The following is a 115343-nucleotide window of genomic DNA, read 5'->3' on the forward strand; positions in this document are numbered from 1 at the left end:
CATGTGAGAAGGTTTTTTTGTTGTGCACCTCAAAGATAATTTGAGATACTTAAATTCCTTCTCACTTTTTTAATCGTTTAGGACGCTATTGGTTTAAAAAGAATTCTGCAATTCTCCAAAGCTCAAATAAAAACCACAAAAATCATTAAGAATTTCACCAAGTTCATAAAGAAATATTTGACAATGATTTCAAATTGTGAACTTTGTGCTGTCTTTGTGACTTTTGTGGTTTAAACTCCTATTAAAGTGTCTGATTCTATTTGTGTTGTTATTTATCAGCCATGTTAAACGAACCGATATTGGTTATTTCATAATCAGCCATGTTGAATGTGACGTTGGCGCGGTCATTAATTTCGGTTACTTTCATAACATTTCTTTCTCCGCTTTCATGTTCGGTATATTCGCTTTCCATGATAAAGCCCGAAGGTTGTCCATGGGCAACAGCCGAAACGGTAAATACTGAACCGAATAAGTGCCTGGAATCGCCCTGAAAGTTTGGAGCTATCCAAAATGTTCCTTTTCCTTCGTCATCTGAAAACTCCCATTCTTCGCAACGATGGCCATGTATGGTCTTGGTACGGCCGGTTTTTCGAAATTTTGGATTGGTTTCAGTTTCAAAATCATCATCCTCGTCATACAGGGAGTCGTCCATGCCTGTAAAATGATTCATGGCATCTGAACCATAAGCGATGCCGGTTTTTTTCCCACGTTCCTGCGTGAGAACAATCGTGGCTTTGTTTTTTGTGTCAACAATGATGGTTCCGCCTTCTTCTACAGTACCAATGGCCTGGGTATTGCCGGAAATAAACTCATAAGCCAGGTATTCACTGTTGCTGGATACATAGGTGATAAAATCACCATCGTTTTGAAGAGTTCCATCGCCGTCGTACATCTGCATATTCATGCGTAGCGTAGAATGAAACCGGTATTGATCCTCAATGGGAACAGGCTCGCCTGATACGCCCATATTGCTCATCATGGACTGAAACCTTCTCTGTGAACGTTCTTCACGTTCCTCTGCTCTTCTTTCACTTGTTGAAGACCTTTGGTCTCTGTCTGGCTCGTCACGCTCCACTGAAGATTCAACATTATCTAAACTCCGGTCAATGGCATCGTCAACTTTGCGATCGATTCTCTCCTCAGTTTTTTGTTCAAGTCGTTCTGCAGCTCTTCGGGTGGCACGTTCCAGTAATCCTTGTCCAAATATAGGTGAGGATACAAACGAAAATAAGAGGATGATTAGTAGAATGGATTGATGATTGCGATTCATAACAATAATGTTTTGGTTTGAAAATTTTGTGTTACCAAAATTATAATCGCATTCTCCCAATGTCAATCTTATATTTGCAAACAGATAAAGTTTGTTGATGAATGTATGGTTTTTGAGTTTAAGCGTTGAGCTTTGGGTGGATTTTTTTTGCCATTTCCCACAAAACAACTCCTGCCGATACCGAAACATTCAAAGAATGTTTCGTCCCAAATTGAGGTATTTCAATACAATCGTTGCACATATTTATAACCGCTTGCTGAACCCCTTTAACTTCATTGCCAAAAATTATGGCATATTTTTCAGATGCATTAAATGAGAAATGATTCAGTTGAATGCTGTTTTCAACCTGTTCAATTCCAATTATGCGGTAATCATGGTTGATTAATTCGTTTACTGCATCTTCCGTTTTTTCAAAATATTTCCATGAAACAGTATCCTCGGCACCTAGCGCAGTTTTGTGGATTTCATTGTGTGGTGGTGTGGCAGTAATGCCACACAAACAGATGCTTTTAATGCAAAACGCATCTGCAGTGCGAAAAACGCTTCCTACATTGTGCAAACTTCTTACATTGTCCAGAATAATAACCACTTCAATTTTTCCGGTTACTTTAAACTCTTCCGGGGTTAATCTGTTTAATTCAGTAATACGGAGTTTTCGCATTAAATTTTGATTTCAGTTTACAACGGAGTTTTATCATTACAAAAGTAGAAATTATAAAAGCCATTTTGCAGGTTTAAACGGCAAAATGTTAAATGCTAAAATTTGCAGATTTTTTAAAAATATTTAAATTGAACCATAATTAATCCATCAGGAGTGCTCAAAACGAGAAAAACTGCACTTCATTAAATCTTAGATTATGAATATTCATGAATATCAGGCTAAATCCATTTTAAAACAGAATGGTGTTACCATTCAGGAAGGCATAGTTGTATCAAGTCCCAATGAGGCGGTAAGTGCTGCAAAGGAATTGCAAAAACTCACAGGCACTTCGTGGTGGGTAATTAAAGCTCAGATTCATGCCGGAGGTCGTGGAAAAGGGGGAGGGGTAAAGCTGGCAAAAAGTCTTGATGAGGTTAAAGAAATTGCAGGTCAGATTATCGGCATGCAACTGGTAACACCACAAACCGGCCCGAGCGGTAAGCAAGTGCATAAAGTGCTAGTTGCTCAGGATGTTTACTATCCTGGGCCTGTTGAAAAGGAGGAGTTTTACATGAGTATTCTGCTGGATAGACGTACGGAGAAAAACGTGGTGATGTATTCTCCCGATGGAGGTGTGGATATTGAAGAGGTTGCCGCAACACGACCTGACAGAATTTTCCGCGAGCCAATTGACCCTGCATTAGGAATTTTGCCATTTCAAACCAGGCGAATTGCCTATAATTTGGGATTGTCTGGGAAAGCAGCATCTGAAATGACTCGTTTTGTAAAAAGTTTATATCAATCTTATCTTTCTTGTGATGCTTCTCTTTTTGAAATCAATCCGGTACTGAAAACAACCGATGAAAAAATTCTGGCTGTGGATGCCAAGGTCAACATAGATGACAATGCATTATATCGCCATCCTGAAATTGCTGCTATGCGAGACATCTCTGAAGAAGATGCTGCTGAAGTAGAAGCTGGCAAAAATGACCTTAATTTTGTCAAACTTGACGGCAATGTAGGGTGTATGGTGAATGGAGCCGGTTTGGCTATGGCAACCATGGATATCATCAAATTATCGGGTGGTGATCCGGCTAACTTTCTTGATGTTGGTGGAGGTGCCAATGCACAAACTGTTGAGGCCGGATTGAAAATTATTCTTTCCGATGAGAATGTGAAAGCTGTTCTGATAAATATTTTTGGAGGTATTGTTCGTTGCGACCGGGTTGCCAACGGAGTAGTTGAGGCATATAAGAAACTAGGAAACATCAATGTGCCGGTAATTGTCCGCCTTCAGGGAACAAATGCTCAGGAAGGAAAAAATGTGATTGACAATTCCGGCCTGAAGGTTTATTCTGCCATAACGCTTGAGGAAGCTGCCGTATTGGTAAAATCTTTGGTAAACTAGTGTCAAGTCAATCATAAGATTTCGGATTAACTTGGTTTGTTTGGCGGTTCCCCCTTGTGATCTAGGGGTGCGCGAGGAGGTAATTCACGTTTGACTTGATAATTGCTTCCCAGTCAGAATTTAGAGCAATTTAGTAACCAGAATAAATTCAAAAACATCAACAGATTTTTTAGTATGAGTAAACCCAGATATATTGGCGCCCATGTAAGTGCTGCAGGTGGAGTTGAAAACGCTCCTCTCAATGCAGCTGCAATTGGTGCAAATGCATTTGCTTTATTTACCAAAAACCAACGTCAATGGGTGGCAAAACCCTTGTCTTCCGGCAGCATTGATTTGTTTAAACAACACTGCGAGGAGAATCAACTCGATCCAGCCTTTATTTTACCGCATGACAGTTATCTGATTAATTTGGGACATCCTAAACGTGAAGGAATTGAAAAATCAAGAAAAGCATTTTTGGATGAAATGCAAAGATGTGAACAATTAGGTTTGCAGTTGCTCAACTTTCATCCGGGAAGTCATCTTAACGAAATCACAGAGGACGAATGTTTGAAACGAATTGCTGAATCAATCAATTTTGTGTTGGATAAAACAAAGGGAGTTACGGCAGTTATTGAGAATACCTCCGGACAGGGAACCAACATGGGGTATAAGTTTGAACATCTTGCTCAAATCATTAACGGGGTTGAAGACAAAAGCCGTGTTGGAGTTTGTATTGACACCTGCCATGCCTACACTGCCGGTTATGATATTGTGGATGCTGATGGTTATTCAGAAACCTGGAAGAAGTTTGATGAAATCATTGGAGCAGAATATTTAAAAGGAATTCATTTAAATGATAGTAAAAAACCTCTAGCTAGTCGGGTTGACAGGCATGATAGTCTGGGACAGGGTTTGATGGGGAAAGACTTTTTTAAACGTTTTATTCGTGATGATCGGTTTTCAGCAATCCCGATTGTTTTGGAAACCCCTGATGAAAGCTTGTGGGAAAAAGAAATTGAATGGCTGCGGAGCAAATTATAAAAGAAGTTTGCTTTTTCCCACTTCTCATGTCATGTTAATTAAGGCCTGATTTTTGCAAATCTATTTATGTAGTATTAATTTTATTTGGCCTTAAATCATCTTTGCAGGGTTTATGACAAAGCTAAGTCTCATTATATTATCAACAGCTCTGGCTCTGATTTCAATGAGCGCATCCGGACAACGAGTGCACCCAATTCTGGAGACCGATTCTCTCTTGATCAACCTGCACTATCTGCGTTCTGAAATTAGGGATGGAGACACCATTGCTCATGTTTTGTTGGATGAGGTTAGAATTATCCCGCCATGGAACTTTCAGAATCGCCGTGAAGAGAGACGTTATGGGCGTTTGGCACATAATGTAAAAGTGACTCTTCCATACGCTAGACTTGCAGCTGAAAAAATGCTGGAAATCAATAATGAGATGGCGAAAATTAAGGACGACAGGGAGAGGCGTCGCTATTTAAGAAGTGCAGAGCGTGAGTTGTTTGCTGAGTTTGAAGATCCTTTGAGAAGACTGACTTTCACCCAGGGACGATTATTGATTAAACTAATAGACAGGGAGACCGGAGATACCAGTTATAATCTCATTCGGGAGTATAAAGGGGGAGTGCCTGCCTTTTTTTGGCAGGGAATTGCACGCTTGTTTGGTGCAAATCTAAAAGATGAATACGATCCCGATCAGGATGATAAAATGGTTGAGCACATCATCCAGTTAATCGATATGGGACTACTCTGATTGATTTTTAGCAAGATGATTAAAAAATGCAGATATGCTAAATCGCATATCTGCTATATTAAATCTTACATTAGATCATTTTCAACACAGTTTTGACAATATTACCGGCTCCTTCGGCAATCTGTGTGATGGTTGCATCCAACATATAGCAAGGAGTTGTGGCTATCTTGTTTTTTTTGTCAATTATAACTTCACCATGAGTAGTATTTACATGAGTCCCACCCATTTTATTAATGGCAGCGGCTGTGCCTTCATCGCTTCCAATGGTTACTTCTGCTGCTCCTAAAACCTTTGTGATTAAAGCAGGAGAGATACATAATGCTCCAATGGGTTTTCCGGCTTTATGGAAGGATTTTACCACCAGTTCAGCTTCCGGATTGACTTTGCAATCGGGGCCATCAACAGCAAAAGAGCAAAGGTTTTTGGCTACCCCGAAACCACCGGGAATCATGAGTGCATCTGCATTCTCTACTTTAAGTTCTGATAACGGTTTAATATTTCCTCGGGCAATTCTGGCCGCTTCAATCAGCACATTTCGTTTTTCATTCATCTCTTCGCCAGATATGTGATTCACTACATGATGTTGCTCAATATCAGGCGCAAACAATTCATATTCGGCGCCGGCCTGCTGAATTGCCAACATAGTAAGAACCGATTCGTGAATTTCTGCTCCATCATATACACCACATCCTGCTAATATGACTGCAATTTTCTTTTTTGTCATGATTGTGTAATTTTATTAGGTTTTACATCCAATGACTAAATTAAAATAATCCTGAAACAATTGCAAACAGTGGATTTATGAAAAGGACTTTTATAGCTGTCCCAATTCAGCCAGTTGAGCCCCTTCTGGATGAAATAGAATTTTTTAAGGAAAATTTGTGTGGGGTAAATGTAAAATGGGTTGATGTTAATCAAATGCATATTACAATTGCGTTTATAGGTGAAACCAGTTCTAAATTGGAACAACAAATCACAGATTTGTTGTTCCAATTTACTGGTCAATTTTCAACCAGTATTATTGATCTGTCCGGGTTTGGTGTTTTTAGTTCCCTTAGAAGTCCCCGGGTTTTATGGCTTGGAATAAAAGATAACTCAGTACTGAACGATTTACATCAATACTTCAGTAGTCAATTACAAAATGCAGGTATTAAAGTTGAACAAAGAGACTTTGTTGCACACATAACCATTGGCCGAATAAAGCAGTTGATAGACGAAAAGAAGTTCAGAGATAGTTTTGATGGGAAATTCACATTAGCGAATCATGCTGTTTCATTATCAAAAGTTGTTTATTATGAAAGCGTACTCCGACCAGAGGGTGCTAAATACGTGGAGCTTGCGTCGGTTTGTATCTGCTGACTTATGAATGTGTTATTGGTTTTTTACCAGCTCAAGCATCAGGATGCTTTTCGGATTGAGAATGATGTTGCCAAATCCAGAAGAGACTTCACCTGTGGCAATGTTTGTAACTTGACCGATATTGCCTATTGATGCAGAGAATCTACCGGGTTCAATTCTTTTTGGAGATGAAATATGGTTATTGATAATAACCAGTAACAATTTGTGCTCCGATTCTCTAATGTAGGCATAAATGTTATCCCTTGGCTCAAAATGGATGGTGTTACCGGTCATCAGGTCCGGATTGTTTTTTCTCCAGTTAAGTAGAGCAGTGAAATATCTTAAAGCTTCACGTTGTTGGTTCGAGAGTGTGTTTGGGTTGAAAGCGCTCACCTGATCTCCGGGCCATCCTCCGGGGAAGTCCCCTCTTAAAAAACCGGTTCCTTGTGCAGCCAGCCCTTCCATCATGACCTCCGATCCGTATAGGAAGGATGGGATGCCTCTGGTAGTGAATAAAAAACCAGCATACATTTTGAATATGCTTAAATCTTTTTCTGCAAGAGTAAAGAGTCTGGTGAGGTCATGGTTATCGCCGGCAAAAATAAGCTGCGATGCAGCATCAGAATATGCACGGTCTCTAGCTTTGGTTTTGTAAATGTTGAATAGCATGTCATTCGGACGGCTGTATTCGGCAAATACATCCATCCAATTTCTGTATAGAGGCTGATCGGTTATATGTGTAAATGAGAATTCGCCATTGGCACCGGTTTTCCAGTATTTGTTATGAACAACCGATGAGGTTTCAGCTGAAGCTATGAGGTTTAATGATGGAAAATCCAGCGTAATTGCTTGTGATAGTTCTTGCAGTAATAGGGGATGCAAGAGGTGTGTTTTTTCAATTTTAATACCATCCGGTTGTGTTTTCTGTATCCACCAAAGAACATTTTGAATCAGATATCTTCGAACCTCAGGATTATTATGGTTGAGAGATGGTGAGTCGAATGATTCCCATCTGTTGGTTTGCCGGCCGATATCTTCTCTGCTGGCGTATGGATCCGCAAAGACAATGGGGTTATCGCTGCCGGAATGAATGTTATCTCTTTGATAAATCCAATCTGATGCCGGAAGGTTTTGTATGAGAGAGCTTTGGTTTCCGGCTTTATGCAGAACCTTGGTTAGAATTACTTTGATGTTTCTTGTTCTATAATGAGAAACTAGATTAGTTAGGTCATTAATGCTACCTAATCGTGAATCAACTTTGTAGTGGTTCGTAGGTGAAAATCTTTCGTAGGATAGTACAAGTTGGTTCGTTTCATACACTGGAGTCAGTTCAATAGTGGTAACTCCGAGTTGCCTCAAATAATTTGAGGAGTTAATAATCCCCTGTAGATCTCCGCCATGAATACCAGCAGGATTCATTCGGTCTGCCCGTTCGAAATACCCGTTTATGTTATCATTTGCCGGAACAGCATTGACAAAACGATCAGGGACAATTTGATATATGGCGTCAGCTCCGGTTAATCTGGCCGGATTAAAATTTGTGACTCTGTTATTGAGGGTAAAGTTGACAACTCCTACAGCCTGGTTTCTGTTTGAAAGCCGTATTGGGTAGATTCCGGGCGATGCGTTATTTGATATTTCTATTTCCAGAAACAGGTGAGTTCGGTTTTGTGCGGGATATTGATTCCTGATGATTATGCCTGGCTGGTTGATCTCGGCCTGACTTTGTGCCACATTATTCCCTTGAATAACCAAAAGCAGTCTGTTATTCTGCATACCTATCCACCATTCCGAAGGCCAGCATTCAATTTGGTTTCTTCCTGTTTGTCCCGACAACAAGGATGAAAATGAAAAAAGTAGTATGATAGAGGTGATAACAGCCTGGTTCATAGCATTGCATTTTGCTGTTAAAAACGGTGTATTGATGCGTTTATTACAAATATACAGAATAAATTATGAGGATAGGAAGAGAGTTTGTTAATTTTTAAACAATATACAACTTGATACTTCTTTTTAGAAAAGTAAAAAACTTGTATGCAGATTGAACAGGGTATGGTTAATCCTGTCTTAGTTTACAATTTCCAAATTGGGGATATGTCTGGAGCTGTTAGGGTGGCTTGAGACTGTTTATTATGAAAAAAGGGATGGTCAGTGACCATCCCTTTTTTATATGATTCAATATTGAGTTTATTGTACAATTGATCTGAAGGTAGCATCTGCAAAGAATCTCGCGAATTCCATGTCAGTAGCAGCATATTGCTTGTATTTAGCATCCAGATCAGTTGCTTTACGAAGACTGTCAAACATCATATCCGTATCGTTGGTGCGAACAGCAACGATCGCTTTTAGATAATACTTAAGACCAACTTCTTCTGTGTTTGCGTTAAGTGTAGAAAGAGCAGCGTCATAGTTGCCTGCAAGAATTTTTGCAAGGGCAGCGTTGTTGCTTACACTGTTTCCAAAGTAACGAACAGCTTCGTCGTAAAGACCTTTTTTAAGAGCTACAACACCAAGGTTGTTGTCAAGAGCACTTCCTGCACCGGCAGCAGCACCAAAGTATTCTTCAGCTTTTGCAATGTCACCTTCACGAAGAGCAACTGCACCAAGGTTGTTCATTACCTCAGGTTGGTTTGCCTGAGTAGAGTTAGCTCTTTCAAAGGCAACTTTAGCACCAGAAAGGTCATCTTTTTTGTAAAGGGCATAACCTACATTGTTATGAGTTCTCCAGTCGTTTGCAAATTGAGAGGCAGCAGCCTGATAAATGGCAAGTTGCTCATCAACATTATCAGTTAAAGTTGCAGCGTAAAGAATTTCTTCAACGTTAAGGGCAGATGGATTGCTTGAAGCAAGATCTGAAATCTCTTCGTCAGATTTTCCAATTTCTTCAACGTTAACACTTAGTCTTGAACGACGTAGTTGTGGTAAAATTTCGTCAGCTAAAACTTCAAAAGTGCTGGACATGTTTTTGATTTCACGCTCACGTACTTCAGGGTCGGTGTGCATAGAAAGAACACGTAGGATTAATTCTTTATCCTGTATGTTGCTTCTTTCAACTAATTGCTTGAAACCTTCCCAGTCTTCAGGAGTTGTTCTCAGGTCAAAGAAGTCAGCATCATTTGCTTCAGCAATTCTTGCTCTTGTAAACTGACGAGAAAGGTGGCTTTTCGCTGAGTTTTCACGCTGAGATGCCAAACGGGTATTTAAGTCGATTGGCCCGTCAGGAGAAGCGTAAGACGAGATGTCAACTCCTCTGAATTCTTTGTTCTCGGTATCACGAACTTGTACAATAAAGTCGTTGATTGCTTTTACTTCATCCTTAGTCAACTCAGTGTTACGAATGTTCGCCTGATGAATCAAATAAAGAATTTCGGCAGTTTTTGTAATTGGGATGATTCTTTGGAATTGGTCTGCACCAACAGTGCTTTTAATTCCTTTTGCTTCAACCATAGCAGAAGTAGAAATAACACCTTCAGCAATTTTGTAGGGTTCAAATACTACTTCATTGTTACCTCTGGTGGCACGAATGCGTACAACAAGGTCAGAAACTCTCATGTTCTCATTGTAAGGAACAGATTGTTCGTAGCTAACCTGGCCGCCATTGGCTCTTGAAATAACCTGATGGTTACCTTCAGCACGGTCGCCTTGAATAGTATAGCTTGGGAAAGCGGTTTCACCACCTTCGTATACCAATACAGGTGTAGCTTCCAGAGTAGCTCTGCGGTCAAAATATCCAGCAGGGATTCTTACTCTGATATTTGCATTTACCTGGCCCCCATGAGCCTCCAAAACTTCAGGTGTAACGGTATAGCTAATATCTCCAGCATTTCGTCTCATCTTCTCGAGACTGGAGCATCCGGCAAAAACTACAGCAGTTAGTGCCAGAAAAGCAAAAAGTTTGATTGTCGTTCTTTTCATAATGTTTGCTTAATTATTTGTTCTTGAACTAATTCTAAATCTCACACACAAATATAATAATGTTTTCAAAAAATAAAAGTTTCAAACCCTATTTATTGTTAATATTAGCTGTTAAGGCATTTTATCGGGTACGAACTTTATATTAGATCCAACATAAAAAATATTTAGTATCTTTTTTTATTGCCTCTCAAATAGATTCTAAGGCGAATCAAATTCTAAATTAACAATAATTTCTTAGATTCCGCATTTTTATTGAGTTTTCGAAGTAGTTAAATCTTATTGTATTTCTTTATGTGGCTGAAGTACAGTGTTTTATTTGTTTTTCCGAAAATTCCAATAATCTGCCTTGATCCAATAATTGTTAATGCTTTTACTTAGATGCAAATATTCATTACTTTTTTTATATCTGCAAGTAACTTTAGCTTATTTTCGGTTGAATTACTTATTTTTTTCTGAATTCCATGTTTCATTCATGCTAAATAATGTAAAAGCTAGTCTGTCTGCCACTTCTTCAATTTGCATTGAAAGAGGTTTTCCTGCTCCATGCCCTGCCAATGTTTCTATTCTGATGAGTACCGGATTCGGGCCACTATACCTATCCTGCAGAGTGGCTATGTATTTGAATGAATGAGCTGGTACAACTCGGTCGTCGTGATCGGCAGTCGTTACCAGAGTAGCTGGGAACAGTTTTCCTTTTGGGATATTGTGGATAGGAGAATAAGCATATAGATATTTGAACATCTCTTCACTATCATCGCTTCTTCCATAATCTCCAGCCCAAGCCCATCCAATTGTAAAATATTGATACCTGAGCATGTCCATTACGCCTACAGCCGGTAGCGCAACTGCAAACAGATCCGGGCGTTGATTAGCCACTGCTCCAACGAGCAAACCGCCATTACTGCCTCCCATTATGGCTAGTTTTTCGGGGGATGTATAACCTGATTCTACTAAAAATTCGGCAGCCAGAATGAAGTCATCAAAAACGCGTTGTTTATTTTTTTTGATCCCTGCACGATACCATCCTTCTCCATATTCACCACCTCCGCGGATGTGTGCGTGAATGTATATACCACCGTTTTCAAGCCAGGGTACAATGCGTGCATCAAATCTAGGAGATTGCACCACATTAAAGCCTCCATAACCGTAAAGCAATGCCGGGTTGCTGCCATCCAACTCGATATCTTTTTTATGGACAATAAACAGTGGAATTTCTGCTCCATCTTCTGCTTCAACAAAGACTTGGTTTACAGTATACTCTTCACTTTTGAAGTCTACGTTGGGAACGAAGTGAGCAACCGGTGGGTTCGTTGATTTCAAATCCTTTCTGTATACACTCTCCGGTGTTGTAAAGGATGCAAAGGTGAAATAGAGAACGTCTTCTTCACTAAAAGTTGAGAGTCCCGAGGCTGATCCAGACCCGGGCAGTTTGATGTCACGAATGTATCTGCCGGCTTTTGAATAAAGGCTTAATCTGGATTGAACATCCACCATGTAATGGGCGATGATGTAATTGTCTGATGTCGTTACAGATCTTAAAACATTCCCGGATTCCGGTATAATTTCTCTCCAGTTTTCCACATTGGGTCTGTTGGGATGTATGGCCATCAGCCGATATCGGGGTGCATCGTAATTTGTAAGGACAAGTATTTCATTTCCTATGGTTCCAACATAACTACTCTGGGTTTCGAAGTCTGTGTCTGCTACAATCCAATTACCTCCCCTGTTAAGGTCTCGGATGAACAGATTGTTACCCTGTGTAGAAATTCTTGAGTAGAGCATAAGATATTTGTTGTCATCATCAACCTGTGCTGAAAAGTTCATTTGGGGGTTGTCATTGTCTTGATGAATCAACAGATCCTGATCCTGGGAAGTCCCTAGTTTGTGGTAAAATACTTTCTGAAATTCATTGCTTGCCGAAAGTTCATCTCCCGGAGCAGGCTCGTCGTATCTACTATAGTAAAAGCCGTTTTCATCCCACGACAGCCCAGAAAACTTTATCCATTTAAGGTGTGTGTCCAAGTCCTTGCCGGTGGCAACTTCTCTTACAAAAACCTCTCTCCAGTCTGAGCCTCCTTTACTGATACCATATGCAACATATTTTCCGTCTTTTGATACCGACGCCATGGCCAAACTGGTGGTGCCGTCTTCAGAAAAAAGGTTTGGATCAATCAGGACTTTTTCTTCACCATTTTTCTCTTTTACATATAGAACGGCGTGGTTTCTGATGCCATCATGACGGTAATAAAAGATGTTTTCGCCACGTTTCCAGGGTGAAAACTGCCTTGTGTATGACCATACTTCGGTCAGCCTGTTTTTTATATCTTCTCTGAATGGTATTTGTTGCAACCATGCGTTGGTTACTTTGTTTTGTGCTTTTACCCACTCTTTGGTTTCTGGTGCATGGTCATCTTCGAGCCAACGAAATGGATCGGGGACTTCATGGCCAAAATAGGTGTCTACAACATCCCCTTTTTGGGTTACAGGATAAGTTAGACCGGGAGATGATTTTTGTCGGCATGAAGTGCCAGCAATTGTTAGAGCCAGTAAAGTAACGCAAATGACTAGTTTTCGTTTCATCGTATTAATTGATTAAAATATTTTTCCTTGTTTTTTTAGTATTCTTTCATAGGATTTACCTGTTACCCAACCCAGTGTCATACCGCCTGCGATAAATAACATGAGGAGTTCATGAATCTCAATCTGACTTCCACCAAGATTAAAGAGAAGTGCCGTGATAATTCCTGAAACGATTCCATAAAGGGTGTATCTTGATAGCAAAAGCCCTTTGGGTGTCATGTTGTGTTTCTTTTTCAGATGAACTGCTGAGTTTTGCAGCTGTTTCTGGAATTGTTTGAGTTCAGGTGTTTCGTCTTTTACCCAAATTGCCGCATGTTCCAGCATCTTGTATAAAATTATATAGCTCTCCCTGCACTCTTCACATTGATCTTTTTTATGATCGAGCGTACACATTAGCCTTGGAATGGTTTCTATGTTATAATGGCGAACCGATTCGCGTGGTACGTCACGGAATATGTCGCTTATGTTTTCATACCATTGAGGCAGTTTTAGCGGTTCGTGTTCCACTAGGTTGATTTTAAAATGGAAAAAATGGATAGATGATACCAAAACACGAATTTAATCTATTTGTTTTAGAAATTCTAATGAAATGTGGATGAGTTAAAAATCCAACCTATAGTTTTAAGGATTTTTGTTCCTGTTTGTAAAAAAATGGAGGAAAAAAGCAAAAAAAAACGCTGCCCATGGGGGCAGCGTTTGATCTGTATAAGAGGATTACTCTATTTCGATTTATCATTTTCCCTGGGAAGAAGAACTTTTCTTGAAAGTTTTAGTTTCCCTGATCTGGAATCAATTTCGATTAATTTTACTTCAATTTCTTCGCCTTCTTTTAACACATCTTCTGTTTTTTCGATGCGTTTCCAGTCGATTTCTGAAATGTGAAGTAATCCGTCTTTGCCAGGAAGAATTTCAACAAAAGCTCCGAAAGGCACGATTGACTTCACTTTTCCTTTGTAAACCTTGCCCATTTCAGGTATGGCTACAATGGCGTTGATTCTGTCAAGCGCTTTGTCAATGGCTTCTTTGTTATCAGCCGCAATGTCCACCTGTCCAAACATTCCTTCTTCGGTAATGGTCAAAATGGTTCCGGTAGAAGCTTGGATTTCCTGAATGATTTTACCTCCGGGGCCAATTACTGCACCAATCATCTCTTTTGGAATCTTAATTGAAACGATTCTTGGAGCATGAGGCTTGTAGTCGGCACGTGTTTCAGGCATGGTCTCAATAAGTTTTTCAAGAATATGCAAACGACCAGCTTTTGCCTGCTCAAGAGCTTTTTCAAGGATTTCATACGAAAGCCCTGCCACTTTTATGTCCATTTGCGTGGCGGTGATCCCTTTTTGTGTACCGGTAACTTTAAAGTCCATATCACCCAAGTGATCCTCGTCGCCAAGAATGTCAGACAATACTACATATTTATCTGATTTTGTGTCGGTGATAAGTCCCATGGCAATGCCGGAAACGGGGGCTTTAATTTTGATCCCTGCATCCATTAATGCAAGTGTTCCTGCACACACAGTTGCCATTGATGAAGAACCGTTTGATTCAAGTATGTCAGACATAACTCTGATAACATACGGATTATCAGCAGGAATCATTCCTTTAAGAGCTCTCATGGCGAGGTTTCCGTGACCAATTTCGCGTCGGCCAACGCCGCGGTATGGTCTGGCTTCTCCGGTTGAGAAAGGAGGGAAGTTGTAGTGGAGCAAAAATCTGTCGATGCTTCTGTTAAGAACATCGTCCACGATTTTTTCATCCATTTTAGTTCCAAGTGTAACAGTTGTTAAAGACTGAGTTTCACCTCTTGTGAAAATGGATGCTCCATGAGGGCCCGGCAAACAATCAACTTCACACCAGATGGGGCGAATTTCGTCCATTTTTCGTCCGTCTATACGAACGTTTTCATCGAGCATGAATCTGCGTACAGCCTCTTTTTCAACATCGTGGTAGTACTTTTTGATCAAATCCATCGGGATTTCGCTCTCTTCCACATCGGCATAATTGGCCTCAATGAAGTCTTTCACTACCTGGCTGAAATCGTTTAGTCTTTCAAGTTTATTTGGATTGGCCTTTTTTGCAACAGCATAGGCTTTGTCATAGGTCTCTTTCCAAACTTTTTCACGTAGCTCTTCATCGTTTTCCTCATGGTTGTATTCGCGTGTTGGCTTTTTGCCAAGCATTTCAACCAGTTCCATTTGAGCTTTACACTGTACTTTGATAGCGTCGTGAGCCACTTTCATAGCCTCAAGTAGTTCTGCTTCTGAAACTTCGTCCATTTCGCCTTCTACCATCATTATGTTGTCGTAAGAAGCACCTACGATGATGTCCAAATCAGCTTTCTGCATTTGAGAAACAGTGGGATTGACTACCAACTGTCCATCTATGCGCGCAACACGCACTTCAGAAATTGGCCCGTTGAAAGGAATGTCTGAAACAGCTAAAGCAGCTGATGCTGCTAGTCCTGCCAAAGCATCGGGAGTACTCTCTTTATCAGCCGAAATTAATGAGACATTCACGAAAGTATCTGCATGATAATCTTCCGGGAACAAAGGACGTAATGCTCTGTCCACAAGCCTTGAGACAAGAATTTCATAGTCTGAAGGACGAGATTCTCTTTTTTGGAAACCTCCTGGGAAACGCCCTATGGCTGAAAATTTTTCTCTGTATTCAACAGACAACGGCATAAAATCAGTGCCGGGTTTTGCTTCCTGTGCAGATACCACAGTTGCAAGTAGGTATGTGTTACCCATGCGTACAATGACAGAGCCGTCAGCCTGTTTGGCTAACTTTCCGGTCTCTATCACGATTGATCTTCCATCGCCAAGATCAATCACTTTTTCAATTGACTTAATCATAACTTTTCTAAAATTTTTCGTCCCAAAGATAGAATAATATCTATGGACAATTAACTTTTTATCGATAAATATTCGTTAAACAGTTTCTGCAATAGATCATTATGCTTTTCGATTAGCAGAGGTTTAATTTGTGTAATGTGCTGTTTTTGAGGGTTGTAATAAGAAGGTGTTGTGTTTTTATTTTATTGATATTCTGCACGATATGCAAAATTGAATTTTTATTGAGTAACAATGTTTTATTGGAAACGATAAGCAAAAACGAACGTTTTCTGGTTAGATAGTGAAATTATTTATTGTAATTTTTTGTTCTAAACAGAGATTTGAACAAAAGAAACGTTGGCTGAATGGATCGGCTGGAAATTAAAAAAGGCAACTCTTTAGTTTGAGTTGCCTTTTTATTAGTTTCGGATTACTTACGTATTCCCAGTTCTTTAATAATAGCCCTGTAGCGGTTAATGTCTTTGGCTTTTAGATAATCGAGCAATCTACGTCGCTTACCTACCATTTTTACCAACGCGTGTTCTGTGCTATAATCTTTTTTGTTTGACTTGAGATGCTCAGTCAAATGCGAAATACGGTGAGAAAATAATGCAATCTGGCTCTCTGGGGAACCAGTATCAGTATTAGACTTTCCGTACTTTGCGAAGATTTCCTTTTTTACTTCTTGATTCAAATACATAACAATATGATTGTAAAATTATTTTGAGCCGCAAATATAATTCTTTTTTTATGAATTGTATTGAATTCGAGAGTGGTTTTTTGTTTTATATCATTTTTTTATTCGAAGTAAGGGTTATTTTTATTTTTTCTGTCTTTTAATTGAGAGGAATGATTTTTACGTAAAAAATTTCTATTAGTTTATATGGTTTAGTTCAATGAATTAGAAATAATAAATTCTAAAGATATGAAACGATTTTATTTTATCGGATTACTTTTCTTCCTTGTATTAGGTGGAATGCATGCCCAACGTGTTGTACAAGGTTATGTACTAACATTGGATGATTTCACAGTATCGAATATTGAGATACGTGCAAAAAATTCCGGAGCCGCTGTTCAGTCTGATTCAGCCGGTCATTTTGTGATAGTCACAGAAGAGCGCGACGTACTAACCTTTTCAGGAAAAGTCTTTGATAGGGAACGTGTTCGAATTAATCGACGTACTCCTGATACTTTGGAGGTAAATATTAAGTTTAAGAATACTCCTGAGAACCGGCAGTTGGCTGTAGGATATGGTTATATGAACGAGCGAGATATTACTTTTGCAGCATCTCAGATTGACCATAAGCGAGAAGATTTCTGTATGTATAGTGACGTATTTGAATTGATAAAAGGGCGGTTTCCTGGTGTTCAGGTTCTATCAGGTGGGCGCGAACCTGAAGTTATTATTCGGGGGATGAGTTCTGTGGTTACTTCCAATTGTGCGCTTTACGTGGTTGATGGAGTGGTTGTGAACTCAATTGGGCATATTTCTCCATGCCAGATTTCCAAAATTAGTGTATTGCGTGATTCTTCAGCCTCTATTTACGGAAGTAGAGGAGCCAATGGGGTGGTTTTGATTGAGACAAAGAGAGCGCATTAAATAACAAAGGGGACAAATGTCCCCTTTACTAATTTAAGTTTTCAATCAAGTCTATCTAATAGTGATAGCATTATCAGAGGCATTGTTTACTCTCCTTATTTGTTGATCCGGACGATTGAAATCGTCCTTGCTTATCTTGATACTACCTGAAGAAGCGCCGGAAACAACTAATCCGGCGTCCCCTGTTTTTTTATTATAGTTGAAATCAGAGATTTCAATATTATTGCTATTGAAGATGATCAGAGCAGGGCCTTCTTCCTGAATAATTGTTACGTTTTTCAGTTCAATTCCATCAGCATCAACTATGGAAAAACCTTTAGGTGCTTTTAGTATTGCATTTTCCAGAACAATGTTTTTTAGCTTTAATTCCGGCAGTCCCATAAAGAGTGCAGCATTACCGAATCCACTTGCAACAATGTTCTTAACATAGATGTTTCGGAATAAGGGGGTTTCTTCGTTTATTGGCATGGCTTCAGCGTGATTGCTTACATCATCGTCCAAAACAGGAGCACGTCCACCATAAAACATATTGAACCGGATGGGCTCGGTTGGAATATCAATCATATTGATATTTGATATGTATATGTTTTCTACCACTCCTCCGCGCCCGCGAGTGCTTTTAAAACGAATTCCAATGTTGGTTCCCATAAATGTACAATCCGAAACATGAACGTTACGCACTCCTCCCGACATTTCGCTACCAACTACAAAGCCTCCGTGCCCGTGATATACGATGTTATTCTTAACAATGACATTTTCGGTTGGCATACCCCTGTCACGCCCTTCCTTGTCCCGACCTGACTTGAAGCATATTGCATCATCACCAACATCAAAGTTGTTGTTGTATATCACTACGTTTTTGCAGGATTCAAGATCCAATCCGTCACCGTTCTGAGAATACCAGGGATTTCGAACTGTTAAATTTCTAATGGTAACATCCTCACACATAAGGGGGTGGATGTTCCAGGCCGGAGAGTTCTGGAAAGTAAGTCCGTCTAAAAGAACTTTTTTACAATTGATCAGGCTCACCATTACAGGTCTGAGGAAGTCTTTTATTTCCACAAACTCTTCGTACGTTTCCAGTTGAGGCAGATTTCCCCTGTTGCTTATAACATAACCTCTTGCAGCCTGTTCCGTTGGAAACCAGTATGATTCATTATCCTCCAGTACTCCCCCTGAATTGATGAGATTGCGCCATTGGTTGTTGGTCATTTTAAATCGCTTAACCGGACGCCAGGCCTGTCCGTTTCCATCAAAAACACCAGATCCGGTAAAGGCGATGTTCTCCAAATCGCGTCCGCTGATGGGCGACTGGCAGCGATATGTCATGATGCCTTCAAAAGCACTCTCAACCACAGGGTAAAGATCAAAGTTGTCGCTGAAGCGAACCAAAGCCCCTTCTTTCAGGTGGATATTGATGTTGCTTTTCATTACGATGGGGCCTGTAATCCAGATTCCTGCAGGAACAATAACTTTCCCTCCCCCTTTGGAAGCCATCATATTGATGGCTTTCTCAAAAATGTGGGTGTTTAGGGTGATTCCATCAGCGATGGCGCCCAAATCTGCAATGTTTACGCTATTGTTGGGTATTACCGGTTCCTGAACAATGGGCATGTCAAACTCAATATTGTCATATACCCATGAATAATCAGGGCTTTTGATTGTTCCGGAATTGCATGCCCCCAGTGCGAAAACAAGAGGGAGTGCATAAATCCCGATCTTTTTTATAACATTCATCATTTTTGTATATTAAAATTTTCTTTTGCTGATTTTTTTTATTTGCTGAACCGGAAATAGTCAAAATCTGCAAAGCCAGAATCGTTTGTAGTTTGCTGACGGGTACAGAATACTCCAACTTTTGCACCAATCCAGTGCCCTCGGGTTGCTCTGAATTTTGTGTCCATGCTTCTGTATCGGCGACCATTGGTGCTGTAGCTGAATTCAGTCATGAAATCGGCTCCAACTTTAATTCGCAGATAGACGGTATTGGTGTCAATTTTTTGAGCGAATACTTCCTTCTCTTTTTCTCCGTGTTGTGCACCGTTGTTAATGTTATAGACAAGGTAAATTCCATCTTCACGATCTTCCAGAGCAAAAGATGCATAGTTTCTGCCCATTACAATTACTCCGGCGCGCTCTCCCAGTTTGTTCTCGTTTGGACGGAAAGTCATTTTGGTATCCACAGTAAATGATTCTCCGGGGAATTTTTGAAGCAAAAGATTTGGTACCTGATAATAACTTACTGCGTCTTCGGGTATGAGATCTGAAAATAGTCTTAACTGTTGAGTTCCCGGATTTATGAATGCCCAGGTGTTTTTGGGATTTGCATGCCATTGCCATTGCATGCCGAGTTCTACGTTGTCAAACTCGTCGCTGTCGGGAGGAGTGACGATTGGGAATGTTCCTCCAACATTAGGTTTGCGATGATGTGAAACAGGCTCGCCAATTCCATCTCCATTGTTGTCGATGCCAATGATTGGCCATCCGTCGGTCCATGTCATTGGGTTCAGGTGGGTAATTCGTCCGTATGCGTCTTTACACTGAAAATGAATAAACCAGTGTTCACCTGAATCCAGTTGAACCCAACCACCCTGGTGAGGACCATTGATGTTGGTATTTCCCTGATGCATCACGGTTCTTGACTCATATGGACCATAGACGTTTTTAGAGCGTAAAACTTCCTGCCAGCCCGGAGTAACGCCTCCTGCCGGAGCAAATATGTAGTAATATCCGTTCCATTTATAGAATTTAGGCCCCTCAATGGTTTCATGTGCATCATGTCCATCGAAAACAATTTTACCTTCATTTAGTAAATGAGTTCCGCAGGGACTCATTTCAGATACTACCAGGATGCTCTTGATTCCGGCACGGCTGCCAGCGTAGGCATATACAAGATAGGCACGTCCGTCATCGTCCCAAAGTGGTGAAGGATCTATCAGACCTTTTCCTCCCTGAACCAGGTGTGGTTTACTCCATGGACCTGCCGGATCATCAGCTTTTAGCATGTAAATTCCAAAATCGGGATCACCATAATAGATGTAAAATTTGTTGTTGTGATAGCGCATACTTGGAGCCCAGACTCCGTTTCCATGTTGTGGTTTTGAATAGTGGTCATAAGGCATTTGACGATCCAGAGCATGCCCGATTAATTCCCAGTTAACCAGATCTTTTGAATGAAGAATTGGAAGCCCCGGAATGGCATTAAAACTTGATGCTGTCATATAAAAATCATCACCAACACGAATTACATCAGGATCGGAGTAGTCGGCGTAAAGTATAGGGTTTTTATATGTCCCATCACCTTGATCTGATACCCAGACATCAGATACGAAGGGGGTTTGGGCGGTTAGTCCGGTGATTAATATCAGCAAAGCTGATAAAAGTGAAATTTTTCTCATTTTAAACTGATTTATATGTTAATTATAATTTAATGCGATTATTATTGATTTGTATTCGTGATTCTATCCAGAGGATTCCAGTTATCGTCTCCTCCAAGAACGTTTTCGATGGTGTATTTGGCTACTTGCTCACTGGTGAGTTGGTGCGACCATGATACCCTGTTTTCCGCAGATGCTCCGGGACCAAAGGAATTATATTCAGCATAAAAAGCAGTTTCTTCCGCGTGAGGTTTATTCCAGTTGTGCCATCCTGCCGGATGCACAACTTCACTCATGTAGCAGTTAATAAACACTGTTTGAGCATGATCTCGCCACGGACGTCCAAGATAGAATGAGTGCTCAGGAGCACTGCCTGTAATGGAGCAATTGTTGAATACAAATCCATGACTTGTATCTTCATTGGTTGAAGCAGCAGTAATATATCCCCGTTTTTTGGGAAATATTATGCAGTTTTCAAACCAGGCAGTTGACCATCCGAAAATAAAATCCACGGTTCCTTCTATGTAGCAATTTTTATAAAATTGCCTGCTGCCCGATGTGTGCGGGTAGAGTGTGTCCTGATGTCCCAGAAAGTTACAATTTTCGAATACAATTCTGTCGCCACTGACTCTCACTGCTACTGCTTGTCCAACAGGGCCGGCAGAGTTTTCAAATGTGATGTTTCTGGCAGTAAAATTATTGCCAAATATGAAAAATCCTGAAGATCCTGTAGTGCCCATCTCTTCGCCAAAGCGGTTTAGTTTTGAAGCATAATCATCGTAGATGATGATGGTTGAGTCTTTGGATTCGCCTATGAATGTTACGTTGTTTTTGGATGCTGGTAATATTAACTTCTCCTTATAAACACCATTTTTTAAAAAGATTACTGTTTCATTATTGCGAAAGTCCGGCACATTATTTATGGCCTCCTGCACGGTGATAAAATCACCGGTGCCATCACTGGCCACAACAAAGGCATATTCTCCACTGTCGGCCAATGCTGTATATTTCACCAGGGAAATCAGTATTATTAATATAATCAGTGTCCGGTTCATTATTTTTGGTTAATGTAAGTCATCTCAATTGAAGCCAGAATAAACGGACCAACCCCTTTTGGGTCATTGTCACGTATGGGTTCTGAAATATAGTATTCAAACGAACCGTCTCTGAATGGATTTCCTCCCAGTCCTGCTACTTCGCAGCATGACTCCAGACTGATTGTACCGTCTTCGTCTTCACGAATAAGATTGTCCAGAATGCCCTGGTAACCTCTTTTTGCATATTCCAGATAGTGTGAGTCCAGATATCCCAATCGTACACTTTTTAGTAAGAAGTATGTAAGCATTGCTGATGCTGTTGCCTCTTCGTAGTTGCCTTCCCGGTCAGGTTGATTAGGTACCTGAGACCATAGACCGGTTTCGGGATTTTGATATTGTACAACGCCTTCAGCGAGTCTGTTTACAAGGCGGATTAAGTTTTGTCTGCCTGTGTGATCTTTAGGAAACCATGCTGTGGCATCCACTATTCCCATAGCATACCAGCCTAATGCACGTCCCCAGAAACCGGGGGACAGCCCTGTTTCAGGATCAGCCCATCGTTGTTCACGACGCTCGTCCCATGCATGGTAATAAAGTCCTACAGCAGGGTCGTACATGTTTTTATCCACCAGATAGAACTGATGAGCTACATCAGCAAAAAGTTCCGGCTCGTTAAAAGTATGTGCATATTGAGCGAGGAAAGGTGCGCCCATATACAATCCATCCAGCCACATTTGATGTGGATACACTTTTTTGTGCCAAAAGCCACCTTCCGAAGTTCTTGGGTGATGACGCATCTGTTCCCTTAATAATTCTATGGCATCGAGGAGTTTTTGATCACCGGTTAACTGATAAAGTTCAATCATGAACTTCCCGGGATTAATGCGGTCAATGTTGTAATCAGTTAATTTATAGGTAAGGATTTCGCCTCCCGGGGAGATGAATTTGTCTGCAAAACCCTGTATATATTCCAGATATTGTTCATCTCCGGTTTCTTTGTAGAGTTCCATCAGAGCTGTCATCATAAGCCCGTGTGTATATTCCCACTTCGGGGTTTGTCTGAAATCAATCATCCAGCCTTCCGGATTGCGCTTCATATCGGATTGCGCCATTTTTTCGGCCCAATACAATTCATTAGTGCTGGAATTGCTGCAGGATGTTCCCAGCATGAAAACCAAAATTGCCGAAATTATTAAAGATGTTTTTTTCATAAAGTATTTAATTTATTATTCGCTATTTCTTTATTAACATTCGATTACGTGACATTAGAGCAAAACTGATACCTTTTGTTTTTTTATAATTTAATGTAATTGCAAGTTAATTTTAAAAAATAGTTTTAATAGGTTAAAAATCAACCGAAATTGTATTCTGAATTGTTGTTAAAGCAATTATCCGTGTCAACAGAAGCCAATATAGAATCTCTGATCTCTCTGGGAAGCGAATATCCTGGTTTTTAAATTTGCAGATGTGTAAAATTTAACAATTATTCCGTAATGGGTGTAAAAATCTAAAAATTGCTGCTTCTGGCTTGAAATATGTATATGAAATTCTGATTCCGTGGTGAATACCTATCAGATGCTGTTTTTAGATGCTCAGCAGTTAGTGCGTTTTGTGTAAATACCGGTTTTTTAGGGGTGAAAAATTGGTTTTTGGTGCGTACAGATGGATTAATAACTAATTTTATCCGTTAGATGTTAATGTAGGTATAGTTGGTTATTTTTAGCTATTTAGGCAAGTTGAATACGTTAATGATTTTGAAATGCTGATGATCAGAAAAATATTAATGCTGATTGCTGTAATGCCTGTGGTGCTGTTTTCGCAAGTGTCTGAAAATTATACATGGACACGGTATACCACTGAAGATGGTTTGTCGCAAAATACTGTGATGAGTATTCATCAGGATAAGAAGGGATACATGTGGTATGCAACATGGGACGGATTGAGCCGGTTTGATGGTTACAATTTCACCACTTATAAAGTGCGGCCAGGTGATAATGTTTTCCTTACAAGCAGTAGAATTGATCGTTTGCTGGAAGATAAGTACGGCTATATCTGGCTTTGGGCCTACGGGAAAAATGTAAGTTGGTTTGATCCCTCAACAGAGGAGTTTCAAAATGTTCCTGACTACTTCCGGGATGTTACCCAGGTGAGGGAAATAGTCACCTTGCACAATGGAGTTACCTGGTTAATTACAGAAGAAGAAGGAGGTGCAAGAATTATTACTGATCCCGTTACCAAAGAGTTTCGATCGAACGAATACTCAAAAAACTCAGGTTTGCTCCAAAGCAATAAGATAAGAAAAGTCTTTGCTGACTCAAATGGAAATGAATGGATTCTCACGGATAATGGGATATCAGTAATAAACAATGGTGGTGAAGATCTTTCAAGCTATTTTCATCATTCAGTCTATACAGGAAGCAATAATTTTAATATTTTTTATACGGCCAGTGAATTTGATGATGAGATCTGGTTTGGGGCAAATAGTGGTAAGGTCTGGAGATATGTGAAAAATGGCAGCAGGTTTATTTCCCTGCAGGTTCCCTCCGTTTCAGGTATTGTATCAATACATACAATAAGCGATCATGAATATTTTTTGGCTACTGCAAGTGATGGGCTTTTTATCCACAATACATTAACCGGCAATTTTGCACATTATAACGGGCATTTAATTTCAGGAAATCAGGAAGAGATAATTTTCGACACATATCAGGATTCTTTTGGCGATATATGGATTCAACAGAGCAGTAATAGTGTAATTCAATACAATGTTGAAAATTCAGAAGTCGTAAGCCATACAGTAGGCAGTGTTACCAGAGATGGAATCGGAGGACCTGATTTTATGATTCATGAAGACGTTAATGGAACGTTGTGGATTCATCCTCAAGGAGGAGGCGTTTATTATTATGACCGGATTCAAAACAAGTTGCAACCCTTCTTTTCACAAGAGTCGTCTATGCTGACATTTTCAGATCGTTTACATTCCATGTACTCAGATCGTCAGGGAAATTTATGGATGAGCACAAGAGCCAGAGGATTGGAGAAGTTTGTATTTCATTCAAGTCAGTTTCAAATACTTGAAGTCAATACAAAACCGCAGTTTATTAGTGATAACGATGTACGTGCAATTCTCGAAGATTCAAGAGGTTATATGTGGGTGTCTACAAAAGCTGGCAAAGTTGCATTGTTCAATTCTGAAAGTGATTTAATCGGTTATTTGGGGCCGGATGGAAAATTGCATGCTGACATAGTTTTTTCTAATGCCAACGTATATACTATCCTGGAGGATCGACATGGCAATATTTGGTTAGGAACTAAGGGTAAAGGACTTGTAAAAGCCCATGTTAGCCAGCAGGGAGCAGGAATTTCATATGATCTTGTTCATTTCAGGAATGATCCGGGCAACATTAATAGTTTAAGTCATGACGATATATATCATATCCATGAAGATGAAAAAGGGCGTATATGGCTGGCAACTTATGGGGGAGGTATTAATTTATTGAACTATACTGGAGATGGAGGTTATGAATTCATAAATTCAAACAACTCATTCAACAATTATCCGATTACCAAATGCTATAGTGTACGTTACATAACAACCTGTAATAACGCAAAAGTATGGGTGGGAACGACGAACGGACTGGTAGTGTTTGATAATCCTGATAATGCAATGGATGATATTAATTTCCGGCATTTCACCTATATGCCGGGAGACTCTTTATGTTTAAGTAATAACGATGTTCATAATATTTTAATAACTTCTAAAGGAGAGGTCTTTCTTGCGACATTTGGAGGTGGCCTTAACGAATTGATTGATCCCGTAAATCGATCGGACTTTCGCTTTAAGTCTTATACCAAAGAGTCCGGTCTTCAGACAGATGTTCTGTTGTCTGCTGTTGAGGATCCTAACGGTCGGATTTGGATTGCCACGGAAAATGGTATCAGTCAGTTTGATCGCGAAACCAAGGATTTTCGAAATTTTAATAAAACTGATTTTTCACGAGCACTAAGTTTTTCTGAAGGGTCAGCACAATTAGCGTCAAACGGACAAATATGGTTTGGAACAAATAATGGGGTGCTGAGGTTTCATCCTGATTCAATTTCGCGCAGCAATTTTGTCCCGCCAATAGTGCTTACCGAATTCCGCGTATTAAACAAACGGATTAGTCCAGGCAAAGGTGAGGTATTAAAAAAACACATAGATGCAACTCATGAGATTAAGTTGCGGCACAATCAGAATATCATATCTTTTGGTTTTGCAGCACTTGATATGAAATATCCTGAAGCTGTAAAATATGCAGCTATGCTTGAAGGATTCGAGAATGAATGGGTCTTTTTGGATAAACAAAGGCTGGTAAATTATACCAATTTGCCATCTGGAGATTACAAGTTGCGGGTGCGATCCACCAATAGTGACGGCATTTGGGTTGACAATGAAAAATCTGTGTCAATTTTTATATCGCCATCCTTTTGGGTTACGACATGGGCCTATTTAACATATTTTACCCTGTTTTTTATTATCGCCGGGCTGTCCGTTTACGTGTTGTTTACGATATACAGATTGCGCCATCGAATTACGATGGAGCAGCAAGTGTCTGAAATGAAACTTGATTTTTTTACTAATATTTCTCATGAGCTTCGGACACCATTAACATTGATTTCTGGTCCGCTTGAGCAAATTTTGAATGATCCATCTGTAAAGGATAAACACAAGGAATCCTTACAGGTTGTTGAACGCAATAGTTCTCGTATGTTGCGGCTAATCAATCAGATTCTTGATTTCGTTAAAATCAGTCATAATAAAATGAAAATGACTGTAGAGATGATTCCTGCAGGAGAATTTGTCAACCGCGTAATGGACAATTTCCGCCTAATGGCCATAGATCATCAAATTGAGTTTACATTGAACGATCAATCCGGAGGTGATTATATATGGGCTGATGCCGATAAATTTGAGAAGATAATCTTTAATCTTTTATCCAATGCTTTCAAATATATTTCCGGAGGGAAATATATTAAAGTGAGAATTGAAAGTGATGTGGAACGTATGAGGATTTACGTCATTGATAATGGTGCCGGAATCGTCGAAAACAAAAAAAGCTCACTTTTCAACCGCTTTGAAAGCTCACTTGTAAAAGGCTTTAGCCGTGTGCCCAGCACAGGCATAGGGTTGTCTATCGTGAAGGAGTTGGTGGAACTGCATAAAGGGCAAATTCAGGTTGAGAATACAGAAAGTCGTGGTACAACCTTTATTCTTAGTTTGAAAAAGGGATTATCACATTTTGGCGAAGATGTTGAAATATTAGATGAAACCGATGGAACCGAAACGGCCTTAGAGCAAGGTTTATACTCAGAGAAGGAGGCAACTGAAGGGATGACGTTGGACGAAAATAATGCCCTTCCTTATTTATTGCTGGTTGAGGATAATATTGAAGTACGCAAATTTATCCTCAGTATTTTGAAGCATGATTATAATGTGATAGAAGCAGGTGACGGCGAAGAGGGCTTTGAAAAGGCTCAGAAATACCAGCCGGATATAATTATAAGTGATTTAATGATGCCTGTCAAGGATGGCATGGAGCTGTTACGCGATATACGTGATAATATTAATACATCTCACATTCCATTTATCATGTTAACAGCAAAAACAAACGAAGAGAGCCAATTGGAAGGTTTAAGTAGGGGTGCAGATGATTATATAACAAAACCTTTTAGTCCTGCATATCTTCAGTCACGTGTAATAAATCTACTGGATCAAAGACGAAAATTGCAATTGCTTTATCAGGGGAAATCTACAGTAGCTAAATCAGATCTTGAGCCTGATATGCCAGAGGTTACTTCTCTGGATGAAAAATTTCTTTCAGGCTTAAAGGCACTTATGGAGGAAAATATGGAGAATAGCGATCTGGTGGTGGAGGATTTGGTAGGAGAAATGGCCCTAAGTCGTTCTGTGTTTTTTAAAAAACTAAAGGCGCTTACCGGATTGGCTCCAATTGAGTACATTAAAGAGATGCGATTAAAGCGGGCAGCACAATTGATATCCATTGGGCAACATAATATGACTCAGATTGCTTTTATGGTTGGAATGAATGATTCCCGGTATTTTAGCAAGTGCTTTAAACAAAAATATGGTATGACTCCTTCGGAGTACAAGGTGCGCATGTCAAATCAATAAATAGATTCTTAGTCAGTAGTGTCCGAAACAAAAAGAATTGGCATGGAAATCTGAGCAGAGATTGACCGGTTTTAAGTTCAAAGTTGGGTTTTAGGTTGATGGTTGATGGTTTTTTCCGCTCTCCTGCTCCGCTTTGCGGAATTCAACTCATTGCGTTCGTTTCATCCCGTTTTACGGTATTACGTTTCTCTCCGCTCTCCTCTCTCCGGATACTCCCCCTAAACGCATGTCATTTCGACCAGCGGGAGAAGTCTCAAAATTTTATCCGGACGATAATGTTGTCTGGATTTTTGATATTTATAGAAAATTATGCTTTCGGACCTATAAAAACCTTGCTGGTTAAAAAATGTCAAATATTTCAACCAATTATTAAACATTCCTGAGGTAACTCTATCGTAATTTAGTTCTGTCAATAAATATTTTATTAATCAAATTCTTTGATGAATTTATATCAAAGAGTTTTAAACTTAATTATTATGAGAACTAAATTTACCGCATTATTTACCTTTTTGTTTTTGGGTTATGTTGTAAACGCCCAAATGACTACCATTGATCTTACAGGATCAGACGATCCGGAAATTCTTCAAACCACATTAGATGGCTTAACAGAACCGAGTCACATTATTCTTCAGGCCGGTTCGTATCATGAAATATCCAGCGTATCGTTGTCCTTTTCATTAAAAATTGAAGGTGCTGAAGGTGAGCCTGCTGAAATTAAGATTGCAGGATGGTTTAATATTGCAGCGCCGGAAGATGAGGTAGAGAAGCACCTTGAATTAATTGCCTTTAAGAACCTCATATTGCTGGGAGGAAACCCAACAGGTGATTATGTAATGAATATCAGCAATTCAGGAAAAATCGATGAAATCGTTTTTGAAGATTGTATTGTTCATTCCTTTCGTGGAGTTGCCCGCTTAAGACCTGTGGAAGTAGGTTTGTTCCGCGTAGATAATTGTATTGTGAGAAATATTGCTGGTTATGGTTTAGTGAATCTGGATGATGACAATGGTTCCCTTACAGATGTTGAAATAACCAATTCCACTATTGCAATTGTGGAACGTATCGTTGTAAGTAAAACGCCTGTCAATTCAGTAAAAATTCATGATTGTACTTTTTATCAGACTCCCAGAAACGGACGTGCTTTCATCGATATGGCAGATGCTTCTTCTGTTATTGAAGGAGGAGTTGAAGTTATCAACAGTATCCTGACTTCAGGATTAAACGGAGATCCCAATAACGGTGTAAGAGCTGGTGAAGCAACTCCTGTAACCATTACCAATAGTTATTATACCAATGACTTTGACTGGAATGCATTGCAATGGAGAACTGAAAGCGAGAATCCATTAATATATTATGATGGAACGGCTGCCACTCTTTTTGCTAATGCAGCAGAATTTGATTTTACAATAATTGATGGAAGCTTTGCCGGCATAACAAGTGCAGGAGATCCCAGATTCTATGGTGTAGCTTCCAGTATAGGTAAAAGCGCTGTGTCATCTGTGAAATCTTTTGTTACCGGAGGACAATTAGTAATTAGCGAAACGGTTGCAGTTGTAGAGATTTTTTCAATTTCCGGTCAGTTGGTTAAAACTGCGAAGAATGTGAGTGTAGTGGATTTAAGTGCGGCAGCCTCTGGTTTTTACATTGCTAAAATTATTGATCGGGACGGAATGGTAAGCACCTTGAAATTTAGTAAATAGTACCTATGAATAAGCAATGTTGCATACAGGAAACACCCTGAATTCAAATATTTCTAAGTTAGATTTTCGAAGATCTGGTCTTTCTGTTATAGATTAAATCATTATTAAAAGGGAGATGATGGCTTGGCTGTCTCTCCCTTTTACGTTTTCGCAATATTGAGGATTTGTAAATGTTAGTTATGTTTTTCAGGATTTTGGCTCGGGTTCGTACTCAAATAATCTGCATCGTGTTTGCTACATCGCTTTAAAAATATACGTTTATTTGTAAGAAGATGTTTTTCAAAGTCCTTTTGTATGTGGATTTATGAGTCTTTAACTAATGGGGACTGCTCCCGGTGATTGATTTAATGATCGGTTCATTGTTTTGTATATTATAAACTGTGATTTTAGTCATTATGTTTTTACTATATGCTCACATATAGGTATTAACTCCATAGTATCGTATCCTTAATTTTCTATAAAACGCTCTGGTTTTATAACTGGGTAAAATTTGGTTTTTTTAACATAAACCAATTAGTACCTACTATCTGTCAATATTTCCACAACCGCCATCTATCATACATGTACTTTAGCTGAATGTTTATTTCTGTTAAAAGATGCTTAATGGCGCATCTGAAAAACAGGATTTATTAATCAAAAAATAAAGTATGCACTTATGAACACAGATCGTATGATGTACAAATTTAGATTTTCAGAAAGGTTGCAAAAATTCATTTTGCTCTCCTTTTTGTTGATATTTACTGTATCTCTGACAGGGCAAACCAATATTGTCAGAGGTACTGTAACGGATGGGGAAAACGGAGAGCCGATACCAGGCACAAATGTTATTGTATTTGGTACTTCTCAGGGGGTGATAACCGACATTGATGGCCAATATCAAATAACGGTAAGTCCGGGTTCAGAATTGTTGTTTTCATTTATTGGCTATTCGAATAAAAGGGTTGCAGTAACGGGTCAGACTATATTAAATGTTGCATTGGATCCGGAATTTACCTTTTTGGATGAAGTGGTAGCCATTGGTTACGGAACAGCTTCCCGCAGAGATTTAACCGGAGCTGTTTCGTCAGTGGGTGAATCTGTTTTGCGCAATGCACCGGTTTCGTCGGCAGCAGAAGCCATTACAGGACGTATGGCTGGGGTTTTGGTAACGACTACGGAAGGATCACCCGATGCGGAAATAAAGATTCGCGTACGTGGGGGAGGTTCCATAACGCAGGATAACTCCCCTCTTTTTATTGTAGATGGGTTTCCTGTGAATTCAATCTCGGACATTCCTCCCGGAGATATACAGTCCATTGATGTTTTAAAAGATGCTTCTTCAACGGCTATTTATGGTGCGCGTGGTGCAAATGGGGTGGTTATAGTAACAACTCGCAGTGGACAGGAAGGACGAATAACAGTAAATGTAAATGCTTACACCGGAATACGCAAAGTGAATGATTTGCTGGATGTTCTTTCGCCATACGAGTATGTAATGTATCAGTATGAACTGGGTGGAACGGAGTCGTTTCACCGGTACTATGGTGTTTATGATGATTTAGAAATATATAAATCTGTTCCCGGAACCAATTGGCAAAATGAGGTTTTTGGACGCACTGCCATGGTTCAGAATTATAATGCCAGTGTTAGCGGAGGAAATGAAACAACAAGATTTAATTTGAGTTTATCGCGTGCTGATGAGGAAAGCGTTATGATTGGTTCAGCTTTCGAGAGAAACAATATAAACCTGAAAATGAATACAAAAATCAACGATCGGTTGAATTTTGATTTTAACACCAGGATGTCGCACACCCTGATTGATGGTGCCGGAGTGAATCAGGGTTCTGGCTCTACTTCCCGGTTAAGAAACTCTGTTAAATATGCCCCTACTTCAGGGTTGCGTGAGTTTGATTTAATGATTGACGATGATTTTGGGTTAAGTCCCGAGTCTGAAAGTCTTCTTTTCGATCCAATTCAGTCAACATTAGATGACTACAGACAACAAAAGCGTTTTAGCAACAATTATAATGCAGCACTTAATTGGGAGATTGTAGATAATTTGACTTTCCGAACCGAGTGGGGATATGATTTTCGTCAGGACAGAACCGATCGGGTTTGGGGGCCATCCACTTCTCAGTCAAAAAATCGTGGAGGGCAGCCCGTAGCAGAGATTTTTACACGGGATGGTTACAGTTGGCGCACTGCTAACACCTTAACATATTCGGTTAGAGATTTGTTTCCCGGACATCAAATGACCGCGTTGTTGGGACAGGAGATCACTTCCTCCGAAAATAAAACCATAACAGCTTATTCTGAGTATTTCCCATCGGATATGACCCCGAAAGATGTTCTGGCCATGTTTAATCTGGGCGTGCCTCAACCAACCGAAACACGCATAAGCGAGCAAAACAACCTGGCCTCTTTCTTTGGTCGGTTGAACTATAATATGTATGAGCGTTACATGTTTAACTTTACATTCCGTACCGATGGTTCCAGTAAGTTTGCCGAAGGCAACCAGTGGGGCTATTTTCCATCGGCTGCCTTTGCATGGCGTTTAACCGAAGAGGCTTTTCTTGAGGATCAAACATATTGGTTATCCAATCTTCGTATGCGCATCAGCTATGGTTCAGCAGGTAACAATCGTATAAGGGACGGATTGTGGAAAATGTCTTATCGTACCACAGGTGGGAAGGCTTACTATTCAAATGAAACTCCTGATTCCTACCTGATTCCGGGTTCATCTCTTCATAATCCTGACTTGAGATGGGAGACAACCTATACGCGAAATGCTGGTTTGGATTTTGGGTTTTTTAATAACCGAATTTCCGGTGTGGTTGATGTTTATTGGAATACAACAAAAGATTTATTGGTTGAAGCACCACTACCAGGAGCATCCGGTTACAACACTCAATTTCAGAATGTTGGTCAAACATCAAATAAAGGAATTGAACTAAGCCTGAATGGTCAAATCGTTCAGCGCAGAGATTTTACGCTTTCGGCCAACTTTAATATTGGTTTCAACCGTAACAATGTGGATGAATTCCGAAATGGCGATGAGAATTTTAAATTATACAGCTCCGGCTGGAATGGAACTGCACAGCCACGGGAAGATTTTATCATTCAGGAAGGCCGGCCTGTTGGACAAATGTATGGATATGTTACCGACGGAATGTACTCATTTGATGATTTCAATTTCGTTTGGGTTTATGACGCAATGGGTAATCCAACAAATCAATCAGGCTGGGTGCTGAAAGAAGGTATTCCGGATAACTCAGCTTTAACTTCCAACAGAGCATTTGGACCGGGATCTTTGCGATTTAAAGATGTTAGTGGTCCCGATGGCGAACCTGATGGTGTTGTGAATGCTTATGACCGTCAGATTATTGGCGATGCCAATCCTTTACATACCGGCGGCTTCAATATCAATGCCACTTATAAAGGCTTTGATTTGTCGGTATTCATGAACTGGTCATACGGAAACGATGTTTACAATGCCAATATAATAGATAATTCATCATATTTGCTTACCCGTAGATATCAGAATTTAGAAAGTTTTATGAGTATGGATAATCGTTTTCTGACTTTTGATCCAGTCACAGGGAATAATATTTTTCAGGGGCAACATGCAAATCCTGAAAGATTACAGGAGCTGAATCAGAATGCTTCAATCTGGCATCCGTTAATGACAACAATGCCGTTGCACTCATGGGCAATTGAAGATGGTTCGTTCTTGAGAATAAACACTGTTACGTTTGGTTATACCCTGCCTGGAAGTCTTACCTCTAGAGTAAACATTCAAAATATGAGGGTGTATGTAAGCGGTTATAACCTTTATACGTTTACTAATTATAGTGGTTTCGATCCTGAAGTGGACACACGAAGAGCCACTCCCATGACTCCGGGAGTTGATTATTCTGCTTATCCAAGAAGCCTGTCTATATTGGGAGGAGTTAATATTACTTTTTAAATTGAAGATTGTTATGAGAAAAATAGGATATATTTTATTGATATTAGCTGGCTTTGCATGGGTTTCCTGTGAAGATTTCCTGGATACTTCATCGCCATCGGAATTTACACATAATGTGGTGTTTTCTAGTGTAGCATATACAGAATATGCCATTGTTGGTATATATAATATCATGACAGAGGATCATGTTTATTCAGCAAGATTGCCTTTGAATTTCTCCACCAATTCGGACATCGAATTTGTAGGGGCTGATGCAAACAGTTACAATGATGCAGGTAACCGTGGTTATTCAAATTATTATGGGATACCGGAGAATAACCATTTTAATAACACCTGGATTTGGCTTTATCGGATGATTGAACGTTCAAATCTGGCCATTGAAGGCATTCAGGAAAGTCCACTGATGGAGAGTAATGATCGGGACATAAGAAATCGTATGCAGGCATATTTGGGGGAGGCTTTAGCCTTAAGAGCCTTGGCTTATTTCGAATTGATTAAGCATTTTGGAGATGTCCCTTTTAAAAGAGAGTCCACAAAAGCCGATGGTTCAAATATTTACCTGCCTGTAACCGACAGGGATGAAATCTATGATTACATAATAAGTGATTTGTTTGAAGCAGAACAAATCCTGCCCTGGGTTAATCAAATGGGATACACATCTGAACGTATAACCAAGGGGTTTGTAAAAGGCTTAATCGCACGAATGGCCTTATACAGGGGGGGGTATTCTATTCGTAATAAAGCCGGATTTCCTACCGAAAGAGGAGATAACTGGGAGTATTACTATGAAATTGCCAACCAACAGTGCCGTGAAATAATGGAATCTGGCGTTCATGGTCTAAATCCTTCGTATATCAATATTTGGAAAACACTAAATTCATTGGAGGTAGATGCTAACTTTAATGAAAACTTATTTGAAGTGGCCCATGGTCTCGGACAGCATGGTGAAATGGGATATTCGATAGGTGTTCGCTTCTATCCCAACAATAAATATGGATACGGAAATAATACCAATGTGGTTAATACAAGTGCATATTATTTCTATTTGTTTGACTCTACAGATGTTCGAAGAGACGCCACAATAGCATATTACACTTATGGTAATAATGAAACATTAGAGGAGCGTTTTCAGGGCAACCCAATGTCATTCAATTTTCAAAAATGGGATCAACGATGGATGAACGATGCGTGGTTAATTGGAAACCTTGCAGCCAGCAATAAGCGTGGGTATGGTATCAATTGGGTTATGATGCGCTATTCTGATGTGTTATTAATGTTTGCCGAGACTGAAAATGCGTTAAATAATGGTCCTACCGGCGAAGCCAAAGAGGCATTAAAAGATGTGCGTCGCCGGGCATTTGCGCCTGAATTTCATGGTGATAAAGTGGATTCTTATGTAGAGTCGTTAAACAATGAAGAGGCTTTTTTCAATGCCATAGTGGATGAGCGTGCATGGGAGTTTGGTGGCGAGGCCATACGAAAGTTTGACCTTATTCGTTGGAATCTTTTGGTAGATAAAATTGCAGAACAACGTCAGGTATTGGCCCAAATGATTACTTCACGACAGCATCCTGTACATGGAGAACTCCCTCAGCGTATTTTCTTCAGGTATGAAGAAAATGACGAAATCATTGATCGATCTTCCATTAACTTCTATCAAAACAGGGGTGAAGAACTGGTTGAGGAACTTTGGGATATCTATTCCTCCGTCAACTGGTTTGATGCTTCTTCTGGCAATCAGGAGGGATGGCTGGAAAGATTGTTCCTGTTTAGCTCTGGTCTTACCCAAAACAGAGCTGGGGTCTATAATCGGCACCTTTATCCATTGCCATTAAATGTGATTAGCGAATCACAAGGTTTGATTGAACAGCATTTAGGATTCTAAATACAAAATATTGACAGATATGAATTTAAATAATTTAATAAAATCTATCACAGTAATATTCTTTGCCGGACTACTTTTATTAGGAGTACCTTCCTGCAATGATTATGATTTTTCTGTAGATGAAAGTTTTAATAGAACTTTCCGTCCTCCCCTTTTTAGTGCAGAAGGAATTAGAGCATCCTCAGTTCGATTGGAGTGGGAGAAAGTACGAGGAGCTAAAAGTTATTTACTGGAGGTTTCCCGCGATAGTCTTGAGTTTATCGACCCGGTACAGTATGAGCTGCCTTATCATCAGGATAGTATTACGCTTACCGGTTTGATGACAGAATCACGTTATTCTGCTAGAATTAAAGCCTTTAGTGCAACCGGAGCTCCCGAGTCGGAGTTTCATGAAATCACTTTTGTTACCCTGGGTGAGCAGATCTTTGAAGAGGTAATCCGAGGGTTTGATGATCTATCTAACTCGAATTATCTTGAATTAAGATGGATGCCTGGTAGCGAAGTAACTCATATCAGGATTGAAATGCTTGAGGGAGAACCTGAGATTATTAATTTAACAGAAGAGGAAATTGAGCAAGGCTATAAGTTGATTGAATCCCTAAAGCCTGCTACGAATTACTTGGTTCGAATTTTGAACGGGGAAAGTCGAAGAGGGTGGTACTCTTATACCACTTTCGAAGCATACCCTGAAGGGTACCGCGTAGTTAATTCTGAGGAGGATCTGAAATCAATTTTAGATATTTCAGGAGAAGAACATTTGATCTTAGTGCTTGAGTCCGGTGCATTTTTCGATATTCGCAGGCCGCAACTCAGTGCAGATATTCGCCACCTCGAATTACTTGCAAATCCGGTTAAAGAGCGCCCTGTCGTAAATCTTACCACCCTCACTTTACATCAAAACACCGAGAGTGTTACCATTCGTAACCTGGAGCTGTTTGGCGACAGTCATACTTCAGATTATATTATTAATGAAAATAAAACCACCAATATCAATTCAATTGTTTTTGATAATTGTTATTTACATACATTCCGAGGGGTAGTCAGGATGCAAAACAGTGCAAATACGACACAGCTTGAATTGCTAAAAGTAAATAACTGTGTGGTGGATAATATTGGAGGGTTTGGTTTTGTAAATGGCTCAGCCGATGGTGGTTATCGCTTTGAGAATATAGAAATTACCAATAGTACCTTTTCGTTAATTATTGCTCATTTTATGGATATTAGAAAGCCGGGTGGTTCATATATCATTGAAAACTGTACGTTTTATGATGTGATTGGACATGGTCGAGGATTTTTAAATACGGCAGGTGTGGATAATTTTCCTGAAATTTTGGAAATCAGAAACTCTATTTTCGGGAAGTTTTATTATGTGGGAGAATATCGTGAAGATGAAAGTGTTCGATCGGTTAATCCATATTTCCCAAATCTATTTGTAGATGGAAGCTACGCATTATCTGATTTTGTAATTAACCCCGATTATCCATTTGTCGGAATTGGTGAGTATGCAAAGACATCTGAAGAAGTCTTTGCAAATCCAAAAGAACGCGATTTTACCATTATTGATAGTGCATTCCCGGGGCGCGCTGCTTCTGGGGATCCGCGATGGAGATAGATGAAAAGTCTTTGTGAAACCGTAAAGCATTGCAGGAATGAAATTGTTTAAGATTGGTAAGGAGTGTGATTCTTATTCGAAATTATGGAGGATGATATAGGTTGTGTGTGTTAAGTAGTTGTTGATTAAAGTCCTGCAGGTTTTACGGTTTTGTTATTAAGTCCTTTGAATAACTAAAAAGAGGATTTCTACGACCTCTGTAGAAAAAATATCGAACTGTTAGTTAGAAGGAGTAATTTTAAATTATTAAATATTGTGCTTTATGAGTAAAAAGATTTTTATAATTTCACTTTTATCATTCTTTGCTTTTTTTGTTTTATCAGCATGTTCGGATGGTAACGATTCCGAACTTGAAGAGATAAAAAGCCCAAAGGAAGAGAATGATGAAAACAATCAGCGACCGGATCCTGTTGAAGAGGAGGCATTTGCATTTCCGGGTGCTGAAGGATTTGGAAAGCATGCCACAGGGGGACGTGGAGGCAGGGTTATTAAAGTAACTTCTTTGGAGGACTTTGGCCCCGGGAGTTTTCGTGAAGCTGTGATGGCATCTGGTCCTCGGATTGTTGTATTTGAAGTTTCTGGCACCATAGAATTAAAAACCAGATTGACCATTCGTAACGGCGATTTGACCATTGCTGGTCAAACGGCACCCGGCGACGGAATTGCCATAGCGAACCATGAAGTGTATGTGGATGCAGACAATGTCATTATCAGGTTCATGCGTTTTAGAGTGGGAGATACAGCCGATGCCGAATATGATGCTCTTGGAGGAAGGTTCAGAAAAAACATTATCATTGATCATTGCTCAATGAGTTGGTCAACAGATGAATGCGTCTCATTTTATGGTAACGATGAATTTACGCTTCAGTGGTGCGTAATTTCTGAAAGCTTGCGCATGTCGGCTCATGAAAAGGGAGCACATGGATATGGTGCTATTTGGGGAGGAAAAAACGCTTCATTTCATCATAATCTTTTGGCTCACCACGACAGTCGCAATCCTCGCTTTGGCGAGTTTGAGGGGAGTGCTTATGCGCTCACCAATCTGGTCGATTTCCGAAACAACATTATTTATAATTGGGGAAACAATAGCGCTTATGGTGCTGAAGGTGGTAATGTTAATATCGTTAATAACTATTATAAGCCTGGCCCAGCATCGCGTCATAGAGAGCGCATAATGTCAATAGACAAGTATTTGCGAGATCCTGAAAGAGCTACATACGATATATGGGGGAGGTTTTTCATTGATGGCAATTTTGTAGAGGGAAGTACCAGAGCCACCAACGATAATTGGACTTATGGCGTATATAATCAGTTTCACAGTAAATATGGTACCGTATCAGATGAAGATAAGGCCGCTATGCGCCTCGACTCTGAGCATCCAATCAACGGGAATGTAACAACACACACAGCAGAAGAAGCTTTTGATATTGTACTGGAGTTTGCAGGTGCTTCATTGGTTCGAGATGCTGTAGATGCTCGCGTTATTGAAGAGACTCGAAATGGAACATTTACTTATAGCGGATCGAGAGGCAGTACCAATGGGATTATTGACTCGCAAGAAGATGTGGGTGGATGGCCTGAATTAGACTCTTTACCTGTACCAGTTGATACTTCCGGCGATGGAATGCCTGATGAGTGGAAAATTGCTCATGGACTTGATCCGGAGAAAAATGAAGCAAATGGCCGGGACTTAAGCACGGCTTATGATAATGTTGAGGTTTACATTAATAGCCTTGTGCAACATATCATGGATGCAAAAGCAGTTTTTTTTGATTAATTGAAGTATTGGTTAGGTTTGTTTTAATGTAAAAACCGAAAAGCGTATGCTTTTCGGTTTTTTGCTTTATTTATTTGGAAATAAATTGTTTAATTTATTGATACCCGATGAATTGGGGAGAAGTTTCTTGAATTGTATTTTTACTCTCTTTTTGTGAGTTTGACCTCGTCGATCTTCGATTCACTCTCACGCACATTTCATTTGTGTTTTATTTCTCCTTTGGATATGGCCAGGCGGCAACACCACCCTCTAGCACTTTTACATTTTTGTATCCCAATCCTTGCAAAAACATGGCTGCTTCGTATCCTCTCAAAGAAATCTGACAGTAGGTGATGATTTCCGTGTTTTTATCTTGTGGCAGGTCTTCCACTCTTTTTCTGAGCATGCCAACAGGTATCAGAGTTTCTCCAATTCCCAAACGCATGTTTTCGTATTCATCGGGTCCACGTGTGTCAAGAATAAACATGGCATCACCATTATCAAGTTTCTCTTTCAGTTGTGGTCCGTTTATGCCTTTAAAGAACCGCCGCATTTTGTTTTCCATTACATGCGAGGTGGCAATGCTATGATCCACCGCCATGGAGAATGGAGGAGCGTATGGCAGATCTGAACACACAATGTCTTCCACGGTTTGTTTTGCTTTAATGGCTGTTGCCCATATGGCAAGTTGCTTGCTCACTTCTCCGGGGCCAAGACATTGTGCACCCAATAGTTGTCCTGTATTTTTTTCTGCAATCAGTTTTGTAATAAGAAGCTGCCCGCCCATGAATTTTGGTTTGTCAAAGCTGGCATTGACAGCCACTTCAAAATCGAATCCGGCCTCTTTGGCTTTTATTTCTGAGAGGCCTGTGATGCCTGCTCCGTAATCAAAAAGTTTACAAATCCCGGTTTGAATGGTTCCCGGGAATTTGGCCGTGTTGCCCATTATCATGTTTTCTCCGGCCACTCTTCCTTCCAGATTGGCTAGGTCTCCATAAGGTGCCAGAACATTTTTTCCGGTAATCAAATTGGGGATTTCGCAACAATCGCCTGCTGCGTATATATCCGGATCATTGGTTTGCATGTGTTGATTTACCAATATACCTCCCAGTTGGCCAATTTCAATGCCGGCTTCCCTTGCTAATTTGATATTGGGTTTTACACCAATTGCAACAACTGCCAGTTCGCAAGGTATTTGTGTGCCGTTTTGAAGTTTTACTGCCTCAAGTTTTCCATTGGTTCCAATAAACTCTGCAACGCCGTTTTGTGTAATGACATTGGCTTTTGTTTTAAGGTAATTCTCTATCAATTTGGCCATGTCCCAATCCAGAAAAGAGAGCAGTTGCGGGAAAAGCTCCACCAGTGTTAACTCTATTCCTGCCAGGTGAAGAGCTTCAAGAGTTTCTATGCCAATGAGTCCACCTCCAATAACTACAGCCTTTTTAATCTTTCCTTCATCGCGGATGTTACGCAAATAGTCAGCATCTTGCATTGATTGGAGGGTGGTTATGCCTTCCAGATTAATTCCCGGAACCGGAGGCATATTGGGTGTTGCCCCTGTGGCAATGATTAATTTATCGTACTCCTGTTGTCCGGACTCTCCAGTTTGGTGATTGATATACTCAACTCTTTTGTTTTCCCTGTCGATGCGGGTTATTTCCGTATTTATAACGGCCTTAATACCTTTTGCATTCCAGTAAAACTTTGGGTCGCGCACCACTCCTGTCGGAGTGTTCAGGAGTTTGTTCCTTTCGTCAAAAACACCTCCCACATAGTAAGGGAATCCACATGATGCCATGGAAAGGTCAGGACCTTTCTGAAACATGGTGATTTCTGCATTTTGGTCAAGTCTCCTTGCTCTTGCCGCTGCTTTTGGGCCTGCTGATGACCCACCTATTACAATTATCTTTTTATTTGCCATGATGATTTTTTGTTTGCTGTTTTTCCGATGCAAAGATAACAAAAATGCAATAATGTAAAAATATAGATATATAAATAAAGTTCTATTTTTGTGGAATGATTCGTTAATTTGGGTTAATGATTGTAAATAAAAAATAACTATATTTATCTCCGAATAATAATCCTAAATTATCAAAACTATGAGAAAGCTTTTTTTATTTGTCATTGTAATTTGTCTATCAATGAGTATGATGTCTCAACGGATATCGCGGGACACCAAGAGTATTCAATTTGTTAACTACCCATCTTTGTTAATGCCTGAGGTAGAGACCTATTCAACAAACATTGATCTCACTGCAATTGAAGGTTTACTGGAAGAAGGAAGTACGTATGTTTGGACTTACAAAACACTAAACTCCATACTTGGGCCTCAAGGATATACCCATAAAGAGATTGATAGTGATATCGAAATTACACTTGTAGCAAAGAATTACCTGGTTTTTCCCAGCGTTACAGATGCATCACCGGATTATGAATCTGCTTACTATCTACCGAAATATACCATTCCCATGGACTGGGAAATAGTAATTGAAGGAGCAGTATCTCAAAGAATTTTATTGTCGGACTACAAAGATAGCCTCCATATAGTGGTTCCACTAAGAGACGTTGGTGGAAGTTTGCATAAAATAACAGATCCTGAGAAGATTAAAGAGGTGATGGAGAGTGAAAGTGAGCAAATTTTAAAGGCTGCAGAAAGACAGTTTCTCTCTGAGGTTATGTTGTTTGCCAGAGAGGTTGTTAACAGGTCACTAAGCTATGATGTTGAGGTATTAGAAGTCCCATTCTTTTCTTTAAGATCAAACAGACAAGTTGATGTTTCCGATTGGGAGGAGCCTCATAAAAATGCAGAAAAGCTATTTGAAGAATTAAAAAATGGGGCATCACCAAGCGAATTGTATAATAAGTATGCAGATGTGTTTGAATTTTATGAGCTTAAGATAAATGAGTATAAGGATGATGTAAGAAAAAACAGGAATTTATTGGAAGCAGCTTCAACTAATCTTGTAAATATGCTTTTAATTTTAAAACCGGATGCCATAACTGTTGATCACGTGGATATCTTTGTTGTGACCAACAACGAGTCCGGTTCAAGAGATGAAAAACGAAATAAATTGAAGTCTAGAATTTCTCAGGCTATTGCCGTCTATGAGTCAAGAAATGAATGTGGGCGAGATTATGCTGAATTGTTTACTATGCCACCTTTATCTAATAATGCATATGAGGTAACCTACACTTTGTCGTCAGGTGAGGTTAAACAAGGTGTCGTTACATATTCAACATTTTATGGGTTGCGACCTTCTGATGCATGTGTGGGCTTTTCTTTGTATGATATAGATGTTTTTAATAGTTCTGACGGGAAAGTTTCCTCTCGCCAAGCCTTGGATGTTAAAGATATTGATTCGTATGAAATTTTTGGAGATAAGTACGTAAAAGTAAGATTTAGTGATCCTACTGTAGTTTCTTTAAGGGGCGAGGAGAGTTTTATGTGGGAACTTATGGATGGAGATGTTTCAATCTATTGGCTTACTGATTTAGGTAGATCTGGTGCAGTTATAAAGAAAGGGAATAGAGGGCAGTTTGTATTTAATTATGCCCGATTGGCTGAGATGCTTGATGACAAGCCAACTATAGCGGAAAATATTCGAAATGGACACTACGGAAACCCTGAAATTAGAGAGCGATCCTCGAGACTTGGAAATATGATGCAACAGGGAGTTGTTAATGATATTTGTCCTAGAATACTCTTAAATATCGTGGCAGATTATAATCAAATCAATTGATTCTATTATTTTTTTTTAAGGGACTGTCCAAAAAGTAAATTTAAACATTCCTTATCTTTCAAATCGTAAATTAAACGTAAATAATTCACCCCTAAATCCCCCATAGGGGGAATTTAAGCCTCCCATTTGGGGGAGGTTTGGAGGTGTGAAAGCAAAGTTGTTTTACAAATTGTAAGTATTGAATATTATTAACAGACTTTTTAGACAGTTCCTTTTTTCTAACCTATAAGTGAGGTGCTGCATAAATTAACTGTGAGGCATGATGATGCTATCAACAGATTATAGTTATGCACCAAGCGCCTTCAGCGCATGGTAAACCAAAAATGCAGGCCACACAAAAGATTTTAAAACTCCCAGCACGCCACCCCAAAAAGTTGTAGCTACAGATATGTAGTAGATGACCGCTCCAATCCATCCAAAAATATAGATGAGACCGGTTGGCGCTTCTTTCTCAATTCTTTTGGCTTTGCTTTGGGTGCATTCTGAGTTGGTTTCCATGCTGTTTTGAATTTAATTGTTGTTGCGTTTTTCAATCCTGATGGATTTTCTTCTGCCAATGGTTCTGTAATAAACATAGAGAAGAAGTACTGCAAAAAGTGAGGGAACCATTATAAAAGCCGGAAGTTCATCTTCGGTAATTCGTTTTAAAATGAAGTTAATACCAATGATGGTTACACCAATTGGTAATATCCACCTACCGGTTCTATTCATGCTAACATGCAGTGAGACAGGTTTGTCGTTGCTAATTGAAAGAGGAATAATGGCACTGGATTCTGTACTGGATTTAATTTGGAAGGAATGACTTCCTTCCTTCAACTGAATTTCAGTTCGTCCTGCGTTGGATATTATACCTTCGTTTTTTCCATCAATCCAGATTGAATAGTCCACTGTCCTGTTTGTGACTTCGTTAGAACGGGTAATAATAAGTTGAGCCATTTTTGAAAATGAGGGGTAAAAAGTCTTAGAGAATTAGACAGATAGAATAGATTCATTAGAATCTATTCTATCTATCAGGAATATGCAAAATAACCTATATTTATGGTTCGTTAAACCTATTTATTTACAGGTATATGCGAAATAGTTCGGTAGATGTGCAATATGTTTATAAACAATGAATCCACATTGTCTAATATCTAATATTCTAATATCTAACAATCTATTGTTATTTTAATTCCTTCTTAAATGTGCCTTTGCATCACGAGCCGCTCTGAACTCGTTATCAGGAGCCCAGTTTGGAAAGTGGTCGGTGTTAGCAAGGTCTTTTCCAATATTGTAAAACAGCCATAAATCCTGGTGAATTCCATCATAATTCCACAAGTCGTGAACCACATCAGTGGGAGCATGGTAGCGCGATGCAGCATCCTGCTGTACCATGCGGGTGTATTCTTCGTCGCGACCAATGTAATCGTTTCCGCCATTGGCGTAAATCATGGGAACACCCTGACGCGCCATATTAAAATGGTCGCTGCGGTAGTAATATCCTCTTTCGGGGAAGGGGTTTGGTTTAACCACCCGGTTTTGTGCTCCTGCCTGTCTGTCCAGATAATCATCCAGTTCAGATAAGCCGAATCCAATGGATACCACATCGTTTGTTGGCCCGTAAACGTTTAAAGCGTCCATGTTAATTCCTGCAACCGTAGTGGCAATGGGGAAAAGCGGGTTTTCTGCATAAAATCTGGATCCAAGTAACCCCGATTCTTCAGCAGTAACAGCCAGAAAAGCCACCGAGCGTTCCGGTGCCCCCTCTTTCATAAATCTTTCGGCAATGGCCATGATGCCTGCAACTCCTGTGGCATTGTCAACAGCGCCATTGTAAATGTCAACACCCTGTTCGGTCACAACCATACCAAGGTGGTCCCAGTGAGCCATGTAAACTACAGTTTCTTCCGGGTATTTGGTTCCCTCAATGTAGCCTATTACGTTGTGGCATTCTGAATGATTAAAAGTGTTGTTGAATGATACCGAAGCTGTTAAGCCAAGTGGTTGTGCCACAAAATCACGATGCGCTGCCGATGCGATGGTTTCTAGAATGTTGATACCTGCTGCATCAAATATTTTAGTGGCTGCATCCAGATGTATCCAACCTTCAACCGGAAGCCTGTCGCGGTTCCCGTTGGTCACGACGCCGTATTGTGTGCCCGACCAGGAATTTCTTACCACTTCCCAACCATAACTGGCCGGTTCTGTCTGGTGAATAATCAAAGCGCCGGCAGCTCCCTGACGAGCAGCTTCTTCAAATTTGTATGTCCAGCGGCCATAGTATGTCATGGCATTTCCGGTAAACATGGTTTCGTCACCTGTGGCAAATCCGGGGTCATTTACTAAAATTACCACTGTTTTTCCTTCTACATCAAGACCTTCGTAGTCGTTCCAGCCATATTCGGGTGCAACCACTCCATAGCCGACAAATACCAACTCGCTTTTGTCGAGTTGGAGAGATTCTTCAAGGCGATAGCTGCCCACTACCATGTCGTCAAGGTAGTTGAATGATAGTTCGGCTCCATTTCCTTTAATGTTTAAAGTGGTAAAATCGGAACCGGTGACCTCCACCAAAGGAACTGCCTGAAGATACGAGTCTCCGTTGGCAGGTTTAAGTCCAATTTCCTGAAAACGCGACTTGATAAAGTCGCGTGCTTTAATTCCACCCGGCGATGCCGGTGCGCGCCCTTCAAATTCGTCAGAGGCCAGTATGTTAATATCAGTCTCAATATTCTCCCCAAAAGGTTCAATTGTGTATTCGGGTGTGGCACAAGCCATGAGAGCCATCAAAATGACTCCGGGTAAATACTTGATGAATTGAAATTTGTTTTTTCGTTGCATGGAATCTTCTTTTATTGTTTATTTTTATTGGTCGATAGTCATTTTGATATTTCTTGATTGGCCTAAACAGCCTTATTTTTTGAAATTTTCACATATCCTAAATCTAATTTTTCTAAAATCTAAGCATCTGTCCTATGACGACTTGTAAAGATAAAGATAAAACATTAATAAATAAATGAGATTTCTACATACATCAGACTGGCATTTGGGAAAACGACTGGAAAGATTCAGCAGAATTGAAGAGCAGCGCGAGGTTTTGGAGGAGATTTGTGAAATTGCCGAAAGGGAGAATGTTGATGTAGTGCTGATTGCGGGCGATTTGTTCGATGCATTTAACCCATCCTCCGAGGCGGTGGAGTTGTTTTACCGGATGTTGAAAAAAATGACTGATAACGGTAAAAGAGCCGTGATTGCCATTGCCGGCAATCACGATTCGCCCGAGAGAATTGAAGCTCCCGACCCTTTGGCACGGGAGTGTGGGATAATTTTTGCCGGAATGCCCGATTCGCAGATAACTCCTTTCTCTTTGGAATCCGGCTTGAAAATATTGAGCAGTGAACCGGGGTTTATTGAATTGAATCTTCCCGATTATGAATACCCGCTAAGGTTACTGTTGACGCCTTATGCCAATGAGCTTCGATTGAAAACCATGTTGGCCGTTAACGATAAAGAGTCTGATTTGCGAGAGATTCTAAAGAGCAGGTGGGAGAATTTTATTCTAAAAAACTCGTGTAAAACAGGGGTAAACGTGTTGATGACTCACCTTTTCGTGATGAATAAAGGGGAGGAAAAACCCGAAGAGCCCGATGACGAAAAACCAATTCTATATGTCGGCGGAGCACAGCCGGTGTTCAGCAGCGACTTCCCCGAAGGTTTGCATTACGTCGCGTTGGGACACTTGCACCGTCCACATCAAACGGGAGGCGGGAATTGTCCGGTGGTTTATTCCGGAAGTCCATTAGCCTATAGTTTCGCCGAAACCAATCAGCAAAAAATGGTTTATATCATTGATGCGGAGCCGGGAAGGGCAGCAGAAGTCAGAACTGTAGAACTGAAATCAGGCTATAAGCTGATTTCAGCGCGGTTTGATGATGAAGATGCTGCATTGGAGTGGCTTCGGGATAATCAGGAAGTTTACGTAGAACTTACCATTGTATCTGAAAACTATATTACAGCCGAATCGCGCCGCAAATTATTTGCGGCACATCCACGCATAGTCACCCTCATCCCCGAAGTTAAAGCGGGGAGTGAATCAGGCTCTGAAAACCATTCAAAAAGCATTGATTTAACAAAAAGCACCGAAGAGCTTTTTGTGGATTTCTTTAAAGAGAAAAAAGGTCAGTTACCCAACAAAAGAGTTGTGGAGATTTTCAAAGAACTATTGGCTCAACAAAACAGAAACTGATTTAAACTTATTCCAAATATTATAAAAGTTTTATACCAACAATACAAAGATAGAAGTTTGTGTGTGATTCGTTTTTGGTGTAAATTTACATCAAAAACATAAAATTATGCCAAGGCAAAGTATATCTTTCTCGAAACCAAATGATGAATGGTTAAAAGCTCAAATAGACAGCGAGGAGTATTCCAGTAAAAGTGAACTTGTCAACGATTTGATTAGACAGGCTCGAAAACAGCAAGTTCATATTGACTGGCTTAGAGTAAAATTGGAAAATTCCGAAAGAAGTGGGTTTACAAATGATTCCAAAGAAGAGATTTTAAAGCAGTCAAAATCTCTTCTTGATGGCTGAATACAGATTAAGTAATGCAGCCAAAGAGGACTTGATTCGCATTCATCATTTTGGAGTCAAAATGTTTGGTGTTGCTCAAGCTGATAAATACTTTGATGCTTTTTTTGGTTACTTTGAAATTATTGCAGAAAATCCATTTGCATTTGAATCTGTGAATTATATAAAAGCAGGATATAGAAAATGTCCTTGTGGCTCTGACACCATATATTATAGAATCAATGGTAATATGGTTGAGATAATGGCAATTGTTGGAATGCAGGATTTGAAAAATATACTTTAAACCCTTAGGACTATAAATTTGAACAGTCGATAGGTTTTTATTAGTCTGGTAATCAGAGGTGTTTGACTTTGTCGCCGTGTTGTTAATTTTACTGATAATAAGGAGTTTTATTTATTAGTCTACAATCTACTATAAATGATACCACATAAATTAACCCTGCAGGGATTATACAGTTACATAAGCAAACAGACCATTGATTTTGATAATCTGACGCGCGATGGTCTGTTTGGGATTTTCGGGAGTGTTGGCAGTGGGAAGTCTTCGGTGCTTGAAGCCATTTCGTTTGCGTTGTATGGTGACACAGAGCGATTGAACAGGAAGGATAACCGGGCGTATAATATGATGAATCTTCGTTCGGATAAGCTGTTTCTTGAGTTTGAGTTCAGTAACGGCGAAAACCGCCGTTTCCTATGCCGGGTGGAGGGTAAAAGAAACTCCAAAAAGTTTGAAGATGTAGGGAAACTCAATCGCATATGCTACGAGAAGGCAGAGAATGGTGAGTGGATTCCCATCGATACACCGGTTGAGGAAATTACCGGTTTGAGTTACGATAATTTTCGCCGCACAGTTATTATTCCACAAGGGAAATTTCAGGAGTTTCTGCAATTGGGGCCAAAGGAACGAACAGCCATGATGCAGGAACTATTTCACCTCCACCGGTACGATTTGTATGCCGGAGTGGCTGAGCTGCATAACAAGTCGGTGAAGGTTTTGGATGGTCTTGACGGACAATTAAAAACTTTAGGAGAGATAAAGCCTGAACAGATTGAAGAACTTACTCTTCAGTTGGAAAAAATGAAAGTTGAGTTGGCCAATCTGGAAAATGAGCAAAAAGGGGTTCAGGATAAAATAGCTGCTTTAAAGCGAATACAGGAGTTAAAAGCAAAGTTGGAGAGTGCGCAGGAGCTGCTTGTTCAATTGGTTGATAAAGAAAAGGAAATCAATGAGCAGGAAAAAGAGCTGAACCTGTACGAAAAAAGTGTTCGGTTGTTCAAGTCACTGATGGATGATTCACATCGTTTGAAAAACGATGTGGCGGGCAATGAGAAATCCCTTAAGGAATCACTGTTAGAGCAAGAAAAACTTAAAAAGTATTTTGATGAAGCATCCGTTCAATTCCAAAAAACAAAGAAGGAGTATGAGAAGCGGGATGTAATGAAACGTGAAGCCGATGAGTTAAAGAAGTTTTCGGAGGTTTTAACACTAAAACAGGCCATTGGCGAACTAACAAAACGTCGGCAAAAGGGAGAGCAGATGCTGGCTGAAAAGAAGTCTGTACAAACAGATTTACGTGGTAAAATTCAGGTCGCATCAGAACAATTAATTAAAGATAAGGAGCAGTTGCCGGATTACGCAATGTTGATGGATATTAAAGAATGGTACCGGCATCGGGAGCAGTTGAATAAAGACGCTGCAAACCTGGTGAAACAACAGCAGGAACTAAATGAGCAGAGTGAAGATTTTAAAAGTAAGTTGCAAAACCATGGCAGGGAACTGAGCCTTCCCATGCCTGATGGTATGGAAGCTTTGGCGTTTTGCAAGGAATTATTAAAGGAGACGGAGCTGCAAGCCGTCAGATTGGAGGAGCAGCTAAAAGAGATGGACCAAAACCGCATTCGCCTGAAGGTGCAAAGTGAATTGCAAGGATTTGCTGTTGATTTAAAAGAGGGAGATGCTTGTCCCTTGTGCGGGTCGGAGCATCATCCGGACTTGTTAAAACCCCATAATGTTCATGAAGAACTGGCTGCCTTAAATCATAAATCTGACGACATTCAAAAGAAGCGACAAAAAACATTAGCTCTGGAGAAGGAAATTCTTAAGATAGAGGCAGAATTGTTATCCTTCCGCAAGGAGAAAGCAAGAAACGAGAAGGAAGTTGATGAAATTAAAAAGGAGACAGAGACGCATTTGAAAAAGTTCTGTTGGGAGGGGCATCATCCTGAATCGCCGGATAAATTAACTCAGGAACTTCAAAAGCACAAAACGCTGACAGAAGTGATTAAGAATGGCGAAAAATTGCTGGAAGAATTGCGGACAAAGCTCGATGAAGCCGATAAGGATTTAAAAAAATATGAAGAGCTTCTAACTGCATTAGGACATGAGCTTACTGCGAAGGAGAGCAGAGTGGAGACGCTTCTTTCTGATATTAAACATATAAATACGGACGATTTTCGGGAGGTTTCAGCAGAGGCGTTGAACAATAAATCCGCAGAACTGATAAAGAGAGCAGACGCCATAGAAAACCGGTTTAAAAAAGAGGAGGAGCAGATAAACGAGCTATCCCGGAAGCGCAATGAGCTTATCGGGAAAGTCTCAGAACTTCAGAAAGCGGAGGTGCATCTAAAGGATTCTCTTGCCAAAAATGAATGGAAAATTGAAGAGTTACTAAAGCAAAACAATGATTTAAATCGCGAGAAGCTGGCAGTGATTCTGGCTTCGGAACCTAATGTAAATAAAATCAGAAAAGATATTGAAGAGTACCGCAGCCTTTTAGCTACAAAGCGTGCGGAGGTGAAGCAACTCGAAGCGGATTTGCAGGGTCAACAATTCGACCCAATTGAGTGGGAGAAGTTAATTAATAGGAATGAAACTCTTTCTGAAAAATTCAAGAAGCTTATTGATGAATCAGGACAGCTAAAATCAGACAAGAAACGTCTGGAAGCAGATTTTCTAAAGTTCAAGGAGTTAACCAAAGCACGCGAGGAAGCTGAACTGAGAACTGCCGATTTGTCCGACATGCGGAATCTGTTTAAAGGCAGTGGGTTTGTTAATTACATCTCAACCGTCTATTTGCAGGAATTGTGTAAAGCGGCCAACGACCGATTTTACAAACTCACACGGCAGCAGTTGTCACTGGAATTGGGCGATGACAATATGTTTTACATCAGGGATTTTCTCAACGATGGGCGAGTCAGGAGCGTTAAAACCCTGTCGGGAGGGCAAACTTTTCAGGCGGCCTTATCTCTCGCGTTGGCTTTGGCTGATAGCATTCAGAAGCACACCAGCGAACACGGCAATTTTTTCTTTTTGGATGAAGGGTTCGGGACACTGGATAAGGATTCCCTCCGGGTTGTGTTTGATACACTGAAATCATTGCGACACGAAAACCGCATTGTTGGAGTCATCTCACATGTGGAAGAGATGCAGCAGGAAATCACCACTTTCTTAAAAGTGGTGAATGATGAGAAAACCGGCAGTCAGGTAACTGCCAGTTGGGAAATGTCTTAATTTTGATCAAGCATGCGGTTGATTTCTTCAGCTTTCTCAGGTTCATTTAATCGTTGATAGGAATTTCTAAGAAGCAGCAAATACCTGCGGTCTCTTGGATTCATTTCGCGCAATTCAAGAGCCATGTCTCTTACCTGTCTAAAGTCTTCGGAAAGATTTCTCAACTCACGTCTTAATAAGGCATATGTCGTTGCGTTTTCATTTTGGTGATATTTTCTCATTTCTGCCTGATATCTGTTTTCAGCACGGGTGTATTTATGGCGTGCACGATGAAACAGAGCGCCTTCATAGAATGGTTTATGGTCGGGCCATTTTTTCAATCTCTCTTCGTATTTTTCCAGAATCCCTTCGTGCTGTCCGGTTCTTTCCAGAGCTCGCATGTAAGCACTCTGAAGATCTAAAACATCTTTATATTCAATTTCATCATAGATGCTTAGAGCCCATTCGAAATTTCCTTGTCGAACATTGCTGACAAAAAGTTCTATGAGTCTTTCGTCGGCAAAACTTAGTTCAACAGCCGTTGTATCATTTGCCGGTTCCTGTGGAGGAGATGTTGCAAAAGAGTGATGCATAAAACCATGAAAAAGAGCGGCTGTGAATAGTAAAGCAGTAATGTTTTTAAGTTTCTTCATATCTTCAACGTTTAGTACCTGGATTCAAAAATAGTATTTTTCTCTTTTATTTTGGAAATCTTTGATCGATATTTGTAATTACAAGTCAGGCTGACTACGAAGCAATTTGTTTATAATAATTTTAAAACAGCCACTTAGTACCAATATAAAACTTATGCTTTATTTTTAATTCATTCCAATTGTTAACACAAATTTAATACCGTTTTTACTAACTAAATATTTATAACATGATTAAAGCAGTTTTTATTTCGGCCTTTTTTTTAATTGTAAATTTAACAGTTAATTCTCAGGTTACAGAAGATCCAATTTTAAATCGTATCTCTAGGTACGTTGGCGTGGAAACCCATAAAGACACGACCATGACTCACGATCCGGTAATGATTCGAGAAGATGGTGTCTATTATATGTTTGCTACAGGATGGGGGATAACCATGTTTAGTTCTCCGGACATGATTCATTGGAAGCATGAATATCCTATTTTTACTGAGGTTCCGGAGTGGATTATGGAAATCGTTCCGGATTTCAGGGGGCACTTTTGGGCGCCTGATGTTGCCTATTTTAATGACCAGTATTATGTCTATTATTCCGTATCATCCTTTGGGCGGAATACATCAGCCATTGGAGTTGTTACAAATAAAACTTTAAATCCGGATAGTCCGGATTATGAATGGGTTGATCATGGCGAGGTAATTCGCTCTATTCCAGGTGTAACTAACTGGAATGCCATTGATGCCAATATTATTTTGGGTGAAGATGGAACTCCTTTTATGTCCTTCGGGTCATTTTGGGGTGGATTAATGTTGGCTGAACTTAAACCTGATGGATTGTCGCTTGCGCATCCCATTGAAGATTTAACACTTTTGGCTACCCGGACCACAGGTGAGAATCCCATTGAAGCCCCTTTTATCTTTAAAAAAGATGATTATTATTATCTATTTGTTTCATTTGATTTTTGCTGTCGTGGAGAAGAGAGTACATATAAGGTTGTAGTGGGGCGTTCAGAAAAAGTCGAAGGTGAATATTTTGATAAGGACGGGCTTTCAATGTTAAAAGGAGGGGGTACTATAGTTGTTGAAGGTGGAGATGGCTATGCCGGAGTTGGACATAATGCAGTAGTTGCTTTCGATGGCGTTGATTATTTGGTGTTCCATGCTTATGATATGAGCCGTGGAGGAGGAAGCTATTTGAGAATACTCCCTATTAGATGGGAAGATGGTTGGCCGGAAGTTGATTTTTAATTTTGATCAAAAAATAAAACAACTTAACTTGTATTTACAAGTTGAGTTGTTTACATTTGCAGAAAAAAATATTGCAAATGGCTACAGTAATCATTATGCCCAAACAGGGGCAGTCCGTCGAAAGTTGCATCATAACTGAGTTTCATAAGAAAAAGGGAGACAAAGTTAATAAGGGAGAAGTTTTATTTGCCTACGAAACCGATAAAGCTTCATTTGAAGAAGAATCACCGGTTGACGGCATTTTGTTAGATCTATTCTTTGAAGAGGGCGACGAAGTTCCTGTTCTTACAAATGTTTGTGTAATTGGAGAAGACGGAGAGTCTGTTGAAGATTTTCGTCCTCAGGGAGGTGAAAATGTTTCAGACAAAAAAGAGGCTTCTGCTCAAGAAATAACAGGTTCATCCTCAAAGAAAGGAGAATCAGAGACTGCTCAACCTTCTAAATCTACAAATTTAGCTGGCGAAAGCAACGGGGTTTCACCGAGGGCTCGCAACCTTGCTGAAACGAAAGGTGTAGATCTGCAGAACATTGCCGGGACTGGTCCCGGAGGACGGGTTATTGAGCGTGATGTTTCTTCTGCATCACTACAGCAGGGAAAAGTTACACCACTTGCAAAACAATTGATTGCTGAGCAAAATCTTCAAGCAGGAGTCGGTTCGGGTTTGGGAGGAATGATAACTTCCAACGATCTGCAATCTGGAAATCCGGTTTATGGTGAAGATTTTGAAATAAAACCACTTACCAATATGCGTAAGCTCATTGCAAAAGCAATGCACGCATCACTACAAAACTCTGCACAATTAACACATCATCTGGGTGCCGATGCCCGAAGAATTCTTGAACTGCGTAAAAAAGCGAAAGCCGCATTGGATAAAGGGTATCCCGTTAATATCACGTTGAACGATATGATCTGCTTTGCTGTAATTAAGGCATTAAAGCAATTTCCACAAGTAAATGCTCATTTTATGGGTGATGGAATGAAGTTGTTTAAGAAGGTGCATTTTGGCTTGGCGGTTGATACCGATCGAGGACTAATGGTTCCGGTGGTTAAAAATGCAGATGATTTATCTATACAAGGTTTGGCTAGCCAATTTAAAGAGATTGCCAATGCTTGCCGCAAGGGAGGTGTTTCACCTGAGTTGTTGGCTTCAGATGCAGCATCTTTTACGGTTTCCAATCTCGGAAATTACGGAGTTGAAATGTTTACACCAGTAATAAATTTACCCCAGGTTGCCATTTTGGGAGTTAACACCATCGTTCCACGGCCAAAAGATTTAGGTGATGGAGTTTATGGCTTTGTGCCATATCTTGGGCTGAGTCTTACATACGATCACCGAGCTCTTGATGGAGGCGAAGCTACGCGCTTCGTAAAGCAGGTGGCTATTGAAATTGAAAATCTGGAAATTGACTTATAGTATTGAACGCAAAGACGCAATGACACAGAGAATATTTGGTCATGATATTTGATATGTATGATTTGCCAAGAATGACTATTAATAAAAGTTTTTGCGATTTCGCGTCTCTGCGTTAAAACCAAACAAGTATGTACAATTTAGCAATAATAGGAGGTGGCCCGGCCGGTTATGTGGCTGCTGAAAGAGCAGGAGCAAAAGGTCTAAAGGTGGTGCTTTTTGAGAAAAAAGATCTGGGTGGTGTATGCCTGAATGAAGGTTGTATTCCTACCAAAACTCTGCTATATAGCGCCAAACTTTTAGATAATGCCAAAACCGGTGAAAAATATGGTATTACGACTGATAATGTTTCTTTCGATTTTTCAAAAATGATGGCTCGTAAGAACAAAGTGGTAAAGAAGTTGGTAGGGGGTGTAGGAATGAAAATGAAACACCACAAGGTTGAAACAGTTAAATCTGCTGCTGTAATTAAGAGCAGAACGGCTTCAGGTGTTGAAATAGTGGCTGACGGTCGGTTGTTTTTAGCTGAAAATGTTCTTGTTTCTACCGGTTCTGAAGCTGCGGTTCCTCCAATTTCAGGACTTAAAGAGGCAGGTGACGTGATTGTAACTAATCGCGAGATACTGCAATTGAGCAAATTGCCTGAATCACTGGTGGTAATTGGTGGAGGTGTAATCGGTACTGAATTCGCCAGCTTTTTCAGTAGCCTTGGAACCAAAGTAACGGTCATTGAAATGTTGGATGAAATTTTAACCGGCATGGATCGTCAAATGAGTACCATGCTTCGTAAAATGCTTGAGAAAAAAGGGGTTGAGTTTCATCTTTCTTCTAAGGTCACTGAGGTTAAAGGAAATGTTGTGGTATTTGAAAAGGATGGGAAATCTGATTCAGTGCAGGGTGAAAAAATATTGCTCAGCGTTGGTCGTCGACCGAATATAGAAGGCGTTGGACTTGAAAATATCGGGGTCGAATTATTCCGTGGAGGAATTAAGGTAGATCAACAAATGCGCACAAACATTCCAAATGTTTATGCTGCAGGAGATGTTACCGGATTCTCCTTATTGGCGCATACAGCAAGCCGCGAGGGTGAAGTTGTGGTTAATAATCTTACCGGGCGAAGAGATGTGATGCGTTACAATGCCATTCCCGGTGTTGTATATACCAATCCTGAATTTTCCGGAGTAGGACTTACTGAAGACGTCGCAAAGGCGAAAAAGATTCCATATAAAGTTGCCACTTTACCAATGGCGTATGCCGGACGGTTTATCGCCGAAAATGAAGGGGGAGAAGGGTTGTGTAAAGTTTTGGTAGGAGAAAAATATGGTGAAATTCTGGGCGTTCACATGCTTGGAAATCCCTCCAGTGAAATGATTTATGGCGCTGTAATGGCCATTGAAAATGAAATGACTTTAAAAGAGATGGAAGAGGTTGTTTTTCCTCATCCCACAGTTTCTGAAATATTCAAGGAAAACGTTTTTGCCTTTTAAAAGGCAAAAACATCAATCATAGATGAATGGGAAATAAAAAATCTTCCACATCAAATATCAAAAAAATATATTAAACAAAATAGACTATGCCTAAAGTACAGTTTCTTGATCCCAACGAATCCCGAAAGGGCGGGAGTATTGAGTTTAAACCCATTCCGGTTAATCAGTACAACAAAACGGTTAAGGATGAATTAAAGAATTTTTCCAAAGATGAGCTGATTCGCATTTATCATGACATGGTGGTAATTCGTGAATTTGAAACCATGCTGAACTTAATTAAAACCACCGGAGAATACAATGGGGTATCATACAACCATCCCGGACCTGCTCACTTGTCAATCGGGCAGGAGGCTGCTGCGGTGGGTATGGCTTTTACCTTAACTGTAGAAGATTTTATTTTTGGATCTCACCGGAGCCACGGAGAAATTTTGGCGAAAGGGTTAAGTGCTATTGCAAAATTGAGCGATGATCAGTTATCGGAAATCATGGAGAAGTTTTTTGATGGATCAACGCTAGGTGTCGTCAAGAAGGGATTTAATGGTTCGATAAAGGAATTGGGGCGTAGATTTTTGATTTATGGCACACTTGCGGAGGTTTTTGCGCGGGAAACAGGATTCAATAAGGGATTGGGAGGTAGTATGCATGCCTTTTTTACTCCGTTTGGAGTTTACCCCAACAATGCCATTGTTGGAGGAAGTGGGGATATTGCCGTAGGAGCAGCCTTATTCAAAAAAGTAAACCGGAAACCCGGTTTGGTGGTCGCGAACATTGGCGATGCATCTATGGCTTGCGGCCCGGTTTGGGAAGGAATTACTTTTGCCGCTATGGACCAATTCGCTAAACTGTGGGAAGGCGACATGAAAGGTGGATTGCCCGTTATTTTTAATGTTATGAATAACCAATACGGAATGGGTGGTCAAACCTGTGGTGAAACTATGGGATATGGAATGGCTGCTCGTATTGGAGCCGGAGTTAATGAAGATCAGATGCACGCCGAACGTGTGGATGGTTATAATCCGTTGGCGGTTATTGATGCCTATAAGCGTAAACGAAAAGTTATTGAGGAGAAACGTGGACCTGTTTTGCTTGAGGTGCTTACCTACCGTTATTCCGGACACTCTCCGTCAGATGCTTCGTCGTATAGAAGTAAAGAGGAGGTAGAAGCATGGCAATCACACGACAGCATCATAGGATTTGGAAAACAATTGGTTGAAGCTGGTGTAGCTACCGAAAAAGATTTGGCTACTGTTACTGAAGATGTGAAAAGTATCATTTTTGATATGTTTAAGTTATCCATTGACCCCGATGTTTCTCCATACATGGATATGGAAAAGCATCCTGAACTGATTGGAGATATGATGTTTTCCAATGAATCAGTGGATGCCATGTTGCCTGGTAAAGCAGAGGTAAATCATGAAATGGCCGAGAATGCACGTGTAAAACAGCTGGAGAAAAAAGAGCGTTTTGCCTTCGATAAAGATGGAAAGCCATTCTCTAAAATGAAACAATACCAGTTGCGCGATGGGATTTTTGAGGCCATTATTGATCGTTTTTATAAAGACCCTTCGTTGATAGCTTATGGAGAAGAGAACCGTGACTGGGGTGGTGCATTTGCCGTTTACAGAGGTTTGACAGAAGCGTTGCCATATCACCGGCTTTTTAACTCACCCATTGCCGAAGCTGCAATTGCAGGAACTGCTATTGGTTATGCCATGTGCGGTGGAAGGGTAATACCTGAAATCATGTACTGTGACTTTTTAGGACGCAGTGGCGATGAGGTCTTTAATCAGCTGCCTAAATGGCAGGCTATGAGCGGTAATGTTTTGAAAATGCCTGTGGTTATGCGTGTTTCTGTAGGGTCAAAATATGGAGCACAACACAGTCAGGACTGGACTTCTCTGGTGGCTCACATTCCCGGACTAAAAGTCGTTTTCCCTGCAACACCCTACGATGCAAAAGGGTTGATGAATACTGCACTACAGGGGACTGACCCTGTTATATATTTTGAAAGCCAGCGGCTATACGACATAGGAGAGCAGTTTCACGAAGAAGGGGTTCCTGCCGGATATTATGAAATTCCATTTGGAGAACCTGATGTTAAAAGAGAAGGAAAGGATGTTACCATTTTAACAATTGGTGCAACACTATATCGAGCTCTTGATGCCGCCAAAATACTTGAGGAAAAGCATGGAATGTCCGCAGAAATTATTGATGCGCGTTCTTTGGTACCTTTTAACTATGAAAAAGTAATAGAATCGGTTAAGAAAACCGGACGCATCATCATTTCCGGAGATGCCACTGCACGTGGTTCATTCCTGAATGATTTGGCACGAAACATTGCAGAATTGGCGTTTGATTATCTTGATGCACCTCCGGTTGTGGTTGGATCGCGAAACTGGATTACTCCTGCTTTTGAGCTGGAAGACAGTTTCTTCCCGCAGCCTGACTGGTTCATTGATGCCATACATGAGAAAATGATTCCGTTGAAAGGACATGTGTGTAAAAGCAATTTTACAGATTCAGAGCAAATCAGAAGATCCAGATTGGGAGTGTAGTTTGAAATGCTTTTGATAGATTAGAAAATGGAGTTCCAGCCATACCGTGATCTCAATATTTTTCTCTGTCTGTAATTCTGCCTTCTAAAATTCGATAAGTTTTGTTCGTAAATATTTTTCAAATATGAGTTATTATTTAAAATTTCCTGATAAAACCACTCTTTTGCAGAAGGCAGAAGATATCCAGAATTGGACGTCTGTAAAGGTAAATGCTCACTTGCACACGCCATATTCCTTTAGTGCTTTTGATTCTGTGCCTCAGGCGCTTGATTTGGCTCTGAAGCAAGGGGTGCGTGTGGTTGGAATTAACGATTTTTACAGCGCTGATGGTTATCCTGAATGGGCTTCGGAATGCAACAAGCGTGGTTTGTTTCCGCTTTTCAATATCGAATTCATCAGTTTGAATAAAGATGATCAGGCAAATGGAGTCAGAGTAAATGATCCAAATAATCCCGGACGTACGTATCTGAGCGGAAAGGGGCTTTCTTACCCGTTTAGACTTGATGATCCATGGATGCAACAACTTTTGGATGTGCGAAGTGAGTCTAATCGACATGTGGAGTCCATGTGCGAAAAACTAAATGGCATATTAAATCAAATTCAAGCTCCATTCAAACTCACCTTTGGCGAGATTGAAAAAGAGATGGCCAGTGGAAGTGTACGCGAGCGTCATCTTGCAAAGGCCTTAAGACTAAAGGTGGAGTCCTTGTTTTCTTCTGACAATGAAAAACTATCTTTTTATGAAGAGTTATTTGGAGGAAAGCCTTTAAAATCGTCTATTGACGATTTTGCTGCGGTTGAGAATGAGATTCGTGGGAATCTGCTTAAAGCAGGAGGAGGAGCTTTTGTTCCTGAAGATCCAAAAGCTTTTTTGGAAATGGAAATGGTTCGGCAAATCATTCTTCAAGCCGGGGGTATTCCAACTTATCCTTTTCTTGCCGATGATGCCAATGGTAATTTTACAGATTTTGAAGTTGATCTTGAAAAAGTAGCAAACATTTTAAAATCGAGAGGGATTGCCTCAGTTGAGTTCATAACAACACGCAACAGTGTTGAAGTGTTGGAAATATATGCAGGGTATTTATATGATAGTGGGTTTGTCGTAACCTTCGGATCTGAGCATAACTCTCCTGCCATGGAACCTATTGAACTGTTTGCGAGGAATAACACCCCTTTATCCGATCGGTTAAAGGAGATAAATCTTCGGGGAGCAGCTTTGGTAGCTGCGCATCAGTTTTTGGTTTCAAAGGGCGAACAGGGATATGTAAACAATGATGGTGTGGCTGATATCTCAAAACGCGAAGAGTTTGAGAAAATTGGCAGAGCTTTAATCGATCTGGCTTAAAGTTCTGATTAATCAAATCGAAAACCAAATATGAACATGAACGAGGGTTTAAAGAAAATAGCAGAAATATCTAGGTTTTATGGTTGTCAGAAGGAGTTTGTGATAGCCGGAGGAGGCAATACCTCTTATAAAACGGATGATCGCTTATGGGTTAAGGCGAGTGGTTTTGCTCTCTCAACCATTACCGAGGAGGGTTTTGCCATGCTCGACAGGGTAAAACTTGCTGAAATTGCGTCTAAAACCTATAGCAATAATGCATCAGAACGTGAGAATCAGGTGAAAAATGATTTGGCTGCTGCTAATCTAACACCCGAGAAACGTCCTTCTGTTGAAACATCCATGCATGATGTCATTGCTTACAGTTACGTGGTGCATCTGCATCCGACTTTGGTGAATGGTGTAATGTGTGCAAAAGATGTGGAAAAATATTTAGAGCCGGTTTTTGGTGCCGAAGCTCTTTATATTCCATATATCGATCCGGGATATATTCTGTTTAAGGAAGTTGAGAAGCGAATATTGGCATATAGAAAGGATAACGGTTTCGATCCAAAGGTGATTCTGTTGCAAAATCACGGAATTTTTGTTTCTGCCAATGAGGTGGATGAAATTAAGGTGATTTACAACAAGGTGATTGAGTCGATAAAAAGCCATGTTAAAAAGGATATTCCTGAATCGGATATTGAAATATCCGATTTGGTTGCATCTGTGGTGCCAGCTATTCGGATGATTGCCAGCGAATCGGAGTTAAAAACAGTTCAGGTACGAAACAATGAGCTTATTGGGCATTTTTCCGGTTCTGTAGAAGCTTTCTCAAAAATCGAGAAACCATTTACGCCTGATATAATTGTTTATTGCAAGTCAAAATACATTTTCATCGATGAGGTTTCATCAGCCGAAAATATCATTTCTGAATTTCAGCTAAAATTTAACCAGTTTGTATCAGAAAATGGTTATCCACCCAAAGTGGTTGTGGTAAAGAATCTTGGCTTGTTGTCCATTGGAGATAATAGCGCACAAACAGATATTATTTTGGATGTGTTTGAAGACCTGTTGAAGATCTCGTGGCTGTCTGAATCCTTTGGAGGACAGCATTTCATGACCGATGATCAGATTAGCTTTATTGATAACTGGGAGGTTGAAAACTATCGCCGCAGCATTGCTGCTGTTGATTCTAAAGGGCGTGTGGAAAACCGTACGATTATTGTTACCGGTGCTGCACAAGGCTTTGGTGAAGGAATTGCACGTGAATTAAAGGAGCAGGGAGCCAACATAGTAGTGGCTGATTTAAATGAAGAGAAAGGAAATGAAACTGTAGCAAGGTTTAATTCCATAAAAGGAGGTAACAAAGCCATTTTCATTCAAACCGATGTCTCCGACATCGATCAGATAAAAAAGCTGGTAAAAGCCACTGTTACCCGTTTTGGTGCAATTGATGTGTTTATTAGCAATGCCGGTATATTAAGAGCCGGAGGATTGGATGAAATGACACCCGAATCCTTCGATTTGGTTACAAAAATCAATTATAACGCCTATTTCTATTGTACAAAAGTTGTTTCAGAAGTAATGAAACTTCAAACCAGCCACAAGTCTGGTTATTATGCTGATATAATTCAAATTAATAGCAAAAGTGGTTTAAGCGGCAGTAAAAAGAATTTTGCTTATGCCGGCGGTAAGTTTGGCGGAATAGGTTTAACCCAGTCATTTGCATTGGAATTGGCACCCGATCGCATAAAGGTAAACAGCGTTTGTCCCGGTAATTTTTATGACGGGCCGCTCTGGAGCGATCCTGAGAATGGTCTTTTTATTCAATACCTAAAAGCCGGCAAGGTACCGGGTGCTAAATCCATTGAAGAGGTGAAGAATTTTTATCTGAGCCAAACACCAATTCAGCGTGGGTGCACTGTTAAAGATGTGGTTAAGGGTGTCATATATCTGATTGATCAGGAGTTTGAAACAGGACAGGCTTTACCTGTTACAGGTGGTCAAATTATGTTGAAATAATCCCGGGAGACCGGATTAAAAATTTGATAATGAAAACAGAAGCAGTACGATTATACGGAAAAAAAGATCTTCGCTTGGAAGAATTTGAACTTCCTCCCATTAAAGAAGATGAGATATTGGCAAAAGTGATATGCGACAGCATTTGTATGTCGTCATATAAAGCTGCCACACAGGGAACCGATCACAAAAGAATTCCTGATGATGTTGCTGAGAATCCCATTATTATAGGCCACGAATTTGCCGGTGAACTGGTTGAAGTTGGTGCTAAATGGGCCGGCGAGTTTAAAGTTGGGGATAAATTCTCCATACAACCGGCATTGAATTATGCAGATGGTCCTGTAGGTATTTTAAGTGCTCCCGGGTATTCCTACCAATACATAGGGGGCGATGCAACTTATGTAATCATCCCGAAAGAGGTTATGGAGTTAGGATGTTTGCTGCCTTATAAAGGTGAAGGATTTTATCCTGCCTCATTATCGGAACCATTGTCGTGTGTAATTGGTGCTATGCACGCCAATTATCATACCACACCCGGATCTTATGTGCACAAAATGGAGATTGTGGATGGCGGTAAAATGGCCATATTGGCCGGAGTAGGTCCAATGGGGTTGGCTGCCATTAATTACGCGTTAAACAGAGAGGATCGCAAACCTTCACTTCTGGTTGTTACAGATATAGATCAGGGACGGTTGGACAGGGCGGCATCACTTTATTCTGTAGATTTTGCAAAATCCAAAGGGATTGATTTACGTTATGTAAATACCGGTGCAATGGATAATGTGGCCGCCGATTTAAAGGCTATTACCGATGGATACGGATACGATGATGTGTTTGTATTTGCTCCGGTAGTTCCAATCATTGAGCAGGCTGATGAGATTCTGGCCTTTGATGGTTGCCTGAATTTCTTTGCCGGTCCCGGTGACTCAAATTTTAAAGCTCCGTTGAATTTTTATAAAGTCCATTATGAATTTACCCATTTGGTTGGAACCAGTGGCGGTAACATGGACGATATGAAAGAGGCTTTGGAAATGATGAGTAAAGGTTTGGATCCGGCTGGGCTGGTGACGCACATTGGTGGTTTGGATGCAGTGATAGACACAACTTTAAGACTGCCTGAAATCCCTGGCGGTAAGAAATTAATTTATAATCATATTAGAATGCCATTGACTCCTATCTCGGAATTTGAAGAGAAAGGGAAAACAAACCCATTATTTACCGAACTTCATGAAATATGTCAACTTCACAATGGCTTATGGAATCTTGAGGCGGAAAATCTTATTCTCGAAAAATGGAATAAGCTTACGTAAAAGGTAGATATTGAATAGAAAAAGGGCTGTCTTAATTTGTTAAGGCAGCCTTTTTCACTTATCTCATTAATCAATCTTCAGGCTACTGAAATTTCAATGCGTCTTTATTTTGGATAGTCTTCACATAAATGAGTTTGCAGAAGTTTAATGACCATCCAATTATTGTTCAAAATTAACACTCTCATTAAAAATGAATCAAGTTTGCAATTTGTAAATAAATCAAAATAATGAAAAGTCAGTCTGTGTTGCCGAATGAAAATGGTTTAAAACATTCTGCCATGAAGTCTATATGTCGCTGTCAGGTATGTTGTTAGCGATTTTTTTTGTGCTTGTTCGGTTTAACATCTTTTCGCTTTTATTGAAGTTATTATAAATAATGTCAAAAAATATAAACAATGTGTCACTTTGTGTATTGTTAAAAATTGTAGATGCCTATAAATTTGGTTCATAAAAATTATGTCATTTTTTAATTGTGATTTTAATCTCGTTTTCATAATCTAATTGTAAATATTATGCAAGCATTGTTAGGAATTCTGTTCCATTCTATTGGAGGTTTTGCTTCCGGAAGTTTCTATATGCCTTATAACAAGGTAAAGAAATGGTCGTGGGAGACATATTGGTTACTTGGTGGATTGTTTTCATGGTTGATCGTACCTTTTTTGGCAGCCTATTTAACGGTTCCCGGTTTTTTTGAGATTTTACGACACACTTCTGGCCAACTTCTATGGATTATCTATTTTCTTGGTTTGATGTGGGGTATAGGAGGTTTAACTTATGGTTTGGGAGTTCGTTATTTAGGAATGTCCTTAGGAAATTCTGTTATTTTGGGTGTTACTGCTGCTTTTGGGGCAATGGTTCCTCCCATCTACTACGATATAATGGGCACCGTTGACAAAGTGTCATTTTCTGATATGTTGAACTCCTCTGGAGGTCTTGTTGTCCTTTTCGGTGTAGCGGTATGTTTAACCGGCATTGCACTCACAGGAAGAGCCGGGCTATTAAAAGAAAAGGAACTTTCTTCGGAACAAAAATCTGCCAGTGTAAAAGAGTTTGCGTTGGTTAAAGGTTTAATCGTTGCAATTATTTCCGGAGTATTAAGTGCATTCTTTAACTATGGTATAGAAGCAGGAAAGCCTCTTACCGATTATGCAATATACGAACTGGGACATAACCCTCTTTTTGTAAATAATGTTACGTTTCTGGTTATTTTATGGGGAGGCTTAACTACCAATTTAATTTGGTGTGTTTATTTAAGTATAAAAAACAACAGTTACCCTGAATATGTAAGCAAAAAAACTCCTCTCTTGAGGAATTACATGTTTGCTGCTCTTGCAGGTACCACATGGTTTCTACAGTTTTTCTTTTATGGAATGGGCGAGAGCAAAATTGGAAGTGGCGCCAGCTCTTGGATTCTTCATATGTCAACCATCATTCTTACAGCAAATATGTGGGGTATCTACAATAAAGAATGGAAGGGTACTTCCCGTAAAACCATTTTAACCATTTCCATGGGCATCGGAATTATTCTGTTATCAGTAATTATCGTGGGCATTGGTAATTCTATGGGGATAAAATAGATATGTTGGAAAGACAGTAAAAGGGTATTTGAGTTGATTTAACTCCAATCAAACATAGATAAAATTTTAAAATACATGTCATTATGGATAAAAGAGAACTTATAGAAAAGGCTTATGAACTGGCCAGAGAACAATATAAAGCATTTGGTGTGGACACCGATGCGGTTGTTGATAAAATGAATGATGTTCAAATCAGCTTGCATTGCTGGCAAACTGATGATGTTGGTGGTTTTGAAAGACCCGATGCCGAGTTAGGAGGCGGAGGAATTCAAGTTACAGGAAATTTCCCGGGAAAAGCTCAGAATATAGATCAAATGCGTCAGGATTTAGATAAGGTCATGTCGCTTCTTCCAGGCAAACAACGCTTGAATCTTCATGCAATATACGGTGAGTTTGGTGGTCAACTGGTAGATCGTGATCAGATTGAGGTTAAGCACTTTCAAGGTTGGATCGATTGGGCCAAACAGCGAGGCATGGGACTTGATTTTAATGCAACTTGTTTCTCACACCCCAAAGCCGATGATGGATATACTTTGTCAAGTAAGAATGAAGATGTTCGCCGTTTTTGGGTCGAGCATGTGAAGAGATGCAGAGCCATCACTGCTGAAATGGGAAAACAATTGGGTTCGCCGTCTGTGCACAATACCTGGATTCCTGATGGTTCAAAGGATGAATTGGTAGATCGTAACGGCCATCGGGCTTTGCTGAAGAAGTCCTTGGATGAAGCGTTTGCACATGATTATCCACGAGAGTTCATGCTTGATGCTGTTGAAAGTAAGTTGTTTGGTATTGGTGCAGAGTTCATGACAGTGGGGTCTCACGATTTCTATCTTGGGTACGCCATTAAAAACAACAAATTGATTTGTTTGGACAATGGACACTTTCATCCCACCGAGCAGGTTGGTGATAAGGTATCTGCTTGTCTTCAGTTTGTTGACGATGTGTTATTACATATTACCCGTGGAGTAAGGTGGGATTCGGATCATGTGGTTGTATTGAATGATGAGATTCAGTTAATAGCATCAGAAATTATTCGCAATGACTTTTTAAATAGAGTTAAAATTGGATTAGACTTTTTTGATGCCAGTATAAATAGAGTAGGAGCATATGTTGTGGGCACGCGCGCAACTCAACAAGCATTCATGAGAGCAATGCTTGAGCCATATGCCATTTTGAAGGATTTTGAAGAAAATGGCAAATATTTCGAGAGACTAGCCTTGTTGGAAGTAATGAAATCACGCAATTTTGGAGCTGTATGGGATTATTACTGTCTCAAGAACAGTGTTCCTGCCAGTGATGATTTCATTGCAGAGATTCAAAAGTACGAAAAGGATGTTTTGTTAAATAGATAGTTGATTTGTTTTCGGAGGCTGTCTAAAAAGTCTGTTAATAATATTCAATACTTACAATTTGTAAAACAACCTTGCTTTCACCCCTCCAAACCTCCCCCCATGTGGGAGGCTTAAAGTCCCCCTTGGGGGATTTAGGGGTGAATTATTAACGTGTAATTTACGATTTGAAAGTTAAGGAAAATTTAAAATTACTTTTTGGACAGCCTCTTTTTGTGTTTAAAAAGCATATCATGTTAAAAGTTATAGCTGTTTTTGATATTGGAAAAACAAACAAAAAGCTTCTTTTGTTTGATCAGAATTTGGATGTTGTTCATCAGCTTGAAGAGCCTTTTTCCACCATCACGGATGAAGATGGAGAAGAGTGTGATGACATAGAAAGAATAGAGAAGTGGCTCTTCTCTTCTGTTGAATCTTTGATTATGGAGGGGAAATATCAAATTTGTGGTATTAACTTTTCTACTTATGGTGCTTCATTGTGCTGGCTAGATGAGAAAGGATCGAGATTAACCCAGGTATATAACTACTTAAAACAAGTCAGTACTAAATTTCAAAATGAGTTGTTTTCTGCTTTTGGTGGTGAAGAGGAATTTTGCAGGAGGACTGCCAGTCCGGCTCTCGGAATGCTGCTGAATTCGGGTGTTCAGATGTTATGGATGAAGTCGGAACAGCCCGAGGTATTTAATAAATCGAAATACATACTGCATTTCCCACAATACTTGTCATCCCTGTTTACCAAAAGGTTTGTGTCGGAGCATACATCCATAGGATGTCATACTTTTCTGTGGGATTTTGATCATAACGAATATCATCACTGGTTATCAAATGAAGGCATCTCTTTACCAGAGCCAATTAGTAACGACAAGATTTATACTGTAAAAATAAATGATCAAGAGATTGCCTGTGGTATTGGAATTCATGATAGCTCTTCTTCGCTGGTGCCTTATTTTAAAGGATCAAAGGAACCATTTTTACTTATCAGTACCGGAACCTGGTGCATCAATATGAATCCTTTTAACCATTCTCCTTTAACTTTGGATGAACTCAGACATGATTGCCTTTGCTATATGAGTATTCAACAAAACCCGGTAAAATCTTCGAGGTTTTTTATGGGGCATATCCATGATGTAAATGTGGAACGCATCACAAAGCATTTCAACGTTCTTGCGGATGCTTATAAAAAAGTTGAGATTGATGAAGTTTTATTATCACATTATATAGTTAATGAAACCTCCGAAGTGAAATTCTTTGTAGAAGGTGTACCTGCAGATTATATTGATAAATCCATAGATCTTAATCAATTTAAAAGTTTTTCTGAAGCGTATCACCGTTTCATGTATGATCTTACAATAAAAGCATATAAGTCAATTCTACTTATTTCAGAGTCAGGAAGCTCAGCAAATAGTGTGTTTGTTTCCGGAGGATTTGCTCGAAATGAGATTTTTGTAAGGCTGCTCGCCGAATTCATGCCAGAGAAAAAAGTGTTTACTACCCAAGTCGATAATTCCAGCGCATTGGGTGCCGCACTGGTTATTTATCATAAAGTATTTAAGGGAGCTGTTCCTGAAGTAAGCCTTGGTTTGGTTGAATGGAATGGGGTTTCTGTGTTAAAAGATTAGGACCTGTTTTAAATTTTTAGTAAACCTGTTTTAGAGGTGTTTAGGTGCTGAGGTTGCTAAAGTATACAAAGAATACTAATTGTATTTCTTAAATATGCCAGCTGTCTAAAATCCAACCCTGGTTTTGTTGGGGTTCACCTATAACAGATTTGAAAAACCAAATTTAGAAAGATCCTAAGGATTTAGGGCCTTTTTAGAAGTTGTTCCACTTTCAAAACTTGATTTATTTTCATTCATATCCATTTAAATATTCGGAAAGATGAAATTGCTTAACACCAAGTTTATGCATCCCCGTGACCAGATTGTTATGGTGATTGACAGGATTTACAAACGTGGTTTAACGACCACCTCCGGAGGGAATATTTCTGTTATTGATGATTGCGGCAATATTTGGATAACTCCTTCCGGGGTTGATAAAGGCTCGTTGAAGCCTTCAGACATAATGTGTGTAAAGGCAGATGGGATTATTGCAGGATCTCATAAACCATCTTCTGAATATCCTTTCCACAAAGCCATTTTTAAATATCGTCCGGATATTAAAGCTATTATTCATGCACACCCACCGGCTTTGGTCTCTTTCAGCATTGCCAGAACCATCCCGGATACCAACGTCATTCCACAGGCAAAAAAGGTCTGTGGTCCAATTGGATATGCGCCATATGAATTGCCTGGAAGTGAAGAGTTGGGAGAGGTAATTGCACAGGAGTTTGTAAAAGGTTTTAATGCTGTAATTATGGAGAACCATGGAACTGTTGTCGCTGGTTTTGATTTAAGTGATGCTTTTCAGCGGTTTGAAACTTTTGAGTTTTGCGCCAGAACCATAATTAATGGAAGTACTATAGCTAAAGTTCAAAAATTGACCGATGGTCAAATTTCCGATTTTGAAGCACAAATTCCCCTTTTACAATTAGAATTTGAACCCAAAAACTTTCCAAGCGATGAAAGGGAGATAAGAAAGGAAATCACTTCAATTGTCCGAAGAGCTTGCCGTCAGGGGATGATGATCAGCTCATATGGTACAGTCTCCAGACGTTGGCGAGGCGATGATTTTTTAATAACTCCAACAAATCTATCTCGATGGGATATAACACCGGAAGATGTTGTAAGAATTCAGGATGGAAAAAGAGAGAAAGGGAAATTGCCAAGCCGTGCCACCTGGTTGCATCAGGAATTATATAAAAAGTATCCTTTTATCAATTCAATTATTCTCACGCAGTCTCCTTATTTGATGGCCTATGCCGTTTCAAATCAAAAGTTTGATGTAAGAACAATTCCTGAGAGCTGGATATTTTTGCAAGATGTTCCCAATATGCCTTTTGGATCACAATTTAAGAATAGTGAAGCCATACTAAATACCATTGATAAAAATACCCCGGCAGTAATCATTGAAAACGACTCGGTTGTTGTTACTGGGGATAAATTATTACAGACCTTTGACCGACTGGAAGTTGCCGAGTTTTCGGCAATGTCTTTGGTTATGGGGCAATCGGTAGGAAAGCTCATCCCAATCGGTGAAAATGAAATAGAGGACTTAAGACGTAAGTTTTTGACTTAATCCTATCACTTATTAATAACTCATTGTTCTTTTAAATCCGTTTTAGCTATGAATCTAAAAAGTCTTTTTTTGAATATTCTAATATTTATCATGACACTGATAGTTGTCAGTTGTCAATCCTCAACAGAACATTGTGGAGAACCTGCGCCTAAACCTTTGTTTAGGGATCCGGTATATGATGGCGCTGCAGATCCTGTTATTGTTTGGAATCACGATGAAGAGAAGTGGTTTATGTTTTACACCAACCGCCGGGCAAAAGATATTTCCTTAGATGGGTTTGAATGGGTTCACGGAACCAGGATTGGAATTGCCGAGTCATACGATGGAGCCAATTGGTCATACAGAGACACAGCAAACATTAATTATCGCATGCCTGATTATACTCATTGGGCTCCGGAGGTAATAGAACATGATGGTTTATATCATATGTACCTTACTTATGTCCCGGGAATCTTCAGGGATTGGCGGCATCCTCGTGACATTGTTCACCTTACTAGCAAAAATCTTTTAGACTGGGATTTTGAGTCTGTTTTGGAATTGGCTTCAGACAGGGTCATTGATGCTTGTGTTTTTCAATTGCCTGATGGTACCTGGCGCATGTGGTATAATAACGAGCGCGCCGGAAAAGCAATGTATTACGCAGATAGTCCCGATTTATATAACTGGACAGACAAAGGCCGCGTGCAAATTGACCGTGCCCGTGGCGGAGAAGGCCCAAAAGTTTTTGAATGGAAAGGCCAATATTGGATGATAACAGATGTGTGGAGTGGTCTCGCACTTTACAAATCAGATGATTTATTAAATTGGACAAATATTCCCGGAAATCTGGTTGAGGAACCTGGTATTGGAGAAGATGATAAAGTAATGGGAGGACATGCAGATATTTTAATCAGCAACGACCGCGCATATTTATACTATTTTACTCACCCTGGTCGCAGGGATGGTGTTGATCCCAATGATTTATTTGAGCAGCGAAGAAGTTCTATACAGGTTACGGAATTATTCTATGAGAACGAAAGACTTGTGGCATACCGGGATTCGGTCACCTATGTTTGTTTGGTTCCACCTGTAAGGTTTTAAATTTTATAGATTACTATACAGTCTTTGATGAAGCCAGTGCTTTTCATTTGGTTTTTATAAAAACCAATGAATGAAGGGGGATGTGTTAACAGTATTCATGTCAGCAACATAAAGTCAGACAAAACACGGGAAGGCATCCATGGGATTGAAACCGTCGTGTTGTATCAATGTCGGCACATAGTAGGGGCTTATATTAATTGTTGTTTATTTCAAATTTAATTATAGATCTGAGCGTTCGATTCAAGTCTTTGTTTCCAAGTTTCTATAATTTGATTTAGGGTAACCACATGGAACTCGCACCAAAGCCTCGGGACTCTTATCATACTTTTTTAAGCTGGGTTAATTTATTCTTTTGGATTGATCATATGCAATTGAGGTGTTTGAGGTTTGTTATATTTTAATGTGTAAAAAGATCAAAAAGTGCCAAAAAATTTAAATAATAGATCATTTTGTGTATTGTCACATGTTAATATAAGTTATAATTTTAGTTATTAATTAAAGAGTTTGAATTAGTTCTATTTTAGATTGTTTAAATACAGAAAATCAGGCTTTAATCTTTCCCAGGTGGTGATCGTGTATTCGGGTTGGGGGTGTGTTTGAAATTGCAAAACGAATTTTAGCTTTAATAATGTGTTGATTTATGCGAAAAAAGTGTATAAATTTATTAATAGCGGGTTGTTAAGATGATAAATTAAGGTAATTATAATTAAAGAAATATGATGAGAGTTTTGTTTTTTTTAAGAATGGTGGTTGTTTTGGCTGTTCTGGTTTTAATTAGCTCAGGATGTGAGGATGAAGATTACTTTGAGAGACCAGGCTGGCTTGAAAAACCCATCTATAAATATTTAGAAGAACAGGGAAATTTTAATTACTATCTGGCCTGTGTGGATAAATCGGGGTTTACCAGAAATTTAAAATCTTCAGGATTCTATACTGTATTTGCTCCTAATGATGCTGCTTTTACTGAGTTCATGACTGAGCATGGAATCAATTCAATTGATGATATATCAAATGAATTGGCACATCAAATTGTCAGTTATTCTTTGGTTGCCGTTGGATCATTATCTGAGCAAATCGACGATTACCAAAGAGAAGTTCTTCCAGAGGAAAGAGAAAGAAATCAGAATATTGCATTCAAACGTACTACGTTTAACTATAAAGGGGTTTATACATATACTGACCACAATGGTGTAGAGCGAAATGTGATAGATGTAAATGCCGTTTTAGAAAATCCAAACCTCGGTGGAACTTTCGTTATGAATGATTTTAACATGAAAAGCATTCCTTTTTTTACCGAGCGTTATCTTAATTCAAATGGTTTATCTGTATTTGATTACAATTTCTTTTTTCCTGAAGCTGAGTTTTCAGGCTTTAATGTTGTGGATGCAAAGGTTCTTGATCATGATATTGTAACCGAGAACGGAGTTATTCATGTTGTTGATAAAGTGATTCTTCCTCTCCCTAACTTAGAAGAACTTTTAATGGCCACAGATGAATGTTCCGATTTTTTTAATATGCTTGAAAATTATAAAGTAAGTTACTTTCGTGCACCACGAGATTTTGAAATTCAGCAGGAGCAAGCAACTGGTCAATATAGAGAAATATATGTTAAGTCTTATGGTTCACTACATTTTCCACCAACTGTAGAGAATTTTCTCAGATATGGTGGTGGATATAGAACGGATAATCAGATTGATGGCTGGACAATGTTTGCTCCAACTAACCAGGCTTTACAAAATTACTTAAATACTGAGTTTTTGGGTCGAGGTTATAATTCGTTGGATGAGATGCCTCAGTTTGTAATTGATGAGTTCTTAAATGCACATTTTTTCAGAACAACTGTATGGCCATCCAGATTTGATAATGTTCAGAACCATTTTGGTGAACCAGCCAGATTTGATGTTAACACCAATGTTGTTGGCCAGGCCATGGGCAGTAATGGCTTGTTTTATGTCGTGAATAAAGTTCAGGAGACCAATGCGTTTTCAACTGTTCTTGGAGATATTCTGTTAAGTCCTTCTTATACTACGATGTATCAGGCCTTGGTGTCAACGGAGAATAATTTTATTCTCCGTAACCCCATACTCCACTTGGATGTATTCTTAATTAGCAATCAACATTTTGATAACATCAATTTGAATTTTAATGTCGGGTTAAATCAATGGGAACATAATAACCCGGATTGGGGAAATATGGCAGCCTTCACCATTCTTGACCGATTGGTGAGCCTTCACATTATTTTTAATCAGGATATTGATTTAAGTGAAGGTTTTGGTTTGATACAAACCAACGCAGGTGAGTATATTCGTTATCTGGCAACACCCGCTGGCACAAGGGTTTGGGGGCCTGGGCAATCTCTTTCAACTGCTGCTCGACTGGTTTTACAGGATGGTGAAATAGCTAATGAAACAAGAAATGGACGAACCATGACCCTGGATCGACCACTGATGTTTTCAACCAGAAACATTGGATATTACTTAGATGGAAATGCAAGTTATCGGGCTTTCTTTAGATATCTTGAAAAGTCAGCTAACTCTCTTGTAGAAGGAGCCGAAAGTCCAGACGAATTCAATAGGATGGTGTATAATCCTGATAATAGACAGATTGCAGGTATCGCATCTACTACAAATCAAACTTATTTAATTCCAAACGATCAAGCAATCCAGAGAGCCGTAGCTGATGGATTATTACCCCCAATTGGCCCTGCTGATTTTACTCAGGCGGAGCAAGAAATGGTGTTGAGGTTTGTTCGATATCATATATTAAATGATAAAATCATTTATAGTAATGCTGATTATAATTATGAAGAAGTGTTTACTCATTATCGTGATTCTGATGGAGAAACACAGGTTTATGTATTCAGCAATTCCAATGATAGAATTGAGTTCACTGATAGGCGAGGCCGATTTGCAACCGCAACCGCAACAGCTACCAGCACCAATACAAACGTTTTAGCTAATCGGGCAGTGATACATTTGATTGATGATTATCTAGATTATCGACCTGTTGCAAACGATTAGTAAAACCACGGGTAGAAAATTATTTTGAATAAAATGATAGAATCTATGTTTAAAATATTAAGATCAGTATTGTTAATTCAGGCATTGCTATTGATTACCATTGCTTCAACAGCACAGCAGCGTGCCATTGTCAGAGGAAAAGTTACCAGTGCCTTTGAGCCTCAAGGAGTCATTGGGGTAACTGTGGCAGAGTTGGATGCCAACAATAGGCTTGTGAGTGGTACGGTTACCAATCTGGACGGTAATTACCTGTTGGAAGTTAGAAATATAGAAAATCGATTACAGTTTACCAGCATCGGTTATCTGGATCAAATAGTTGAAATTCAGGGAAGAACTACGATTAATGTTGTGATGAATGAGGCTGTTACAGAATTGGCAGGAGCAGAGATTGTTGCTCACCGTCGTACTCAGACCGGAAGTCTAAATGTACCGGACAGAAACTTGGCGATACCTATTGCAAAGATTTCTGCTGATGTGTTCGAAGGTGTACATGCATCATCCATTGATGAAGCACTTCAGGGAAGATTGGCCGGAGTTGATATTACTGCCAATACTGGAGATCCGGGAGCAGGTATGAACATCAGAATTCGTGGAGTAAACACACTTACAGGTGATGCTTCTCCGTTAATTGTTGTTGATAATATTCCTTATGAGATAAATGTTTCCTCAGATTTTAACTTTGCAACAGCCAATGAAGAGGGTTATTCTCAAATGTTGAATATTCCTGTTGATGATATTGCCGAAATAGCTGTTTTAAAAGATGCAGCCGCTACCGCTATGTGGGGTACGAGAGCTGCAAATGGTGTATTGCTTATTACAACACGCAGAGGTTCGAGGTCAACAAAACCTCTAATCAATTATACTTTTAGGGGTACATATACTTTCGATCCACCTACAATTCCTCTGTTGAATGGAAATCAGTACAACACATTAATACAGGAAGCATGGTTTAACAGCTATGGAACTCCACTTCCTTTTGAGACTTACCGTGAATTTCTGCAAATTCCAGATGATCCATATTTCTATCATAACTATGGACAGAATACAAACTGGTTAAAAGCAGTTTCTCAGAATGGTTTTATTCAAAACCATGATTTCTCTATCTCTGGTGGAGGAAACAGAGCTGTTTATCGATTTTCTGTTAACTATCAGGGACAGGAAGGTACCACCATTGGTACCGGACTGGATCGATTGTCCACGCGTTTAAATCTCGATTATACGATCTCTGACCGCTTGAGGTTGAGAGCTGACTTTGCCTATAACCATGCAGACACACGAGGAAACTATCGGGATAATACATTTAGGGACGGCAGAGAGTTGCGATCTGTGGCTTACAGGAAAATGCCTAATATGTCAATTTATGAATACGACGCTTTTGGAAATTTAACCGGGAATTTCTTTTCGCCAGAGTTTAATGCACAAGGAACTGCTCCAAATACTTATAACCCAGTCGCGATGGGTAACGATGGATTTACACGGACAATCAATGACAGGATTACCAACCGACTTTCTTTGTACTATGAAATTCTGGAAGGATTAAGATATACAATGGATCTCTCTTTTGATGTTAATACCAATAAAGTAAGACGTTTCTTGCCGCAGACAGCTACTGGAAGAACCTGGACTGACTCTTGGGTAAACAGAGCTTTTGATAAAGATGATGATTCATATACCATTTATACAAACAACCAACTCTATTTTAACCGGATGTTTAACGCCATCCATGATTTTACAGCTTCTGTAAATTTTCAAACCAATGAACGCATAGGAAGTCTTTACGAACTTGAAACCGCCAACTCGGCTTCTTCGTTGTTGCAGGATCCTTCATTAGATAATAAATACAGGGAAGCGGGTCTTGGTTTTAATTCAGGGCCATGGAGAGGTCGTGATGTAGGAGCAACTGCCACTGTTCATTATGTCTTGTTAGACAGATATATTGCTTCGGGTAGTATCAGGTATGAAGGTAACTCTAAATTTGATGAGAAGAATCGATTTGGAATGTTTCCTGGAGTTTCTGCAGCATGGCGTATTTCTGGAGAACCATTCATGGAGGATTTTACCTCACTGAATGATTTAAGGCTGAGATTTAGTTATGGAGAAAACGGTAGAGTTCCTAGGCGAGAGGGAATGTTCTTTAATAATTATGGAACATTTGCTTGGTCATACTTAGGTTATAATGCAGTTTACCCTATTAATATGCAATTGGAAAACCTTAAATGGGAATCTTTTAACAGTACCAATTATGGAGTGTCAATTGAGATGTTTAATGGAAGACTGATGGTGGATGCTGATTACTATCTGAATACAACCAAAGACATGCTTGTCTATGACACTCCAATTCCATCAACAACAGGCTTTTCCAGAATCAATGTTATGAATCTGGGAACTTTAGATAATATTGGGTATGACTTATCGGTACGAACCGTTCCTATTCGTCAAAGCGATTTGAGAGTAACTTTTGATTTTAATATAGCAAGAAATTACAATATACTCAGAGAAGTTGCAGATAACTACCCATTAGAGAGAAGCCTGACTCTTTATAATGGCCAATATAGACACATTGTTCAGGTTGATAACCCCATTGGTTCTTTTTATGGTTATCGTTATAAAGGAGTATATACCGAACCCGATCAGCTAATTGCAAGGGATGCAGCAGGTAATCAAATTCTAGACCCAAATGGAAATCCTGTATATATGGTGTTTGATTATAGAAACGTGAGGTATCCATTCCAGTTGGGTGATGCAATGTATGAGGATATTAACCATGACGGAAATATTGATGCACAGGATGTGGTATACATTGGTGATGCAAATCCTGATTTTTATGGTGGGTTTGGGTCTCTTATTGATTATAAAAATTTCTCCTTTAACTATTATTTCTATTTCCGTGTTGGGAATGATATTATAAACAAGACCAAGATGGACGGAGAAAATATGTATTACTTCGACAACCAGCTTGCTTCGACCCTGCGTAGATGGAGAGCACCAGGTGATGAGACAGATATTCCAAGAGCGATGATGGGGCAGGGTTATAATTGGTTGGGCTCCGACAGGTTTGTTGAAGATGGATCATTCCTGAGATTAAAGTATATCACCTTAACATATAGAGTACCCAACTCTTTTTCTCAGAGGTTTGGCATGCAAAACATGCGTTTGTCGGCCACAATGAACAATCTGTTAACATTTACAAGATACACCGGGCAGGATCCTGAGATAAATATTAATCAAAGATATGGGGATATATTTACAGTAGGCGAAGACCATTCGCGCACACCGGTGGCCAAACAATTTACGTTTAACCTGTCTGTAACATTTTAATAACCTGGAGATGATAGCCTGAATGAAGGAACATTAAAATATGAAAATGATGAAAAAGTATAAATTATATATTTCAATTCTATTTATAGCCTCTCTTGCTTTTAGCTCCTGCTCTGATTGGCTGTATATAGAACCTGAGGATGGAGTTACTGTAGATCAGTTTTGGCAAACAGAAAGAGATGTACATGCAGCTGTTATGGGCTGTTATGCTTCTATGTTAGGTGGAACCACTCATCCCGTGGCCGAAGCAATGTTTAATTGGGGAGAATTAAGGGCGGATATGATTCGTTCCTTTCGATCAATAAATAATGATTTTGAGCAGATTAATCAGGGAGAAATATTACCAACCAATAATTTTGCAAGATGGAATGGGTTTTATACCACGATTAATTTGTGCAACACCGTTTTGGAATTTGGTCCAAAGGTGGTTGAACGAGATGGGGCTTTTACTCAGGCCAGAATGAATGAGTATAAAGGCGAAGTTTTGGGGTTAAGAGCACTACTCTATTTTTATCTGGCAAGGGTATTTAATGAAGTTCCATTGGTATTGGAGGCAACAACTACTGATAGCCGAATTCAGGCTCGCACAAAGGCTAGTAATGCTGATATTTTTGCACAAATAATCAGTGATCTTGAAGAGGCTGAACGTCTCATCCCAAGAGATCATGGACGATTAGAGGAAAACAAAGGCAGAATCAATTACTATACAATAAAAGCCATTCAGGCCGATGTTTATTTATGGCTTGATGAGTTTGATAAAGTCATAGAAGCTTGTGATGAGATCATTCAGTCTGGTCAGTTTGCATTGGTGCCTGGAAATGAAAACTGGTTTACTACTTTATTTGTGGAGGGAAACAGCATTGAAAGTATTTTTGAATTACAATTTTCATCTGAGATCCTAAATCCATATTACAACTGGGTGGCCAATGTTCAATGGTACAGAGCTAATACATTAACTGTAGAGTACTTATGGCCCGTAAATATTCTGGCACTACCCGAAGATGCTGATATTCGAAGCGATGGTGCTGCTTATCGTTCTGCCGACGGATATAGTATTTGGAAATATATCGGGGCTAACAGAGAACAGAGAAAACCATTTAATGAAGCGACATCAAATTGGATTGTTTACAGATATGCCGACATCCTGTTAATGAAAGCCGAGGCCTTAGCTAACACCAATCAAGGAGCACAGGCTCTAACATATATTGATGTGATCAGAGACAGAGCTAATGCTCCAGACGACACCTATCAGAGCCCGACCGGGCAATTTGGACTCACATCTTATATTCTTGATGAACGAGGAAGGGAGTTTGCCTACGAAGGCAAACGTTGGTTTGACATTTTGCGTAACGCAAAACGCAACAATTACCAAAGATTGGACTTGCTTACTGATATGGCCATAAGATCTACGCGTCCGGAAAAGATTGAATCATTGATTAATAAATTAAGGGATACTGATTTTCACTATTTGCCAATACATCAAAGCGAAATCAATGCTGGCTACCCACATCTAAAGCAGAATCCTTTTTATGATCAAACCCAAAGGTGATATGTTAGAATTATTATAAAATAGTGAAATATAAAACGATTGAATGCTTGTAGAATAGCATGTTGAAAAAGAAAGAAGTTGAGGTTTGTGCGAGTGTTTCAAACGACGAATAAAAAAATAAATTATTAACAGATGAAAAGGAAGATATATAGCAGTTTTTTGACAGTGATAATCCTTTTATCAATTGGGTTTGTGAGCTGTTTGGATCCGGCTTTTGAGGAGAGAACCAATTATCAGGAGCTTATTGGTGAGTTTTTGGAAAATAATCCGGATGAGTTTTCTATGTTGGTAGAGTTGCTTGAAAAGTCAGAAAGTATGTCCTTTTTAAAAGCTTACGGAGCATTAACCTTGCTGGCTCCTACCAATAGTGCTTTTGAAAAATTCTTTGCAGAATCTGAGTTCTCATCATTGTCAGACATGGATAGAGAGGAACTCCGGAATATTGTAAGATATCATGTAATTACTGATACCATACCTTCTACCGAGTTTGTGGATGGACGAATGAACACGACCAACATGTTTGGCCATTATATCACAACCGGAACCTTTTTTAGAGACAATCAAGCTGTCTTGATGTTTAATAAATACGCTGAGGTTAGGCAAAGGGATATTCGTATGGCCAATGGAATCATTCACTCCATTAATGACGTAATCAGGCCAGAGCTTCAAACTGCAGCCCAAGTAATTGAGGCCGATAGTCGCTTTACTATCTTTACTGAAGCGCTTAAAAGAACAAGTTGGTTTGATACGCTTCATATTGGGAAAGGTCCTCACACAGTTTTTGCTATACCTGATGCTGTATACAAAGCAGAAGGTTTTGATTCTTTTGACGACTTATGGGCAGATGTTGATCCTGATGAAGGAAATCTACTTGATATAAATAACCCAATGAATATGTACGTTGCTTATCATATTCTTGATAAAAATCTGCGCTACGTTTCTGATCTTGTTTTTGATCGAGTGGGACTAACACGTGTTAGAAATGAGGTTGTGACCATTAGACCTGTTGGGGTAAATGTATTAGTGAATGATGATGTTTTTGCCGGGGTTCATGAGCCTGGTTTCGAAATAAATCGCGACGAGTCTGATAGAACTGTACTAAATGGCGTCCTTCATGTCATGAAAGAAGATTTCAGAATTAAAGAGCGACATCCTTTTGCTGTTTACTGGTCTGTTACTGAACAGTTGGAAATTATGCGTATGCCCGGTGTATTTCGTCGTCCTGGTGATGCGGTAGTTTTACAGCCCGGCGACCTTGAAAACATTACCTGGACCGGCGGCAATATTTTTTACGAAGGACGAGGTGGCGGAGCTGCAAACCCATGGGTTGTACATGGTGATTTGTTTAACATCATGCTGAGACCGGAAGTTATTCCATGGGTTGAGCTTAAAACCCCTGTGTTGGCTGCTGGTGATTATAAAATTTGGATCTGTTTCAGGGGTTCAAGTGCAGAAAGACACCCTGTATTTTTCGTCCATTTTAATGATATTCCGTTGCCAAATGTTATCCGCACCTCACCATATAACCCAACAAACAGAACCGAACGACCTGGTTATTCTGAAAGGGAACTTGAAAGTCGTGGCTATAAGTTCTATCAATGGAATCCTGATGACATTGCATACACACGTAGTGACGACAATGATCCGGATATTACACGGAATATTTTAGAATCGAACTATATCGCTGATTCCAGGGTGTTTGGTATGTTAGCCGGAACTATTACAGTCCCAACAACTGGTTCACATGCACTTAGATTCGTTGGTATTTCTGGAACTAAAGAATTTTGGCTCGATATGGTACATTTTATACCAGTAGACGAAGATCAGCTATGGCCAAGAGTCAACACCAAAAATGGACGTCTTGTTACAAAAGAAGAAATCCATGCAGCATATGAAGTTTATCAAAGTCAGAATTAATTATTTGGAAAAATGATATAGGTATCTGTCAATCAATAGCACTCATTTAGTTCATAAAAAAAATGATGTCAGTGGGGATAGATTTCTGTCAAACAAATTAAAGAGATGATAATTATGCAAATCAGGAGAATATTAACACTTCTTTTCACAGCTACAGCATTATTTAGTTGTAGTGACGCATGGGATGAACACTCGTCACGAAATAAAGATGTGTCTAATCAAACAATTTACACATATTTGCAGGCTGATCCTCAATTTTCTCAGTTTGTTGCATTAATAGATGAAGTAGGCTATAAAGAAGAATTGACTTCATCAAAACAAATTACTGTTTTTGCACTTACAAATGGTGCGATGGAAATGGTGCCATCAACCTTTCTTGCTGATCAATCATCGAAAAAGACTTTTGTGGGCCACCATATAACATATGGAAGAAATAATCTTTCAAATGATGCCAACGCAGGTCGAATTCAAATGCTGAGTTCGAAATGGTTAGAAGTCGAACAAGGATTGATAGATGGTTTGGCAGTATTGTCTTCAAGTCAGGCTTTGCTTAATGGCTTTGTTAATGTTATGGCTGAACCTGTGCTTCCACGACTTACCATTTGGGAATATGTTGAAAATATGGCTCCGCAAAATAAGCACGTTGACTATTTGAACTCTCTTACCAGATTGACATTTTCTCCTGATTTATCAACCCAAGTCGGAGTAAATGATTTAGGCCAGCCTGTTTATGATTCAGTTTTTATTTTCCGCAACTCATTTAATGATAATATTGCAGATTTATCTTCTGAAGACTCCACTCTGACTCTCTTTATTGTTGAAGATCAGGTTTTAAATCAGGAGTATCAGAAATTCTGGAGATATTACCGGGTTATTAACGGTACAACTGCAAGGGATACTGCTGAAACCAAAATGCGAATAACAAGAGATTATGTTTTTAATGAGTCTTATTCGCCGGGAAATGTACCTGCTATGCCTGTTTCAGCAAATGGAATTCCCGTGGCATTTAGCGATGACGCTGTTGTTGAATCTTTCAAGGCCAGTAACGGATATGTGTATGTTGTTTCTTCTGCGCCCGTTGAGGTTGCAGATCGAATCCGACCAATTATTGTTGAAGGAGAATCACCAGAGGCCTATTACGGTCTTAATACTGAGCGAGCTGATGCGCAAGGTTATCTTCGAATCAGAGAGCACGCTTCAGGAGGGCATGATTTTGTTTTGGACAATCACATTGCTGGTTCAAGTCAAAGGTTAACCGATGGATTGATTTTGCCAGCTGGCTTTTTACCATCTATCCAGTATCGGGTATATTGGAGAGCCATAAATGATTTTCGCACTTCTTATCGTTATCCAAGTGATAATGAATTAAGACAACGGTTAGGTACAAGTGCAGTGATGACAAGAGATCCTGTCACAGGACGCGTCACAAGATTTGCACCTCCGGTTTACTTTACAGACTTTATTCCAGTAACTGCTACAGAGTATTCTCCAAATTCGGAAGAAGATGAGGTTTTTGTTGGTACCGTGAACTTTGGTTCTATGCGAAATGTCTATTTGCAATTGGTTCCGGAAGGAGTGAGTACACATCATATGGCCGTGACGGTAGATTATATAAAATTGGTACCTGTGTTGAATTAATATAGAGTAAATCCCGATTACTATGAATTATATAAAACGAATTTTTATTTCCTTGGTAGTAAGTTGCACTGCAGTAATAGGATGGGGGCAGCATCAAAGCGCTGGTGAAGACATCATTGTTACAGGCGTTGTGTATAGTGCAACAACTCTCCAGCCTATTGCTTTTGCCGATGTTTCATGCGGAAATTTTTCTTCTGATTTTTCCGGAATTGAGGGTGAGTTTTCAATTCGGGTAAGATCTTTGGAGGATGTTTTAACTTTTGAGTCATTAGGATATCACACTACTGACGTCGTGCTTGCCGGTCGTGATAATGTTGATGTTTATATGCAGGAGGTCTCCAACAAATCATTTCAACAGGCCACAAATGTCGGGTATTATAATATAAAAGAGGCCTATACTCCCCGATCATCTGCCTCAACAAACAGATTAAGCGAACGTTCAAAATCAGGAAACACTTCTCCCGAAAAAGAGTTTGGGACATTTGCAGCCGGATTACAGATCAAAGAACGCACAGGGATAACCGGTATCGGGTCTGATCTGTTTTTACGTGGGTTTAATTCATTAAACGCTACAAACCAACCACTGATCATTGTGGATGGAATGATATATGACATCACTAATTATGGAAATCCTTTGATTGATGGATATCGAACCAATCCCCTTGGAGGAATTGATCTTGGCGATATTGAAAATGTTACTGTTATCAGAGATGCTGTTCCAATTTATGGTGCAAAGGCTGCCAACGGTGTGATATTAATCACTACATCGCGAGCAAACCGACAGGCTACTAGTATTGATTTTCAAATGCATGGTGGAATCCATATGAAACCGGAGGTTTATCCGCTAATGAGTGCTGAGCAATATAAACCTTATCTCAGCGAAATGTTCCTTTCAGCCGGGTATACTCCGGGTGAAGTGTCTCAAATGCCATATTTTACAACCTCTCCTCAACAAACCGGGTTTTATCGAATGAATAATGATATCAATTGGCAAAGAGAGGTTTTCAACCAGAGTTATTCATCAAATTATTCTCTTCGGATTAAAGGTGGTGACGATGTTGCTCTATATTCGCTGGGAGTTGGTTATATGCATCAGGGAGGAATGGTTGAAGATTCAGATTTTTCAAGGTTTAATCTGAGGTTTAATTCAGATATTAATTTCTCACCACGTTTAACACTAAATTCCAACATTAGCTTTGTTTATAATGATAATGAAATAGGAGCTACAGGATACAATTCCCCTGATGATGTGGTTGCTCAGGCAAGATTGAAAGCGCCATTTATGCATCCATACATTATAAGTGAAGAAGGACGGGTAAGTGCTTTATTTGAAGACTATGATGGACTTGGGATAAGCAATCCGTTGGCAATTCTTGATAATCATACTTTAAGAGGACAGAATTACAGATTTTTTGGCTCTTTTGATTTTAATTATCAGGTTAATGATAATTTGACAATAAGCAATCTGATCGGGTTATCTTTTGATAAAGACAGGGAAACCTTGTTTATTCCCTCCCATGGGATAGAGCCGATTACAACTCCTCTGGGAACTATTACCAATAAAATGGGAGCAAGAGTAATGCGACACATGGCTGTTAATAATGATTTTAGAGCTCTCTATAATAATAGATTTGGTTATGCGCATGGAATAATGGCCGTGGCTGGAGTCAGAATGAATATAAATAACATTGAGGAAGATTGGGGCCGAGGGTACTCTTCTGCAAATGATAATTTGAGGACTTTATCTCATAGTTTAGGTGTATTAAGACAAAAGGGAGGATTTTCCGGAGCTTGGAACAGCTTAACAATGTATTTGTCCGGAGATTATGATTATAAGCATAAATACTTTTTAAATTTAAGTATGGCCATTGATGGATCATCTCGTTTCGGTAGTGAAGCGGACGGTCTGGGTTTAATGGGATCTGTGTTTGGTTTCTTTCCATCCGTTGCAGGAGCCTGGTTGTTAACTTCTGAGCCATTCCTAAATGATGCCAATTCGCTTGATCTGCTTAAAGTAAGAGCCAGCTATGGAATGACAGGGAATGATGATATAGGTAATTACGCTGCCAAGCGTTATTATACAGCCTATAGCTTTTTGAGCTACCAAGGTATTGTGTTGGGTAATCTTTACAATCCAGAATTAAAATGGGAAACCAATACGAAAATGAATGTTGGGATTGATTTTGCTGTATTTAGAGAGCGGTTTTCAGGTTCTGTCGACTTCTATCACAACAGAACACAGGATATGATTGACTTTGTGCCTGCGTCCATATATAGTGGGTTCGATTATAAGATCATTAATGATGGGGAAATGACTACACAGGGGATGGATGTGTCTCTTAATGCTCGAATACTGAACGGAGCCTTCAGATGGGATGCCGGCGTGACAATTGGAAAATACACCACAAATATTGAAAAGATTAATGGTGACAGAAAGATTACTGAGCTCTATGGAGCAAACATTTTAACGGAAGTTGGACAACCTCTTGGTGTTTTTTACGGATTTAGAACAAGTGGTGTTTATTCTTCTCAGGCAGATGCTGATAATGCCGGCCTTCAGGCATTGCTCCCAAACACACAGTTAATGCCTTTTCAGGCAGGTGATGTTATATTTCAGGATGTTGATAATAATGGGATTATTGATAATAATGATATGCAAATTATTGGAGATCCTACCCCCGATTTTTTTGGTGAGTTTAATTCACGGATGAGATGGAAAGATTTCACTCTTAATGCAGCTGTGTCATTTTCAGTTGGAGGAGATGTATATAACTATCAGCGTCGACAACTGGAGAGCATGAGTGGTTATGGAAACCAAACTAAAGCTGTAGTTAATCGCTGGCAATATGAAGGACAGCAAACTAATATTCCACGCGCAAATTATAATGATGATATTGGTAACAGCAGATTCTCTGACAGATGGATCGAAGATGGCTCATTTGTTAGATTGCGAAATGTTACGCTTAGTTACAATGTGCCGTTCCGTCCATTTGGATTTCAAAGTGTTGAAGTTTATGCCTCAGGTAATAATCTGATAACTTTTACTGACTACAAAGGACTCGATCCGGTTTTTAGTGCAGGGGCTTCTCCCTTGCTACAGGGAATTGACCTTGGTATGTTGCCACATGCAACGTCATTTTTATTTGGTATTAAGATTGGTTTGTAACGAAACGATGATCAGTATATAGAAATGCAAATGCAATAGTTTGAGTTTTGACTGAAATATTGCAAAGAGTGCATTAAACATATAAAAAATAACAGGGATGAAGAGAATAAAAATAATATTTGGAGCAGTTCTTACATCAATATTTATTTTAGGGCTATCTGGTTGTAAAGATTTGCTTGAGGTAGAGCCAGATGATGTACTCACCGATGGTCAGTTTTATAGAGACATATATGATGCAGATGCAGCCATCAGAGGATTGTATGGCAAATTGATTGATTTGGCTCCTCAGTACGTGATTCTAAATGAATTGCGTGCAGACTTAATGGATGTGACTTTTAATTCCGATCACTATTTAAGAGAAATAGCAAATCATGAGGATGTCTCTAATGACAACCCTTGGGTTAATCCGGCTCCATTTTTTTCGCTAATCAATGATTGCAATAGTGTCATCAGCAATTTTAAAACCATGTTGGAGAAAAACCGAATTAGCCGTGAAGCATACGAACCTCGAGTTTCTGATGCCATAGCTTTGCGCTCCTGGTTATATATGCAGTTGGCAATTCATTATGGTGAAGTGCCTTATATAACTCAATCCATTGAGAAAGTTGATGATTTAAGTAAAATTGAAAGAGGAGAATTTCCTGTATTGGGAATTGAGGAAATGATGGCTGTTTTGTTAACAGAAATGGAGTCTGTTCCTTATAAAGGAATTTATACAGATGAATCTCTCTTTCGCGTTATAGATGGCTTCCATACCCGCACTATGTTCATAGATAAGGAATATCTTCTGGGAGAATTGCATTTATGGAATGGAAACTATGTTGCTGCAGCGTCATATTTTAAAAGTATTATGGAGCGATCTGCAGGATACAACCCCTTCGATCAATATAAATTACCATACAGGGACAATGCACAGCCCGCAAATCCAGGTACAAGTAGGTACACCAGCGGATATTTGCGTTTTTTTGATGAGGACTTGAACAGTGTTGTTAATTTTTGGCCAATGATGTTTCAAGACTATGGTACCGCTAACTATTTCGGTGAATGGTTGTGGGTGATGTATTTTCACCAAGACTACAAGCCTAGTCCTTTCTTTGATCTTTTTTCGTATCAAAATGGCGAGTATCTTTTGCAGCCTTCTCAGAAAATAATAGATGATTGGAACAGTCAGATACAGGGGAATCAATTTACAGGCGATTTCAGAGGATCAATTGAAGATATTTTTGAAAATAAAGGCTCATATGATATGATAGGCGGGAATCCGGTTATAACAAAATATATAGCCGAATATGATGATTTGAACTCTCTTTCACGTCCGGGAAAATGGTTCTTATGGCGGGCTGGAAGTTTGCATTTGCGATATGTAGAAGCAGCTAATCGCGCCGGCCAACATTTTTTGGCCTGGACGCTACTTAATAACGGAGTGCGGGCTAATTATCCGGGATCCGACAGGCTTCCCGGACATGACTTTACCCATAGAAATGTGTCATATCTTACCGATGCTTTTGGAAACATCATTTATGATTTGGAAATCAATGGAAATGATACTACCTTTTATATGACCAACTTATCACATCCATTCGATTTTGATGCACGTCAAACAACAGCCGCTCAAATTCCACCTTTGTACCGCGGCGATTGGCACAGAGGTATAGGAGTGAGGGGACGTGTAAGCCTTTCCAATTTGGTTATTGGAGAAGATGATCCGGTGCTCGAAAGGCTCGAAGATTATATAATCGATGAAAGTGCCAGAGAGCTTGCATTTGAAGGACAGAGATGGGCCGACTTGGTTCGTATTGCCATTAGAAGAGGCGATAATGGTTTCTTGGCCAATAAAATTGCTGAACGTTTTGAAGCAGTTGGTGACTATGGAAGTGCCAGCAGGGTTCGCGAAAAATTAATGGTTAGAGAAAACTGGTTTTTGCCAATAGTTGATTGACTTATAGTGGATATTGATGTATCTTAATATAATGCAAAATGTGATCCTCCGGAATTGTTTTTCGGTCTCTTAAAACATAGATCCCCGAATCTCTAAATTGATTCAGCTGATTAATAAATTGTTAAATTTCAAAATCGTTGTTATGAAAAATCTTTATTCTAAAAGTGCCAAAGTGTTAGCTTTGGTCACATTTATGTGTTTTACCGGATTGCAGGTTAATGCACAAGAAAATCTTAATACTTATTGGCGAGGAACTGTAAGTACAGATGCTACAGATGTTCAGAATTGGGATCCCCAAACATGGATTGAAGGAAGACATGTAAATGTTGGCCATGTTGGAACATATGCTGATCCGGCAAACCCCAATTTTCCTGTAATTACAGGAAATGAGAACATTACCATTCTTAATCTTGCAATTGGAGAGCCTTTCCATTTTATCGAAGAAGACGAAGACGGGGAGCCTACCGGAGTTGAGGATGGCCCGCATGATGGTGGAAAGTTAACTTTGTCGCTTGATGATGGTTTCGTTTTTTATCAAGATGGAGGGGGGCATACAGAAGCTGGAGGAACTCTTATAATTTCTTCTGGTGAATTCAACCATCGTCGAAACTATATGCTTAATAAATCTAATGAAGCAACCCTGATTGTTAATGGTACCGGGAGAGCTTTTTTTAGAGACCACCTGGGAATGGGAAATGAGACAACAATTGGTGGTAAAGTTTATATTCAAGATGATGGAGAAGTGGAAGTGCGTGATGCAAATAAACTAATAAGATTTACTCCTCCTCACAGTTTAATGACAATTACCGATAATGGACGATTAATTTTAGCAGGAAATTCACTTGGTTATGGAAGTCAGGTAGATGCTGGAAGTATAACCGGTGGCGATGATTTTTTTATCCATTATTATTATGAGCCGGTAGCTAATAAAACATATTTTGTAGCAAAACCAGAAAGTACTGTTTTGGCCTACTTTACCGATCGTTTGCCTGAAAGAGCAGAATCGTTGGTTGCAGGAGAGGCTGGTCCAGAAATTGCTGTTGAAATGAGTGATTTTGTTGCTACAGCAACAAATTTTGAGTGGAAATATGGAACTACCTCCGGTGGTCCTTATGACAATGTTTTAGGAAGTTCATCAGAATCAAGTGTAGTAACTCCAGTTTTTTCAGGTAGTGGAACATTTTATCTTGTTTGTGAAGTGACTACCCCTTCGGGGACTATAGTTTCAAATGAGTTGTTATTTATAGTAGGTTCTGATAAGTTAAGCTTTTCACCAGATTTAACGCAATATATTCGTGGTAGTCAAACGGGAATTCCTATTACTGTATCATCATCCGCAGGAGAAATTACATCAGGTGAATGGAAGTGGAGCCAAACTCCAGGTATGGGACATCAATCATTTGATCCTGCGCAGACAAGTGTAGAGTTTGCTCCAGATTTTGAGAGTGTTGGAGAATATTTTATTTTGTTTGAAGGTGTGGTTGATGGTGTAACCGAAGTAAGTCAGGAGATTCGCATTGTTAAGCAAGCTTGGAATGCAGGTGCATTGAATATTACCTGGACTGGTGCTATTGATGAGGATTATCACAAAATGGCAAACTGGTCACCTTTGGCATATCCCCACAGAAATAATGTTATTGTTCCTGTTGATGTTCCTCATTGGCCAGTGTTCTCTCACGGTGTGGATACCATCTTTGGTGGTAGTGCCATACATTATAGAGAACCTGTAATGGATGGTGAAACTGTAGTGGAAGAGGCAATATGGGCTAAGTTGATCGTTAGGGGCAGCGAAACAGATTCCTTAAAGTGGAGAGGAAATACTTGGGGCTTAAGAGGTGAATTACTTATTGAATCTGGAGTATTTGTAAAAGATCAGGATTTATTACGTATGGACGCTAATAGTTCCAGATTAACTGTTACTGGTAACGGTGTAGCTATTTTTAATCAATGGGGTAGTTTTGACAATAACACTCTTAACATGGGTGAATCAGATAATCCAACTAGAGGTGGACAGGTAACTGTTTCTGGAAATGGAAAAATTTATTTTCATCCAGCACAAATACACCGACTTACTACTAATCCAGATGCTGAGTATTCAAGATTTCATTTAAGCGATAATGCACAAATGATGTTTCAGGGAGAATACTTAACGGGCGTCGCAAATTATATTGCCTATAATCGGATTATTATTCCTGAAGAACACGAATTTATTAATTTGTATGATCAAATAACCGATTATACTTATTTAATGGCTCGTAATCTTAACGATTTTGCCATTGAGCAAACAGGTATGTTTATTATGCCTATCCTTACCGATTCTGAGGTGTTAACTTTAGTGAATACCGATGGTTTAAGTGAGTTCACATGGAAACATAGTCATAGCCCATTTGGTCCTTGGGAACCATTTGCTCCTGCAGTTGCTGGCGATGCAGTTACCGTTCAATTCGAGAACATTGGTGAATATTACGTAGTTGCTGAAGCTGGTGATGGAACACTTTCATCTAACACATTGATGTTCCGCATTATTGATTTTGCAGTGGAAATTGATGAAGACGGTGGAGCTTACACGTTATCTGTTGAATTACCTGAAGGAATGACTGGTTTAGGATGGCAGTACAAGTTGGTTGAAAGTTCTGAATATGAGGTGTTTGGGCAGGCTGGAACTGAGGTGACATACTTGGTTGACCCATTTGACTTTATGGTAAGCGACGGAGTATTCCACGTAACTTATTTAGGAGTTATGACGGATGATGCCGGACAAGATGTACAATTGTTAGCAGTACCAGTTACTGTAACCATCGCCGATGGAGATCTTGTTTCTGTAGTACTCGGACAACATTCAACTTCATTAGGTAAAGTGAAATCCTTGAATTTGGGAGTATATCCGAATCCAAACAATGGAACTTTCACTTTAAATGCTGGAGCGGATTCATACCTTGTTGAAGTAATTGATATGAATGGAGTAGTTGTTGTCTCCAGAAAAGTTTCTGGTGATGGACAATCAATTACCATTAATCAAAAAGGTATATTCATGGTAAAAGTAACTTCAGCCAATGGCGTAGGAGTTTCTCGTGTAATCGTTAAATAAATTCAATCATTGAATTTATGAGCATTAATTAAGTTCATATAAGCAAATAGCATCTTTCACGGAGTACCGTGAAAGATGCTATTCTTTTTTAAAAGGTTATTAGTTTATTTATCGTTTGTTTTACAATTCTTTTTTAAGTTTCATTTAACTCATGTCTTATTAGACGAATCAGAAGGATTGATTTCTACCCAATTTTTTATCCCTTCAACGTTTTCACATTAAAAGCCTTACTTAATTGCCCAATTGTTTAGATGGAGAAGTAGTGTCGTGCTGAAATATTTTAAACACCAACTGTTATGAGGCTTTATATTATTTTTATTTTAATTCTGGTATCAACATCATCTCTATGTTCCCAGATGCGTGTTGAAAATCTTAATCGTGGATTGGTTGCTGTCAGACAACATGATGGGTATTATTTAAAATGGCGACTACTGGGCAATGAACCTTATAATACTTCTTTTGACATTTATCGTAATAATAAAAAAATTAACGATCGGCCAATCGCCGACGTAACTTCTTATTTTGACTCCATTGCAGCGCTTAACAGCGATTATAAAGTTAAAGCAATAATTGACGATTTGGAAACTGAAATGTCTTCTTCTTCATTTATTATCAATAACACCCAAGGAGAAAATGCCGGTTTTTTTGATATTCCATTAAGACAACCTTCAGAGGGAATTCATGGTGGAAAGTATTTTGCCAATGATGCAAGTGTTGGCGATTTAACCGGAGATGGAAATTATGAAATTGTTGTGAGTTGGAGTCCAAATAATGCGAGGGACAATTCGCATCGCGGAATATCAGATAATGTGTTGTTGGATGCATATACGCTTAATGGTGAGTTTTTATGGAGGATTGATTTGGGTCCAAACATTCGTGCAGGAGCTCATTATACCCAGTTTTTAGTTTTTGATTTGGATGGTAATGGCCGTTCAGAAATCATGGTAAAAACTGCGCCCGGAAGCCGGGATGGAAAGGGGAATTTTTTAAGTAAAGGATCGGCCGCAGATGCTGATCATTCAATTGAATACAGAAATCGTTCAGGATATATACTTGAAGGGCCAGAATATATTACAGTTTTTGATGGACTTACAGGAGTTGAATTGGCAACAGCTGATTATTGGCCACTTCGTGGAAATGTTTCCGACTGGGGAGACAGCTATGGAAACAGAGTGGATCGATTCAATGCCACCATTGCTTATTTGGATGGAGAGCGGCCAAGTGCAGTTTTTCAAAGAGGTTATTACACCAGAATGACACTGGCTGCATGGGATTGGCGCGATGGAAAATTAAGTTTGAGATGGACTTTCGATTCTGATGATGCCGGTCATGAGCAATATGCCGGACAAGGAAATCATTCAATACATGTGATAGATGCTAATAATGATGGTCGCCATGATATAGTAACTGGTTCGGCCGTCATAGGATCAGACGGAACAGGTATGCATACCACCGGTATGGGACATGGAGATGCCACACATGTTACTTACATGATAAAAGATCACCCTTACCCACAGATTTTTATGCCACATGAGTCGGGTGGTCATGGGGTTTCTTTAAGGCATGCCAATAGTGGCGAAATTATTTTTAATCATCGCAACCCCAATGATGTAGGTCGCGGTGTGGGTGCTGAAATTGATCCGGAAATTCCGGGATTTCATTTTTGGGGTACTCACCGACTTGGACTATTTGATATAAATGGAGATGTAGTAGGGGATGTGCCAAATTCAATGAACTTTATAATTTGGTGGGATGGTGACTTAAGTCGGGAATTAATGAACCGAAATAGAATTGATAAATGGAGTATAAGAAATAATAGTTCGACACGACTATTAACGGCAGAGGGTGCCAGATCAATAAATGGCACCAAAGCAACGCCCGTTTTGCAGGCTGATTTGTTTGGTGACTGGCGTGAAGAGGTTGTTCTGCTTAGGGAAGACGGTCAGGCTTTGAGGGTTTACACGACAACAATACCTACTATTCATAAGCTATACACCTTTATGCACGATCCTGTTTACCGTGTTGCAATATCATGGCAAAACTCATCATATAATCAACCTCCACATCCCGGGTTTTATGTTGCTACGGATATGGACTTTCCTCCACCGATACCAAATGTTGTGATTATTGATCAAAGGTAGGTCTTATTGTTAATCAGCTTTAAATCCCAAACTATTAATCATGAAGCCCCAATCCTAAAGAAGATTTATTGTAAAATTGGTTTAATTTAAGTTTCTAGAAATGAGAACGTACAAACAGTTATTTGGTTTGATTTTTTTCGGTATATTTATTCTTTTGACCGAAAATGTGATGTCGCAGAAACAGATGGAGCACCTTAACAGAGGGTTGGTGGCCATTCGTGAGGGAGATGGATATTTTTTAAAATGGCGTTTATTAGGAAACGAACCATACAACACTAAATTCAATATATACAGAGGGGGTGAAAGAATAAATGAAGAACCGGTAAGCACTGTTACCTCCTTTTTGGATGAAACTGCACCACTTAATTCTGTGTATCGTGTACGTGCTGTTATTGACGAAAGAGAAATGGTAGGCAGCAGGCCTGCACGAATAATTAATAACAGGGAAGGCTCTGCCGGATATTTTGATATCCCCTTAAACCGTCCTCCTGCAGGAGTGAGAGGTGGTGTATATACTCCCAATGATGCCAGTGTTGCAGATTTAACTGGAGATGGAGAGTATGAGATTATTCTAAAATGGGATCCGTCCAATTCAAAAGATAACTCTCAAGGTGGACATACTGATAATGTTCTATTGGATGCTTATACCATGGATGGAGTTTTTATGTGGAGGATAGATCTGGGACAAAACATCAGAGCCGGAGCTCATTATACTCAGTTTCTTGTGTATGACTTTGATGGTAATGGTCGAGCCGAGATCATGGTTAAAACGGCTCCCGGAACTAAAGATGGATTGGGCAATTATATCAATAAAGGACCTGCTGTTAACGCACAACACGAAATTGATTATAGTAACGACTGGGGTTGGATTCTTAGCGGACCGGAGTATATCACTGTTTTTGATGGTTTAACAGGAGAAGAGTTGGCTACTGACAACTATTGGCCTTTACGAGGAAGTGTAGCATCTTGGGGAGATAATTATGGTAATCGTGTCGATCGTTTTAATGCTGCGGTGGCATACGTGGACGGGGAGAGACCCTCAGGAGTATTTCAACGCGGTTATTATACCCGGATGACTTTTGCTGCGTGGGATTGGCGAAATGGACGTTTAACCCGCAAATGGACATTTGACTCAAATACAGCCGGCAATAGCGCATATTTTGGACAAGGAAATCATTCAATTCATATCATTGATGCAAATGGCGATGGACGTCATGATATCGTGACGGGGGCCGCTACGATTGCTTCAGATGGAACAGGCATGCACGCCACAGGGCGTGGTCATGGTGATGCCACACATGTAACTTACATGATTAAAGATGATCCACGACCACTTATTTTTATGCCATATGAGAGTGGAGGACACGGCGTATCTCTGCGTTACGCAGATGATGGAGAGTTAATTTTTAATCACAGACAGGCCGGCGATATTGGTCGCGGAGTGGGAGCAGAAATTGACCCTCAGCGTCCCGGGTTTCATTTCTGGGCTTCCGGTGGTCTGGGGCTTTATGACACCAGAGGGGTTAAAGTGGGGAATGTACCTAATTCTATTAATCATATCATTTGGTGGGATGGAGAGCTTAGTAGGGAGCTTCTTAACTCGAATAGAATTGACCGATGGAGCATTGCAAACAATTCATCAACCCGGTTGCTAACTGCCAATGGAGCAAGTTCAATAAATGGGACAAAAGCCAATCCTGTTTTACAGGCTGATTTGTTTGGAGACTGGCGCGAAGAAGTTATTTTCAGACGCGATGACAACAATGCTCTCAGGGTTTACACCACAACAATTCCAACAACGCATAAATTATACACATTTATGCACGATCCCATATACCGGGTAGCAATTTCATGGCAGAATTCGTCCTATAATCAACCTCCTCATCCCGGATTTTATGTTGCAACAGATATGGACTTTCCTCCACCAACGCCGGACATAGCTCTTGTAAGTGGAGTTAATAGAGGAAGTGGAAAAGTAATTAAAAATCTCATTGTACAAGATATTCCAAATGCTGAAATCTGGGAGTTAATGGAGGGTTTGTCTGAGAGTGATGCCATTTATGGCGATTTTAATTTTTATGTTAATCCGCTACCAGAATTTCTTGCAGGGGCTGAGTGGATTCGCACGGCCAATGCATCCCGAAGACTGTCAACTAGAGATGTTATTGCTCAATTTGAAGTTGAGCACGATGCCATTGTTCATGTTTTACACACACAGAGAGTATCCAATAAACCAGATTGGTTGTCAGAATATGATAAAGCTGGTGAAATTGCTGTCGTAAATATTTCTGGTGCATCAACTTTAATGGACTTGTACAGTAAGGAGGTGCAAGCAGGAGAGTCTGTATCTCTTGGAATAAATTCTATCGATGGTGCTGCAAATGCATTTATGTATATGGTGGCGGTAGAATCTGATGTAATTTCCAATATTAATTACATCAAACCTGAAAGAGCCTCATTGAGCGTTTATCCCAATCCTTTTAATAATTCAGCTACAATTGAGTTTAAACAGGAAGTTCAGGCTCCAGTAAGACTGGAACTGTATGATATTAATGGGCGTTTGGTAAGAGTGCTGATGCAAGGCTCTCATTTCAGCGGGTCTCGCACCATAACGTTTGAGAGGGATGGTCTTGCAGCAGGAGTATATATTCTTCAGTTAGTTTCAGACAATCAAATGTTTCAGGAAAAGATTATTATTATGAATTAGGGATGTTGGATTTTAGATTGTTTAAATGGATGAATTGAAATCAATTAAATATATAAATATGGTAAGAAAAATTCTATTTTTAGTGATGACTCTTATACCGGTGATGCTTTTTTCCGGAGAGTATAACAAAGATAAAACTGTTGATCTTTTCCCGGATGGAACTCCAATTCCAGAATGGTTTCGCATTATTGAACCAACAGATATCAATAAACTTGGGAAACATTATAGAGTTACTGATTATGGTGTAAAAAATGATAGTACTATTTTGCAAACAGAGCAAATTCAGGCAGTCATTGATAAAGCTTATGAAGCAGGTGGCGGGGTTGTTATAATTCCTCCAGGCACTTTTTTAAGTAGTTCTATCTTTTTTAAGCAGGGAACTCATTTGCACCTGGAAGAAGGTGCAATGCTCAAAGGCAGCGATGATATTAGTGATTTTCCAATTATGATGACACGTATTGAAGGAGAATGGCGGAAATATTTTCCTGCGCTGGTTAATGCTGATGGGCTTGATGGCTTTACCATATCCGGTAAAGGAACTATTGATGGAAACGGAATGCGCTATTGGAAGGCCTTTTGGTTGCGTAGGGCGTTTAACCCGGATTGCACCAACCTGGACGAAATGCGCCCGCGATTATTGTTTGTTTCAAATAGTCGAAATGTCCAGATTTCCGGAATTACTCTTCAAAACTCTCCGTTTTGGACCACCCATTTTTACAAATGTGAGTATGTGAAGTTGTTGGATTTGTACATATACTCACCTTACGAGCCCGTGAAAGCTCCAAGTACAGATGCCATTGATCTGGATGTTGTCAGAAATGTATTGATTAAAAACTGTTACATGTCGGTTAATGATGATGCGGTGGCATTAAAAGGAGGTAAAGGCCCCAATGCCGATCAGATGGAGGAGAACGGAGGCAATTACAACATCATCATTGAGGACTGTACGTTTGGATTTTGTCATGGTGCTTTAACTTTCGGAAGTGAATCAATTCACAATAGAAATATTATTATGCGCCGGATTCAGGTGAATCATGCTCAGCGCTTGTTGTGGTTAAAGATGCGTCCTGATACACCTCAAAATTATGAATACGTTCTGGTGGAAGACATCGAAGGTAGTCATGTTGGGAATTTCCTTTATGTGCGTCCCTGGACACAGTTTTATAATCTTCAGGGAGAGCAAGAGATGAGAATGTCCTATGCCAGCAACATCACCATGCGAAACATCAATATGGATTGTGATGTTTTATTTATGGTTGAGATAGAAGACCCGTGGGGGACGGTCGAAAGATTTGATTTTGAACTGAGCGATTTTACATTTGAAAACCTTGACATTGAAGCTCGTAAAGACGCCCGAATTAATAAAGATCTTGTAGATAATCTGCGCCTTATTAATGTTGTTGTTAATGGTGAAAAAGTAGAGTAAACCATAGATTCAGAGGCGGCGAAGCCGCCTCTGAATCTCAACCCCACTCCCAATAATAATAGTTGTCATTCCAAACGGAGTGAGGAATCTTTGTTCGTGTTCTTTAGAATGCAACTATTGTTAAATTAGTGCAGTCTGTAAAATATTATTTTACAAACTATTTACTACGATGGTCAACTACCCACAATAGACTCTGTTCTCAATTTTTTTATCTCAAAAATAGTTCAGGACTTCTTTTAACAAAATGAATTTCAATAAAATGAAATCCATTACCCAAGGTAATAAATCCCATCACCTGACTTATGGAACCAACCAACAGCGCATCAAAGGCACGTTTGCAACCTCAGGTAATACCACCCTCACCAAATATTACCTTGGCAATTACGAAGAAGAAGTTTCTCCCGATGGTTCTGTCCGAAAACTTCACTATATTTACGGAGGCAACGGCCTGGCTGCCATCATGGATTACTCCAATGGTCAGGAAAAACTTTACTATACCTATTCCGATTACCAGGGCAACCTGTTGGCAGTGGCCAACGAAGCCGGGCAGGTAGTAGAGCGCTACGCTTACGACCCGTGGGGCGCACGCCGCAACCCGAGCGACTGGTCACAACCCGATACTCGCGCCAACCTGCTGTTCTCACGTGGCTACACCATGCACGAGCACCTGGACGATTTCGGCCTCATTAACATGAACGGGAGAATGTACGATCCCCTCATGGCTCAATTCCTAAGTCCCGATCCGTTTATTCAGGCTCCGGGGAATTGGTTTAATTATAATCGGTATGGGTATTGTTTGAATAATCCGTTGATATATAATGACCCAAGTGGTTATATTTTTAAGAAATTTGGCAGGTGGGTAAAAAAACAGTGGTATGATGCATGGGACGGGCTAGATCAGTTTGCCAGGTGGGCTGATAAAAAAGGTATTCCTTCCGGGGGAGTTGGAATTGGAGTTCAAGGTGGTAGCGGATATGGGTATGCTCATGTTGGAGGAGCAACTGTTTATGACTCTCGAAATAATAACCAGTTTGACGCAGGAGTTAATGCAGTAAAAGCTGTTGATGATGTAAGATATTTGCAGGGATTTGCCGCAAACGGAGGGGGTGCAATAGAATCATCAAGTAGGGGATTAGAATTTGGGAGCAAAATTTTTGAATTTTGGGCTTTAAATGCATATGCTCGACAGTCTGACAACTGGCTTTATGCTGAAAAATTCTATGGCTCTGTTGAAACTGGTGGGAGCTCCGGCAACCCCAAATTACTCAAATTATCAAAAGTTGGTGCCAGAGTTAATACAGGTGCGAGCATAGTTACAACGGGTTTCGCATATGGGGAGATGGTTTTTGGTGAGCCGCAACCTATAACTTATGTTGATGCTAGCGTTGGAACAGTTGGATTGGTATCTGTTGTGACCTCTAAACTTAGTGGAGTTAGTATCCCCGGTGTTGGTATGGGGGTGACTTATTATGGTACTGCCAGATTGGGTTGGGATGTTGGAGCTTCATTTGCCCCAAAATATGGTTTGATAAATGGCTACTATTGGGAGCGGAACAGGCATCTAAGACCTCGCAGATCAATTTTGCAAGACATCAACTTTTAACTCAGTAAAAAGTAAGATTTATTTCTAAAGTGTTAATTATGCAAAATTTATACTTTTTAATTTGGTCAGAAGCAATTCAACGTTTTTGGAAGCACTCTTCCCATACAGAATGGAAATGGTCAGTTTTTACATTTGTAACATGGATGAATGCATTAAATTTATATATTATCGTCTTGTGGTTAGAATATTTTGATATCTATACCATACCAAAATTACACGTAAACATTTTTCCTGGAGAATTATTGGATCGATTTACTCGTTTTGCTATTACTTTTGCTGGTCCCTTTGCAGTGATTAATTACTTCTTGATTTTTTTCAGGAATCGATACGAAAAGATCGTTGAACGGTACAAAGTGATAAAAAAAAACTATTTCATAATATACTCAGTATCCATGATTGTTGGCGCCCTACTGAGCACATATTTGTATGGAATATTAACCTATTATGGAAGTTAGTATTGCATAGAGGGTATTTGACCAAGCAAAGCGACAGAGCCGAGCGGTAACTCGTCCCTTTATATTCACTGCTAACAAAGCTTTCACTTGTGGCATAGAAAGAAATCTTACAATAAAACAGAATGCTCCCCGTTGGAGCGAGTTTGTAACTCGTTCTGCCGTTGGTACATTGCCCATAGTAGGGACGGGATTGACCGCTGGTTGGGAAAGCGGAAGATTAATCTGTAGCACACGAGGATACCAAAGTTTTAAATACAATTTTTGGAGGAGTTTCTATGAGTGGAGAATGGGAGTTTCTATCGAGTCTCATCCTATTTATTGGGATCACTTTCACCGTCTTTATAAACCATAAATGATTTCTGTGATGTTTAGTTTTTATCGTTACATTTTTTGTAAGTCTTATCATTTTTGTATAAACGTATTTCAAGAAGATGAGTTTCCGTTTTATTGGGCTACAACAAGTGTTGTGTTTCTTGTCTTTGCTAATATTGTAAGTGTTATTGGTTTTGCTCAATATTACTTATTACAAGATGGTTACAATAGCTTTTCTTACATTTATAAATATGCGTTTATCTTATTAATGATACTAGCTAATATTTATATGTACTTCAAAAAAAGATATTTACACCATATCAATTATTGCAATGAAATATCACCCAAACGCTCAAAATTTTACCGCATTCTTAGTATTATATATTATGTGGTTACTTTTTATGCGTTCTTCAAAAGTGCCGACATGTTAAGGGGTTTAAATATTCCGTAACTTGTATAAATTAAGATCCCCCGCTCGGCGAAGTTTCTTTACAAGCAAAGCGACAGAGCCGAGCGGTAGCTCGTTCCTTTATATTCACTGCTAACAAAGCTTCCAATCGTGGCATGGAAAGTAATCTTACAGTAATACAGAATGCGCTGCAAGTGCAAATTTTAATTCGTGCTATTAGGCTTGAGGTCAAAAGTTTAGCCAAATAGAGGTTCCTAAGTTCCACTTTAACCGGATTAAAATCCGGCTTTATAAAATCAGACGTTCCTGCGGAACTTAATAAAAATACATAATTGTAATTTACTTATAATTAAGAATTTGCTATATTTTAATCCCGCCGTGCAGGACTTCGCTGCGCTCAGCATCGAGCGATCTAAAATCTATCAATCTATTCTTAGTGTATCAAAAAGTTAAAGAGAATTCCCAGTTTGTGTATTGATGTTAATTTGATTGCGTAATATCTTTGATTTTGTAAATTGTGTTAAATAGGGACATGAGAAGAATTTCTGAATGTTTCTTTTTTGTATTGATTTTTAATAAATTAGTTGATATTATGGTTAAGAGATTTGCTTTTAAGATGTTCCTTAAGCCAGGGTTCAGGGATGAATATAAAAAACGTCATGATGAAATATGGCCGGAACTGGAAGAGCTCATTCGATCAACAGGAGTATATGATTACTCTATTTTTTTAGATGAAGAGACCAATATCCTTTTTGCTGTTCAGAAACAAAAAGGTGAAGCATCGTCTCAGGATTTGGGGACAAATCCAATAGTTCAGAAGTGGTGGGCTTATATGGCAGACATTATGGAAACGAATCCTGATAACTCGCCCATCACCATACCTTTGGATGAGGTGTTTTACTTGGACTAGTGCCAAGTCAACCAAAAGATTTCGGGTTTATCTGGTGCGTTTGGTGGTTCCCCTCGGCTTCGACTTGCGACTTCGGTGTGAGTTCAGTCGAACGCTCATCCGAACGGGGTTAGGGGTGAGTGAGGGAGATAATTCATATTTGGCTTAACGCTAGCCTATTATCGTGGAATAATTCCGATTTCCATACAATGATATAAAGATTTTTATTATAAAAATATACTGTTATGAGTTTTTTTTCTGGTTTTAAAAAGCACAGCAATACAAAAGGTTACATGTTGGTTTTTATGGCCTTTTGGTTTTTGTTTTCTTCTTGTGAGGAAGATCCTGCTCAAAAGGTACAAGTTTGGCCGGAAGTAACAAACGAAATGAAACCATGGACTCGTTGGTGGTGGATGGGGAGCGCAGTGAACGAGTCGGATCTTACTTATGTTCTTGAAGATTTTGCTGCCAGAGGCATTGGTGGTGTCGAGATTGCTCCCATATATGGAGCAAAAGGATACGAAGACCAATACATCGATTTCCTTTCGCCCCGTTGGATGGAAATTCTTCAGTTTGTAGTGCAAAAATCCAACGAACTCGGAATGGAAGTTGATATGACAAATGGCACTGGTTGGCCATTTGGAGGCCCTCATATAACAAACGATGTTGCTGCACGCAGGTTAATCATGCAGGAGTATCAGGTAAGTGCAGGACAATCAGAACAGCCGTTAATCTTACTCAACGATCAACGTCGCCGGGAGTATGGTGCGCCATTGATTGCAATAACTGCATATGGTCCAAATGGTGAAATTGAACTCGTGACGGACTATTTGAATGAAGAAAATAAGCTTACGTGGCAACCAAAATCAGGAACATGGGATGTTATTGCAGCTTTCAATGCTCACAATCGTATGTTGGTAAAAAGAGCTGCCCCTGGTGGCGAAGGTTATACGTTCGACCATCTGAATGCTCCGGCTTTAAGTCATTATTTATCCCGATTTGATGAAGTTTTTGAAGGTCGAAATCCCGGTTTACGTTGTTTTTTTAATGACAGTTATGAAGTGTTTGGTGCCAGTTGGAGTTATGGGTTTCTCGATGAATTCAATAGTCGGAGAGGTTATGATTTGCGACATTTTTTCAGAGAATTAAATGGTCAGGGGGATACTGAAATCATTGCACGAGTAAAGTCTGACTATCGTCAGACCATGTCTGAATTGTTAATCCAGAATTTCAGTTCTCAATGGACTGCGTGGGCCAACAACAAAGGCGCAAAAACCAGAAATCAATCCCATGGATCACCTGCCAACCTGATTGATGTTTATGCAACGGTTGATATACCGGAAATCGAAACTTTTGGTGGGGAGTATTTTCCTATTGATGGTTTCTTTTGGGATGAGGATTATGTCAGTCCTGCCGACCATAACCCATTGTTTTTAAAGTTAGCCGCTTCCGCGGCTAATATTACCGGTAAACGACTGGTGTCCTGCGAGACATTTACATGGGTAGGAGAGCACTTCAGAGTTCCTCTATCTCAATGCAAGCCTGAGGCCGAACAGGTATTCCTTTCAGGTGTTAACCATATTTTTTATCATGGATCAACTTACTCGCCGCAAGAGGCCATGTGGCCAGGCTGGTTGTTTTATGCCTCTGTTCACTTTGGTCCTACCAATAGTTTTTGGCCTCATGTAAGTGGACTAAATGAGTACATTACTCGTTGTCAGAGTATACTACAACAGGGTACTGCTGCTAACGATATTTTGGTTTATTGGCCTCTTTTTGATACCTGGCAAAGTGAAGAAGGATTGGAGATGATGATGGCTGTTCATGGATCCAGAAGGTGGTTGAATTTGCCAAAAATTCAATCGTTGCTTGATCGTGGTTATGCCTTTGATTTTGTGTCTGATTCATTGTTGGGAACTCTTACGCCACAAAGTAATAAATTACTTACCATCGATGGTCAAAATGCGTACAGTGCCATTGTTGTACCCAAGTGCCATAACATGCCTCTTAAAACTTTGAAAAAGTTAATCCGTTTTGCTGAAAATGGAGTTCCGGTAATATTTGAGAATCTGCCTAAAGATGTTCCCGGTTTGAGTAATCTTGAAGAGCGAAGAAACATTATGAGAGGTCTTTTAAATGAGTTCTCTGAAGAAGTTCAATCAGAAGGCCTTACTCTCAAAAGAAGCTCCCGGGCTGAGTTTATTCTTTCAGATGATCCGGAGATAGCTCTTGCCTATGCCGGCGTTGAAAGAGAGAGGTTTACTGATGTGGGTCTGAAATATTTACGTCGCCATTCCAGTGAGGGACTATATTACTACCTGGTAAATCATACACCAGATAAAATAGATGCCGTTATACCTGTTAATTTCACAGCCAAACATGTAATCATGTTGGATCCTCAAACGGGAGATTATGGATTGATTCCTGCCAATTCTTCCAACGGGAAATCCAATCTTAAGATACAGGCCAGGTCAGGTGAAGCATACTTTCTCCTGTTTACCGATAAAGATGTTAGTGACGTGCCACAGTGGAATTATAGAAAATCACTTGCTGACGAGTTTATTGTAGATGGAGAGTGGGAAATTGAATTCTTTGAAGGTGGTCCATCTCTTCCAGAATCAGTAAAAATAGGTGGTTTAAAGCCATGGACTGAATTAGGAAATGCTCAAATGAATAAATTCTCAGGAACAGCAAGATATACCATCAATTTTAATTATGAAGGTAAATCCCATCCTGAATATCTGCTCGATCTTGGAAATGTGATGCATAGTGCTCGGGTAATTCTAAATGGAAACGATCTTGGATTGGTGTGGAGTCCTCCTTATATCATCAATGTTGGAGAATATCTCAAAGATGGTGAAAATGTCTTGGAAATAGAAGTTGCCAATCTGATGGCTAACAGAATCCGGAATATGGACATCAATAATATCGAATGGCAACTTTTTCATGAGATTAATTTTGTAAACATCCGCTACAGACATTTTGATGCTTCCGATTGGGAGGTGATGCCTTCCGGGCTTGAGGGGCCGGTTAAAATCATTCCGCAAATAAATATCCCTGCAAGAACACCTGGTGATTTGGTTAAAGATGGGAAAGAGGAAGCAGAATTGGTGTTTAATTTTGGCTCAAAACAGGGAAATGATGGATATTACCCGGTTCAGGCCTCCTCATTATACAATCAGGTAATTGGATATGGATTTGATTTTGGAACGAAACCGCTGTCGTCAATGGACGACAGCTCCCGATTTTTTTTTTAGAAGGTTGCTGTTATTCCTCTGAATCATTCTACTTTTCGGTGAATTTGCCGGAGGGGAATTATCTGATAACAATATATTCCGGACATCCTCACTTAAAGTCATCTCTTACGGTTAAAGCAGAATCACGTAGGTGGATGTTAGAGGATATTGTAACTCAACCCGGTGAAATTGCAGAAAATTCATTCGTGGTTAATGTCAGAACTCCATATATTTCCGATATGGATTCCATCAGACGCAAACCACGTGAATATGATTATCTCAATTGGGACAAAAAGTTAACATTAGAATTTACAGGGATAAATCCTTCTGTTTATGGGTTGAAAATAAAACCTCAGAATGATATAACAACCATGTTTCTTGCAGGAAATTCAACTGTTGTAGATCAGGAATATGAGCCATACGCTTCCTGGGGCCAAATGATAACGAGGTATTTCGATCAAAATGTTGTGGTAGCCAATTATGCCGAATCGGGGGAATCTTTATCTTCCTTTAAAAGTGCGGGAAGATTAAAGAAAATCCTAAGTGAGATGAATTCTGGCGATTACCTCTTTATTGAATTTGGACATAATGATCAAAAGCAATCAGGAGAAGGAGTTGGTCCCTGGACATCATTTACTGATTTGCTGAAAGAGTTTATTGAAGAAACCCGAAATATTGGAGGAAACCCGGTTTTGGTAACCCCAATGCATCGACGTGTTTTTGATGAGAACGGCGGTGTTGTAGCTACCCACGATGATTATCCTGATGCAATGCGGGTTGTAGCTAAAACCGAAAATGTACCGTTGATTGATCTTAATCTCATGAGCAAAAGTGTTTATGAAGCCTGGGGTTCTAATGAATCAAAAAAGGCGTTTGTTCATTACCCGGCTGGAACGTTTCCCGGGCAACAAAATGACTTAAGGGACAATACCCATTTTAATAATTATGGAGCATGGATTATGGCGCTTTGCATTATAAAAGGGATGAGAGAGAGTACCCCTTTGTTGGCTCAATTTTTAGCTGCCGATGCGCCTATGATTGATACTAATGCACCTTTCCCTTACTCGAATTGGACCATGCCACATAGTTTTAGGACAACCGCAGAAAAACCTGATGGTAATTAATCTGTTTGCTTTACAATCAGAATATATTTAACGAACTGATGAGTTGATGACTTAACAACCTCCCAATCAAATTGATAAGAATAGCTTAAAACAATATTTTAAATAAAACTCGTCCCGAGGCTTCGGGACGAGTTTTCCCAAGGCTTCGGGAGTAACTATAAAAACAAATTATAAACACATGAAACGATTTTTTTCAATCTTATTAGTAGCACTTATTACATTTGGTGCAAACTCGCAGGAATGGCTGTCGAAAGTTGGGGCACAGAGTTTTCCTGATGGAGAAAGGGTTTACAGAGTAAATGACTACAATGACGTATTTGAAGGATACCCACCCATTGCATCTACCTCCGGAATTCAGGCAGCCATTGATGATTGTGCGGCAAATGGAGGAGGTAAAGTAGTTTTTGATCCTGGTGTTTATCATACGGGAGCACTATTTCTTAAGGATAATGTTAACCTGGTAATTGGTGAAGGTGTAGAGCTGCGTGCTCTTATTGGTCTCGAGTATTATCCGGAAATAAAAACACGTGTAGCAGGAATTGAAATGATGTGGCCTTCAGGAGTTATCAATATTCTTGACAAATCAAATGTGGCAGTTACAGGAGGTGGATTAATTCATGCACAGGGCAAATATCATTGGGAGAGGTATTGGAATCTAAGGCATGAATATACACCACAAGGCTTGCGTTGGGCTTCAGATTATGATTGTAAAAGAGTGCGTACCATTCAGGTTTCAAATTCCACCGATGTTACATTGAAGGGTTTCAGAGTCAAGCAGGCAGGGTTTTGGACAGTACACATTCTGTATTCCCGGCACGTAACTGTAAACGGGTTAACCATCAGAAACAACATTGAAGGTATGGGCCCTAGTACCGATGGTGTAAATGTGGACTCTTCTTCCTTTGTGCATATTTTTAATTGCGATGTAGATTGTAATGACGACAATTTTACGGTAAAAGCTGGGCGTGATGCCGACGGACTTCGCGTTAATATTCCCTCGGAGTATGTTTATATACATGACAATATTGCCAGAAGAGGAGGAGGTGCTTTGGTTATTGGCAGTGAAACTTCAGGATGGATTCGGCACGTTAAAGTCGAAAACATGAAGGCCATAGGAACAAACCATGTAATGCACCTTAAATCTGCTTTTACTCGTGGAGGTGGGATTGAATACATTGAAATGGATAACGTTCAGGCCGAAAACGTGCGAACATTCCTTACAGTTACTTTAAACTGGAACCCAGAATATAGCTACGCTACTTTGCCCGATGGCATGGATGAAATGCCTGAACATTGGAAGGTTATGTTGCAGGAAGTTCCACGAGAGCAAGGCATTGCCACTATTAGAAATGTAAAATTATCCAACATTCATACCATCAATGCACAAACAGCTTTTCATGTGACAGGAGCCGAGGAGTCTCCAATTACAGGATTCGGTTTTAGCAATATTTTTGTGCAGGCTCAAAGAGCAGGTGTTTTATCGCATGTAAGAGATTGGACAATGGAGAGTGTAACCATTAAAACACCCGGTGCACAGGAGTTGGATTTGCGCAATACAAGAAGGGTCAGGATGAATAGGGTCGAATATAAATAAAAATCTGTATTTGGTTGTTTTTGATGTGTGTGAAATGAGAAACCGGAAAACGTTCCGGTTTCTTCACTAATTATTCATCATTTCGCATTTCTGATGGAGGTTGACCCATTTTATTCTTAAAAAGTCTGCTAAAATAGTGTATGGAATCAAACCCGGTTTCATATGCAACTTGTTTTATTGGCATATCGGTAGCCAACAGCAGTTCCTTTGCCCGCATAAGTCTTAAATGTAAATGATATTGACCCGGAGACACACCCGTATGTTTCTTAAACATCTTTCGAAAGTAGGAATATCCAAGATTGAGAGATGATGCAAGTTCTTTAAAATCTAAGTCCTGGTGAAGGCTATCTCTCATTATGAACTTAGCATCCTCCATGGCGATTTCCAATGGCTTTCCCTTAAAGTCTCGGTTTTTTACATGTGAAACTACCGAGCCAAGTAAGCGAATGGCTATACCTGAGGATATCAACTGAAACCCGGGTTTTTCTTTTTGTGCAAGCTCGAATATTCTGTGATAGCAATCAAGAACACTCTCTTTCAAGCCACATTTAATCACTGGGCTTTTTGCATTTAAAATTGGATTAGTAAATAATCGGTCAATAATATCCCCTTCAATTCCAATGTAATGCTCCACCCATCCGGTTTTTTTATTGGGTCTGTATCTATGCCATACTCCGGGTTTTATAAGCATTATGGTTCCGGCTTCGATCTTATGTTTTTCCGATTTTGTTTCCAGTATCCCACTTCCTTCTGTAATGTAATTAATTTGGTATTCTGAAAGCGTTCTTCCGGAGCTCCAATTAAAAAAGTAGCCATTAGGATGTTCTGGAGCAGGATATATAGCTCCTGGTTCAACGGTAGCTTTCCCTACTACATTAAAAGCTATCCCCCATTGTTTATCTTCTTGGCTAGAAGTGAGATATTTAAAAAAATCATCCATAAATTGGTGGTGGTTAGTTGGCGTGTAAAGTGATTTAGGAATCGTAAAATTATAATCAAATATTGTACCGTTTTAAGGTCAGGGAGGGGCATTTATAAAGCTATGGGCGAGGTTTTGATGAGGTATCGTATTTTGTTTTCTTTGATTATGATGTTATATAAACATTATCCTCTGTTACAAAAAAAAGTCATAAACTTTAATGATTAAACGTTATAACGTTTAATCAAAATTCATCATAGATTCAAATCTCAATTTCAACTAAATCTGCGTAAAAATAGCATTTTAAAGGATTTTTACTATTCTATTTAAACTTTATTTTCTGAAGGTTATTATTGTTAAGTAAGTTTGAGTTATGTTCTATGTTTATAAATCGAAAGATTCTTAGTTATTTATCTCACTAATTTGACCTAAGTGTCAAATTAGTTAAAACAAATGCCAGTTTGTGTATTGTTGACTGATTTATTATTAAATAATTTTGTAATAGTTTTACTTTTTTTTGGGAACTTAACTTAAGAAGCCATAGCAAAGTCGTTCTTCGTTAGGCAGAACAACAATCGAGATGATTTTTTTATAAAATATTAAACACATGAAACGAGTCCCGAGACTTCGGGAACCATTGAATAACAAATTTTAGAGACATGAAATTTACTATTTTATCCTTTTTATTATTGGTTTCTACCGTTGGGTTTTCACAACGACATCTGGAACGCATTAATTTTGATTGGAAGTTTACCATTGGAGATTTTACTGATGGTTATAAAGTAGATTATGATGATTCACGATGGGAAACGGTGCATTTGCCACATGATGCCAGCATAGCTGGACCTTTTGTGCGTGATAGTCTAAACTCTGATAGACAAAACGGGTTTCTTCCCAGGCAAAAGGGTTGGTATCGAAAAAATCTGGAATTAAATAAAGACCTGGATGGTAAGCGCGTGTTTATTGAGTTTGAAGGGATCTATAGAGATGCACGTGTTTTTGTGAATGGTGATAAAGTAGCCCATCAATTGAATGGTTATATGGATTTTATCATTGATGTCACCGACCATGTAAGTCAAGGTTCTAATCTCATCGCGGTTAGTTATGATAATACCGATATGGAAAGTTCAAGATGGTACAACGGCGAGGGAATTTATAGAGATGTTTGGTTGCTTATAACAGAGGATGTTCATGTCGACTATTACGGAACGTATATAACTACACCTTTTATTGTAGAAGATTATGCAAGAGTTAATTTGCAAACTGAAGTAAAAAATCATCGGAATGATAGTTTGACAATTACTCTAAAGAGTGACATTGTCTGTCCTGCCGGGGAAGTTCTTCAAACAATAATTAATACTGTACCTTTTGGCCCAGACGAATTGTTTATTTTTCGTCAATATGGACAGGTGAATAATCCAAAATTATGGGATTTGGATACGCCTTATCTATATAAATTAAAATCATCTGTTATAGTGGACGGAGAAGTTACTGATACCTATGAAACTAATTTTGGAATTAGAACTGTTGAGTTTTGTCGATATCAGGGATTATTGCTCAACGGACGTAAGGTTTTAGCTAAAGGAGTAAACATTCACCATGACTTAGGGCCTTTGGGTGCTGCAGCTTTTGAAAGAGGTTTTGAACGTCGTTTGGAAGGTCTTAAAAAACTTGGCGTTAATGCCATCCGCCTGGCTCACAATCCCCACGCCAAGTTTATTCTTGATTGGTGCGACCGGAATGGAATGTTGGTAGTTGATGAGCCATTTGATAAATGGAGCGATCAGTTTTTTGGACAGGGGAATGATTTTGAAAAACACTGGAGACCTACATTAAAGGCATTTTTAAAAAGAGATCGCAACCATCCTTCCATCATTATTTGGAGCGCTGGGAATGAAGTCTCGCAACAGCGAAGTCCCAGATATGATTTTGGTGTTCCCATGATGAAAGAGATGTATGATTTTATAAGGAAGCATGAACCATCACGTATGATTACTACAGGCCTTCATCCATCTAGAGCGAGAGGCGTGCATCGTACGGCAAATTATTACAGAGCAGGTCCTCCGGAGATGGTTTTTTATATGGATGTGGTAAGCACCAACTATCGCGAGGAATTTTGGCCGGTTGATAAAGCGAAGTATCCCCAGTTGATATTTATGCTTAGTGAAGCTCAAGTAGGAAACCTGGGGAATGAGTGGTTCAATTTTGATCATCGCAGTTCAGTCGGGTTATTCTATTGGGGCGGAACCGACTATATTGGAGAATCCTTTGGCTGGCCAGCCAAAGGATGGGTAAACGGAATTATTGATTGGAATGATCACTGGAAACCCTTCAGTTATTATATACACAGTCTGTTTGCCGATGAACCCATGGTTCACATTACTTCATTCGACAGAGGAAGTGTTGTTGAGAAATACTGGAATGAAGTAGAATTGCGATATCAGCCCATGTTCTCTCATTGGAATTGGGAAGGTTTAGATTCTATAAGCGTTTATACTTTCTCCAACACGCATGAAGTTGAGCTTATATTGAATGGACGATCTTTGGGAGTCAAGCAAGTTCCGGAAGAATATTATACTAAGGATATTCGTGGTTATACTGCCGAGGAGTTTGATCCTGACAATCCCATCAACTTAGGACCTCCAATGCATGAAAACCTTGAATGGCGGATACCATATGAGCCCGGTACAATTACAGCAATCAGCAGAATTGATGGAAGAGAAGTTGCACGTCATGAACTGCAAACAGCAGGAGAACCATATCGCATTGTATTGGAACCCGATCGTGATGTTATTAATGCCGATGGTCTGGATTTATCCTATATCACCGTTAAAGTGGTTGATAGGAATGGCATATTGGTTCCGCATGCTGATCATAACATAACCTTTAGGGTTACTGGTGCGGGATCAAATATTGCTGTTAGCAGTGCAGATATGGTGAGCGATGAGTCGTTTGTGTCTGACCAGAGAAAAGTATTTCAAGGTAAAGGATTACTTGTGGTTAGAGCAGATCAAAAACCAGGAACAATACGTGTGAGAGCGTCGGGTAGGGGTGTAAGAAACGCGAATTTAGTAATTGAAGTTAGATAATCATTCTCTCTGTTAAAGTGAAAAGAGGTTTTGCAGTAATGCAAAACCTCTTTTTTGCTTAATGCATTATTCCTGATACCCAAATACAGATTGAGCTTTTCTTGTATAAAGTAGATTCACGAAAATCTTACATCATAATCACACAACTAATCCCTTACAGAAACCTCCAGAATAGTTTTTGTAGCAGATGTAATTTTATACCTGTTATCGATTCTGTGGCCGATCACCCAGGCAATGTCATCGTTATTAATGAGCAACCAGGTGTTTTCCTTTTCCACCAGCGATAGTTTTTCATCAATAAAAAAATCACTGATTTTTTTGAAATCTATCATTCCAAGCGGTTGAAAACGATCACCTGGTTTTGGCTTCCGAATTTTTAAAGGAAAATCAATTAAATCTGCATCAAGATGTACTTTTTTCGGATTAACCGAAAAAGAAAAATCTTCTTTTTTGGGAAAGGTTTTGATGGAGAGTTTGATAGGTTTCTGCGTTAACTCTGTTTCACTATTGATGTAGTAATCATTTACATCTATTTCCATTCTTGGAACCAGAATAAGATTGTAACGGTCAACCACCAGTCTGTGCGAATGTGAAAAAAACTGTTTCCCCGGTATGCCGTTCATGCTTTCAATGATGTTGTCCATCATAACACCAGAAAAACCATAAGTTTGAAGTATCTCGAAAAGCATGCTCTTTTTTTGAGGATGCTCATTGATCAATTTAATGGGGATTAGAATAGAATCTTCTGTTTCGGCAACCATTTGCTCTTTTACTTTTGCTGCTTCAGATATAAAAATCTGCCATGCTTCCCCCAGATACTCCATGTTGTTTTGCATGGTATTAAAAAAAGCCGGATTTATCTCTTTAAAAAGAGGCACTATCTGATGCCTTATTTTGTTGCGTAAAAAAGTGGTTTCATGGTTCGTAGAGTCAGTTCTGAATGGAATGGAATTTTGATTGCAATATTCAATGATCTCCTGAGATGTGGCAAACAATAATGGTCTTATGATAGAATCCCTTTGGTATGCAATGCCTGTAAGCCCTTTTAAACCTGTACCCCTGGCCAGATTTAAAAAGAAGGTTTCAATGGCATCATCCCCATGATGCCCGGTGGCTATCCAATCAATGTTGTTTTTTTTGGCCAATGAATAAAAAAAGTTATATCTCAACTGACGAGCCGCCATTTCAATAGAAACTCCATTTTCTGTAGCATAAGAGGTGGTGTCAAAACGCTCTGTTATCAACTCAAAGGCCCATTCTTTACAAATCTTCTTTACAAAAGCTTCGTCCTCATCGGACTCACTACCGCGCAGAGAAAAATTACAATGCACGGCCAAACACTTCATACCTGTATATCGCAATAGATGCAACAATGCCATAGAATCAGCCCCTCCACTCACTGCGACCAGAATTCGTGAAGATTCGCTAACCCCGCATTCATTTACCAAAGCATGCCTGAATTGCTGTGTGAACTTCTCAATATTCATCTTCATTTTATCTGTTGACATTCGTTTTGTTGAGGAAAGTTTGAGGTTCGATGTTTAAAATTTAATGTTTGAAGCTCAAAGTTTAAGGTTATCAACCATAACCCTCCAACCATCAACCCTTAACCCTTAACCCTCCAACCTATCCCCCCAACACCATCCCCGCTTTAAGCATACATTCGTTGTATTCATCTTCTGCATTTGCCAGCGCTGTAATGGCACTTCCGGCCCAATAGGATGCCGTTTTCTTTTCTTTATCGTAAAACAAAGTACGTATCATTACATTGAAATCAAAATCTTTTTCCGGTGTAATGTAACCAACTGAGCCGGAAAAGAGTCCTCGTTTTCGTGGTTCAAATTCATCTATAAGTTGCATGGCACTTATTTTTGGTGCGCCCGTCATTGAACCCATCGGGAAGGAGTGACTAATAGGTGAAACCCAATCATCCGGATTTTTTAACTCTGCCGATATGGTTGAAACCACCTGGTATAAATTTGGAAATGCATAAGCATTGCAAAGTTCTTCAACTTTTACTGAGCCTTTAGCTGCCACATGGGATAGGTCGTTTCTTACCAAATCAGTAATCATTATATTTTCGGAACGCTCTTTTAATGATTTTTTAAGCTGATCCAAAATAATTGCATCGGCTTCGGGAGTTTCTCCACGCGGTGCCGTGCCTTTCATGGGCATGCTGTAAATTTTGTTGCCTTTTTTTGTCAGGTACCTCTCAGGTGATGCCGAAACTGCATATTTATTACCATATTTCAGGAATGCCGAAAAGGGCATGGGGAAACGCTCTGTAAATTTGAAAAATGCCTGAGCCGGATCAATTTTTAACTCTTCAGCAAAAAACTCCATGCAGTAATTAACTTCATAAATATTGCCCCGTTGTATATGCTCCTGAAGACTGCGAACATGTTCCATATACAATTCTTTGCTGATTGCAGGCTGCATATCAGGCCGCAAATCCTGAACATGATTTGTGATACTCTGGCCTTTGATTATATCAATCTGTTCTAATGCCGTTCTTTCTGAATCATAATCAGAGTCGTAACCAATTTGCCATTGCCCATTTAAAAACCGAATAATCCATTTAGGCCTGAAGAAATATAAATTGGGAAATTCAATCCTTGCAGTTCTATTCGTTCTCAGGTTTGGAAACAATTCATTTTTCAAATCGTAGGATAAAAACCCGAAATACCAATCGGCTTTAGTCAGTGACTCTTTAAGCTCACTAATTGGCTTCTGAATCTCTTCCACCACATCCAGCGCAGCCAATATGCTTTCTGATTGTAAAGTATGGTAACAACCACTTGATATTTTGCTGGCATCATAAAGAATTGTGGCGCATTTTACCTTTGCGGTTGATTGTACCAACCGCTTCAAAAAAAGTTGATTGCTGTTTTCGTTGAATGTAATCCATTTTCGCATGGGCGCAAATTTAATGTTTTCCTGCCAAGACTGAATAACAATAGATCGTAGAGTTTTAGAATTTTCCATACAATGTTTTGGGAGGCTTTGGATTTCGATGTTTAATGATTTTTTGGAATAATACACAGTGCTATAGCGCTATTCTTATTTAATCCAGATATGATTTCCGTGGGGCTGAGTGTTAAATACTGTTTCAATCTGTTGATGTTGTTTAACAAATCGTTACTTTTGGTAAATTTTTTCACAAATCATCGTTTAACTTTATTTATCCCTGATCCATGAAGCAGGTTTACAAGTCTATTTTATTGGTATTGTTTGGAATTTCGTTGTTTGCAACTATCCAGGCAAATGTTCTTCACGTAAAACCCGGAGCCGGCAGTTCAGCCTGGCAGGGAAAATCCAATGTTTATTCCGATTTACAGGCGGCTTTGGCCGATGCCGTTAGTGGCGACCAGATTTGGGTAGCTGCCGGTACCTATAAGCCAACCACTGGCACCGATCGAACCATCTCTTTTCAACTAAAAGATGGAGTTGAGCTTTATGGTGGTTTTGCCGGTGATGAAACGGAATTGAGTCAGCGTAATTGGCGGGTGAATAAAACCATTTTGAGTGGGGACATTGGGGCAGTTGGTGTTGATAGTGATAATAGTTATAATGTACTAAGGGCAGTTGGGACTGAGATAAACCCTATAACAAATGCTACAGTAATTGATGGGGTAATAGTTGAAGGAGGGTATGCGGATTTGTCTTCTAATGAAAATATCCATTGTGGAGGATTATACTTAAATAATGCTTCACCTGTAGTTCGGAATGTTTGGTTCAGACGCAATTTGGTGCGAAAAGATGGCGCTGCAATATATGTCGTAAATTCATCTTCAGTTGCATTAGGGAATATAATTTTCTCAAATAACAGATCTTATGAGGGAAGTATTATATCTTCAATGGATTCAGATATAAAATTACATAATTGCATTTTCTATTCAAACAGATCTTGGAGTTCGAATACATATGGATCTTCAACTAGTTTCACAGTTTCTAATTCAATTTCTTGGAACAATGACGTTAGAGGGAGTAATACGCAATTTTGGTCTACAACTGTATCGTATTCTCTTGTACAAGGAGGACACTTTGGCGTTGGAAATATTAATGCTGATCCGTTTCTAATTGATCCTGAAAATGGAGACTTTAGGTTGGCAATGAATTCTCAGGCTATCGGGGCAGGGAATTCAGAGATCGTTCCGGATTGGCTTTTGACAGATTTTGATGGTAAACCAAGGGTTGGGAATGGAACCGTAAATATGGGGCTATTCGAAGGTTTTGCCATTCATCCTGAGGTTATTGCGCCTAACGATAAAGCTCAATTTGCAAGCAATATAACAGAAGTCCTGGCTTCCTGGCAATTGCAGGGAAATGATAACGAAGAATTTGTTAATTATTCAATTGAGTATATCAAAAATAGTGATATCCTTATACGAGTTGATGATATTGCCGGGTTAACTTATCTGTTTGATGGCTTAACTGCAACTGATGTTATTGAATGGCGTGTAGCGGGAGTTACCATTGAGGGATATAAAAATTGGACCCAATGGAGAGTATTTAATGTTAGAAGAGCCCATCCATTGCACGTTACTGTAGATGGAACAGGTTCCGGGACATCATGGGCTGATGCTATGAGCCTTCAGGAAGCGCTATCAATAGCCAAAAGCAGTGATCAAATATGGGTTGCAGCTGGCACATATAAGCCAACCGAAGGAACGAATCGCAGCATCTCTTTCAAATTAAAAGATGGGGTGGAGATATATGGTGGTTTTGCAGGCACCGAAACGGCACTGATTCAACGCAACTTGCGCATGAATAAATCTATTTTGAGTGGCGATATAGGGGAGGAGGGTGTTGCCACAGATAATAGCTACCATGTGCTTGAGGCAATTGGAACTGAATTAAATCCTATAGGCAATTCTACTATTATTGATGGATTTATTGTTCAGGACGGTTATGCAAATATTCTTGGAAGTGCCAACGGTAGTGGAGGTGGGATGTATTTAAGTTTTGCGTCTCCAATTGTTCGTAATATATGGTTTAGGGGCAATCATGCCAGGACAGGAGGCGCAGTTTATGGGGATAAATCAACTGCGGCTTTTGGTAATGTAGCTTTTACCAAAAACAGTTCGGAATTGCTTGGTGCAGCAGCATTCTCAAATACTACCTTTTTGAAGTTTTATAATTGCTTATTTTACGACAATGTTTGTAATCGTAATTCAGGTATTGTTCATGGTGGTGGTACAAGCAGTGGAACAAAAGTGGTGAATTCCATTGTCTGGAATAAAGGATTAACTGATATAACTACCCAATTTAGACATGTTTCGGTAAGCCATTCTCTGGTTTTGGGAGGATATACCGGAGTCGGAAATATTACTGATAATCCGTTGTTGACAGATCCTGTAAATGGTGATTTCAGGTTATCTAAGAGCTCACCGGCATTAGGTGCAGGCAATTTAGAATCTGTGCCTGATTGGCTTATAACAGATTATGATGATGCACCCAGGATTACAGACGGAAGAATAAATATGGGTCCGGTTGAACGTTTTGCCTTGGTTCCTGAGCTTGTGTTTCCGGATAATAAAGCTCAATTAAATAGTGATTTAGAAGATGTGTTAGTCACTTGGCAAGACCCAGACGATGAGACCGGAAAGTTTTTAACTTATTCAATTGAGTATGTTAAGAATGATGATGATCTTGTTCGTGTTGATGATATCGTAAACCTTAGTTATTTATTTGAGCACGTAGCTGCAACAGATATATTTCAATGGCGGGTGGCTGGAATAACTCAAGAAGGGCATCGAAAATTGAGTGAATGGAGAACCTTTAGTATCAAAAGAGCACAACCACTGCATGTAAAAGCAGATGGAACTGGAGATGGTACTTCCTGGCAGGACGCAATATCGCTTCAGGACGCCTTGTCTGTGGCTATTTATGGTGATCAGATATGGCTGGCAGCTGGGATTTATAAACCAACCCAAGGTGCTGATCGTACTTTATCATTTGAGATAAAAGAAGGCATTCAGCTTTACGGTGGCTTTGCA

The 115343-nt window shown here is 39.5% G+C and carries 67 protein-coding genes (1 of these 67 running past the window's edge); 46 read left to right on the forward strand and 21 right to left on the reverse strand.

From position 1 onward, the window contains the following. Positions 1-268: 268 nt before the first annotated feature. The gene (locus B5X70_RS06655) at positions 269-1270 is read right to left on the reverse strand and encodes a hypothetical protein (RefSeq protein WP_079557128.1); all 1002 of its coding nucleotides are present in this window, start codon (positions 1268-1270) and stop codon (positions 269-271) included. Positions 1271-1388: 118 nt separating this feature from the next. Continuing rightward, positions 1389-1931, reverse strand: coding sequence for an RNA methyltransferase (locus tag B5X70_RS06660; RefSeq protein ID WP_079557129.1), 543 nt, complete (start codon positions 1929-1931; stop codon positions 1389-1391). A 196-nt stretch (positions 1932-2127) separates the two neighbouring features. Here B5X70_RS06660 and sucC point away from each other — a divergent pair, with 196 nt between their 5' ends. The 3 genes from sucC (at position 2128) to B5X70_RS06675 (ending at position 5077) form a co-directional block, all read left to right on the forward strand. After that, positions 2128-3318 (forward strand): ADP-forming succinate--CoA ligase subunit beta, encoded by a 1191-nt coding sequence (sucC, locus tag B5X70_RS06665; protein WP_079557130.1) that lies wholly within the window; start codon positions 2128-2130, stop codon positions 3316-3318. A 174-nt stretch (positions 3319-3492) separates the two neighbouring features. Beyond that, positions 3493-4341, forward strand: a complete 849-nt coding sequence (gene nfo, locus B5X70_RS06670) for a deoxyribonuclease IV (RefSeq protein WP_079557131.1) — start codon at positions 3493-3495, stop codon at positions 4339-4341. A gap of 112 nt (positions 4342-4453) precedes the next feature. After that, on the forward strand, positions 4454-5077 hold the full coding sequence (locus B5X70_RS06675) for a DUF4294 domain-containing protein (RefSeq protein WP_079557132.1): 624 nt from the start codon (positions 4454-4456) through the stop codon (positions 5075-5077). 70 nt (positions 5078-5147) lie between these two features. Here B5X70_RS06675 and elbB read toward each other — a convergent pair whose 3' ends face one another. Continuing rightward, positions 5148-5801, reverse strand: a complete 654-nt coding sequence (gene elbB / locus B5X70_RS06680; RefSeq protein ID WP_079557133.1) for an isoprenoid biosynthesis glyoxalase ElbB — start codon at positions 5799-5801, stop codon at positions 5148-5150. A gap of 77 nt (positions 5802-5878) precedes the next feature. Here elbB and thpR point away from each other — a divergent pair, with 77 nt between their 5' ends. Continuing rightward, positions 5879-6436: an RNA 2',3'-cyclic phosphodiesterase gene (thpR, locus tag B5X70_RS06685; RefSeq protein WP_079557134.1), complete on the forward strand. Its 558-nt coding sequence runs from the start codon at positions 5879-5881 to the stop codon at positions 6434-6436. Positions 6437-6448: 12 nt separating this feature from the next. Here the strand turns inward: thpR and B5X70_RS06690 are convergent, their stop codons facing one another. The 6 genes from B5X70_RS06690 to rpsO form a co-directional block, all read right to left on the reverse strand. Further along, complete coding sequence (locus tag B5X70_RS06690; RefSeq protein WP_079557135.1) at positions 6449-8305, reverse strand: alpha-amylase family glycosyl hydrolase; 1857 nt, start codon at positions 8303-8305, stop codon at positions 6449-6451. 297 nt (positions 8306-8602) lie between these two features. After that, on the reverse strand, positions 8603-10330 hold the full coding sequence (locus B5X70_RS06695) for a tetratricopeptide repeat protein (protein WP_079557136.1): 1728 nt from the start codon (positions 10328-10330) through the stop codon (positions 8603-8605). A 438-nt stretch (positions 10331-10768) separates the two neighbouring features. Further along, positions 10769-12910 carry a prolyl oligopeptidase family serine peptidase gene (locus B5X70_RS06700; RefSeq protein WP_079557137.1) on the reverse strand — a complete coding sequence of 714 codons (2142 nt, stop codon included), beginning with the start codon at positions 12908-12910 and terminating at the stop codon, positions 10769-10771. Positions 12911-12922: 12 nt separating this feature from the next. Next, on the reverse strand, positions 12923-13417 hold the full coding sequence (locus tag B5X70_RS06705) for a hypothetical protein (protein WP_079557138.1): 495 nt from the start codon (positions 13415-13417) through the stop codon (positions 12923-12925). Positions 13418-13629: 212 nt separating this feature from the next. Next, a complete protein-coding gene (gene pnp / locus B5X70_RS06710) occupies positions 13630-15765 on the reverse strand; it encodes a polyribonucleotide nucleotidyltransferase (RefSeq protein ID WP_079557139.1) in 2136 nt (711 codons plus the stop codon). A gap of 409 nt (positions 15766-16174) precedes the next feature. Beyond that, on the reverse strand, positions 16175-16444 hold the full coding sequence (gene rpsO, locus B5X70_RS06715; RefSeq protein WP_079557140.1) for a 30S ribosomal protein S15: 270 nt from the start codon (positions 16442-16444) through the stop codon (positions 16175-16177). Positions 16445-16669: 225 nt separating this feature from the next. On the opposite strand from rpsO, the gene B5X70_RS06720 reads away from it, so the two are divergent. Then, a complete protein-coding gene (locus B5X70_RS06720; protein WP_079557141.1) occupies positions 16670-17344 on the forward strand; it encodes a TonB-dependent receptor plug domain-containing protein in 675 nt (224 codons plus the stop codon). Between the two features lie 51 nt (positions 17345-17395). Here the strand turns inward: B5X70_RS06720 and B5X70_RS06725 are convergent, their stop codons facing one another. Genes B5X70_RS06725 through B5X70_RS06740 form a run of 4 tightly spaced genes read right to left on the reverse strand, consistent with a single transcriptional unit; the run spans position 17396 to position 22969 of the window. Next, positions 17396-19084: a glycoside hydrolase family 28 protein gene (locus B5X70_RS06725; protein WP_079557142.1), complete on the reverse strand. Its 1689-nt coding sequence runs from the start codon at positions 19082-19084 to the stop codon at positions 17396-17398. Between the two features lie 35 nt (positions 19085-19119). Further along, positions 19120-20742, reverse strand: a complete 1623-nt coding sequence (locus B5X70_RS06730; protein WP_079557143.1) for a glycoside hydrolase family 43 protein — start codon at positions 20740-20742, stop codon at positions 19120-19122. Between the two features lie 41 nt (positions 20743-20783). Beyond that, entirely contained in the window at positions 20784-21776 is a 993-nt protein-coding gene (locus B5X70_RS06735) for a pectinesterase family protein (RefSeq protein WP_079557144.1), read from the reverse strand. Next, positions 21776-22969, reverse strand: coding sequence for a glycoside hydrolase family 88/105 protein (locus B5X70_RS06740; RefSeq protein WP_079557145.1), 1194 nt, complete (start codon positions 22967-22969; stop codon positions 21776-21778). The genes B5X70_RS06735 and B5X70_RS06740 overlap by 1 nt, the downstream gene beginning before the upstream one ends. A 554-nt stretch (positions 22970-23523) precedes the next feature. On the opposite strand from B5X70_RS06740, the gene B5X70_RS06745 reads away from it, so the two are divergent. The 6 genes from B5X70_RS06745 (at position 23524) to B5X70_RS18035 (ending at position 38850) form a co-directional block, all read left to right on the forward strand. Continuing rightward, a complete protein-coding gene (locus B5X70_RS06745; protein WP_232468374.1) occupies positions 23524-27930 on the forward strand; it encodes a hybrid sensor histidine kinase/response regulator transcription factor in 4407 nt (1468 codons plus the stop codon). 476 nt (positions 27931-28406) lie between these two features. After that, positions 28407-29630 carry a DUF4957 domain-containing protein gene (locus tag B5X70_RS06750; protein WP_159449991.1) on the forward strand — a complete coding sequence of 408 codons (1224 nt, stop codon included), beginning with the start codon at positions 28407-28409 and terminating at the stop codon, positions 29628-29630. Between the two features lie 655 nt (positions 29631-30285). Next, positions 30286-33576 carry a SusC/RagA family TonB-linked outer membrane protein gene (locus B5X70_RS06755; protein ID WP_198314214.1) on the forward strand — a complete coding sequence of 1097 codons (3291 nt, stop codon included), beginning with the start codon at positions 30286-30288 and terminating at the stop codon, positions 33574-33576. Positions 33577-33589: 13 nt separating this feature from the next. Continuing rightward, positions 33590-35461, forward strand: a complete 1872-nt coding sequence (locus B5X70_RS06760; RefSeq protein WP_079557148.1) for a RagB/SusD family nutrient uptake outer membrane protein — start codon at positions 33590-33592, stop codon at positions 35459-35461. Between the two features lie 19 nt (positions 35462-35480). Further along, positions 35481-37073: a DUF4957 domain-containing protein gene (locus tag B5X70_RS06765; protein ID WP_079557149.1), complete on the forward strand. Its 1593-nt coding sequence runs from the start codon at positions 35481-35483 to the stop codon at positions 37071-37073. 262 nt (positions 37074-37335) lie between these two features. Further along, on the forward strand, positions 37336-38850 hold the full coding sequence (locus B5X70_RS18035; protein ID WP_079557150.1) for a pectate lyase family protein: 1515 nt from the start codon (positions 37336-37338) through the stop codon (positions 38848-38850). Positions 38851-39058: 208 nt separating this feature from the next. Here the strand turns inward: B5X70_RS18035 and B5X70_RS06775 are convergent, their stop codons facing one another. Beyond that, positions 39059-40750 (reverse strand): FAD-dependent oxidoreductase, encoded by a 1692-nt coding sequence (locus B5X70_RS06775; protein ID WP_079557151.1) that lies wholly within the window; start codon positions 40748-40750, stop codon positions 39059-39061. A 178-nt stretch (positions 40751-40928) separates the two neighbouring features. Here B5X70_RS06775 and B5X70_RS06780 point away from each other — a divergent pair, with 178 nt between their 5' ends. Continuing rightward, positions 40929-42569, forward strand: coding sequence for a hypothetical protein (locus B5X70_RS06780; protein ID WP_079557152.1), 1641 nt, complete (start codon positions 40929-40931; stop codon positions 42567-42569). 285 nt (positions 42570-42854) lie between these two features. On the opposite strand, the gene B5X70_RS06785 is transcribed toward B5X70_RS06780, so the two are convergent. The 3 genes from B5X70_RS06785 to B5X70_RS06795 all read right to left on the reverse strand — a co-directional run bounded on the left by B5X70_RS06785 (position 42855) and on the right by B5X70_RS06795 (position 45389). Then, a complete protein-coding gene (locus B5X70_RS06785) occupies positions 42855-43067 on the reverse strand; it encodes a hypothetical protein (protein WP_079557153.1) in 213 nt (70 codons plus the stop codon). A gap of 12 nt (positions 43068-43079) precedes the next feature. Next, complete coding sequence (locus B5X70_RS06790) at positions 43080-43505, reverse strand: hypothetical protein (RefSeq protein WP_079557154.1); 426 nt, start codon at positions 43503-43505, stop codon at positions 43080-43082. A 231-nt stretch (positions 43506-43736) separates the two neighbouring features. Beyond that, positions 43737-45389: a M28 family metallopeptidase gene (locus B5X70_RS06795; protein WP_079557155.1), complete on the reverse strand. Its 1653-nt coding sequence runs from the start codon at positions 45387-45389 to the stop codon at positions 43737-43739. Between the two features lie 175 nt (positions 45390-45564). On the opposite strand from B5X70_RS06795, the gene B5X70_RS06800 reads away from it, so the two are divergent. The 4 genes from B5X70_RS06800 (at position 45565) to B5X70_RS06815 (ending at position 50648) form a co-directional block, all read left to right on the forward strand. After that, positions 45565-46794 carry a metallophosphoesterase family protein gene (locus tag B5X70_RS06800; protein ID WP_079557156.1) on the forward strand — a complete coding sequence of 410 codons (1230 nt, stop codon included), beginning with the start codon at positions 45565-45567 and terminating at the stop codon, positions 46792-46794. Between the two features lie 106 nt (positions 46795-46900). Continuing rightward, a complete protein-coding gene (locus B5X70_RS06805) occupies positions 46901-47140 on the forward strand; it encodes a ribbon-helix-helix domain-containing protein (protein ID WP_079557157.1) in 240 nt (79 codons plus the stop codon). Beyond that, the gene (locus B5X70_RS06810) at positions 47133-47420 is read left to right on the forward strand and encodes a type II toxin-antitoxin system RelE/ParE family toxin (protein ID WP_079557158.1); all 288 of its coding nucleotides are present in this window, start codon (positions 47133-47135) and stop codon (positions 47418-47420) included. The genes B5X70_RS06805 and B5X70_RS06810 overlap by 8 nt, the downstream gene beginning before the upstream one ends. 135 nt (positions 47421-47555) lie before the next feature. Next, on the forward strand, positions 47556-50648 hold the full coding sequence (locus B5X70_RS06815; protein WP_079557159.1) for an AAA family ATPase: 3093 nt from the start codon (positions 47556-47558) through the stop codon (positions 50646-50648). Here the strand turns inward: B5X70_RS06815 and B5X70_RS06820 are convergent. Beyond that, positions 50645-51280 carry a hypothetical protein gene (locus B5X70_RS06820; RefSeq protein ID WP_079557160.1) on the reverse strand — a complete coding sequence of 212 codons (636 nt, stop codon included), beginning with the start codon at positions 51278-51280 and terminating at the stop codon, positions 50645-50647. The two genes, B5X70_RS06815 and B5X70_RS06820, sit on opposite strands and share 4 nt — an antisense overlap. Positions 51281-51507: 227 nt before the next feature. On the opposite strand from B5X70_RS06820, the gene B5X70_RS06825 reads away from it, so the two are divergent. From B5X70_RS06825 to B5X70_RS06970, 28 genes are all read left to right on the forward strand, one after another. After that, positions 51508-52518 carry a family 43 glycosylhydrolase gene (locus B5X70_RS06825; RefSeq protein ID WP_198314213.1) on the forward strand — a complete coding sequence of 337 codons (1011 nt, stop codon included), beginning with the start codon at positions 51508-51510 and terminating at the stop codon, positions 52516-52518. Positions 52519-52595: 77 nt separating this feature from the next. Next, positions 52596-53933, forward strand: a complete 1338-nt coding sequence (locus B5X70_RS06830; protein WP_079557161.1) for a dihydrolipoamide acetyltransferase family protein — start codon at positions 52596-52598, stop codon at positions 53931-53933. Positions 53934-54061: 128 nt separating this feature from the next. After that, positions 54062-55417 (forward strand): dihydrolipoyl dehydrogenase, encoded by a 1356-nt coding sequence (gene lpdA, locus B5X70_RS06835; RefSeq protein ID WP_079557162.1) that lies wholly within the window; start codon positions 54062-54064, stop codon positions 55415-55417. An 86-nt stretch (positions 55418-55503) separates the two neighbouring features. Then, the gene (locus tag B5X70_RS06840; protein WP_079557163.1) at positions 55504-57972 is read left to right on the forward strand and encodes an alpha-ketoacid dehydrogenase subunit alpha/beta; all 2469 of its coding nucleotides are present in this window, start codon (positions 55504-55506) and stop codon (positions 57970-57972) included. A gap of 124 nt (positions 57973-58096) precedes the next feature. Beyond that, positions 58097-59317 carry a PHP domain-containing protein gene (locus tag B5X70_RS06845; protein WP_198314212.1) on the forward strand — a complete coding sequence of 407 codons (1221 nt, stop codon included), beginning with the start codon at positions 58097-58099 and terminating at the stop codon, positions 59315-59317. A 30-nt stretch (positions 59318-59347) separates the two neighbouring features. Continuing rightward, on the forward strand, positions 59348-61318 hold the full coding sequence (locus B5X70_RS06850; protein WP_198314211.1) for an SDR family NAD(P)-dependent oxidoreductase: 1971 nt from the start codon (positions 59348-59350) through the stop codon (positions 61316-61318). 29 nt (positions 61319-61347) lie between these two features. Further along, positions 61348-62625, forward strand: coding sequence for a zinc-binding dehydrogenase (locus tag B5X70_RS06855; RefSeq protein ID WP_079557164.1), 1278 nt, complete (start codon positions 61348-61350; stop codon positions 62623-62625). A 512-nt stretch (positions 62626-63137) separates the two neighbouring features. Beyond that, positions 63138-64202 (forward strand): L-rhamnose/proton symporter RhaT, encoded by a 1065-nt coding sequence (gene rhaT / locus B5X70_RS06860; protein ID WP_079557165.1) that lies wholly within the window; start codon positions 63138-63140, stop codon positions 64200-64202. Between the two features lie 83 nt (positions 64203-64285). Next, positions 64286-65554 carry an L-rhamnose isomerase gene (locus B5X70_RS06865; protein ID WP_079557166.1) on the forward strand — a complete coding sequence of 423 codons (1269 nt, stop codon included), beginning with the start codon at positions 64286-64288 and terminating at the stop codon, positions 65552-65554. Between the two features lie 230 nt (positions 65555-65784). Further along, the gene (locus B5X70_RS06870) at positions 65785-67170 is read left to right on the forward strand and encodes an FGGY-family carbohydrate kinase (protein ID WP_079557167.1); all 1386 of its coding nucleotides are present in this window, start codon (positions 65785-65787) and stop codon (positions 67168-67170) included. Between the two features lie 259 nt (positions 67171-67429). Then, the gene (locus tag B5X70_RS06875; RefSeq protein ID WP_079557168.1) at positions 67430-68725 is read left to right on the forward strand and encodes a class II aldolase/adducin family protein; all 1296 of its coding nucleotides are present in this window, start codon (positions 67430-67432) and stop codon (positions 68723-68725) included. A 48-nt stretch (positions 68726-68773) separates the two neighbouring features. After that, positions 68774-69805, forward strand: a complete 1032-nt coding sequence (locus tag B5X70_RS06880) for a family 43 glycosylhydrolase (RefSeq protein ID WP_079557169.1) — start codon at positions 68774-68776, stop codon at positions 69803-69805. 716 nt (positions 69806-70521) lie between these two features. Next, positions 70522-72825, forward strand: coding sequence for a fasciclin domain-containing protein (locus B5X70_RS06885; protein WP_079557170.1), 2304 nt, complete (start codon positions 70522-70524; stop codon positions 72823-72825). Positions 72826-72870: 45 nt separating this feature from the next. Beyond that, complete coding sequence (locus B5X70_RS06890) at positions 72871-76143, forward strand: SusC/RagA family TonB-linked outer membrane protein (protein ID WP_157666455.1); 3273 nt, start codon at positions 72871-72873, stop codon at positions 76141-76143. A 46-nt stretch (positions 76144-76189) separates the two neighbouring features. After that, positions 76190-77692, forward strand: coding sequence for a RagB/SusD family nutrient uptake outer membrane protein (locus B5X70_RS06895; RefSeq protein ID WP_198314209.1), 1503 nt, complete (start codon positions 76190-76192; stop codon positions 77690-77692). Positions 77693-77824: 132 nt separating this feature from the next. After that, the gene (locus B5X70_RS06900; RefSeq protein ID WP_079557173.1) at positions 77825-79609 is read left to right on the forward strand and encodes a fasciclin domain-containing protein; all 1785 of its coding nucleotides are present in this window, start codon (positions 77825-77827) and stop codon (positions 79607-79609) included. A 114-nt stretch (positions 79610-79723) separates the two neighbouring features. After that, positions 79724-81247 carry a fasciclin domain-containing protein gene (locus tag B5X70_RS06905; RefSeq protein ID WP_159449993.1) on the forward strand — a complete coding sequence of 508 codons (1524 nt, stop codon included), beginning with the start codon at positions 79724-79726 and terminating at the stop codon, positions 81245-81247. A 22-nt stretch (positions 81248-81269) separates the two neighbouring features. After that, entirely contained in the window at positions 81270-84413 is a 3144-nt protein-coding gene (locus B5X70_RS06910) for a SusC/RagA family TonB-linked outer membrane protein (RefSeq protein WP_079557175.1), read from the forward strand. 97 nt (positions 84414-84510) lie between these two features. Continuing rightward, positions 84511-86352: a RagB/SusD family nutrient uptake outer membrane protein gene (locus B5X70_RS06915; protein ID WP_079557176.1), complete on the forward strand. Its 1842-nt coding sequence runs from the start codon at positions 84511-84513 to the stop codon at positions 86350-86352. 142 nt (positions 86353-86494) lie between these two features. After that, entirely contained in the window at positions 86495-89440 is a 2946-nt protein-coding gene (locus B5X70_RS06920) for a T9SS type A sorting domain-containing protein (protein ID WP_079557177.1), read from the forward strand. Between the two features lie 296 nt (positions 89441-89736). Next, the gene (locus tag B5X70_RS06925; RefSeq protein ID WP_079557178.1) at positions 89737-91581 is read left to right on the forward strand and encodes a rhamnogalacturonan lyase; all 1845 of its coding nucleotides are present in this window, start codon (positions 89737-89739) and stop codon (positions 91579-91581) included. A gap of 169 nt (positions 91582-91750) precedes the next feature. Further along, complete coding sequence (locus B5X70_RS06930) at positions 91751-94288, forward strand: rhamnogalacturonan lyase family protein (protein WP_234995075.1); 2538 nt, start codon at positions 91751-91753, stop codon at positions 94286-94288. A 58-nt stretch (positions 94289-94346) separates the two neighbouring features. Continuing rightward, positions 94347-95714 (forward strand): rhamnogalacturonidase, encoded by a 1368-nt coding sequence (locus B5X70_RS06935; RefSeq protein ID WP_079557179.1) that lies wholly within the window; start codon positions 94347-94349, stop codon positions 95712-95714. A 259-nt stretch (positions 95715-95973) separates the two neighbouring features. Beyond that, complete coding sequence (locus B5X70_RS06940) at positions 95974-97317, forward strand: RHS repeat domain-containing protein (RefSeq protein WP_157666454.1); 1344 nt, start codon at positions 95974-95976, stop codon at positions 97315-97317. Positions 97318-99085: 1768 nt separating this feature from the next. Then, positions 99086-99403 (forward strand): L-rhamnose mutarotase, encoded by a 318-nt coding sequence (rhaM, locus tag B5X70_RS06955; protein ID WP_079557236.1) that lies wholly within the window; start codon positions 99086-99088, stop codon positions 99401-99403. Positions 99404-99627: 224 nt separating this feature from the next. Continuing rightward, on the forward strand, positions 99628-102639 hold the full coding sequence (locus B5X70_RS06960; protein ID WP_079557183.1) for a glycosyl hydrolase: 3012 nt from the start codon (positions 99628-99630) through the stop codon (positions 102637-102639). Positions 102640-102677: 38 nt separating this feature from the next. Beyond that, a complete protein-coding gene (locus B5X70_RS06965) occupies positions 102678-103742 on the forward strand; it encodes a rhamnogalacturonan acetylesterase (protein ID WP_234995076.1) in 1065 nt (354 codons plus the stop codon). Between the two features lie 178 nt (positions 103743-103920). Then, positions 103921-105336 carry a glycoside hydrolase family 28 protein gene (locus B5X70_RS06970; RefSeq protein ID WP_079557185.1) on the forward strand — a complete coding sequence of 472 codons (1416 nt, stop codon included), beginning with the start codon at positions 103921-103923 and terminating at the stop codon, positions 105334-105336. Positions 105337-105406: 70 nt separating this feature from the next. Here B5X70_RS06970 and B5X70_RS06975 read toward each other — a convergent pair whose 3' ends face one another. Beyond that, on the reverse strand, positions 105407-106276 hold the full coding sequence (locus B5X70_RS06975; protein ID WP_079557186.1) for an AraC family transcriptional regulator: 870 nt from the start codon (positions 106274-106276) through the stop codon (positions 105407-105409). A 638-nt stretch (positions 106277-106914) separates the two neighbouring features. On the opposite strand from B5X70_RS06975, the gene B5X70_RS06980 reads away from it, so the two are divergent. Beyond that, entirely contained in the window at positions 106915-109344 is a 2430-nt protein-coding gene (locus tag B5X70_RS06980; protein ID WP_079557187.1) for a glycoside hydrolase family 2 TIM barrel-domain containing protein, read from the forward strand. Between the two features lie 146 nt (positions 109345-109490). On the opposite strand, the gene tilS is transcribed toward B5X70_RS06980, so the two are convergent. Further along, complete coding sequence (gene tilS, locus B5X70_RS06985) at positions 109491-110852, reverse strand: tRNA lysidine(34) synthetase TilS (protein ID WP_232468373.1); 1362 nt, start codon at positions 110850-110852, stop codon at positions 109491-109493. Between the two features lie 118 nt (positions 110853-110970). After that, a complete protein-coding gene (locus B5X70_RS06990) occupies positions 110971-112260 on the reverse strand; it encodes a chorismate-binding protein (protein WP_157666453.1) in 1290 nt (429 codons plus the stop codon). Between the two features lie 278 nt (positions 112261-112538). On the opposite strand from B5X70_RS06990, the gene B5X70_RS18165 reads away from it, so the two are divergent. After that, positions 112539-115343: the start of a choice-of-anchor Q domain-containing protein gene (locus B5X70_RS18165; RefSeq protein ID WP_198314208.1), read on the forward strand. It continues 10740 nt past the right edge of the window; only the first 2805 of its 13545 coding nucleotides appear in the window; its start codon is at positions 112539-112541; the stop codon falls past the right edge of the window.

The organism is Alkalitalea saponilacus (assembly GCF_900168165.1).
Taxonomy (GTDB): domain Bacteria; phylum Bacteroidota; class Bacteroidia; order Bacteroidales; family Marinilabiliaceae; genus Natronoflexus; species Natronoflexus saponilacus.

Excerpts from the sequence above, each read along its gene's own strand:
- B5X70_RS06885 (WP_079557170.1), top strand. The coding sequence starts at position 70,522 with ATGATGAGAGTTTTGTTTTTTTTAAGAATGGTGGTTGTTTTGGCTGTT.
- B5X70_RS06900 (WP_079557173.1), top strand. The coding sequence starts at position 77,825 with ATGAAAAGGAAGATATATAGCAGTTTTTTGACAGTGATAATCCTTTTA.
- B5X70_RS06980 (WP_079557187.1), top strand. The coding sequence starts at position 106,915 with ATGAAATTTACTATTTTATCCTTTTTATTATTGGTTTCTACCGTTGGG.
- B5X70_RS06690 (WP_079557135.1), bottom strand. The coding sequence starts at position 8,305 with ATGAACCAGGCTGTTATCACCTCTATCATACTACTTTTTTCATTTTCA.
- B5X70_RS06920 (WP_079557177.1), top strand. The coding sequence starts at position 86,495 with ATGAAAAATCTTTATTCTAAAAGTGCCAAAGTGTTAGCTTTGGTCACA.
- B5X70_RS06725 (WP_079557142.1), bottom strand. The coding sequence starts at position 19,084 with ATGATGAATGTTATAAAAAAGATCGGGATTTATGCACTCCCTCTTGTT.
- B5X70_RS06735 (WP_079557144.1), bottom strand. The coding sequence starts at position 21,776 with ATGAACCGGACACTGATTATATTAATAATACTGATTTCCCTGGTGAAA.
- rpsO (WP_079557140.1), bottom strand. The coding sequence starts at position 16,444 with ATGTATTTGAATCAAGAAGTAAAAAAGGAAATCTTCGCAAAGTACGGA.
- B5X70_RS06655 (WP_079557128.1), bottom strand. The coding sequence starts at position 1,270 with ATGAATCGCAATCATCAATCCATTCTACTAATCATCCTCTTATTTTCG.
- B5X70_RS06870 (WP_079557167.1), top strand. The coding sequence starts at position 65,785 with ATGTTAAAAGTTATAGCTGTTTTTGATATTGGAAAAACAAACAAAAAG.
- B5X70_RS06745 (WP_232468374.1), top strand. The coding sequence starts at position 23,524 with ATGATCAGAAAAATATTAATGCTGATTGCTGTAATGCCTGTGGTGCTG.
- lpdA (WP_079557162.1), top strand. The coding sequence starts at position 54,062 with ATGTACAATTTAGCAATAATAGGAGGTGGCCCGGCCGGTTATGTGGCT.
- B5X70_RS06975 (WP_079557186.1), bottom strand. The coding sequence starts at position 106,276 with ATGGATGATTTTTTTAAATATCTCACTTCTAGCCAAGAAGATAAACAA.
- B5X70_RS06790 (WP_079557154.1), bottom strand. The coding sequence starts at position 43,505 with ATGGCTCAACTTATTATTACCCGTTCTAACGAAGTCACAAACAGGACA.
- B5X70_RS06890 (WP_157666455.1), top strand. The coding sequence starts at position 72,871 with ATGTTTAAAATATTAAGATCAGTATTGTTAATTCAGGCATTGCTATTG.
- B5X70_RS06930 (WP_234995075.1), top strand. The coding sequence starts at position 91,751 with ATGTCGCAGAAACAGATGGAGCACCTTAACAGAGGGTTGGTGGCCATT.
- B5X70_RS06850 (WP_198314211.1), top strand. The coding sequence starts at position 59,348 with ATGAACATGAACGAGGGTTTAAAGAAAATAGCAGAAATATCTAGGTTT.
- B5X70_RS06695 (WP_079557136.1), bottom strand. The coding sequence starts at position 10,330 with ATGAAAAGAACGACAATCAAACTTTTTGCTTTTCTGGCACTAACTGCT.
- B5X70_RS06875 (WP_079557168.1), top strand. The coding sequence starts at position 67,430 with ATGAAATTGCTTAACACCAAGTTTATGCATCCCCGTGACCAGATTGTT.
- B5X70_RS06700 (WP_079557137.1), bottom strand. The coding sequence starts at position 12,910 with ATGAAACGAAAACTAGTCATTTGCGTTACTTTACTGGCTCTAACAATT.
- B5X70_RS06675 (WP_079557132.1), top strand. The coding sequence starts at position 4,454 with ATGACAAAGCTAAGTCTCATTATATTATCAACAGCTCTGGCTCTGATT.
- B5X70_RS06730 (WP_079557143.1), bottom strand. The coding sequence starts at position 20,742 with ATGAGAAAAATTTCACTTTTATCAGCTTTGCTGATATTAATCACCGGA.
- B5X70_RS06660 (WP_079557129.1), bottom strand. The coding sequence starts at position 1,931 with ATGCGAAAACTCCGTATTACTGAATTAAACAGATTAACCCCGGAAGAG.
- B5X70_RS06905 (WP_159449993.1), top strand. The coding sequence starts at position 79,724 with ATGCAAATCAGGAGAATATTAACACTTCTTTTCACAGCTACAGCATTA.
- B5X70_RS06820 (WP_079557160.1), bottom strand. The coding sequence starts at position 51,280 with ATGAAGAAACTTAAAAACATTACTGCTTTACTATTCACAGCCGCTCTT.
- B5X70_RS06960 (WP_079557183.1), top strand. The coding sequence starts at position 99,628 with ATGAGTTTTTTTTCTGGTTTTAAAAAGCACAGCAATACAAAAGGTTAC.
- B5X70_RS06785 (WP_079557153.1), bottom strand. The coding sequence starts at position 43,067 with ATGGAAACCAACTCAGAATGCACCCAAAGCAAAGCCAAAAGAATTGAG.
- B5X70_RS06925 (WP_079557178.1), top strand. The coding sequence starts at position 89,737 with ATGAGGCTTTATATTATTTTTATTTTAATTCTGGTATCAACATCATCT.
- B5X70_RS06760 (WP_079557148.1), top strand. The coding sequence starts at position 33,590 with ATGAGAAAAATAGGATATATTTTATTGATATTAGCTGGCTTTGCATGG.
- rhaT (WP_079557165.1), top strand. The coding sequence starts at position 63,138 with ATGCAAGCATTGTTAGGAATTCTGTTCCATTCTATTGGAGGTTTTGCT.
- B5X70_RS06780 (WP_079557152.1), top strand. The coding sequence starts at position 40,929 with ATGAGAAAGCTTTTTTTATTTGTCATTGTAATTTGTCTATCAATGAGT.
- B5X70_RS06750 (WP_159449991.1), top strand. The coding sequence starts at position 28,407 with ATGAGAACTAAATTTACCGCATTATTTACCTTTTTGTTTTTGGGTTAT.
- B5X70_RS06895 (WP_198314209.1), top strand. The coding sequence starts at position 76,190 with ATGATGAAAAAGTATAAATTATATATTTCAATTCTATTTATAGCCTCT.
- rhaM (WP_079557236.1), top strand. The coding sequence starts at position 99,086 with ATGGTTAAGAGATTTGCTTTTAAGATGTTCCTTAAGCCAGGGTTCAGG.
- B5X70_RS06845 (WP_198314212.1), top strand. The coding sequence starts at position 58,097 with ATGAGTTATTATTTAAAATTTCCTGATAAAACCACTCTTTTGCAGAAG.
- B5X70_RS06910 (WP_079557175.1), top strand. The coding sequence starts at position 81,270 with ATGAATTATATAAAACGAATTTTTATTTCCTTGGTAGTAAGTTGCACT.
- tilS (WP_232468373.1), bottom strand. The coding sequence starts at position 110,852 with ATGTCAACAGATAAAATGAAGATGAATATTGAGAAGTTCACACAGCAA.
- B5X70_RS06825 (WP_198314213.1), top strand. The coding sequence starts at position 51,508 with ATGATTAAAGCAGTTTTTATTTCGGCCTTTTTTTTAATTGTAAATTTA.
- B5X70_RS06805 (WP_079557157.1), top strand. The coding sequence starts at position 46,901 with ATGCCAAGGCAAAGTATATCTTTCTCGAAACCAAATGATGAATGGTTA.
- elbB (WP_079557133.1), bottom strand. The coding sequence starts at position 5,801 with ATGACAAAAAAGAAAATTGCAGTCATATTAGCAGGATGTGGTGTATAT.
- B5X70_RS18035 (WP_079557150.1), top strand. The coding sequence starts at position 37,336 with ATGAGTAAAAAGATTTTTATAATTTCACTTTTATCATTCTTTGCTTTT.
- B5X70_RS06990 (WP_157666453.1), bottom strand. The coding sequence starts at position 112,260 with ATGCGAAAATGGATTACATTCAACGAAAACAGCAATCAACTTTTTTTG.
- pnp (WP_079557139.1), bottom strand. The coding sequence starts at position 15,765 with ATGATTAAGTCAATTGAAAAAGTGATTGATCTTGGCGATGGAAGATCA.
- thpR (WP_079557134.1), top strand. The coding sequence starts at position 5,879 with ATGAAAAGGACTTTTATAGCTGTCCCAATTCAGCCAGTTGAGCCCCTT.
- B5X70_RS06915 (WP_079557176.1), top strand. The coding sequence starts at position 84,511 with ATGAAGAGAATAAAAATAATATTTGGAGCAGTTCTTACATCAATATTT.
- B5X70_RS06810 (WP_079557158.1), top strand. The coding sequence starts at position 47,133 with ATGGCTGAATACAGATTAAGTAATGCAGCCAAAGAGGACTTGATTCGC.
- B5X70_RS06765 (WP_079557149.1), top strand. The coding sequence starts at position 35,481 with ATGAATTTAAATAATTTAATAAAATCTATCACAGTAATATTCTTTGCC.
- sucC (WP_079557130.1), top strand. The coding sequence starts at position 2,128 with ATGAATATTCATGAATATCAGGCTAAATCCATTTTAAAACAGAATGGT.
- B5X70_RS06865 (WP_079557166.1), top strand. The coding sequence starts at position 64,286 with ATGGATAAAAGAGAACTTATAGAAAAGGCTTATGAACTGGCCAGAGAA.
- B5X70_RS06755 (WP_198314214.1), top strand. The coding sequence starts at position 30,286 with ATGAACACAGATCGTATGATGTACAAATTTAGATTTTCAGAAAGGTTG.
- B5X70_RS06935 (WP_079557179.1), top strand. The coding sequence starts at position 94,347 with ATGGTAAGAAAAATTCTATTTTTAGTGATGACTCTTATACCGGTGATG.
- B5X70_RS06795 (WP_079557155.1), bottom strand. The coding sequence starts at position 45,389 with ATGCAACGAAAAAACAAATTTCAATTCATCAAGTATTTACCCGGAGTC.
- B5X70_RS06855 (WP_079557164.1), top strand. The coding sequence starts at position 61,348 with ATGAAAACAGAAGCAGTACGATTATACGGAAAAAAAGATCTTCGCTTG.
- nfo (WP_079557131.1), top strand. The coding sequence starts at position 3,493 with ATGAGTAAACCCAGATATATTGGCGCCCATGTAAGTGCTGCAGGTGGA.
- B5X70_RS06940 (WP_157666454.1), top strand. The coding sequence starts at position 95,974 with ATGAAATCCATTACCCAAGGTAATAAATCCCATCACCTGACTTATGGA.
- B5X70_RS06800 (WP_079557156.1), top strand. The coding sequence starts at position 45,565 with ATGAGATTTCTACATACATCAGACTGGCATTTGGGAAAACGACTGGAA.
- B5X70_RS06740 (WP_079557145.1), bottom strand. The coding sequence starts at position 22,969 with ATGAAAAAAACATCTTTAATAATTTCGGCAATTTTGGTTTTCATGCTG.
- B5X70_RS06880 (WP_079557169.1), top strand. The coding sequence starts at position 68,774 with ATGAATCTAAAAAGTCTTTTTTTGAATATTCTAATATTTATCATGACA.
- B5X70_RS06840 (WP_079557163.1), top strand. The coding sequence starts at position 55,504 with ATGCCTAAAGTACAGTTTCTTGATCCCAACGAATCCCGAAAGGGCGGG.
- B5X70_RS06815 (WP_079557159.1), top strand. The coding sequence starts at position 47,556 with ATGATACCACATAAATTAACCCTGCAGGGATTATACAGTTACATAAGC.
- B5X70_RS06720 (WP_079557141.1), top strand. The coding sequence starts at position 16,670 with ATGAAACGATTTTATTTTATCGGATTACTTTTCTTCCTTGTATTAGGT.
- B5X70_RS06970 (WP_079557185.1), top strand. The coding sequence starts at position 103,921 with ATGAAACGATTTTTTTCAATCTTATTAGTAGCACTTATTACATTTGGT.
- B5X70_RS06830 (WP_079557161.1), top strand. The coding sequence starts at position 52,596 with ATGGCTACAGTAATCATTATGCCCAAACAGGGGCAGTCCGTCGAAAGT.
- B5X70_RS06775 (WP_079557151.1), bottom strand. The coding sequence starts at position 40,750 with ATGGCAAATAAAAAGATAATTGTAATAGGTGGGTCATCAGCAGGCCCA.